Source organism: Peribacillus sp. NPDC097198, from assembly GCF_044762055.1.
GTDB lineage: Bacteria > Bacillota > Bacilli > Bacillales > DSM-1321 > Peribacillus.
This window is the reverse complement of record NZ_JBIWDO010000008.1, coordinates 1-115,343: the sequence shown is the minus strand read 5'-3', so window position 1 is coordinate 115,343 and position 115,343 is coordinate 1. Positions and strand designations below refer to the sequence as shown.

At 42.9% G+C, this 115,343-nt stretch carries 104 protein-coding genes, 1 pseudogene and 3 riboswitches (1 of these 108 running past the window's edge); of the genes and pseudogenes, 73 read left to right on the top strand and 32 right to left on the bottom strand.

Going from position 1 to position 115,343, the window contains the following annotated elements:
• The 3 genes from ACIQXQ_RS15410 to ACIQXQ_RS15400 form a co-directional block, all read right to left on the bottom strand.
• On the bottom strand, positions 1–939 hold the 5' portion of the coding sequence (locus ACIQXQ_RS15410) for an ATP-binding protein (protein ID WP_402958561.1). Its footprint begins 693 nt before the window's first position; the window shows 939 of its 1,632 coding nt (coding positions 1–939); its start codon is at positions 937–939; its stop codon lies off the left edge, out of view.
• Positions 940–1,048: 109 nt separating this feature from the next.
• Positions 1,049–1,708, bottom strand: coding sequence for a TVP38/TMEM64 family protein (locus tag ACIQXQ_RS15405; protein ID WP_402958559.1), 660 nt, complete (start codon positions 1,706–1,708; stop codon positions 1,049–1,051).
• A 104-nt stretch (positions 1,709–1,812) separates the two neighbouring features.
• The gene (locus ACIQXQ_RS15400) at positions 1,813–2,298 is read right to left on the bottom strand and encodes a QueT transporter family protein (RefSeq protein WP_402958556.1); all 486 of its coding nucleotides are present in this window, start codon (positions 2,296–2,298) and stop codon (positions 1,813–1,815) included.
• Between the two features lie 7 nt (positions 2,299–2,305).
• Positions 2,306–2,350, bottom strand: a riboswitch (PreQ1 riboswitch).
• Positions 2,351–2,514: 164 nt separating this feature from the next.
• On the opposite strand from ACIQXQ_RS15400, the gene ACIQXQ_RS15395 reads away from it, so the two are divergent.
• Together ACIQXQ_RS15395 and ACIQXQ_RS15390 are read left to right on the top strand one after the other, a co-directional pair.
• Positions 2,515–3,024, top strand: coding sequence for a YbaK/EbsC family protein (locus ACIQXQ_RS15395; protein ID WP_402958553.1), 510 nt, complete (start codon positions 2,515–2,517; stop codon positions 3,022–3,024).
• Between the two features lie 101 nt (positions 3,025–3,125).
• Positions 3,126–3,941, top strand: a complete 816-nt coding sequence (locus ACIQXQ_RS15390) for a hypothetical protein (protein WP_402872137.1) — start codon at positions 3,126–3,128, stop codon at positions 3,939–3,941.
• 159 nt (positions 3,942–4,100) lie between these two features.
• Here the strand turns inward: ACIQXQ_RS15390 and ACIQXQ_RS15385 are convergent, their stop codons facing one another.
• Positions 4,101–4,397 (bottom strand): DUF3892 domain-containing protein, encoded by a 297-nt coding sequence (locus tag ACIQXQ_RS15385; RefSeq protein WP_402872134.1) that lies wholly within the window; start codon positions 4,395–4,397, stop codon positions 4,101–4,103.
• Between the two features lie 274 nt (positions 4,398–4,671).
• On the opposite strand from ACIQXQ_RS15385, the gene adhP reads away from it, so the two are divergent.
• Positions 4,672–5,685, top strand: coding sequence for an alcohol dehydrogenase AdhP (gene adhP / locus ACIQXQ_RS15380; RefSeq protein WP_402958646.1), 1,014 nt, complete (start codon positions 4,672–4,674; stop codon positions 5,683–5,685).
• A 52-nt stretch (positions 5,686–5,737) separates the two neighbouring features.
• Here adhP and ACIQXQ_RS15375 read toward each other — a convergent pair whose 3' ends face one another.
• The 3 genes from ACIQXQ_RS15375 to ACIQXQ_RS15365 are packed head-to-tail and all read right to left on the bottom strand — an operon-like array spanning position 5,738 to position 9,925.
• Positions 5,738–7,168: a sigma-54-dependent transcriptional regulator gene (locus tag ACIQXQ_RS15375; RefSeq protein ID WP_402958551.1), complete on the bottom strand. Its 1,431-nt coding sequence runs from the start codon at positions 7,166–7,168 to the stop codon at positions 5,738–5,740.
• Position 7,169: 1 nt separating this feature from the next.
• Positions 7,170–8,765 carry a sensor histidine kinase gene (locus tag ACIQXQ_RS15370; RefSeq protein WP_402872128.1) on the bottom strand — a complete coding sequence of 532 codons (1,596 nt, stop codon included), beginning with the start codon at positions 8,763–8,765 and terminating at the stop codon, positions 7,170–7,172.
• Between the two features lie 11 nt (positions 8,766–8,776).
• A complete protein-coding gene (locus ACIQXQ_RS15365) occupies positions 8,777–9,925 on the bottom strand; it encodes an iron-containing alcohol dehydrogenase (protein ID WP_402958549.1) in 1,149 nt (382 codons plus the stop codon).
• A gap of 254 nt (positions 9,926–10,179) precedes the next feature.
• Between ACIQXQ_RS15365 and ACIQXQ_RS15360 the strand changes: the two genes are divergently transcribed.
• The 19 genes from ACIQXQ_RS15360 to ACIQXQ_RS15270 all read left to right on the top strand — a co-directional run bounded on the left by ACIQXQ_RS15360 (position 10,180) and on the right by ACIQXQ_RS15270 (position 28,729).
• On the top strand, positions 10,180–11,586 hold the full coding sequence (locus ACIQXQ_RS15360) for a M28 family peptidase (RefSeq protein WP_402958547.1): 1,407 nt from the start codon (positions 10,180–10,182) through the stop codon (positions 11,584–11,586).
• 366 nt (positions 11,587–11,952) lie between these two features.
• Positions 11,953–12,240 carry a YwqI/YxiC family protein gene (locus tag ACIQXQ_RS15355; protein ID WP_402872120.1) on the top strand — a complete coding sequence of 96 codons (288 nt, stop codon included), beginning with the start codon at positions 11,953–11,955 and terminating at the stop codon, positions 12,238–12,240.
• On the top strand, positions 12,237–12,755 hold the full coding sequence (locus ACIQXQ_RS15350; RefSeq protein ID WP_402958545.1) for a T7SS effector LXG polymorphic toxin: 519 nt from the start codon (positions 12,237–12,239) through the stop codon (positions 12,753–12,755). Before ACIQXQ_RS15355 ends, ACIQXQ_RS15350 begins: the two co-directional genes overlap by 4 nt.
• Positions 12,756–13,613: a hypothetical protein gene (locus ACIQXQ_RS15345; RefSeq protein WP_402958543.1), complete on the top strand. Its 858-nt coding sequence runs from the start codon at positions 12,756–12,758 to the stop codon at positions 13,611–13,613.
• Between the two features lie 158 nt (positions 13,614–13,771).
• A complete protein-coding gene (locus ACIQXQ_RS15340; RefSeq protein WP_402958541.1) occupies positions 13,772–14,146 on the top strand; it encodes an immunity 22 family protein in 375 nt (124 codons plus the stop codon).
• Positions 14,147–14,831: 685 nt separating this feature from the next.
• Positions 14,832–15,506: a response regulator transcription factor gene (locus ACIQXQ_RS15335; protein ID WP_402958539.1), complete on the top strand. Its 675-nt coding sequence runs from the start codon at positions 14,832–14,834 to the stop codon at positions 15,504–15,506.
• A complete protein-coding gene (locus ACIQXQ_RS15330; protein ID WP_402958537.1) occupies positions 15,506–16,885 on the top strand; it encodes a sensor histidine kinase in 1,380 nt (459 codons plus the stop codon). The genes ACIQXQ_RS15335 and ACIQXQ_RS15330 overlap by 1 nt, the downstream gene beginning before the upstream one ends.
• 108 nt (positions 16,886–16,993) lie before the next feature.
• Entirely contained in the window at positions 16,994–18,082 is a 1,089-nt protein-coding gene (locus ACIQXQ_RS15325) for an ABC transporter permease (protein WP_402958535.1), read from the top strand.
• On the top strand, positions 18,079–18,756 hold the full coding sequence (locus tag ACIQXQ_RS15320; protein ID WP_402958533.1) for an ABC transporter ATP-binding protein: 678 nt from the start codon (positions 18,079–18,081) through the stop codon (positions 18,754–18,756). The genes ACIQXQ_RS15325 and ACIQXQ_RS15320 overlap by 4 nt, the downstream gene beginning before the upstream one ends.
• Positions 18,757–18,931: 175 nt before the next feature.
• A complete protein-coding gene (locus ACIQXQ_RS15315) occupies positions 18,932–19,771 on the top strand; it encodes a YitT family protein (protein ID WP_402872314.1) in 840 nt (279 codons plus the stop codon).
• Between the two features lie 197 nt (positions 19,772–19,968).
• Entirely contained in the window at positions 19,969–20,154 is a 186-nt protein-coding gene (locus tag ACIQXQ_RS15310) for a hypothetical protein (protein WP_402958531.1), read from the top strand.
• A gap of 390 nt (positions 20,155–20,544) precedes the next feature.
• Positions 20,545–21,840 carry an ABC transporter substrate-binding protein gene (locus ACIQXQ_RS15305; RefSeq protein ID WP_402872101.1) on the top strand — a complete coding sequence of 432 codons (1,296 nt, stop codon included), beginning with the start codon at positions 20,545–20,547 and terminating at the stop codon, positions 21,838–21,840.
• Between the two features lie 110 nt (positions 21,841–21,950).
• The gene (locus ACIQXQ_RS15300) at positions 21,951–22,811 is read left to right on the top strand and encodes a carbohydrate ABC transporter permease (RefSeq protein WP_402872097.1); all 861 of its coding nucleotides are present in this window, start codon (positions 21,951–21,953) and stop codon (positions 22,809–22,811) included.
• Positions 22,808–23,629, top strand: coding sequence for a carbohydrate ABC transporter permease (locus tag ACIQXQ_RS15295; protein ID WP_402872094.1), 822 nt, complete (start codon positions 22,808–22,810; stop codon positions 23,627–23,629). Before ACIQXQ_RS15300 ends, ACIQXQ_RS15295 begins: the two co-directional genes overlap by 4 nt.
• A 54-nt stretch (positions 23,630–23,683) precedes the next feature.
• Entirely contained in the window at positions 23,684–24,727 is a 1,044-nt protein-coding gene (locus ACIQXQ_RS15290) for a LacI family DNA-binding transcriptional regulator (protein ID WP_402958529.1), read from the top strand.
• Between the two features lie 189 nt (positions 24,728–24,916).
• Positions 24,917–25,639 (top strand): ThuA domain-containing protein, encoded by a 723-nt coding sequence (locus ACIQXQ_RS15285; protein ID WP_402958527.1) that lies wholly within the window; start codon positions 24,917–24,919, stop codon positions 25,637–25,639.
• 18 nt (positions 25,640–25,657) lie between these two features.
• Positions 25,658–26,680: a Gfo/Idh/MocA family protein gene (locus tag ACIQXQ_RS15280; protein ID WP_402872086.1), complete on the top strand. Its 1,023-nt coding sequence runs from the start codon at positions 25,658–25,660 to the stop codon at positions 26,678–26,680.
• 18 nt (positions 26,681–26,698) lie between these two features.
• A complete protein-coding gene (locus ACIQXQ_RS15275; RefSeq protein ID WP_402872084.1) occupies positions 26,699–27,739 on the top strand; it encodes a Gfo/Idh/MocA family protein in 1,041 nt (346 codons plus the stop codon).
• 21 nt (positions 27,740–27,760) lie between these two features.
• Positions 27,761–28,729, top strand: a complete 969-nt coding sequence (locus tag ACIQXQ_RS15270) for a sugar phosphate isomerase/epimerase family protein (RefSeq protein WP_402958525.1) — start codon at positions 27,761–27,763, stop codon at positions 28,727–28,729.
• A 201-nt stretch (positions 28,730–28,930) separates the two neighbouring features.
• Here the strand turns inward: ACIQXQ_RS15270 and rluF are convergent, their stop codons facing one another.
• The 4 genes from rluF to brnQ all read right to left on the bottom strand — a co-directional run bounded on the left by rluF (position 28,931) and on the right by brnQ (position 33,192).
• Positions 28,931–29,638 (bottom strand): 23S rRNA pseudouridine(2604) synthase RluF, encoded by a 708-nt coding sequence (rluF, locus tag ACIQXQ_RS15265; protein WP_402872080.1) that lies wholly within the window; start codon positions 29,636–29,638, stop codon positions 28,931–28,933.
• Between the two features lie 87 nt (positions 29,639–29,725).
• Positions 29,726–30,619, bottom strand: coding sequence for a DMT family transporter (locus ACIQXQ_RS15260; RefSeq protein WP_402958523.1), 894 nt, complete (start codon positions 30,617–30,619; stop codon positions 29,726–29,728).
• Positions 30,620–30,820: 201 nt separating this feature from the next.
• Complete coding sequence (locus ACIQXQ_RS15255; protein WP_402958521.1) at positions 30,821–31,753, bottom strand: aldo/keto reductase; 933 nt, start codon at positions 31,751–31,753, stop codon at positions 30,821–30,823.
• Positions 31,754–31,866: 113 nt separating this feature from the next.
• Positions 31,867–33,192, bottom strand: a complete 1,326-nt coding sequence (gene brnQ / locus ACIQXQ_RS15250; RefSeq protein WP_402872068.1) for a branched-chain amino acid transport system II carrier protein — start codon at positions 33,190–33,192, stop codon at positions 31,867–31,869.
• A 462-nt stretch (positions 33,193–33,654) separates the two neighbouring features.
• Between brnQ and ACIQXQ_RS15245 the strand changes: the two genes are divergently transcribed.
• The 5 genes from ACIQXQ_RS15245 to ACIQXQ_RS15225 all read left to right on the top strand — a co-directional run bounded on the left by ACIQXQ_RS15245 (position 33,655) and on the right by ACIQXQ_RS15225 (position 40,980).
• Positions 33,655–33,828, top strand: a complete 174-nt coding sequence (locus ACIQXQ_RS15245) for a hypothetical protein (RefSeq protein ID WP_402872063.1) — start codon at positions 33,655–33,657, stop codon at positions 33,826–33,828.
• A gap of 400 nt (positions 33,829–34,228) precedes the next feature.
• The gene (locus ACIQXQ_RS15240) at positions 34,229–36,970 is read left to right on the top strand and encodes a GTP-binding protein (protein ID WP_402958519.1); all 2,742 of its coding nucleotides are present in this window, start codon (positions 34,229–34,231) and stop codon (positions 36,968–36,970) included.
• Positions 36,971–37,059: 89 nt separating this feature from the next.
• Positions 37,060–37,166, top strand: a riboswitch (SAM riboswitch).
• A 113-nt stretch (positions 37,167–37,279) separates the two neighbouring features.
• A complete protein-coding gene (locus ACIQXQ_RS15235; RefSeq protein ID WP_402958517.1) occupies positions 37,280–38,395 on the top strand; it encodes a sugar ABC transporter substrate-binding protein in 1,116 nt (371 codons plus the stop codon).
• 67 nt (positions 38,396–38,462) lie between these two features.
• Positions 38,463–39,965 (top strand): sugar ABC transporter ATP-binding protein, encoded by a 1,503-nt coding sequence (locus tag ACIQXQ_RS15230; protein WP_402958515.1) that lies wholly within the window; start codon positions 38,463–38,465, stop codon positions 39,963–39,965.
• A 1-nt stretch (position 39,966) separates the two neighbouring features.
• Complete coding sequence (locus ACIQXQ_RS15225; RefSeq protein ID WP_402872050.1) at positions 39,967–40,980, top strand: ABC transporter permease; 1,014 nt, start codon at positions 39,967–39,969, stop codon at positions 40,978–40,980.
• A 60-nt stretch (positions 40,981–41,040) separates the two neighbouring features.
• Here ACIQXQ_RS15225 and ACIQXQ_RS15220 read toward each other — a convergent pair whose 3' ends face one another.
• Together ACIQXQ_RS15220 and ACIQXQ_RS15215 are read right to left on the bottom strand one after the other, a co-directional pair.
• Complete coding sequence (locus ACIQXQ_RS15220) at positions 41,041–41,421, bottom strand: hypothetical protein (RefSeq protein ID WP_402872047.1); 381 nt, start codon at positions 41,419–41,421, stop codon at positions 41,041–41,043.
• A gap of 66 nt (positions 41,422–41,487) precedes the next feature.
• Positions 41,488–41,844, bottom strand: a complete 357-nt coding sequence (locus ACIQXQ_RS15215) for a hydrolase (protein WP_402872044.1) — start codon at positions 41,842–41,844, stop codon at positions 41,488–41,490.
• A gap of 190 nt (positions 41,845–42,034) precedes the next feature.
• On the opposite strand from ACIQXQ_RS15215, the gene ACIQXQ_RS15210 reads away from it, so the two are divergent.
• From ACIQXQ_RS15210 to qoxD, 7 genes are all read left to right on the top strand, one after another.
• Entirely contained in the window at positions 42,035–42,814 is a 780-nt protein-coding gene (locus ACIQXQ_RS15210) for a COG3014 family protein (RefSeq protein ID WP_402958513.1), read from the top strand.
• A gap of 239 nt (positions 42,815–43,053) precedes the next feature.
• Positions 43,054–44,265, top strand: a complete 1,212-nt coding sequence (locus ACIQXQ_RS15205) for a S1C family serine protease (protein ID WP_402958511.1) — start codon at positions 43,054–43,056, stop codon at positions 44,263–44,265.
• Between the two features lie 219 nt (positions 44,266–44,484).
• Entirely contained in the window at positions 44,485–44,784 is a 300-nt protein-coding gene (locus ACIQXQ_RS15200; RefSeq protein WP_402872035.1) for a hypothetical protein, read from the top strand.
• Positions 44,785–45,381: 597 nt separating this feature from the next.
• Positions 45,382–46,302: a cytochrome aa3 quinol oxidase subunit II gene (gene qoxA / locus ACIQXQ_RS15195; RefSeq protein ID WP_402872032.1), complete on the top strand. Its 921-nt coding sequence runs from the start codon at positions 45,382–45,384 to the stop codon at positions 46,300–46,302.
• Between the two features lie 69 nt (positions 46,303–46,371).
• Positions 46,372–48,318 carry a cytochrome aa3 quinol oxidase subunit I gene (qoxB, locus tag ACIQXQ_RS15190; RefSeq protein WP_402872029.1) on the top strand — a complete coding sequence of 649 codons (1,947 nt, stop codon included), beginning with the start codon at positions 46,372–46,374 and terminating at the stop codon, positions 48,316–48,318.
• Positions 48,318–48,914, top strand: a complete 597-nt coding sequence (qoxC, locus tag ACIQXQ_RS15185; protein WP_402872026.1) for a cytochrome aa3 quinol oxidase subunit III — start codon at positions 48,318–48,320, stop codon at positions 48,912–48,914. Before qoxB ends, qoxC begins: the two co-directional genes overlap by 1 nt.
• Positions 48,914–49,198 carry a cytochrome aa3 quinol oxidase subunit IV gene (qoxD, locus tag ACIQXQ_RS15180; protein ID WP_402872024.1) on the top strand — a complete coding sequence of 95 codons (285 nt, stop codon included), beginning with the start codon at positions 48,914–48,916 and terminating at the stop codon, positions 49,196–49,198. Before qoxC ends, qoxD begins: the two co-directional genes overlap by 1 nt.
• A gap of 163 nt (positions 49,199–49,361) precedes the next feature.
• Here qoxD and ACIQXQ_RS15175 read toward each other — a convergent pair whose 3' ends face one another.
• The gene (locus ACIQXQ_RS15175) at positions 49,362–49,496 is read right to left on the bottom strand and encodes a BA3454 family stress response protein (protein ID WP_402958509.1); all 135 of its coding nucleotides are present in this window, start codon (positions 49,494–49,496) and stop codon (positions 49,362–49,364) included.
• A 278-nt stretch (positions 49,497–49,774) separates the two neighbouring features.
• A complete protein-coding gene (locus tag ACIQXQ_RS15170; RefSeq protein WP_402872020.1) occupies positions 49,775–50,632 on the bottom strand; it encodes an EamA family transporter in 858 nt (285 codons plus the stop codon).
• A 267-nt stretch (positions 50,633–50,899) separates the two neighbouring features.
• Here ACIQXQ_RS15170 and queF point away from each other — a divergent pair, with 267 nt between their 5' ends.
• The 7 genes from queF to ACIQXQ_RS15135 all read left to right on the top strand — a co-directional run bounded on the left by queF (position 50,900) and on the right by ACIQXQ_RS15135 (position 58,386).
• Positions 50,900–51,397, top strand: a complete 498-nt coding sequence (gene queF / locus ACIQXQ_RS15165) for a preQ(1) synthase (RefSeq protein WP_402872017.1) — start codon at positions 50,900–50,902, stop codon at positions 51,395–51,397.
• Positions 51,398–51,641: 244 nt separating this feature from the next.
• The gene (locus ACIQXQ_RS15160) at positions 51,642–52,988 is read left to right on the top strand and encodes an aspartate kinase (RefSeq protein WP_402958507.1); all 1,347 of its coding nucleotides are present in this window, start codon (positions 51,642–51,644) and stop codon (positions 52,986–52,988) included.
• A gap of 123 nt (positions 52,989–53,111) precedes the next feature.
• Positions 53,112–54,299 (top strand): histidine kinase, encoded by a 1,188-nt coding sequence (locus tag ACIQXQ_RS15155; RefSeq protein ID WP_402872011.1) that lies wholly within the window; start codon positions 53,112–53,114, stop codon positions 54,297–54,299.
• Complete coding sequence (locus ACIQXQ_RS15150; protein ID WP_402872008.1) at positions 54,299–54,958, top strand: response regulator; 660 nt, start codon at positions 54,299–54,301, stop codon at positions 54,956–54,958. Before ACIQXQ_RS15155 ends, ACIQXQ_RS15150 begins: the two co-directional genes overlap by 1 nt.
• 141 nt (positions 54,959–55,099) lie before the next feature.
• Entirely contained in the window at positions 55,100–56,035 is a 936-nt protein-coding gene (locus ACIQXQ_RS15145; protein WP_402958505.1) for an ABC transporter ATP-binding protein, read from the top strand.
• A gap of 12 nt (positions 56,036–56,047) precedes the next feature.
• Entirely contained in the window at positions 56,048–57,241 is a 1,194-nt protein-coding gene (locus ACIQXQ_RS15140; protein ID WP_402872003.1) for an ABC transporter permease, read from the top strand.
• Positions 57,238–58,386 carry an ABC transporter permease gene (locus ACIQXQ_RS15135; RefSeq protein ID WP_402958503.1) on the top strand — a complete coding sequence of 383 codons (1,149 nt, stop codon included), beginning with the start codon at positions 57,238–57,240 and terminating at the stop codon, positions 58,384–58,386. The genes ACIQXQ_RS15140 and ACIQXQ_RS15135 overlap by 4 nt, the downstream gene beginning before the upstream one ends.
• 35 nt (positions 58,387–58,421) lie before the next feature.
• Here ACIQXQ_RS15135 and ACIQXQ_RS15130 read toward each other — a convergent pair whose 3' ends face one another.
• Both ACIQXQ_RS15130 and ACIQXQ_RS15125 read right to left on the bottom strand, forming a co-directional pair.
• Positions 58,422–59,588 (bottom strand): ABC transporter permease, encoded by a 1,167-nt coding sequence (locus ACIQXQ_RS15130; RefSeq protein ID WP_402958501.1) that lies wholly within the window; start codon positions 59,586–59,588, stop codon positions 58,422–58,424.
• Entirely contained in the window at positions 59,578–60,330 is a 753-nt protein-coding gene (locus ACIQXQ_RS15125) for an ATP-binding cassette domain-containing protein (protein ID WP_402958498.1), read from the bottom strand. The genes ACIQXQ_RS15130 and ACIQXQ_RS15125 overlap by 11 nt, the downstream gene beginning before the upstream one ends.
• Positions 60,331–60,492: 162 nt before the next feature.
• Between ACIQXQ_RS15125 and ACIQXQ_RS15120 the strand changes: the two genes are divergently transcribed.
• From ACIQXQ_RS15120 to fosB, 3 genes are read left to right on the top strand one after another with little or no spacing between them, the layout of a single operon-like run.
• On the top strand, positions 60,493–61,191 hold the full coding sequence (locus tag ACIQXQ_RS15120) for a LytR/AlgR family response regulator transcription factor (RefSeq protein WP_402871991.1): 699 nt from the start codon (positions 60,493–60,495) through the stop codon (positions 61,189–61,191).
• A 12-nt stretch (positions 61,192–61,203) separates the two neighbouring features.
• Positions 61,204–62,175: a sensor histidine kinase gene (locus tag ACIQXQ_RS15115; RefSeq protein WP_402958496.1), complete on the top strand. Its 972-nt coding sequence runs from the start codon at positions 61,204–61,206 to the stop codon at positions 62,173–62,175.
• Positions 62,176–62,203: 28 nt separating this feature from the next.
• A complete protein-coding gene (gene fosB / locus ACIQXQ_RS15110) occupies positions 62,204–62,632 on the top strand; it encodes a metallothiol transferase FosB (protein ID WP_402958644.1) in 429 nt (142 codons plus the stop codon).
• Positions 62,633–62,780: 148 nt separating this feature from the next.
• Here the strand turns inward: fosB and ACIQXQ_RS15105 are convergent, their stop codons facing one another.
• Positions 62,781–63,341 (bottom strand): nitroreductase family protein, encoded by a 561-nt coding sequence (locus ACIQXQ_RS15105; RefSeq protein ID WP_402958494.1) that lies wholly within the window; start codon positions 63,339–63,341, stop codon positions 62,781–62,783.
• Between the two features lie 456 nt (positions 63,342–63,797).
• Between ACIQXQ_RS15105 and ACIQXQ_RS15100 the strand changes: the two genes are divergently transcribed.
• A complete protein-coding gene (locus ACIQXQ_RS15100; protein WP_402958492.1) occupies positions 63,798–65,546 on the top strand; it encodes an ABC transporter ATP-binding protein in 1,749 nt (582 codons plus the stop codon).
• Positions 65,521–67,302 (top strand): ABC transporter ATP-binding protein, encoded by a 1,782-nt coding sequence (locus tag ACIQXQ_RS15095; RefSeq protein ID WP_402958490.1) that lies wholly within the window; start codon positions 65,521–65,523, stop codon positions 67,300–67,302. Before ACIQXQ_RS15100 ends, ACIQXQ_RS15095 begins: the two co-directional genes overlap by 26 nt.
• A gap of 57 nt (positions 67,303–67,359) precedes the next feature.
• On the opposite strand, the gene ACIQXQ_RS15090 is transcribed toward ACIQXQ_RS15095, so the two are convergent.
• Positions 67,360–68,088: a MerR family transcriptional regulator gene (locus ACIQXQ_RS15090; RefSeq protein ID WP_402958488.1), complete on the bottom strand. Its 729-nt coding sequence runs from the start codon at positions 68,086–68,088 to the stop codon at positions 67,360–67,362.
• A gap of 342 nt (positions 68,089–68,430) precedes the next feature.
• On the opposite strand from ACIQXQ_RS15090, the gene ACIQXQ_RS15085 reads away from it, so the two are divergent.
• From ACIQXQ_RS15085 to ACIQXQ_RS15050, 8 genes are all read left to right on the top strand, one after another.
• The gene (locus tag ACIQXQ_RS15085; protein WP_402871971.1) at positions 68,431–70,479 is read left to right on the top strand and encodes a carbon starvation CstA family protein; all 2,049 of its coding nucleotides are present in this window, start codon (positions 68,431–68,433) and stop codon (positions 70,477–70,479) included.
• A 19-nt stretch (positions 70,480–70,498) separates the two neighbouring features.
• The gene (locus ACIQXQ_RS15080; RefSeq protein WP_402871969.1) at positions 70,499–70,702 is read left to right on the top strand and encodes a YbdD/YjiX family protein; all 204 of its coding nucleotides are present in this window, start codon (positions 70,499–70,501) and stop codon (positions 70,700–70,702) included.
• Between the two features lie 253 nt (positions 70,703–70,955).
• Positions 70,956–72,170, top strand: a complete 1,215-nt coding sequence (locus ACIQXQ_RS15075; protein WP_402871966.1) for an ammonium transporter — start codon at positions 70,956–70,958, stop codon at positions 72,168–72,170.
• A 14-nt stretch (positions 72,171–72,184) separates the two neighbouring features.
• Complete coding sequence (locus ACIQXQ_RS15070; protein WP_402871963.1) at positions 72,185–72,544, top strand: P-II family nitrogen regulator; 360 nt, start codon at positions 72,185–72,187, stop codon at positions 72,542–72,544.
• Positions 72,545–72,568: 24 nt separating this feature from the next.
• The gene (locus ACIQXQ_RS15065; protein ID WP_402871960.1) at positions 72,569–72,745 is read left to right on the top strand and encodes a hypothetical protein; all 177 of its coding nucleotides are present in this window, start codon (positions 72,569–72,571) and stop codon (positions 72,743–72,745) included.
• Between the two features lie 336 nt (positions 72,746–73,081).
• Positions 73,082–73,732, top strand: coding sequence for a LytTR family DNA-binding domain-containing protein (locus ACIQXQ_RS15060; protein WP_402871957.1), 651 nt, complete (start codon positions 73,082–73,084; stop codon positions 73,730–73,732).
• Between the two features lie 130 nt (positions 73,733–73,862).
• The gene (scpC, locus tag ACIQXQ_RS15055) at positions 73,863–75,389 is read left to right on the top strand and encodes a succinyl-CoA:acetate CoA-transferase ScpC (protein ID WP_402871954.1); all 1,527 of its coding nucleotides are present in this window, start codon (positions 73,863–73,865) and stop codon (positions 75,387–75,389) included.
• 361 nt (positions 75,390–75,750) lie between these two features.
• Positions 75,751–76,857, top strand: coding sequence for an AI-2E family transporter (locus ACIQXQ_RS15050; RefSeq protein ID WP_402871952.1), 1,107 nt, complete (start codon positions 75,751–75,753; stop codon positions 76,855–76,857).
• A 56-nt stretch (positions 76,858–76,913) separates the two neighbouring features.
• Here the strand turns inward: ACIQXQ_RS15050 and ACIQXQ_RS15045 are convergent, their stop codons facing one another.
• The 5 genes from ACIQXQ_RS15045 to ACIQXQ_RS15025 all read right to left on the bottom strand — a co-directional run bounded on the left by ACIQXQ_RS15045 (position 76,914) and on the right by ACIQXQ_RS15025 (position 83,162).
• A complete protein-coding gene (locus tag ACIQXQ_RS15045) occupies positions 76,914–78,332 on the bottom strand; it encodes an NAD-dependent succinate-semialdehyde dehydrogenase (protein WP_402871949.1) in 1,419 nt (472 codons plus the stop codon).
• A 283-nt stretch (positions 78,333–78,615) separates the two neighbouring features.
• Positions 78,616–79,884 carry a dicarboxylate/amino acid:cation symporter gene (locus ACIQXQ_RS15040; RefSeq protein ID WP_402958484.1) on the bottom strand — a complete coding sequence of 423 codons (1,269 nt, stop codon included), beginning with the start codon at positions 79,882–79,884 and terminating at the stop codon, positions 78,616–78,618.
• A gap of 186 nt (positions 79,885–80,070) precedes the next feature.
• Entirely contained in the window at positions 80,071–80,982 is a 912-nt protein-coding gene (locus ACIQXQ_RS15035; protein ID WP_402871943.1) for a ketopantoate reductase family protein, read from the bottom strand.
• 137 nt (positions 80,983–81,119) lie between these two features.
• The gene (locus ACIQXQ_RS15030) at positions 81,120–81,671 is read right to left on the bottom strand and encodes a 3D domain-containing protein (protein ID WP_402871940.1); all 552 of its coding nucleotides are present in this window, start codon (positions 81,669–81,671) and stop codon (positions 81,120–81,122) included.
• Between the two features lie 423 nt (positions 81,672–82,094).
• Positions 82,095–83,162 carry a M20 family metallopeptidase gene (locus ACIQXQ_RS15025; protein WP_402958482.1) on the bottom strand — a complete coding sequence of 356 codons (1,068 nt, stop codon included), beginning with the start codon at positions 83,160–83,162 and terminating at the stop codon, positions 82,095–82,097.
• Positions 83,163–83,325: 163 nt separating this feature from the next.
• On the opposite strand from ACIQXQ_RS15025, the gene ACIQXQ_RS15020 reads away from it, so the two are divergent.
• Positions 83,326–83,832: a YflT domain-containing protein gene (locus ACIQXQ_RS15020; protein WP_402871935.1), complete on the top strand. Its 507-nt coding sequence runs from the start codon at positions 83,326–83,328 to the stop codon at positions 83,830–83,832.
• A gap of 52 nt (positions 83,833–83,884) precedes the next feature.
• On the opposite strand, the gene ACIQXQ_RS15015 is transcribed toward ACIQXQ_RS15020, so the two are convergent.
• Positions 83,885–85,876 carry a methyl-accepting chemotaxis protein gene (locus tag ACIQXQ_RS15015; RefSeq protein WP_402958480.1) on the bottom strand — a complete coding sequence of 664 codons (1,992 nt, stop codon included), beginning with the start codon at positions 85,874–85,876 and terminating at the stop codon, positions 83,885–83,887.
• Positions 85,877–86,078: 202 nt separating this feature from the next.
• Between ACIQXQ_RS15015 and ACIQXQ_RS15010 the strand changes: the two genes are divergently transcribed.
• Positions 86,079–86,750: an aspartate/glutamate racemase family protein gene (locus ACIQXQ_RS15010; protein ID WP_402871929.1), complete on the top strand. Its 672-nt coding sequence runs from the start codon at positions 86,079–86,081 to the stop codon at positions 86,748–86,750.
• Between the two features lie 31 nt (positions 86,751–86,781).
• Here the strand turns inward: ACIQXQ_RS15010 and ACIQXQ_RS15005 are convergent, their stop codons facing one another.
• Positions 86,782–88,242: a PH domain-containing protein gene (locus ACIQXQ_RS15005; protein WP_402958478.1), complete on the bottom strand. Its 1,461-nt coding sequence runs from the start codon at positions 88,240–88,242 to the stop codon at positions 86,782–86,784.
• A gap of 1 nt (position 88,243) precedes the next feature.
• Positions 88,244–88,738, bottom strand: coding sequence for a PH domain-containing protein (locus ACIQXQ_RS15000; protein WP_402871923.1), 495 nt, complete (start codon positions 88,736–88,738; stop codon positions 88,244–88,246).
• A 236-nt stretch (positions 88,739–88,974) separates the two neighbouring features.
• Between ACIQXQ_RS15000 and dacB the strand changes: the two genes are divergently transcribed.
• Positions 88,975–90,396 (top strand): D-alanyl-D-alanine carboxypeptidase/D-alanyl-D-alanine endopeptidase, encoded by a 1,422-nt coding sequence (gene dacB, locus ACIQXQ_RS14995; RefSeq protein WP_402958476.1) that lies wholly within the window; start codon positions 88,975–88,977, stop codon positions 90,394–90,396.
• Here dacB and ACIQXQ_RS14990 read toward each other — a convergent pair.
• On the bottom strand, positions 90,379–91,059 hold the full coding sequence (locus ACIQXQ_RS14990; RefSeq protein ID WP_402958474.1) for an HAD-IA family hydrolase: 681 nt from the start codon (positions 91,057–91,059) through the stop codon (positions 90,379–90,381). The genes dacB and ACIQXQ_RS14990 overlap by 18 nt on opposite strands.
• An 88-nt stretch (positions 91,060–91,147) precedes the next feature.
• On the opposite strand from ACIQXQ_RS14990, the gene ACIQXQ_RS14985 reads away from it, so the two are divergent.
• The 4 genes from ACIQXQ_RS14985 to ACIQXQ_RS14970 all read left to right on the top strand — a co-directional run bounded on the left by ACIQXQ_RS14985 (position 91,148) and on the right by ACIQXQ_RS14970 (position 95,794).
• On the top strand, positions 91,148–91,753 hold the full coding sequence (locus ACIQXQ_RS14985) for a uridine kinase family protein (protein ID WP_402871917.1): 606 nt from the start codon (positions 91,148–91,150) through the stop codon (positions 91,751–91,753).
• A 208-nt stretch (positions 91,754–91,961) separates the two neighbouring features.
• Positions 91,962–92,603, top strand: coding sequence for a 5,6-dimethylbenzimidazole synthase (bluB, locus tag ACIQXQ_RS14980; RefSeq protein WP_402871915.1), 642 nt, complete (start codon positions 91,962–91,964; stop codon positions 92,601–92,603).
• A gap of 37 nt (positions 92,604–92,640) precedes the next feature.
• Positions 92,641–94,074, top strand: a complete 1,434-nt coding sequence (locus ACIQXQ_RS14975) for an NAD(P)H-hydrate dehydratase (RefSeq protein ID WP_402958472.1) — start codon at positions 92,641–92,643, stop codon at positions 94,072–94,074.
• 394 nt (positions 94,075–94,468) lie between these two features.
• Positions 94,469–95,794, top strand: coding sequence for an aminotransferase family protein (locus ACIQXQ_RS14970; RefSeq protein ID WP_402958470.1), 1,326 nt, complete (start codon positions 94,469–94,471; stop codon positions 95,792–95,794).
• A 181-nt stretch (positions 95,795–95,975) separates the two neighbouring features.
• On the opposite strand, the gene ACIQXQ_RS14965 is transcribed toward ACIQXQ_RS14970, so the two are convergent.
• On the bottom strand, positions 95,976–98,018 hold the full coding sequence (locus ACIQXQ_RS14965) for a molybdopterin oxidoreductase family protein (protein WP_402958468.1): 2,043 nt from the start codon (positions 98,016–98,018) through the stop codon (positions 95,976–95,978).
• Between the two features lie 175 nt (positions 98,019–98,193).
• On the opposite strand from ACIQXQ_RS14965, the gene putP reads away from it, so the two are divergent.
• From putP to megL, 4 genes are all read left to right on the top strand, one after another.
• Entirely contained in the window at positions 98,194–99,666 is a 1,473-nt protein-coding gene (putP, locus tag ACIQXQ_RS14960; RefSeq protein WP_402958466.1) for a sodium/proline symporter PutP, read from the top strand.
• Between the two features lie 154 nt (positions 99,667–99,820).
• Positions 99,821–101,095 carry an ATP-binding protein gene (locus tag ACIQXQ_RS14955; protein ID WP_402871898.1) on the top strand — a complete coding sequence of 425 codons (1,275 nt, stop codon included), beginning with the start codon at positions 99,821–99,823 and terminating at the stop codon, positions 101,093–101,095.
• A gap of 51 nt (positions 101,096–101,146) precedes the next feature.
• Positions 101,147–102,283: a DEAD/DEAH box helicase gene (locus ACIQXQ_RS14950; protein WP_402871896.1), complete on the top strand. Its 1,137-nt coding sequence runs from the start codon at positions 101,147–101,149 to the stop codon at positions 102,281–102,283.
• Positions 102,284–102,547: 264 nt separating this feature from the next.
• Positions 102,548–103,723 carry a methionine gamma-lyase gene (gene megL / locus ACIQXQ_RS14945; RefSeq protein ID WP_402871894.1) on the top strand — a complete coding sequence of 392 codons (1,176 nt, stop codon included), beginning with the start codon at positions 102,548–102,550 and terminating at the stop codon, positions 103,721–103,723.
• 26 nt (positions 103,724–103,749) lie between these two features.
• Here the strand turns inward: megL and ACIQXQ_RS14940 are convergent, their stop codons facing one another.
• Positions 103,750–104,478, bottom strand: coding sequence for a tryptophan-rich sensory protein (locus ACIQXQ_RS14940; protein WP_402958464.1), 729 nt, complete (start codon positions 104,476–104,478; stop codon positions 103,750–103,752).
• A 224-nt stretch (positions 104,479–104,702) separates the two neighbouring features.
• Positions 104,703–105,293 carry a GNAT family N-acetyltransferase gene (locus ACIQXQ_RS14935; RefSeq protein ID WP_402871885.1) on the bottom strand — a complete coding sequence of 197 codons (591 nt, stop codon included), beginning with the start codon at positions 105,291–105,293 and terminating at the stop codon, positions 104,703–104,705.
• 287 nt (positions 105,294–105,580) lie between these two features.
• Positions 105,581–105,711: riboswitch (FMN riboswitch) on the top strand.
• Positions 105,712–105,859: 148 nt separating this feature from the next.
• Here ACIQXQ_RS14935 and ribE point away from each other — a divergent pair.
• The 3 genes and pseudogenes from ribE (at position 105,860) to ribH (ending at position 107,655) form a co-directional block, all read left to right on the top strand.
• Positions 105,860–106,498 carry a riboflavin synthase gene (ribE, locus tag ACIQXQ_RS14930; protein ID WP_402958462.1) on the top strand — a complete coding sequence of 213 codons (639 nt, stop codon included), beginning with the start codon at positions 105,860–105,862 and terminating at the stop codon, positions 106,496–106,498.
• Positions 106,499–106,516: 18 nt separating this feature from the next.
• Positions 106,517–107,119, top strand: a pseudogene (ribB, locus tag ACIQXQ_RS14925) (3,4-dihydroxy-2-butanone-4-phosphate synthase); the annotation flags it as partial.
• 65 nt (positions 107,120–107,184) lie between these two features.
• Positions 107,185–107,655, top strand: coding sequence for a 6,7-dimethyl-8-ribityllumazine synthase (gene ribH / locus ACIQXQ_RS14920; protein WP_402871881.1), 471 nt, complete (start codon positions 107,185–107,187; stop codon positions 107,653–107,655).
• A gap of 58 nt (positions 107,656–107,713) precedes the next feature.
• Here ribH and ACIQXQ_RS14915 read toward each other — a convergent pair whose 3' ends face one another.
• Positions 107,714–109,219, bottom strand: a complete 1,506-nt coding sequence (locus ACIQXQ_RS14915) for a methyl-accepting chemotaxis protein (RefSeq protein ID WP_402958460.1) — start codon at positions 109,217–109,219, stop codon at positions 107,714–107,716.
• A 224-nt stretch (positions 109,220–109,443) separates the two neighbouring features.
• On the opposite strand from ACIQXQ_RS14915, the gene ACIQXQ_RS14910 reads away from it, so the two are divergent.
• From ACIQXQ_RS14910 to ACIQXQ_RS14890, 5 genes are all read left to right on the top strand, one after another.
• Positions 109,444–110,613, top strand: a complete 1,170-nt coding sequence (locus ACIQXQ_RS14910) for a DHH family phosphoesterase (protein WP_402958458.1) — start codon at positions 109,444–109,446, stop codon at positions 110,611–110,613.
• Between the two features lie 191 nt (positions 110,614–110,804).
• Complete coding sequence (locus ACIQXQ_RS14905) at positions 110,805–111,593, top strand: ABC transporter ATP-binding protein (protein ID WP_402871873.1); 789 nt, start codon at positions 110,805–110,807, stop codon at positions 111,591–111,593.
• Positions 111,594–111,595: 2 nt separating this feature from the next.
• A complete protein-coding gene (locus tag ACIQXQ_RS14900; RefSeq protein WP_402958456.1) occupies positions 111,596–112,528 on the top strand; it encodes an ABC transporter substrate-binding protein in 933 nt (310 codons plus the stop codon).
• Positions 112,529–112,539: 11 nt separating this feature from the next.
• Positions 112,540–113,538 (top strand): FecCD family ABC transporter permease, encoded by a 999-nt coding sequence (locus ACIQXQ_RS14895; RefSeq protein ID WP_402958454.1) that lies wholly within the window; start codon positions 112,540–112,542, stop codon positions 113,536–113,538.
• A 19-nt stretch (positions 113,539–113,557) separates the two neighbouring features.
• A complete protein-coding gene (locus tag ACIQXQ_RS14890; protein WP_402872311.1) occupies positions 113,558–114,532 on the top strand; it encodes a FecCD family ABC transporter permease in 975 nt (324 codons plus the stop codon).
• Positions 114,533–115,343: the final 811 nt, after the last annotated feature.

Genomic DNA, 115,343 nt, shown 5'->3' with positions numbered 1-115,343 from the left:
TGCATAAGTAATGATACCTGCTAATTTGTTCCCTACCAACATTGGTACAAATGTACATGAAAGTAAGATGGAATTCCCGTTTTTGGTAACAAACTCTATATCTTGTCCTTTTTTTATCCCTTTTTGTTTTGCGACTACATATTCACAGGAAGAACGGATAAGCTCTTTAGCTTCGCTGGAAAAATTCATATCGACAAACAGGTCGCCCTGAACCTCTTCATTATGAAACCCGGTTACGGCTTCGAACCTAGGATTGACAGTTGTAATGGTACCCTTCAAATCAAGCATTAGCATGGGGGAAGGATTGTGATCAAACAAAGATTTATAGCGCTGTTCACTAGCAAGCAATTGACTTTCCGCGGCAATTCTTTCTGAAATATCCCTACCTATGACTACTAACCCTTTTCGTGAACCATCTTCATGGAATGATGGGACTTTTATGGTATCGAAGGTCTTAAAATGACCGTTGGGCAGTGGGATATTCTCCTCACAACGCGTAATCTTCTTCATTGCCCATGTTTCTTGATCGGAATCTTCGCAGTATATCAATGAATCTCTGTAGAATTGCGAGTACTCGGCAAGCTCGCTATCTTTTTTCCCTTTATAGTCCACATTCTCCAATTGGAATAACTGAAGGCCAAACGTATTCGATTCTAGCCATCTACCTTCTCCATCCTTAAAATTCACAAAGTCTACCATTGAGTTAATAAGGGTACTTCGAAGTTTCTCTTCTTCTTTTAATTGTTTGAATTCTTCTCTTTTAGATAAGTAGAGAAATAAAATCAAACCGATTAATAGGACAAAGATGAACCCTTCTGCTCGCTGGAGTTGAAGGAACGCCTCTTTATTATTCAAAGAATTAGTTAAATAGTAATTGAAAACAAGTAATGTGGTCATTCCAGAAAGAATGTAGATTACTAATATGATACGTCTCGGCATATGGGGTCTCCCTGAATTTTCCGACATTTACAAAGCTGAAATACATACACATTTTAACAAATTATTGGCTGAAAATGTAGGATTCCACGCAAAAAAACAGGCCACAAGGTCACCTGTTTTTCTTAAAGAGTGATAGGTTCTTTTTTTTCTTGAAGCGCTTGTAGAGAAGGAAAAACGTTAAGAGCAGGAAACCGAGTGCAATCAATGTATATTGATTCATTTCTACGGAAAGAAGTCCATATGGGATTAAAGAGAGAAAGAAAAAGTAGATGAGATTGCCTAATGCTGTTGCCATTAAGAAATCTTTGAAGGTGACGGAACTAACTCCAGCTGCAAGGTTTATTAAACTTGTCGGTATGAAAGGGAAAATCCTACCGGTAAAGACATACATAAACCCATGATCCTTGACGGACTCCTGCCAGTCGGTACCCATCTTTCTTAAAATCAATGACTGGAACCAGTGCCTGGCAGCATAGAAAATGGTTCCTGACGCGACCACGCTTGTTAACCAACTCCATAGATACCCGAATGCAAAGCCAAAGATCGTTACATTAATTGTTAAAAGTAAAATCAGGGGGATGACAGTAAAGGAGTTCTGAATGATCATCAAAACGAACGTCACTACAAAGGTAAGAAGGAGATTTTCTGTCAATATGGTTATCACGGATTCCAAGTCGCTATTCCAAATCATCGTGAATATTTCTGAATTTAGCCCGATGAATGTTACTACAATCAGAAGGACGAGTAACATCAGTATTTTTTTCTGCAAAAAGTCACCACCATTTATCAATTTTTTCGAGAATGGTTGAAAAAAAGAGCCGCTGCATGTAGCAGACAGCTCTTTGGATATAATGTTCTTTATGCACAGTGAGTTCAAAGCAGCTTTCCAAATTGAATTCTTTTATTCATTATATAAATGATGGGTGCACCAATCAGAAGGACGAGGAACTCTGCGGTAGCCGTAGCTGCCCAGCTTAATAAGAATGGCGCTCCTACGACTAAATTCAATTGAATAGCAATTAAGAACATCGTCATTGTGAATATGATAATGGTCACGGCCATTCGACCCTTAATGCCCGTTATGAAACGGGAAGAAAAGATGACAAGCAATAAGGCTATCAGAGATTGCCCGACCCCGAAAATCAAGTCATATGCCCCTAGCTGTGAAAAGAAGAGGTTGGATATGAACACACCGACGACTATGCCGTATATATATTTTTTATTAAAGACAATAAGGTGGTTTAACATTTCGGGTATGCGAAATTGGAACACCCCGGATATAATCGGCTGAAACACGAATGAGACAGCGATATATATGGCAGCCAATAGACCATTTATCGCTAGTGTACGAATATTCATTTTTTCTCTCTCCCTAGTTTTTTATCGTGGGATGGTTACGAACCACGTTTAGGCTTTTGCCCGAAGTTTAATAGTATCGTATATTGGCCTCTTTCGTCAATTTCAAGATTTTATGCGGAATATTGAATATCTAGAATAAAGGAAAGAGATTTTGCTTTACTATAGTGAAGAATGGTACGATTTATAAAAAGAGTTAAAGGGAAGGGATGAAAGTAAATGTCAATCGAGAGTGTTAGGGCCCACTTTAAACAATGGAACAGGGAACATGATGTGATGGAATTCAAAACATCTAGTGCCACAGTAAACCAAGCTGCGGAGACAATCGGGGTTATACCCGCGCGCATTGCCAAAACGTTGTCATTTAGGGGAGAAGGAGACCAAGCAATTTTGGTCGTGGCCGCTGGAGATGCGAAAGTCGATAATAAGAAATTCCGGAAAATGTTTGGGTTCAAGGCAAGGATGTTATCTCCAGAAGAAGTTCTTGAACAGACCGGACATGCAATCGGGGGTGTCTGCCCATTTGGATTGGCAAATGAACTGGATGTTTACTTGGATGTTTCGATGAAACGGTTTGAGACAGTTTTCCCGGCTTGCGGGAGCGCGAACTCAGCCATTGAACTTTCACTCGGGGATTTATTTCAATTCTCAAAAGCAAAGGACTGGGTAGATGTTTGCAAGGACTGGGAACAAGAAGTGAATGAAGATATGCAGAAACATATCATTTGAATGAAGGAATAAAGTCCACTTCATGTGGACTTATTTCTGATAGTGGGGAGTTATTAGGTTCTAATGAATTAGGATAGAATGCCAATGATGGAGGGTCATGGATGTCCAATGTAGAGTACAAAAACAATAATAGTAGTTATCACAGTCTTAAAAATCTATATGAGGAAAATATCACGGTCAGAAGCATAGCCCAAGAGTTTGAGTTTTGTGGAAAAGATGAATCGGCCATTGATATCAAAAATGTAATGGAGGAAAAACACTTTGATACATTGGCCGTGAAAGACCAGGGGGAAATCGTTGGTTATATCGATAGACATGAACTTGGCGAAGGGAACATTTCGGATTATATGAAGCTCTTTTCCCCAAGGGAACTTGTATCGGATTCAACGCCCTTGATCCAATTGTTAGGCATTTTTAAGAAGAAAACGAGGGTATTCGTGTTAGAGAATAATTCAATCAAAAAGTTAATCACGCATGCCGACCTCCAAAAACCACCAATCAGGATGCTGATTTTTGGCTATATCACTTTATTGGAAATGAGACTTAGTGATATTATCATGCATCGATTCGGGGGTGAAAGCTGGTATCCGATGATTAGTGAGGATCGTCTACATAAGGCAAGTGAATTATATGAAAGGAGAATGGAGAAAAATGAGGAGATTAATTTAATTGAATGTCTACAAATTAGCGATAAATTCGACATTATTCATAAAGATAAAGAGTTGAGAACATTTTTTCAAATCCCATCCAAAAGTAAGGGGAAGAAAGATGCCAATGCCATCAGGAAGTTACGGGATAAGATTTCGCATGCTAATGAACTTGGGATGGATATGTCTTGGATTGAAATCATAGAAGTGGTCGAAATCTGTGGCCGCTTGCTGGAAATCTCTGAGTCCTATCATTATGAATGGGGATAAACAGATAGAAGGATTGGAGAAAAAGGGAGAGTGCTGGTTGCTCCATTTTCAATATCCCGGAAAACCTTGAGGAAGTCGTTAGGAGAACCTGTTAGTATGCGGTTCTTTTTTTTGTTGCGGAAAAAAGCTGCCTGAATGGAAGGCAGCTTTTCTCGGTCTTTAAAATTCAGGCAGTTCATCCAGATTATTTTCTTTAATGCCATCAGGCTCACTCCGCAAAATGTCCCGACCATATTTATGAAAGACATCTACGTTTGCGAGTGCACCAGCCTTGGCTTCTGAAAGAGCGGTGGGATAGTCCAGTTCCCTTCCGGTATTTGTCTTGATGGCGATGATATTATCCTCTTCATTCTTCCGTACGGCGACAATTTCTTCTTTGTCGTTCCCACCTTGTTGGTTTGCTTGTGGCGTTCCTTGTTGTTTGTAGGATTCATAGGCTTCTTCAAATGTGTCCATTGTACACCTCCTCTTTATAGGGTGAACCATTTTTCCAGCAATATACGAACTGGTTTTCGTCATCATTGAGCCGGATTTCTGTCATAATGGGCCGAATTTTCGGCTAGGATTTACGTTTGAACCTAACTTGATTGGACTTTTCTGTTTGGCATGGCACTTGCATTATAAATAAGTGGAAGTGAGAAAAACACGGACCTAAGGGAGGAATAGAATCATGAATGTAAATCAGGGGACAAGTACGGTGGAATCGAAAACATTGAAGGATGTTAAAACAATGAAGGCAGCGGTCGTCAATGAATTTAAACAAGAGCTTGAAATAAAGGATGTACCGATTCCGGATTTAGAGTATGGTGAGATTCTAGTTAAAATTAAGGCATGTGGCGTATGTCACACGGATTTACATGCAGCACATGGCGACTGGCCGGTGAAGCCAAAGCTCCCGCTTATTCCTGGACATGAAGGAGTAGGGATTATCGAGAAGGTAGCAGAGGGCGTCACAACATTGAAAGTCGGTGACCGAGTAGGGATTCCATGGCTTTATTCAGCATGTGGCGACTGTGAATACTGTTTAACGGGCCGTGAAACGCTCTGCTTGGATCAACTCAATGCAGGATATTCGGTGGACGGAGGATATGCGGAATATTGTAAGGCACCGGCAAAATATGTTGTCAAGGTTCCGGAAGGGCTAGATTTTGCCGAGGTCTCCCCAATTTTCTGTGCAGGTGTGACGACGTATAAAGCGCTTAAGGTTTCAGAAGCAAAACCAGGGGACTGGGTCGCAATCTATGGTATTGGCGGACTTGGGCATGTTGCGCTTCAATATGCGAAGGCGATGGGATTCAATGTCATTGCCGTCGATATTCAAGATGATAAGCTTGAGCTGGCAAAAGAACTAGGAGCGGATTATACAGTGAATGGGTTGAAGAATGATCCCGTTCAAGCAATTAAGGATAAAGTTGGTGGCGTACAAGCAGCTATTTCTGTTGCCGTAACGAAAAAAGCATTTGAACAGGCTTACAGTTCAGTCAAAAGAGGCGGAACACTCGTCGTGGTCGGATTGCCGAATGATGAACTTCCTATCCCTATTTTTGATACGGTATTAAATGGGGTAACTGTGCGAGGTTCAATCGTTGGTACAAGAAAAGATTTACAAGAATCTCTTCAATTTGCGGCAGATGGAAAAGTACGGACGAATATTGAAACAAGACCGCTTGATGAAATCAATGATGTGTTTAAAATGATGGAAAAGGGTGAAATTAACGGTCGTATCGTTTTAACAATGGAATAGAAAAAAATGAAAGGGTGTCCTATTAATGGGGGCACCCTTGTTCATATAAGAGTCAGGTATGTTTTTTTTCATTTAGTATATAACGTAATTTCCTCATTGAAATCTGTAGGCGCTTGGCGGCTTCATTCCGGTTTCCATACGTTTTTTGAAGGGTTTGCAGGACGAGCTCTTTTTCGATGGTAGATTCGAACTGTTTGATTTCCAAGAGTATGTTTTCAAGCGTCAGCTCATCTTTTTCATTAAAATCGGCTACAAGTTTCTTCCGCCATTCTTCGAGAGGGTTTTCAGGAGAGTGAAGATCCATTGTAGCTTGTTTCTTGGGTGAAATGACCTGATGGGTAGGGAGAACGATATCGTCCGCAGTGATATCCTGTCCATGATCTGCGAGGGTTAAGGTTCTCATCACGGTATTAGATAGCTCACGTATATTTCCGGGCCAGTCGTATAGCTGTAATTTTTCGATAGCCTCTTGTGAAAAGGATACATCTGCCTGACCATTCCTTTCGACCAGATGCTCGACAAGGAGAGGGATATCCTCTTTTCTATGACGTAATGCTGGTATTTCAAGAGTGACAACATTCAGGCGGTAAAATAGATCCTCCCGAAATTTATTGTTTTCTACTGCTTGCTGAAGATTTTCATTAGTGGCAGCTACCAATCGTGCGTTGGTCCGTAATGTCCCACTGCTTCCGACCCGCATAAATTCCCTAGTTTCCAAGACCCGCAGAAGCTTGACTTGGATGGCTGGACTGGCATCAGCAATTTCATCAAGGAAAAGGGTTCCATTTCCGGCTATTTCAAAAAAGCCTTTTCGTTGTTGGGTTGCACCGGTGAATGCGCCTTTTTCATGGCCGAATAATTCACTTTCAAGCAGGGATTCTGAAATGGCTCCACAATTAATCGCGATAAAGGGCTCGTGGTTACGCGGGCTTGCTGAGTGAATGAAGCGGGAGAGCACCTCTTTACCCGTTCCCGTTTCCCCTTCTATTAAGACATTAACCGATTTTTGAGCGACTTTGAACGCCATTTCTGTCAGTTCTTTCATTATGACACTTTCACCGACGATGAGACCGGAGTCCCTGGCCAGTTTCTGAAAGAAATGCTGATTCACATCCGTGTTTTCATTCAGGAGGTTTTCAATCTGCTTTTCTAATATCTCAATATCGGCAAAGGGTTTTTCCATATAATCACTTGCGCCAAGTTTCATTGCGCGGACGGCGGTCTTGACTGTGCTGTAACCAGTCATGATGAGTGCCTTGCAACGAGGTTGTTTTTGTTTGAGGTGTTGTAAAAGGGAAAGGCCGTCACAATCGGGAAGCTTCAAATCAATCATCGCAGCATCATAATGCTCCTGATTAAAATCGATTGCATAAAAGTCCTTTCCACTATGTATGACGTGTACGTTGTATCCTTTCATCGTAAAAAGCCGGGATAAAAAGGTACCCACCTCTTTTTCATCGTCCACTACAAGTAAATGAATCATGTTATTCACTCCTCTCATCTTCTGTCGGTAGGGGGATCTTCAGTGAAAATATACTTCCTTGGCCTGGCGTACTCCATACGTCAATTTTGCCGCCATGATCTTTCGCGATGCCAAGACTAACAGACAACCCCAGTCCAGTCCCCTTGTCGCGGTCTTTTGTCGTATGAAAAGGGTGGAAAATAAGAGGGAGGCGCTCGGCTTCAATTCCTGTCCCATTATCAGCCACCTGGACGATCATATATTCCTCTTCTAAAAAGGTCTGGATGGTGATTGTTTTTGGGGCTGATTCATCAAGATCACTCAAGGCATCCTTGGCATTCAATAACAAGTTGATGATAATCTGTTCAATCTGCTGTTGGCTGCCCTTGATGTACGGCAGGTCTTCCTGTAGGGAAAGGTGAATGAATATTTGTTTCTTCTCGAGTTGGAACTTCAGCAAGTTCAAAACTTGGTGGATGGCTTCGTTCATAGAATAATAGTGGAACTTGTATTCATCCTGCCGTGAAAAGGTAAGCAGACTTTTTACGATTTGCCTGCATCGGTCGCCGCAATTTTGGATATCGGTTAGCAGGTTGTAATCATGGTGTTCCGGAAGTGTGCTTCTCAATAAAAGCTGAGAGTTACCAATGATGGCGGTTAATGGACTATTCAATTCATGGGCTATTCCCGCTGCCATTTCACCGATGGCCCCTAGCTTGTCGGCATGAAGTAATTGAGCTTCCATTTTTCTTCTTTCGGTAACATTTTTATAATAAGCGATAACACCGTATACTTGCTGTTCCTTGTTTTGAATGGGGTAGGCGTGCATTTCCATTATGGCTCCTTGCTGAAGAAGGAGTTCCTGAAAACCTGGCTTATCAAGTGAGAAGGTTTCTTGAATGAGAGCTTGAGAGGCCTTTTTCAAAGGTTCTAATTCAAAAAAATCCTTGGCTGCATCATTGGATTTGTAGACCCCACCCTCCCGGTCAAAGACGACAATCATATCTTCTACCGCCTTAAAGGTATCCTCCCATTCCTGCTTAGAATGAAGTACTTCCATATAGAGCAGAGCATTTTCGAAAGTTAGCGCTAGCTGATTGGATAGTTGCTTTAGAAAATCTAACTCCTCTTTGAGCCATGCTGTGTTATTCTTCCTGCCGAAGGTTAAAATCCCGATTTCTTCATTTTTTCCGTACACAGGAATCAAGAGGAGCGTTTCTATCTGAAGGGACAGAAGTTGTTCTTTTTCTGGAAAAGCAGGGAGGATCTCGACGTTTATCTGGATCGGTTCCTTTATCGAATGTAATTGGTCTTTGGATTCAATGTTAAGCTCGCATGGTCCATTAGGGCATATATGGAGTATAGTCGGATCTTCTTCATATAAAATAATGAAATGACAGTCATCAAATGAGATCAGTCGTTTTAGTTTATCGACTACATTTCGAAGAATAAGATGAATATCCAAGTCTCCGTTCATGTTCTTGGTAATATCATTCATGATTTCAAGTTGTAGATTCTTCTTTTTTAACTCATCGACGGTCTTCTTTAGTTCAGTGTAGTATGTTTTTTTCGAAGACCGTACACCGGTCATTAAATCTATCATTTCATTTTTGTTCATGGTTGCACCTCCTATAGGGCTGTAAGGAGCAATTGTTTAATCTGTTCTATGGACATATCACGAGGATTTGTAATCATGCAGGCATCATCAATAGCGGTCATGCCTATTAGTTCAATCATATCCGTAGTAATGCCGACATCCCCTAAACTTAGAGGCACGCCTATATCTTGGGATAACTCCCGAACGAAGGCAACAGCGGCGGCGCCTGATTGTTGCTCTGTTAAGGTCCGTGTGTCGATTCCCATGATTTCCGCAATATCGCTGAATCGCCTAGGGGAAGCAATTCGGTTGAAATCCATGACATGGGGGAGAAGGATTGCATTGATTTCCCCATGTGGAAGCAGGTACTTTCCGCCGATGGCATGGGAAATCGCATGGGCGGCTCCTAAAATGGCGTTGGAAAAGGCAAGTCCGGCTTGCAGGCTAGCCATGGCCATCGCCTCTTTTGCTTCTTCATTATTTTTAGATTCAACAGAAGGGCGTAGGTAACGGGAGACGATGGAGAGGGCGTTCTGTGCTTGAACATCAGTAAGTGGTGTTGCTGCGATAGAAACATAGGCTTCAATGGCGTGAGTCAAAACGTCCATACCCGTTGCCGCAGTCAAGTCTGGATCCAAAGTTGTCAACGTAGCCGGATCGATGATGGCAATATCGGGTACGAGCGACTTTGAGATGATCGTCATTTTCTTCTCGCGGAACGAATCGACAATCACCGAAAATTGGGAGACTTCCGAGCCGGATCCAGCCGTGGTCATGATCATCACCATGGGTGGAAGAGGCGAATGGACTTTATCGACCCCTTCATAATCACTGGTGACTCCGCCGTTTGATGCCAATAAAGCGACCCCTTTGGCGACATCCAGCGCACTTCCTCCGCCAACCCCTATGATGGCATCACACTCATGATTATGAAACGTCAAACAGCCGGCTTCTATTTCACGGTCTTTAGGATTTGTCGTTGCATCGATAAAGGAAGCGTAGGCAAGTCCTGCATCTTGACAGGATTTTACGACGATATCCAGCCAGCCGGCATTGGCTACACCAGGGTCACTTACAATCAGCACCTTTTTGGCCCCTAAACGTAGGCATGCCTCTCCCGCTTGCTCTATCGAACCTTTTCCAAAAATCACTTCAGGCATCACGAATTTAGTAATGGACATTCTCGCCCCTTCTTCCCTGATTAAAGTCGTATTCTCTTTGTACTACTTTCCAGAAAAAAAGCTAAATTCCTGTACGTTCGAAAGAATTTTTATATAGGATGACAAAAAAATAAATCGTATCCCAGCGTAAACGCTTATAAAAGGTATTATAGACTAGCGGGGAAATGGGATAATTAGGATGAATATACCTATTTTAAATATTCTGAATAATTTACAATGGATTATAAGAATCTATTGAAATTAGGAGGAAATCTATGAAAAAACCATTTCTATCTCTTACATTAGCTACTACGTTAGCGTTGGGAGGCATTAGTAGTACCACTGCATTGGCGGCACCTGCTCATTCATCTCCGAGTGAAAAAGCCCCCTCCACAGATAAGCAAATTGTTAAGAGAATCAATGTCGACAAAATCTACAAGAATATTGAATACCTCTCTCAAACACCTCGCGTGGCTGGGACAGAATCGGAGTATAAAGCGGTCCAGTTCATCAAAAAGCAGTTTAAGTCATATGGCTACAAAGCGGATATTGAAGAGTTTCAATTCTTATCCTACACAGATCCTGACAAGGTGGAACTGGCTTTCGACGGATATGATGGGGAAGTTCAACCAAAACATTTAACCTATTCCGTAAATGGGGACGTTTCAGGTGATGTGGTATACGCTGGATTAGGAACGTTGGAGGAGCTTGAACAAGCCAATGTTGCCGGAAAGATTGCTCTCATACAACGAGGAAGCCTTTCTTTTGCTGAGAAAGTAGTGAATGCAGCTCAAAAAGGGGCTGTGGGAGTCATCATTTACAATAATGCAGAGGGAGATTTAAACGGGACACTCGGAGGAGTCAATGACCAATATGCACCGTCTGTCACAATTACGAAAACGGCAGGTGAAGCAGTCGTAGCAAAATTGGAAAATGGAGAAAAGGTGAAGGCCTCCTTGAAAATCGAGGGTGCTTCTTCGGGAGAAAAAACGTCCTATAATGTAGTGGCAACGAAAAAAGCAACCAAGAATATAAAGGCGAAGAAGAGTGACATCATATATGTAACCGGACATCATGATTCAGTAGCTGGGGCACCAGGTGCAAATGATGATGCATCAGGGACTTCTGTCACGCTTGAGCTTGCCCGTGTTCTGAAGGATCTGCCTACAGACACGGAAATTCGCTTCATCACCTTTGGAGCAGAGGAAAATGGATTGCTAGGTTCGCAGGATTATGTGGACAATCTATCAGAAGATGAAATCAACAGAAGTATTGCAAACTTCAATCTGGATATGGTCGGTAGTAAGGATGCTGGGGACTTGATTCTCTTGACGAACGATGGAGAACCGAATCTAGTAACGGATCTTGCACAGGCTTCTAGCAAGAGACTGAACGGTGTAGCTACCCCTTATGGAGAGGGAGGTCGAAGTGACCATGTATCCTTCTCTGAAGCAGGTATCCCTGCTGCCTTGTTCATACACAATCCATCAGAGCCTTGGTATCATTCCCCAGATGATACGATTGATAAAATCTCAAAAGAAAAGCTTCAAGATGTAGCACGAATTGCGGGGACAGCGGTCTATGACCAAGCAAAAGTGCAAGAGAAAAAACCGAAACCGAAACATAAAAAAGGTAAGAAACAAAGAATGCCTCATTTACACTTCAAACAGGATATTAGATAAACAATGAAAGCCAAGAGGATGCAGATTGCATCCTTTTTTTGATTTATTTTAAAAAAAGGAGGTAAAAAGACTTAATGCTATATCGAGATTGTTGTGAGGAAATTCCTATGAAGCTACTAAAGTAGCGTATTTATCCCTATTTATCTCTCGGACTTTAATCCTTATAATGGAAAATATGTAAAATATGACATTTGTTTATTCGAGGAATTATTTATGAGGTGATTCTTTTGGGATACGTACAAGGACGGAGTGACGCTCACTCTACGTTTTTCTTTAGTGAAATGGATAGTATGAATGGGAGGAATACCCGATTAGAACAGAAGGATACATGTAGAAATATCCGATTTAAAGAAGTTGGTGTTGTAAATGACGACGATTAAACTGAATCATTCCGCCGTGACCAAGCAATTCGGCCAGGTGAAAACGGCCGTGGATGGGACGACAATGGGGGCACTGCCGGCCGATCAGCTCGGCAATAACGATCTGAGCTTCACAACGAAATGGGAGGAACGGGAAACCAATCTGGAAAAGACCTTCAATCAATATCTGACGATCGTCAAAAAGAATCTGGAAGACACCCGGGCCAACGTGGATTTACTGAAAGAGCAGGATGAAGCCATCACCCATATTGCACAGGGGTATCAGCCATTATGACGATATTCGAAGCTAAGCCTTTGAAGTCGGCCGTCAAGTCACGGGCCAAGCAATATGAGGACCTCAAGGGGCAGGTCGAAACGCTTAAAAAGGAACTCCAGGGAATCGTCGACCTTGATGAAGAATTGGCCGGAGCCGGGGCGACGGCCATCAAGAACTTTTACCGGGCACAGGTCACCGTGGCGAATGCCTGGATCGAATTATTCTCCACACAAATCAGTTTCCTAAAAGGCATTCCGGCCATATTGGAAGAAGCGGACCTATCCGGTGAAACCGTGGTCGAGGTCCCCTTTTTAGAGGGGGAAGTGACCCACGGTCTTTCCAATGCCAAATCGATGGTGAACCAGCAGTCCACCGATCTCCAGAAGATTTTTCAAAACATTGATGATATCCTTCCACTTACGGTGTTCAAACAAGAAGATTTCCATGAGAAAATGGAAAAAGCCGAAAAAGAAAAGAATACGACCATCAAGAAAGTGAAGGATGTAGACAGTAAGCTGGTCGATGAATATTAAGTGAGCGAGGGTCAGGAAAAAGTGGCCATTGGACTTGTGCAGGCCCTCATTGAAGCCACCAGTCAGGACGGTACCATATCCCCGATGAACTTCAACCAAAGCGCCTTTCAAGCGAGTGCAGCCTATCAAGTGAAGGGCGAAGTGGCTGCCAACATGAAAGGCTACCGGGAGTTCAAGAAACAAGAGGCCGAAGCGCGGAAGCTCGAGAAGGAAATGGAAGCAATCTATGCAGGGCTGGCCAAACAGAATATTAAAAGCAATCGAAGCGATGATTCAATAATGGATTCAAATACTGGGGACTATGCTTTAACATTTGAAGGGAAAAGGAAGGTACTTGGTGGTAACGGTTCAGGAACTCCGGATGGCCTAGCCCCATATGCCATAGCGGCAACTGATTTCCTTCTAGGCGATATAGCTACTATGATTGGTCCCGGTTCCACTACAAATGAAAGAATAACAGCTGCAGCGTTCACTTTCATTAAACCCATAAAAGTCTTAGATAAGGGTCATGATGTGCTAAAAGGTGTTAAGATTAAGGATGCTGGTAAGGGTATAGATAATGCTAAAGATATAAACAAATTAACTGTTGATGATATACCAACTGCAAAGAGTGGGAATTTTAATAAATTCTTCAATTCCCTTACAAGTAATGAACTAGACGAACTTTGGAAAGATAAAAAGATTAGAAAGAAAATTGAACGTCAGCTTAGAGAACCTGGAGGTTTACATGAATGGCACTTAGTTTCAAGAGCTCCGCAATTTAAGTGTTGGAATATTGGTGCTGAAGAGATTAAAGACTTAAGAACAGCTATATCCGGGTCAAATTTGTCAATCCAAAGGGTGTTCACGGAGGATTAGGCTCAACTAAAGCACATAATGAATTGTTAGCAATAATAGATACTTCTAGCGACTATAATACATTTGTTAGACGGCTTAATAATTGGGCTAATTATAGATTAGAGGGTGGAGTTTCGTCTTTACCACAAGGTCTAAGATTAAAGTAGGAGGGTACTATAATGGAAAAACAAGGATGGGTTTCAATTTGGTTAGGGAATATTAACGATGAGGACCCAATAGGAGAGTATGTTGATTTAACGTATGATGAGGATGGCGAGTCTGTCCCTTCCCAATTCTTTATCGATTTTAATATTGATATGGATGAAACTGATGAGGATACAATAGAAAAAGCAGTCTATAAGAATAGTAGTAGTGATATATCAGCATTATTAGATGGGTGTTCGTATGAAGAAATTGTCATCCCAAAAATCCAGAAAAGTATAAACCTAAAGAAATCATATAATGCAGTAATTTTAATATATAATTTTGAATATAACAATGAAATTAGTTCAACTGGTGCTTTTGATTTTATTGCTACTACTAATTATGAATAAGAGAACTCTTAAAGGTTCTAATTAGTAAGTCTCCAGGCAAAGAGATTGATATACCTGAGATAATGTAATTTATGTGAAACCTTGATTGGCAAAGTGACTTTCAAGGTTTCTTCTTTGAAGAGATACCTAGTGACGAATGAACTATTTATTACTTACAGAATAGAGATAACCCTTGCAATCCCAAATTTGATGTTTTTACAAATTATATAGTACGTACAACACCTTTTAAACGTATGCCCAATTTACTCTTAATTTTGTTAAGTAAATAACCATAATATCATCAGTTATCACCATTTTATTCTCCAAAGCTATACCTAAGGGACAACTGATTTAGAGGATAATTTTCTAACTAAATATGATGAGGGATGTTTGGTTATCCGCAGACTTTTTAGTTTATCTTACTTGTGGACATTGAATAAATACGAAGGTAAGTAAAACATATTTGGAAGGAATAATTTTAATAGGCAAAACATAAAACCTAGACGAATAAGTGGTCTAGGTTTATATGTGTTTAACATACACTTCAAGTTTTTAGCTTCGGAAGGATATATCACTTCTTTATAGGTTTTGATGAAGGGATAAAAACCCTCTACCTGTTTTATTTTAAATAGGCTTGGGTTGTTTTAAGAGCTTGAATATTGCTATTGTAGGGATATTCATATTATGAAGCGGAGATGTGGTTTCTTTGATACATATATTAATTGCAGATGATGATCGGCATATTCGAGAGTTACTGAAATTTCACTTAGAAAAAGAAGGATACATGGTGTTCGAAGCGAAGGATGGGAATGTGGCTTCCTTATTATTAGAGAAAGAACGGATTCATCTGGCTGTTGTGGATATCATGATGCCTTATAAAAACGGACTGGATCTTTGTAAGGAGATACGCGATCAATATGATTTACCGGTTATTTTACTTACGGCTAAGGATCAGCTCATTGATAAAGAAAAGGGATACTATGCCGGGACGGATGATTATCTCGTTAAACCCTTCGAGCCACAAGAGCTTTTATTTAGAATAAAAGCGCTTTTGCGACGGTACCGTATGGTGAATGCTGAGTTAATAACATTAAATCAAACCATCATCGACCGAAGAAGTTATGAAGTCCGAATTCAGGGAAATACATTGCTTCTTCCGCTTAAGGAGTTTGAACTGCTTGCTCAATTAGGGAGTTTTCCCGATCAGGTTTTTACGCGGGAGCAACTTATCGAACTTGTGTGGGGAGCAGATTTTGAAGGGGATGACCGGACGGTGGATGTTCATATCAAACGGTTACGTGAACGATTCACAGGACGTACGGATGATTTTGTCATCACGACTGTCAGGGGATTGGGATACAAGCTGGGGGTCAAAAAATAGTGAAAACACTCTATTTTCGAATCGTTGTCCAAACAATCTTAATCATGGTGCTTGCTAGCGTCATTGCTTTTTTACTTTCTAATGTGTATTACCATCAAGTTCTTAAACCCTACAATGGAGAGAAAATCAGCAAGGTCGCAAGGGAGATCGTTTCTTTGTATGAGGAAAATCCTGATCAGGATATTGATGCTTATTTAAACCATGTATCAGGATTGCATTACCAGCTGTACTTAATCAATGAACAGGGTAAGGCTACTTCTTATGGCAAATCGTTTCATCAAACGGATTTGGATGGGGATACGGTTTCTGATGTCTTGAACGGGAAAGTCTATGAAGGGATTGAAACCTATAATAACGGGCTGTTCATTACCGGTTTTTTTGAAGATGCATTAGAAAATAGTATTGGGGTTCCGCTGAACGTGGATGGCGAAAAATACGCCTTGTTCGTTAGGCCTGATATTGAAAAGCAGTTTGGGGAAATTCGCTTTTTCCTGGCCGTTTTGCTCGTTCTTATGATCTTACTTAGTTTCTTTTTCATTATTTTTAACACACGTTTTCTAGTTAAGCCCATTACCAAATTAACGGAAGCGACAAAAAGGATTGCTGATGGGGATTATAGTGGTGAATTGAACGTTACCCGTGGTGATGAAATTGGGGATTTGGCGAAACATTTTTCGAAAATGACTCAGAGCATCCAACGATTGGAAGACATGAGACAGGAATTCGTTTCCAATGTTTCACATGAAATTCAATCTCCGCTCGCCTCGATCCAGGGCTTCTCCCAAACCCTGCAATCGGAAGAGTTAACGAAGGAAAAACGAAAGGAGTACTTGTCCATTATTGAAAAGGAGAGTCGGCGTATGTCGGCAATGAGTAAGCAGCTTCTGATTCTCGCTTCATTGGATAAAGGAGACGATCCCCTACAGCGTACAAGCTTTGATTTAGCTCAGCAAATAAGGCAAGTGCTGTTCATGCTGGAATGGAGTTGGCGGGAAAAAGACATGGTGATTGAAATGGATCTACCATCCACCATGATTTCTGCAGACGAGAAGCTGTTAATTCAAGTATGGACAAACCTGATAACGAATAGCATTAAGTACTCTGAAAGTGGGGGTTCAATCATGATTCGCATCAAAAAAATTGGCCGGATGGTCGAAGTGATCATTAAAGACACCGGTATGGGGATGGCCGATGAAGAGCTTCCTCATATTTTTGAACGGTTTTATAAAGTTGATAAAATGCGTAATCGCAGTGAGAACGGGAGCGGCATAGGTCTTTCCATTACGAAAAAGACGGTGGAACTTCACGGTGGAACGATTGCGGTTCAGAGTGAACTTGGGGAAGGGTCTACTTTTTATGTTCGTTTGCCGCTTATGTAATCAATTGTTCATCTTCCATTCATAATGATTCATTACAATCGATGTATACCACATGAACATAAGGGATTGGATGTTCAAACGGTAACAAAAGAATTGGGAGATGAAAAAATGTTTTTAGCAATACGTGAGCTGAAACATTCAAAGGTGCGTTACTTACTGATCGGGTTGATCATGGTTTTGGTCGCATGGCTGGTCTTTATCATTTCTGGATTGGCTAATGGACTTTCAGCTGAAAATGCTTCATCGATACAAGGCATGGATGCTGACTATTTCATGATGGAGTCTAACGTGGAGCATAAACTAAACCGATCTACTATTCCGCTGGATACATTAAGTGAGGTTCGTTCTTCAACGGGTGTTGAAGGAGCGGAGGCCCTGGGTCAAATGATGTTGACCTTCAATAAAGAAGGTACATCGAAAAAGACGGATGTCACGATTTTTGCAACGGATGCCAATGGGTTCCTTGCACCCAAAATCGTGGAAGGGAAAAGCTATGATAATAAGAAGAAAGGCGATATAGTAGCCAATGATTCTTTAAAAGAGGACGGCTATAAGGTAGGGGATACGGTAGTAGATGAATTATCCGGTAACAAATTCACTATCGTAGGATTCACCGAAAATCAATCCTACAGCCATACACCTGTTGTATACATGAACGTTAAGGGATGGCAGGGGATTAATCCTCGGTTGAAAAACACGGACGCAATTAGCACAATTGCGGTTCAAATGGATCAAGTAGGTCCGTTGAAGTCTGTGTCTGATGTGGATCTCATTACGAAGGATGAGATGCTTCAAAGTATCCCGGGATTTAAAGAAGAACAAGGTACATTGGCGATGATGATAGCCTTTCTGTTTGTGATTGCTGCATTTGTTCTTGCTGTGTTCTTCTATGTCATCACTTTACAGAAGACGAATCAATTTGGAGTCATGAAAGCACTCGGAGCAAGTACTGGCTACCTTGCAAAAAGTATCGTGGGCCAAGTGTTCATGCTTGCGGTGGTATGTATAGCAAGTAGTGTTGCACTAACATACGGGGTCACTTTCATCATGCCAGAAGGAATGCCTTTTGAATTAAGTACTTCTTTGGTCATTCAATATTCGATTCTTTTATTGATTGTTTCGGTATTGGGTTCCTTGTTATCACTATATCGAGTCTCAAAAATTGATGCCATTGAAGCCATTGGGAGGGTAGCATGATGAATCATAAACTATCATTCGATCACGTCAGCAAAATTTACGGTGAAGGTGAGAATATCGTGAGGGCTCTTGACGATGTTACCTTTCAAGTGAAAGCTGGGGAATTTGTGGCCGTTGTTGGTCCATCAGGTTCGGGGAAAAGTACTTTCCTCTCTATAGCAGGTGCTTTACTTTCCCCAAGTAAAGGTAGTTTGCTTTTAAATAATGAGGATATAACATCATTTTCTCCGAAGAAATTAACACGTGTCCGTCTAGAGAAAATTGGCTTTGTTTTTCAATCATCCAATCTTGTTCCGTATCTTACCGTACGTGACCAGCTTCTGCTTATTTCAGAACTGATTGGGCAACGTGACAAGAAAGCTGTGAAAAAAGCTGATGAATTACTTAGTCATCTCGGGCTTAGTCATCGGTGCAATCATTTGCCAGAAGAGCTTTCAGGCGGTGAGCGTCAACGGGTAGCCATTGCGCGGTCGTTGATGAATAATCCAGACATCATTTTAGCAGATGAACCCACTGCAAGCCTTGATTCAAAGCGGGGGCGAGAGGTAGTGGAAATGCTTGCGACCGAGGTGAAGTTAAGAAACAAGGCAGCCATCATGGTGACGCATGATGAGAGAATGTTAGATTTGTGTGACCGTGTCGTCAACATTACGGATGGCAAGATTCTTCTATAAAAGGTAGTATGCAGGCTACTGTATTCCGGTTTATCGGGAGTACAGTGGCCTTTTACCATTCCTGATTTAAGAGATGAATTATTTTAACAGATTAAGAAAATCAATGAAGGAATCAAGAAATTACGTGTTACTATATAGCAAGGAAATTGTTTATATAAAGGCGGGTAAGTTACATATGAAAAAGACTTCTTTAGATGTTCTCATTATAATAATAGGTGCGTTCATTTTTGCGTTGGCAATCAATCTTTTCGTTATTCCCAATGATCTCGGTGAAGGTGGAGTAACGGGGATTACCATCATTTTATTCTATTTATTCCAGTGGTCACCGGGCCTGGTAAGTTTCATTATGAATGCATTCCTTCTGATTGTCGGATATAAATTTTTATCGAGGATTACAACCATTTATACGATTATTGCCGTCACCTTCCATTCTCTTTTTCTACATTTGACGGAGAATTGGAACGTTTCGTCGGATGAAATCGTAATCAATGCCATATTTGGCGGTGTGTTTGCTGGTGTAGGAATTGGTTTGATCATCCGGGTGGGCGGTACGACGGCAGGTTCTACCATTCTTGCTCGGATCACAAATAAATATTTAGGCTGGAGCATAAGTTATGGGTTATTGTTCTTTGATATAATCGTGGCCGTCTCATCCTATTTCATTATCGGTGCGGAAGGTCTCATGCTAACCATCCTTATGCTATATATTGGAACGAAAGTAATGGAGTTCATCATTGAGGGTGTAAACCCGAAAAAGGCAATCACCATCATCTCGAAAGAAGCAGATCTCATTGCGAAACAAGTTACGGTTAAAATGGATAGAGGGGTCACAGTTTTTGATGGACATGGCTACTATACGAAAGATGCGAAGGAAATTCTATATATTGTCATTAGTAAACAAGAGGTCGTCAAGTTAAAGAGAATTGTTCAGTCTACCGATAGCCAAGCTTTTATCGCGATACATGATGTAAGAGATGTATTTGGTGAGGGGTTCGTGGATATTTCGAAGTCATAAAATCATTTTGGGAGCCGGATTGGGCTCCTTTTTTATATGGAAATAAATGTACTTCATTTCAAGGGGCCTAGCAGGGCTTTTTTTATTTCCCTGAAAATGACAAAAAAATCTGTGAATTTCGAATAAATTGTTATATTATGTAAGTAAGAATCCAACCATCATGAGGAATACAGCCATTATATATGGAGGTGTTTAGCATGATTCTTTTAAAAGTGGATGACAGAAAGTTTGGGAAGTGCAATATTAAGTACAGCGTTGTGGATAAGGAAACGGATGAATTACTTATTAGTGGTGTGTTCGAGGAATTTGGACAAGCAAGTGATAAGTATTACGAATTGAAGGAAGAGTATGGGTCATCCAACGTGAAAATGGTTTTGAAGTGAATGGAAGGGAAGCCTTTTGGTTTCCCATTTCTCTAATGAAATACAGCTTGCATTCTGAATGGTTGAAAAAGATGAAGAAATACCCAGAATGGATATCCGTTCAAATTATATAATCAGGAGAAGGAATAATTCTTGGGTATTCAATCATATAATTTAGAAGAAGAAACGTAATATATTCGTAGACTTATACATTTAATTGTAAGTAATGTCATTAAGTGGTAATATAAAGAAAAAGAAATGTAACCGATTACAATTAGGTTTGTAAGGTGGTGGTTTATCTTTGAATAGAATAGTGAAATGACAGTTTATAAGACATCTACTTTTCATACTTTATGCAAACGTTTTCTTAAAAGGTATAGGAATTTACGGAAAAAGGGAGAGTTGATAGGCATGAAGCGTAAAAAATGGTATGGGGGAATCTTTTCTATTTTATTGATATTTAGTGTGGTCTTAGCAGGTTGCTCTTCTTCTACTGGCGGGGACAGTGATTCCGATAATAAAGATAAAGTGACGCTGGATATTTTCCAATTTAAAGTAGAGTTTAAGCCGCAATTTGAGACTCTGGCCAAGCAGTATGAAAAAGAGAACCCAAATGTGAAAATCAAAGTATCGACAGTTGGCGGCGGGAATGATTATAAATCAGCCATTACCGCAAAATTTGCTTCCGGTGAGGAACCAGCAGTGTTTAACATTGGCGGACCGATCGATGTGGAACAATATAAAGATAGATTATCAGATTTGAAGGATACGAAAGCTGCAGAGGCAGCACTAGATGGGACGTTGGATGGCGTTGAAGAGGACGGGCAGATTCTTGGGCTTCCATTCAATCAGGAAGGGTATGGCCTGATTTATAACAAAAGGGTCTTTAAAGAAGCCGGAATCAAGGCGGAAGAACTTACAAGCTATACAGCTCTAGAGGATGCAGTGAAGAAGCTGGATTCACAGAAAGGCAAATTGAAGCTTGATGCAGTATTCGCGTATCCGGTCAAAGAGAAATGGGTAACGGGAAATCATTTATCCAATGTCTTTTTAGCACCGGAGTTTGATGGAAACGTGTTGACGGCAAGCAAGGCGGAAACCGTCAAGTTCTCGGATGGAGACAAGTTCAAACAACTGGTCGATATTCAAAATAAATATTCTGTTCAGCCAACGGCAAGCCTTGATTACTCCCAACAAGTAGAAGAGTTATTCTCCCTTGAAAAGGTTGCAATCATCCAGCAAGGGAACTGGGTGTATAACACAGTGTATGACATGGATCCCGAATTAGCTGAAAATGGCATAGGCATCATCCCTATTCCGAATGGGGACACGGCAGCCATGCCGGTCGGGGTACCGAACTATTGGGCAGTAAATAAGAAATCGGATGAGAAAGTTCAGGAAGAAGCGAGGAAATTCCTAGACTGGATGTATACATCCGATGCAGGTAAAAAAGCTGTATTAGAAGATTTTAAATTCATTCCAGCCTATGAAGGGTATGACGTTGAAAAAATTGCCGATCCGTTATCAAAAGAAATTTATAAGTATTCACAAGAGGGAAATACCATTGGATGGGTGTTCAATGGATATCCAGTCGGGTGGAACGATGATCTGGGTGCAAGTGTCCAAAAATATGTAACCGGTAAAATGACATGGGATGAACTCGTCAAACAAAACATTGAAAACTGGGAGAAAATCCACAGTAAATAGGCATTCCGTTAAATAGGGAAACAACCAATCGAGCCTAACTTGTGTCGATTGGTTGTTTGTTCTATAAATATATCCGCTACTTACACACTATATTAGGAGGTCGGTTTCAAATGCGAAATCGAGATGCTGCATATTGGCTGTTCTTGACACCTGTTCTAGCCGCGCTCATTTTGGTCGTGATCGTGCCGCTCATTTACGGGTTTTATTATTCATTTACGAATTGGAACGGTTTGGGTACGCCCGATTTCACGGGTCTCAAAAATTATATAAACCTATTCTCGGACAAGGGCTTCCTGGATACATTTTGGTTCACCATCAAATTTTCTGTAACAGCGATTGTGGTCATAAACGTTCTTGGTTTGAGCTTGGCACTTATCGTGACTTCAAAACTGAAATCGAGCAACCTTCTTCGGACCATTTTCTTTATGCCGAACTTAATCGGTGGATTGATTCTTGGTTTCATTTGGCAGTTCATCTTCATCAAAGTCTTTGGTGCCATTGGCGATGTAACCGGCATAGAGGCATTTAATGGTTGGCTTTCCACAACCGAGACTGGATTTTGGGGATTGATCATTTTAACGTCCTGGCAGATGGCGGGATATATCATGATCATTTATATCGCTTATTTACAGGCAGTTCCTGAAGACCTGATTGAAGCGGCTAAAATCGATGGGGCCAATAGCTTCCAACGTTTTCGCCATATAACTTTTCCGCTTGTGGCACCAGCCTTCACGGTTAGTTTGTTCCTGACGCTTTCACACTCTTTCAAAATATATGATCAAAACCTTTCTTTGACGAACGGTGCGCCATACAATTCAACAGAAATGGTCGCAATGAACATTGTTAAATCCGCGTTTACCGAAAATGATATGGCTTATGCACAGGCCAAGGCCGTGATCTTTTTCGTGATTGTGGCAGCCGTTTCCTTGACACAGGTATATATCAATAAGAAAAGGGAGGTTGAGCTATGATGAGAAAGAATTGGAAGCTTTGGCTGGTCGGATTGATCGGGTTTGTATTGGCCTTGTTATGGCTCACCCCTTTTTATTTAATGATCGTAAATGCTTTTAAAATGAAACGCGAGATTTTCTCTGACACATTGGGCTTGCCGGATACCTGGACACTAGAAAATTTCACTCAGGCCTTCGAACAATTGGATTTTCTTCGGACTTTATTCAATTCCATCTTTATATCGGTTGTCAGTGTCGTGATAATTATTATCTTTTCAGCAATGGCCGCATACGCGCTATCACGAAATAAAAGTAAATTTAGTTCTTTGCTGTTCTTCGTGTTTGTGGCAGCCATGCTTATTCCATTCCAATCGGTGATGATCCCGCTTGTAGCCCAATTTGGTCAGATGGGTATGTTGAATCGCACCGGATTGATCATCATGTACTTAGGGTTTGGATGCAGTCTCTCCATATTCCTATATCATGGTACTTTAAAAGGGATCCCCATCACGCTGGATGAAGCGGCTAAAATCGATGGAGCCAACCGTTTTCAAGTATTCTGGTATATCATTTTTCCATTATTGAAACCGATGTCAATCACGGTCGGGATCTTGAATGTCATCTGGATTTGGAATGATTACCTTTTGCCATCGCTTGTTATCGGGGGTGCGGGATCTGAGACCATTCCACTTAAATTATTCTTCTTTTTCGGTCAATATACGAAACAATGGCATCTTGCCTTGGCAGGACTTACCTTGTCAATCATTCCAGTTATCATTGCGTACTTTTTTGCCCAAAGACAAATTATTAAAGGAATTGCTGACGGTGCGGTTAAATAACTATTTAGATATAGGGAATAATAAGCCCTGTGCGATGAACGGGAGTAGATGAAAATGTCTGTAACGATCAAAGACGTTGCCAAGAAAGCGAATGTCGCTCCATCCACGGTATCGCGTGTTATTCATAACAGTCCGACCATTAGTGAAAAGACAAAGCGTAAAGTACGGAAGGTATTGAAGGAAATGGGCTATCATATGAATGAAAATGCCCGGAATTTGGTTACAAAATCCACGAAGACCATTGGAATCGTAATGAAAAATTCGGCTAGGGAATCCCTGTACAATCCATTCTTTCCAGAAGTGATCCGAGGCATTGGCGACTTTTGTAATAAAGAGGGGTATAGCCTTTCGCTAACGACTGGGGAAACCGAGGATGCCATTTTTGAAGACGTCGTTAAAATGGTTCAAGGTAGACGCGTGGATGGCATGATTGTTTTGTATTCGAAGCAGGATGATAAAGTGGTGCCCTATCTAGTGAAACAAAGCTTCCCATTTGTCTTGGTAGGGAAGCCAAGGACGGATATGAGTGGCATCACTTTCATTGATAACGACAATGTTCAAGCGGCTAAGGAATTATCGGAGTTCGTCATCAACCTTGGTCATCGACGAATTGCCTTTTTAGGGGGCAGTCCTGAATTCGAAGTGATCCAGGCGCGTTTAAGCGGATTCCGACAAGCAATGGAACAGGCAAGGTTAAGCGTTCCAAAGGAAAGTATTAAACTGATTCCATTGAATCGCGCCGATGGCATAAAAGCCATCGAGGAACTGCTGAATTTACCTGAATCACCAACGGCATTTATAGTCATGGACCTATTATTGGGTGTGCTGTTATTGGGCGTGTTAGCGGAAAAGAAGTTGAAAGTTCCGGAACAAATAAGTGTCGTCTGCTTTAATCACTCGGAGTTTATCGAATTCTTAAGTACACCACTAACCACGGTCGATATTCATACGTACCAACTGGGCTATGAAGCAGCAAAGTGCGTATTTGATTTAATAGCCGATCCTAAAATGATGGAAAAGAGTATCCGGGTTCCTACCAAAATCGTACAGCGTGAGTCACATTCCGCTATTGAAAAAGAAATTACAGAGAAATTGTAGAATTGTTTTAGCAATTAAAGCTTGATTTTTCCTAACATAAATTTACAATATAGATTACCAATGTATTTAATCTTATTATTCAAAATTATTTTTTTATTGTTTCTAACGCAAACGTTTGCGTAACAAAATAAGAGGTATTAGTTAAACATGCAGGGGAAGTCGCCGAAAAAACATATGGAGGAGATTCTGATGAAGGTTTTGGTATGGAACGAGTATCGCCATGAACAAACGAAGCCAGAGGTAGCAGAGATTTATCCAAATGGGATCCATGGCGCGATTGCCGAGTTCTTACAAGAAGATCAGATTGAGGTTAACACGGCTACGCTTGACGAAAAAGAGCATGGTCTGACGGAAGAGGTACTGAAGGAAACGGATGTACTCCTCTGGTGGGGGCATATTGCACATGATGAAGTGCAGGATGAAATCGTCCAACGTGTTCATAAGCGGGTGCTCGAAGGGATGGGCCTTATCGTCCTCCATTCAGGACACTTTTCGAAAATCTTCAAACAATTAATGGGAACGACCTGCGATCTGAAATGGCGCGTAGCGGATGAAAGGGAACGGCTCTGGGTAGTGGATCCCGCTCACCCCATCGTTGAAGGAATCGGTGAATATATTGAGCTTGAGAAGGAAGAAATGTACGGGGAGCATTTCGATATACCCGCACCAGATCAATTGCTCTTAATGAGCTGGTTTGAAGGCGGCGAAGTTTTCCGAAGCGGATGCACGTACCAACGTGGAAAAGGAAGGATATTCTATTTCCGGCCTGGCCATGAAACGTATCCGACCTACTATAACCCAGAGATACAGCGGGTGATAAAGAATGCGGTCAAGTGGGTCAAGCCACGTTCTCACAACAATGTGGTTTATGGAAAAGCGGTACCATTGGAGAATATCTCATCCAAGAGATGAAGTGAAGGAGAGAGCAGAATGGTCAAAGTACAAGTGGGAGTCATTGGTTGTGGGAGCATTGCGAAAAATAGGCATTTTCCGGAATATGAAGCGCATCAGGAAACCGATATTGTAGCCGTTTGTGATATTGCGCAAGACAGGGCGAATGCAGCGGCACAAAGGTATGACGCAAAAGCATATACTGATTATATAGAACTCTTAAAGAATAAGGATATTGACGTGGTTAGTGTATGTACACCGAATTACCTGCATGCCCCCATCACGATCGCTGCTCTTGAAGCTGGAAAGCATGTTCTTTGTGAAAAGCCCATGGCGACCTCTTTAGAAGATGCGGAAAAAATGAATGAAGCAGCTGTAAAAAGCGGCAAGATATTAATGATTGGTCATAATCAGCGGTTTGTCCCTTCACATCAAAAAGCCAAAAAGCTAATTGAGAGTGGGGAATTAGGAAAGATTTACAGCTTCCGGACAGCTTTTGGACATTCAGGACCTGAAACTTGGAGTGTCGATGGGGAGAACAGCTGGTTTTTTAAAAAAGATCAAGCGGTCATCGGGGCGATGGGGGACTTAGGTGTTCATAAAGCCGATTTACTGCGATATGTGTTAGGCGAGGAATTTGTGGAAGTCGGAGCTTTTGTGGAAACGAGTGCAAAGCAACAGGCGGATGTTGATGATAGCGCTGCCTGCATCCTGCGAACGGGAAGCGGTATTATTGGTACCCTGACGGCAAGCTGGTCGTACGCAAAAGAAGACAACGCAACGGTCATTTATGCGGAAAAAGCCGTATTGCGTCTAGAAGACGACCCTAAATATTCACTGATTATCCATCATAAGAATGGGAAGACCGAAACCTTCGAATTAGGGGGCATCCAGACAAATGACTCTGGCGGACAGCATGATACTGGAGTAATCAGCCACTTTATAAAAAGTGTGGTAAACAATGAAGAGCCTCTTGTCACAGGAATTGAAGGATTACAATCACTAAAAGTCATTCTCGGCGCAATGGAATCAAATGCATCCAGACAAATCGTCCGCTTATAAAGGGGTTTAATAGTCATCATGTACAAATTGAAAATGGGTATTATCGGTGCTGGGGGGATTGCCCAAAAAAGGCATATCCCAGCCTTCCAAACATTACAGGATAAAGTGGTTTTATATGCAATTCAGGATATTGATGAATTGAAGGCGAGAGATGTCGCCAGGCAACATCATATTGAAAAAGTTTTTACCAATTATGAAGATATGTTTGCCGAAGTGGATGCGGTCACGATAGCCACACCGAACAAGTTTCATGCCGAGATTTCCATCGCGGCATTGCAGGCTGGTGTACATGTTTTATGTGAAAAGCCGATGGCCATCACGACTGAGGAATGTAAGGCAATAACCGATGCGGCAAACTTATCTGGAAAAGTGCTCTCCATTGCGTATCATTACAGGTTCATGAAGGAAGCCCAGGCTGCCAAAAAAATGATTCGAGCAGGTGAAATTGGAGAGCCATACGTGGCACGAGTTCAGGCCATTCGACGAAGGAAAGTCCCCGGTTGGGGCGTATTTACGAGCAAGGAATTGCAAGGCGGAGGCAGTGTGATCGATTATGGCTGTCACTTGCTTGACTTGGCTTTATGGCTGATGGATGACCCAGAACCAATCGAAATTGTAGGTTCGACATATAATTATGTCAGTAAGGGTGTCGATCAAGTCAATCTATGGGGCAATTTCGATGCTTCCGTTTTTGAAGTGGATGACCATGCAACGGCTTATATCAAATTTGCAAATGGAGCTTCTTTGTTATTTGAAACGTCGTGGGCCGCGAATATCCGCGAAGAAGCGACAGTCTTGAGTTTATCCGGAACACAGGGTGGTCTAGATGTGTTCCCGCTCATATTGAACCAGGCGAAGCACGGGATGCTTTTGAATAGTGAAGCGGTTTGGATGCCAGGTGAGGACACACCGGATCTTCAACAGGCGGCGAACTTTATCGATAGTTGCCTTGGTTTTGCCGAACCGTTGGTAAAACCAGCGGAAGCCATGAAAGTATCGAAAATCATTGAAGCTATTTACCAAAGTTCCGCAAGCGGAAAAGTCATGAGCATCAATTAATGCAAAGGTGAGGTGAGGCGAGTGAAACTAGGCGTTTTTACAGTACTATTCGGACAAAAAACATTTGAGGAAATGCTTGATTATGTGGCAGCCTCTGGATTGAAAACAGTGGAAATCGGTACAGGCGGGTACCCAGGTAATGCCCATTGTCCACTGGATGAGCTATTGGAGAGTGAAGAAAAGCGGCAGGACTACATGGAAGCCATCCAATCAAGGGGGCTAGCCATCAGTGCGTTCAGCTGTCACGGCAACCCTATTTCCCCAGATGAAAGCTGGGCTAGAGAAAGTGATGAAAATCTAGTAAAGTCCATTAAGTTAGCTGCCTTGATGAATGTACCTGTCGTCAATACCTTTTCCGGTACCGCAGGTGATCACGAAGGTGCCAAATATCCGAATTGGCCGGTTGCTCCATGGCCGAACGAATATGCGGATGTCTTGAAATGGCAATGGGAAGAAAAACTGATTCCCTATTGGAAAAAAATCGCTGCGCTTGCTGATGAACATCATATTAAAATTGGACTCGAACTGCATGGAGGTTTTCTCGTCCACACACCATACACCTTGTTGAAGCTACGGGAAGCCACATCGAACGCAATTGGTGCAAACCTTGATCCAAGCCATCTCTGGTGGCAGGGAATCGAACCTGTCGGCGCCATTAAAATTCTTGGAAAAGCTGGAGCTATTTATCATTTCCATGCTAAAGACACCTATCTGGACCAAGATAATATCAATATGTATGGTCTCACCGACATGCAACCGTACGGCAACATCCAGACACGTGCCTGGAACTTCCGCTCAGTTGGTTGCGGCCATAGCCTTCAAGAATGGTCCGACATGATGAGTGCCCTTCGTACTTATGGCTATGACTACGTCGTCAGCATCGAACACGAAGATCCGCTCATGTCGATCGAAGAAGGTTTCCAACGAGCCGTGACGAACTTGAAAACCGTCCTGATCAACGAAAGTCCAACCAATCTATGGTGGGTATAACCGATAATGAGCAGCCTAATGGTTGCTTTTTATTTTGGAGTCGAATTGGACTTTGACCGAAAAAAAGCTGGATTAGACCGATATATCTTCAACTAGACCGATAAAATGTTGAAATTGACCGATATATTACGCAGTTTGACCGATAAAAGGAATGCAGCTAGCTAAAAAAGATGCTCCCAAATCTGGGGGCATCCTCTTCACTCATCTTTTTCTTGGTGTGTAATTCAATTCTGCAAATAGTTCGTTTAATTCTTCTTTTGTCAGGTCGCGCCATTGACCGAGGGGTAACCTGTCCAAGTGGATGTTCATGATGCGAACGCGCTGCAGTTCACGGACTTCATAACCCAGTGCCGTACACATGCGGCGGATTTGCCGGTTCAACCCTTGCATTAAGGTAATGTTGAATGTATGGCGTGAAAGCGGCTTGACTTCACATGGAAGTGTTTTCGTATCCAAAATTTCTACGCCTGATGACATCTCTTGTAGGAAGGAATCCGTAAGTGGCTTATCAACAGTGACAATATACTCTTTCTCATGCTTGTTCTCTGCCCGGAGGATTTCATTTACGATATCTCCGTCATTTGTAAGCAGAATCAAACCGCTTGAGTCTTTATCAAGACGACCAACATGGAAAATGCGTAGCGGATGATTAACAAAATCAACAATGTTTCCTTTGATATGTTTTTCAGTCGTGCTTGTGATGCCTGTGGGTTTATTCAGTGCAATATATACATACTGCTGCTCTACTTTTATCGGTTTGCCATCGACACAAACATCATCGCCCGGTTCAGCTTGGCTGCCAAGTTCGGCCACAGCTCCGTTTATGGTCACTCGACCTTCAGCAATCCATTTATCGGCGCCTCGTCTCGAAGTAATCCCTGATTCACTAATATATTTATTGATTCTCAACTAAAGCACACCTTTACATTCAGATTTTCTTCTATAAAGATAACGTAAATCATGCTAGATAAACAAGGGGAAAGCTAAAATGTCTACTTAAGCAGAAACCACAGCTTTATTATCCTTCTTCTTTTTAGTGGTTAAGTAGACACCGGAGAAGACAAGAAGGCCGCCAAGAATTTGGACTATTGTGATGTTTTGACCCAACATCAAGCTTAGAATCGCAGTGAAGACGACAATGAGATTAAGGTAAACGCCAGCTTGGCTTGCATCAATATGACGCAGTGAAATGTTCCAGAAAATGAAGGAACCAACGGATGGGAAGATTCCGATATATAAAATGCCTACCATCGCTTGATTACTTAAATCAAGGTTCAGCCCCGAACTAAAGGCGAACGGAGCAGCCACAATCAGTCCAAGTAAAACAGATACGGCGGTTGCTGATATGGCCGGGATATTTTTCAACTTTTTGGCGATAAGCGAATAGAAGGTCCAGACAAGTATCGCCAGAATCATCAACAGATCTCCTTTATTGAAGGTAAGGTGAAAAATGGTCTGGAGATGTCCCTTCGTTAAGACCAATAGTACTCCGAATAAGGATAGAATAAGGCCCATCACATGTAGAAATGAAATGTTCTCTTTTAATAGTAAGACGGAAAAAAGGACGATGACCGCAGGATTGATCGAGTTAACGAGAGCGGCATTCATGGAAGTCGTATAGGTCAAGGCCCAATACAGGAAAAAATTATATCCGATGATGCCGAGCATGCCCATGAGCCATAGTGTTTTCCACGCTTTCCATACACGTTTCCAATCGGGTTTTTCAATCCAATGAGCAAGAGGAAATAATAAGATAACAGCAATTAGCCAGCGTGAAAACGTGAGTTGAATCGGCGAAAGTTCAGCAACGACGTATTTGCCGAAAATATAATTACCGGCCCAGAATAAATTAGCCAAGATAAGAAATAAAAGAATATAAGATTTTTTCATGGGGTAGCCTCTTTCTTTAGTGATTGAATATTCAATAAATATACCAATGTAGAAAAAGGGAAGCAATATAAATAGTGAAGATTACGTTGAGGGATTATTCTTGTCCAGGAAGGGATGCTATTCATTCATTGCGGGAGACCATGAATATGAAATAAAGAAAAAAGCTGTTCAATCGAAATTGAACAGCTTCTCTCTTATCTTTTAAGCGAAAATCGCGCTGATTTCAGCAATATCATCGATGGTTAATTCAACGTCCAATGCTTTTAAATTACGCAAGACTTGCTCAGGCTTTTTGGACCCGGGTATCAAGACATCTATGGAATGACGTGTTAAATACCAGGCAAGGGCGACGTCCGCAACCTCTGCGTTTTTTCGGTTGGCGATTTCACGAAGCTCCTCGACTTTTTGCAAGTTGCTTGCATAGGCTTGTCCTTGGAAAAGGGGATCTTTAGCTCGCAGGTCGTCAAACTTCGATTCTTCATTATATTTGCCACCAAGCAGGCCGGATGCAAGCGGAAAATAAGGGACAAAGGAAATTTGATTTTCAGCTGTATATGGAAGCAAGTCTTGCTCGGCTCCCCGCTTAAACAGGTTATATTCGGATTGTAAGACGTCGACATAGCCGTCTTTATTAGCTTCTTTTAATTGCTCGAACGAAAAATTCGAGACGCCAATCGCCTTGATTTTTCCGGCATCTTTCAATTCTTTTAAAGCCCCGACAGCCTCATCCTTTGGTGTAGCTTCATCAGGGAAATGAATGTAAAATAAATCAATATAATCAGTCTGGAGCCGCTTTAAACTGGATTCTACAGACTCTCTAAGGAAAGCGGGAGAGTTGTCAATGACCATTTTACCATCCACAAATTTATGGGCACCTTTCGTAGCGAGTACCACTTCCTCGCGTTTGCCGGTATCCTTCAGCACTTCGCCAATCAGTTCCTCCGAGCGTCCGGGCCCGTAAATGTAGGCTGTATCCCAAAAGTTGATGCCTTCTTCAAGAGCCGTCCGCAGGACATCTCTTCCGGTATCTTCATTCAGGTTAGGGAATAGGTTATGTCCACCAATTGCATTCGTACCAAGACCAATCTGATTCACATACAAATTCGTTTTACCAATACGTGTTTGCTTTGACATTTATTGATCATCTCCTCTATCCTTATCATAACAAAAATAGGGTGGGAATTTCCAAAAATAAGCAATAGAAGGCGAGAAAAAAGCAGATGAATCAACGGACTCATCTGCTCCACTTATTTGGTTTCCATGTCTTCGGTGGGTGATGCTTTCCTTGCTTGGCTTAGAATAATGCCAATGACCGTGCCAACCAAGGCTGGTAGGACCCATTCCATTCCATGTTCAGAAAACGGAAGGGCTTCGGTGAATGTTTCCACGAGTCCTAATGGTACATCAAAAGCGCTCAGTCCATCGATCAGGGCAAAGATACCGGTGAAAATCATAGCGCTCCGGTATACTTTTTTTGGATTCTTAAAGTGACGGCTGAAGAACGTCAAAGCGACCAGGACAATTGTTAAAGGGTAGGCCATCACTAGGAAAGGTACGGATACTTTTAAGATTTGATTCAATCCTAGATTGGATAGAGTGAACCCGATTAGCGTAATGAGCAGGACGACCGTTTTGTAGCTGGCCTTAGGAATGAGATTGGAAAAATAATGTCCACAGGCTGTTGTTAATCCTACTACGGATGCGATACAGGCCAATAGGAAGATGATCCCCAAAAGGGTTTTCCCGCCTGTCCCAAGTAATAGGGTAGAAGCGGCGGTCAGGATATCGGTTCCATTTTCATAAGAACCGTTCGCAGCCATGCGTGCTCCCATGAAACCTAAGGATGTATACACAAGAGATAGGAAGATTGCTGTGACCATTCCAGCCTTTATGGTGTACTTAGTCAGCTGCTTACGGTCCGATACCCCTCTCTTTTGGATGGAGGTCAGGATGACAATCCCGAAGGCTAGGGCGGCTAAAGCATCCATCGTGTTATAACCTTCAATGAACCCTTTTGAAAAAGCACCTGTTACGTACGCCTCTGTTGGTGCCTGGAAGGGTGCATCCAGTTTTATAAAGCCAACGATACAAAGGATGACAATAGACCCTAATAGAGTGGGCGTGCTCCAACGGCTCATGATGGTCTCCATTTTTTCAGGATTCATCGATATGGCATAAACAATCAAGAAGAATGCAATCGTGAATAGGAATAAAAAGAGCGATTGGCCTATCGTGTCGCCAAGATAGGGTTTGAATCCCATTTCATAGGCGACGTTAGCATTTCTGGGTATGGCAAGGAAAGGTCCGATGCTTAAATAGATGACGATCATGAAAATCTTGCTGAAAGTTGGGTGCACACGCGACCCAATCGTTTCTGCCCCGCCTTTGACGAGGGAAACGGCGACCAGAACTAGAATCGGGAGTCCGACGCCTGTGACGATAAATCCTGCGATGGCCGGCCAGAAGGAAGTCCCTGATGAGGCTCCCAAAAATGGAGGGAAAATCAGGTTGCCCGCCCCGAAGAACATGGAGAAAAGCATAAGCCCGATAAATAATACGTCTGTTTTTTTCATGATGATGTCTCCTTTTTACGTTCTAGTGAAAATCTCGCCGAATGGACTAACGGGATCATGTGAAAGTATTACTAAGAAAATAAAAAAACGCCCCTACTTAGAGGGACGAGTTGTGTGCTCGCTTTACCACCCATATCCGCGCTTTTTTAAAAGCCACGGCAATCAGTCAACGTACGGTCCATACGGAGCCAATATTATTAAGCTTTGCATGTTGGTTTTTTTGATTCCCATCAAAACCTAGGTTTCATCGTAAGGAGCTATTATAATCTAGAGATAATTTAGCAAATTCAGTATACTAAGTCAATAGGATGAAGTCTTCTTTAGGACAGGATATTAGTCCTAGAGAATCTGGTATGGTTTAAAACGGTTTATGATCAATCGAAAGAATCGTAAAAACTCCCTATTATCTTTCTACCTTCATCTATATTATAATAGAAGTAGAACACTAAAGGAGACAATATGATGTCTGAAAATAAAAAGTTGAGCCTGGCGGATGCTGTCAAGCAGAAATTGGCGCAAAAGCAAGCTGAAACAAGTAAAGATAAACTTGAAACCGGTGTTGTGAAAAAAACAAAACCGCTTAAAAGCCAATTAACTAAAAAGCCCAATAATCAACGTAAGCGCACAGGGGTATAATCCCAATTTGTCAAAGGACAATTACTGTTCAATGCTTATCAGAGAGCAGTATCCTTCATGATCAAAGGTGCTGCTTTTTTTATATTATTTTATTTTTACCATTTTAAGGTAGTGTGTAAACGGGGATTCTGGTAATTTAATGGTATAGGAGAAATCCCTCGCATTGCTTCATATCCTGGTGAAATCCATAAAAGCATATTTTAAGGGAGAGAGTCGATTTGTTAAAAACATTACAAGCCCGGCGGTTTCTGTTTTAAACTTGTAAGAGTTATGACATGTTGTTACCATATTGTTTTGTTAAAATAATAATTTGGAGCTTTGACAGATCATTTTCTTATCTAAAGGAACCTATTGATTTGATCCTTTACTTGAAAATATGAAATATATCGGGGGAATTACGATGGAAGAACAGCTGATTGGCAAAAAGTTCTATGAAACGATGATTGATGACATAAATAAGCATCCGATTCAAGCCTTGGGAGAAATGTTTCTCGTGGAACAAAAAAAGGAAAGATCGGATTTAACCACAATCAGGTTTGCCCAGGGGGAAGTGTACTTCCTGCATCATGACTTTGAGGCGGCCATATTTAAATGGGAGAATATAGAGGGCAATCTTGCTGAATGGGCTAAGAAGAATATTGCTGATGCCTACTTTGAGCTAGAGATGTATTCGACGGCAGAAGATATTTATAAAGCCATTAATACGAGCGAACCTGTATTAAAGACGGAAGTCCTTCTGCAACTGTTTTCACTATACATAGTAGAAACAAGAAATGATCTGGCATCCAAAGTGGTGAAGGAAGCAGTCGATTTCCAACCGGATTATCCAAATGTCACGGAAATTGCGCGTTCCTTCTTTGAAGCGCAAAAGGATTGGAATAGCGCGATAGTTTTAGCGGCCAACGAAAGTATCCGTACGGAGTCAATGGCTTGGTTCGATGTTTTGAAAACATACATCCAGCAGGGCGTTGCACAATCGACGGCTCCGGATTATTTCGCGAACGTGCTTAGATCCTTATATAATCTTGACCAAGATCGTTTTGAGAAAATGACGGTAGCCCTTTGGAAGAACTATAAATATACGGATTCTTACTTTGAATGGCTTAAGGTCATCAATAAATTGATCGATGAAATCGAATTGAACAACGGGGATGTTTGGGATGAGCTTTCCGTCTATTATCGCGATGCCTATGCAGGATTACTAGAAGGTACGCATTTAGTCAAAGAGTTAAGTCCTGTCGTACCAAGACTGTTGGAAAATTGGTTAAAAATCGCTGAAGGGGAGATTTCGTTATTTGCAGCGGCATCTGTCCTTTCCTGGAATGAGATTTTCCCAGATACAGTGAGCGCACTTGTTGTTCAAGATGCAGAAAGTCTGTTAGCGAAATCCCCTAGATTGGGAGGCGGTCTCGAAGCAGGCGAAAAACTGATTCACTCCATCATTCAATGGGCAGAGAGCAATGATCTATTAGTCGGCAATAAGCTGAAATGGATGGTTGAGGGAATTAAGGATATGAGCAATTTCAATCTGCTTCTTGTTGGAAGTGCAGGAAATGGCAAGACATCCTTCATTCAATCGATAGCGGGTGAAAGCATTGCAGCGGAAGACCATTCATCTCTTGTGAGCGTTAAAGATGGCGATGACCTGGAAATCTATGAAATTACCGATACAGATCGTAAAATGGTCGAAGAGTTAACGGAGTTGGATGAAACGCGTCGTCAACGCGGAACGATTGTCGATGTGACACTCATCAGTGATTATTTGAGAAATAATCGCCTGCGTCTACTGGATACTCCAGGATTTAATGGAGAGAAAAGCGTAGACCCTGACTTCCAAAATTACTTACTGGAGAGCGATGGAGTGATGTTCGTTCTGGATGCACGGGCACCTTTCACGGGCAGTGAACGTGATTTGCTATTGGAAATGCAACAAATGGCCCCTAAACTTCCTATTCATTTCTTGCTGAATAAAATGGATACCATCTATAGTGATCAAGTGGCAGTCAGGATGGAAGATGAAACATGGGATAAGGTGAATGCTTATTTCCCGAACGCGAAGGTATTTGCTTTCTCCAAGCTTTATGACAGCAAACAGCAACTGCAGGATCTAGCCGTCTTCCTTCACGCAAACTATCAAGATAGCAATTGGAAGGAAATGAGGGCGGAGAAGCTCCTTGCCTTCACGCGTAAAACTTTATCCTATCTATTAGAAAAACGGGCAGCGAATGAACGGAAATGCGAGCATTCGATTTCTTGGAATGAACAGATGGAAGTGAAGTTGAATGGCGCTACGAATCAGTTGACTGATTTGGAAAAAGAAAAAACCGAAAACATTACAAGATCTTATCGCTTATTAAAAGAAGAAGTGAAAAAACAGCTTTCCACACGAATTCCTGAATTACTGCGTGATTGCTCTAAAACATTATCTGAGAATAGTGACTTTAGCCAAGTGCATATACAGTTGAATCAGGAAATGAACGATCGGATCCAGGCATTTATATCCGATAAAATCATGCCGCAGTATTTCCGCTCGCTTCAAGACTGGATTGCTACATCTGAGTTAGAATTCACGCAAAGCCAACAGTTCATGGATGAGATGAGCGCAGGCTTCAATGAGCTATACAAAGAAGAACGTATTGTACTGGCCGGGGACTTCCGGGTCTTGGATGACTGGCGCCGTGATGCGGACCGGATGACAAGCAGCATCCGGATAGAAAATGTAAATATATTACTAAGAAGGACCCCATCTCAGTTGATTCTTAAGGGAGCCGGGAAGCTATTTGGTGCCATTCCGCAAAATAAAGCGAATATGTACAATCGATATAAGAAGTTCTTGGAAAATGAAGACTTCCAGGATGTTGCCGATATGATCAGTGACAGATTCCTTACTCAGTTTGGATTGTTCGAAAAATCCTTGGAACGTGACATATCCCTGTTCTACCGCAGTCCATTTTCCATCCTTGAAAAAAATATCGAACAGACGAAAGCCGAAATCAAAGAACAGCAGGCTACATTGGAACATATGAGACAAAATCCTGAAGTCTACCGTGATCCGATTACCCTGTTCGAAGTGAAACTGCGCCAATTCGAACGCCTTGAAAAAATCGAGAAAAGACGCCTGGCGAAACTGCAAGGAAAATAAAACATTTAAAATATTCTAAAAACTATTGACTTAATGACTATATCCCTATAAAGTGGTACTTACCATAACGAAACGTAACACATTATATTCTCTTATCAAGAGTGGCGGAGGGACTGGCCCTACGATGCCCAGCAACCGTTCCAATTAGGAATTGGTGCTAAATCCTGCAAAACAGAAATGTTTTGACAGATAAGAGAGGGATAAGTCTGCAAACCAGCTGATTAAACCTCTCTATTTTAGAGAGGTTTTTATTTTGTGTTTATGCCGAGCTAACAGATAAGAATAATGTAAAAAATAGGGGGAATTAAAATGGGAAGATCAATTTTAAAAGGAGCTTTCGTTTCAGTCATCGCTTCGGCGTTGCTTTTGACGGGGTGTTCTTCGGGACAAAGTACAGGGGAAGCGAAAAAAGAGGAAAAGGTATCTTTTGAAAATGTTCCAGAGCGATTTGCGAAAGGCGAGGGAGCTAAAATTAAAGTCATTCGTAAAATTGGCGGCGATGATCACACTGCCCAATACTTAGCAGGGGCGCAAGAAGAAGGAGAAGCACTTGGCTTCCAAGTAGATACTTTTACGGCCAATGGCGATACGGCTAAATTCCATGACGCCATCGCTCAGGCTCTGGAGGAAGACTATGATGGCTATATCATTTCCCATGGTGATGATGCAGCGACAGTGAATGACGTACAAAAGTTGGTTGATGCAGGGAAAAGCGTAGTCACATTCGATTCCATCGGCGATTTAACGAAAATTGATGGGGTAACAGTAACCTCACAAGATGACGAAGCATTGGCAACTCTTGCTTTTGACAAATTGATTGAAGAGCAAAAAGGCGAAGCGAACATTGCATACCTTTGGGTAGATGGTTTCCCTCCTATGGTGAGAAGAAATGCCGTGTATCAAGAAAAGCTGAAAGAAAATCCTGGCATTCATGAAATTGAAAGATTCGGAGTGGCATCTTCAGATACTTCGGTCCAGACGCAAAATGCCGTCTCGGCGATGTTGAACAAGTATCCAAAAGGTAAAATAGACGCAATTTTCGCAACCTGGGATGCATTCGCTATCGGAGCAGCTCGTGCGATAAAAGAAGCGGGGCGCGATGAAGTGAAAATCTATGGTATTGACGTGTCCAATGCTGACCTTCAGGAGATTCAAACAAAAGGAAGCTCATGGTCGTATACCGCAGCGGTTGATCCGAAGTTGATTGGTGCAGTGAATATGAGACTGCTAGCGAAAAAACTAGCGGGGGAAGAAACGCCGCAAACCTATGATTTAGAAGCATCATTGATATCTCAAAAACAGCTTCAATCATCGAAGGACGCTGTCAACATGACCAATCTATCCGGCATTGTTCAAGGCTGGGGAGTATCAACGGAATTTGAAGAAGACTGGATGAAAGTATTGAAAGAACATTATAAGAAGTAACGATCAGAATCAGTAGACACTCTCTTTCAAGTTGAAGAGAGTGTCTGTTTAATGGGAGGGATTGGACATGGGCATTCAACTAGAAATGAAACAAATATCGATTGAGTTTCCAGGTGTAAAAGCGCTTAGTGAAGTTGATTTTTCAGTACAGTCGGGAACAGCACATGCATTGGTCGGCGCAAATGGAGCAGGGAAATCGACGCTAATGAAAGTCTTATCAGGAGCTCATGTCCATTATACCGGCGACATTTTTCTAAATGGCCAGGTACAGGATATCCGTTCGCCAAAGTCGGCACAGGAAGCTGGCATTCAAATTGTGTATCAGGAAGTGGATACGGCCCTCATTCCTTATTTAACGGTTGCGGAGAACGTGATGCTGAATGAATCCGTACAGAACATGGGGAGAAAACAAATCATCAAGTGGAAGGAATTACATAGAAAAGCGACGGAAATCTTGGAAGAAATGAACATCCATGTGTCTTCGAAAAAACTGGTAAGGGACCTTACGTTGGCCGAAAAGCAGATGGTCTTGATAGCTAGGGCCGTTTCAACCGCATGTAAATTCTTGATTCTTGATGAGCCGACTGCTCCGTTAAGCCATACGGAAACAACGGAACTATTCCGGATTGTGAATGAGCTGAAGCAACGTGGTGTAGGCATTATTTTCATTTCTCATCGTCTACCCGAGATATTTGAAGTGTGTGAGGACATTACAATCATGAGAAATGGGAAGAGTGTGAGGCGCAGTAGAATCAGTGATATCACACAAAACGAAGTGATTGAGCAGATGCTTGGAAAGTCAATGGAAGAACAGTTTCCCGTCGTGAATGCCGAGATAGGTGCGGTGATGTTTGAAGTGAACCGACTGTCGGATGCCGATAAAGTCAAAGATGTCAGTCTTCATGTGAGGGCCGGTGAGATAGTCGGTTTAGCGGGCCTTGTCGGGGCAGGGAAAACGGAGCTTTGTAAAACGCTTTTCGGTCATACGGCCATTATAACGGGGGAAGTTGTATTGAATGGAAGGAAGCTTATTCTGAAAACGCCCCATCATGCTGTGAAGAGCGGCTTGGCACTAGTCCCCGAAGAACGGAGGAAAGAAGGCGTTCTCGTACAGGAGTCTGTTACTACGAACCTGACTGCTGCAAGTGTCGGGAAATTCAGTAAGGCATTCAGCTTCGTCGATCGCCAGGCAGAAAAGATAAAGGCGAAAGACCTGATAGCCACTCTTGGGATCAAAACGCCTTCAGAGGAAGCGAAGGTCGAAAACCTATCAGGGGGCAATCAGCAAAAGATCGCCATCGGAAAGTGGTTATTGGCTGATGCGGATGTATACATATTCGATGAGCCGACAAAAGGCGTCGACGTCGGGGCCAAGAAGGATATTTTTGAACTGATCGCAAAGTTAGCCCAAAAGGGGAAAGCGATTATTTATGCATCATCCGAATTGGCCGAAATCATAGGAATCACAAACAGGACCTATGTTTTATATGACGGAAGGATGGTCAAGGAGCTAGAGACAAGCAAGACAAATGAAGAAGAACTACTATTCTACTCAACAGGGGGCAAATAGGATGAGTACACCAATTCCGGTTCTTACAGAGAAACCAACAACGCCAGCCAGGAAAAAAGTTGATCTGTTCGAATTCTTTTATAAATATGGAACGATTCTGACGATCATCATCTTGATTGCGGTTTTTGCTATTGCGAATCCATCGTTCATTCAAACGAATAATCTTATTAACATTTTACGTTCCATCTCCATCGTGACAATCATCGCCATCGGGATCACGATTTCCTTGACGGTTGACGGCTTCGATTTGTCAGTTGGCTCCGTTGCCTCATTAGCCAATGCCATCGTCATCTCGATGTTTGTCTGGTTTTCCCAGGATACGTTGATTGCGATAATAGCGGCCATTGGTGCTTCGCTTGTGGTGGGCGCATTGAATTCATTCATGATTGTAAAGTTAAGGATCCCGGACATGCTGATGACATTGGCGACCATGTTCATCATTCAAGGGCTTGCCCTTACTTATACAAAAGGGGCCACGGTTTCACAAAACATGGTGATGCCTGATGGAACATTCGCTACAGGTTTAATCAGCCCATTTTTCGCCAAAATCGGACAAGTGCCTTGGATTATCCTGATCATGGGCGTCATTGTCGTTGCGACTCATATCTTTTTGACCTACACGAAGCATGGCCGTTATATGTACATCATTGGCGGAAATAAGGAGGCGGCTAGACTTTCGGGAATCTCGGTCAATAAATATAAAGTAGTGGCCTATCTTCTGTCGGCGCTGTTCGCTGCTATCGGCGGGATCGTCCTTGCTTCCCGTGTCATGACATCGGAAATCAATTCAGGTTCTCCCTATTTAATGGATGCGGTGGCGGCGGCCTTCATTGGTTCTTCTGTTCTAGGAGCAGGTAAACCGAATGCTTTCGGAACGTTCATCGGGGCCGTTTTGATTGGAATTCTGCAAAATGGGCTAATCATGATGTCGGTCCCATATTATGCAATGGACATCGTGAAAGGCGCAGTTCTCGCCCTTGCCTTGGCTGTGACCTATTATAAACAAAAACACTGAAACATTAAGGACCAGCAGTCGCCATGATTGCTGGTCTTTTGTTTCAGTGTGGCGAATTTTTCATTTGGGCTTGGATAACTTCATTTCATACTGCATATAAATCGTACCGGCCTGTTCTTGTGTAATCTCGAATTTGTTACTCGCCTTTTCCGTGATGGCGTCTTGGGTATTCTGTCCTCCAGTGTTGTATAGTGACTTCATGTAAAGATAAATTTCTTTTTCTTTATCTGAACCGATTGCATCGTTTTCCCCGGGTGCCTGTGAATATCCTTCCGCCACTTGGCTGACCCCTTGCTCGAGGCCGCTTTTTTCAGAGGACTCTTCCGTTGTTGGGCTTGCTTCACTTTCCTCCACGGTTTTTTTACTGGATGGATTTTGCATGCAGCCATACAGTAGACAAAGAGAGCAAGCCAATAGGACAAACTTCATCGCTCTTATCATCCCTACCTCCTTATATGAAAAAAGAAACAGAATCTTCATATATAAGATCCTGTTCTAATGGGGTGCTTATTTAAACTTCTGGATTTCACTGTCTCCCTCGAATTTGTTATCCTCCAATATGCCAATCTCCTCAATGTGATTCCGGGCGGCCTCGTCACCTAACCTGTATATGATCCGGTATAGTTTTTTCATGGCCGCATCATATTTATCATTGGCCCGGTCATGATGGTAGAGAAGATAAGGTACGTGAGAACGGGCAAAAGCTTCAAGATCATCTTTCAGATGATCGTCCAAACATTGCTTTAACTCGGCTAATTCGTCATCATTCGCTTGTATGGTGAAGCTTGGGTTTTCATCTAGTTTCTGTGCCAGAATATCTCCACTCACTAAATCCACATGATACGTCTGCTTTTCTTGACTCATTTATACCACCCCTTCAAGTGTTTAATTATGATGTACCACTATTTGTAAAAAAGTAACCCTAAAAATGAATATCCCATAAAAAAGTCGCTTTCATACATAGATGTCAGATATTTCTTATGAAATAGGGTAAGATAGATTTAGAGATTGATAGGACAACTTAGGACATTGAACAAGGATGGGGAGTGCTACTATGAAGAAATTATCCGTATGTATTTTATTGATGGTATTTATCGTTTCAGGTTGTGCAACGAGGATGTATGACTCAAACATGGAATTGGGGAAAAGCCAACTAAAGGAAGAGAATTATTTAGAAGCACATGAAGCATTTGAGTTGGCTTATGAAGATGATCCCACTGCGGAAGCGAAAGAGCTGATGGAGCTATCAGGCCTACTTTACGATGGAATGAAAAAATATGAAGAACAGGATGTAGAAGGAGCACAGGTCTTTTTCGAAGAGGCAGCCGCATATAAGGCAAAGTTTGAAGAAGGCAAGTTGATGGTTCAAAAGGCTACGGGAATGTTGGTGAAAACGGAAGAAGCCGACGTAGAACCAGTTGAAGAGGAGACGGATTTAGAGGAAACGACGGATGACCAAACGGGGGAGGAATCAGAAGCTATCCCCGAGTCGGAAGTTGAAGATAAACCGGCAGTAGAAACAGAAACGCCGAAGGAAGCACAAGAAGAGGAAAAAGCCGCTAAGGAAGAACCAGCCGAAGAAGGACCGGTTGAAGAGGAGAAGGACCCGGACCAAGGCTTTACAAAAGCGAAAGCGGAGCAGCTGGTGAAGGATTATGTGGATGCCGAAAATAATCCGCATCTACAAATCCAATATGATCACGATGATGAAAAGGGAGACTATATTTTTCAAGTCTTTGAAGTCGTCAATGATAGTAACGAAGGTGGACATACTGCCACGTATGGCTGGTATGGCGTGAATAAGCAGAAAAAAGAAGTGTATGAAGTGATGTAAGGAGGGGCGCCTTTAATAGAGGCGTCTTTTTTTGTTTGTAAGCAGTTTATCGGTCAAAACCGTATTTATATCGGTCAATTTAGATGTTTTATCGGTCAAAACCAGACCTTTATCGGTCCAAGCCGCAAATATATCGGTCCATCTAAGAAATTTATATTTTTTCAAGGTTTCTTAAGAATTTTTTAATAATTCCTGTTTATGATGGAGGCAGGTGAAAGTCATAAATAGGAGGGAAGAAGATGGAGAACTATAATGGTGAAGGACAAGTCAGGGTGAAAGATAAACCGAAAAAAGTAAAGTCACATGTGTTTACTGGCCTTGTTTCAGGAGTGGTCGCTTCTTTAGTAACCTCTTCTGTATTTGTATTCGGGGGTGAGTTTGGGGATACCGAGAAAGAAGCCGTGAATGAAACCTCTCAAACCGCAGCCGTAGAGCAAACAGTCACTCCACAAAAGTTGTCGATGAGTACAGATTCCAATCAGAGGGCTGATATGGTTGAAACAGCTTCAAAATCGATTGTAGGTGTCGTCAACTTTCAAGAAACACAAAGTCGGTATCCCCTCCAGCAGCAAAGTACGGAAAATGAAACGGTGGAAAGTGGCACGGGATCAGGGGTCATTTATAAAAAAGACAATGGCAAAGCCTATATCATCACGAATAACCATGTAATCGAAGGAGCTAAGGAAGTGGAAATATCGTTATATGATGGGAAAAAGGCAACAGCAGAGGTGGTCGGTGCTGATGCCTTAACGGACTTAGCGGTGTTGACGATTGATGATTCAATTGCTCCGGCAGCCGTCAGTATTGGTGATTCTGATAGCATTCGACCAGGTGAGGAGGTATTGGCCATCGGGAATCCGCTCGGACTTGATTTTTCGCGCTCAGTAACACAAGGAATCATTAGTGCAACGGGAAGGGCGATTTCGGTTGATACTTCGGACGGCGAATGGGAGCTGGATGTGTTACAAACGGATGCGGCCATCAACCCTGGAAATAGCGGGGGTGCCTTAATCAATACGGCTGGTGAAGTGATTGGCATCAATAGCTTGAAAATATCGGAAAGTGGAGTGGAGGGCTTAGGCTTTGCGATTCCAAGTAACGAGGTCATCCCGATAGTAAAAGAGCTAATCGAAAAGGGAAAAATTACGCGACCCTATTTAGGTGTCAGTCTTACCAATACAGAGGAACTCCCACAATATTATCTACAGAAAATGCCTGAGCCTGCAAAAACCGGGGTAATGGTCAATAGTGTAGAACCAGGTTCGGCGGCTGCGGATGCAGGTCTCCAGCAACAGGATGTCATCGTGGCGATTGAGGGCGCCAAGATTGGCACGGCTGCTGAATTGAGAAAACAACTGTACAAAGATAAGAAAATAGGTGACAAGGTAACATTCAAGATCTATCGAGGGGCAAAAGAAAAGACGTTGACGATAACCTTGAAAGGTTCTTAATAGGAAAAGACTTCGGATTGAAAACTGTCCGAAGTCTTTTCTTTTAGAGTAGAATTTTTAGTATAGCTAATAATATAACCATGAGGGAACATATCTATATTCCCTTCCAATAAAGAGAAATGATTTGTCAAGGAAAACAACGTGTTTATAATGTAAAATAGTAGAAATATTGACAAAAATGTGAAAATTGTTAAAATAGAAAGAAAAGGAGCTGACAGGATGGAAGCTAATCAGAAGATCATGGATGCATTGAAATGGGTATCAGGCACAGGATGTACAATCGGAATTATATTGTTTTTAATCAGTTTTTCTGTAAGCGGTTACAACGGAGGGTATGTGCTATCAACAATAGGGATAACCATAGCGTTAAGTGCAGCGAGTATTTTCTTGGTTGGTATATTATTTGTCTTGGCAGAAGAAATGACGGCGAACACCAAAAAAGGGGAAAGAATTATACCGGAAACAACGAAGCTTATAAAATTCAAGTCCAAAACAAAAAGAAGAAAGGTGTCAATTTGACACCTTTCTTCTTTTTTATTAGGAGAGTAGAGCGTTTCTTCAATAGAAGAAACGCTTATTTACTTTAAAAAAACCGTATGCAGGTAATGATAAAAAAGTATGATTTTTTAGTTTCCACAATGGCTAAGGGAAAAACACTTACAATAATTTATATCAGTATAAAATAAGTAAGTGAAGAAAAAGGATGTTTATACCAGATTAGACATATTATCCTACTCATATTGTGAAATATTTAACATTAGAGGTGATTTTGAGGCATATTTCCCCATGATGTATAATGTTACAATTGTTTATTTCACTATATTAATATAAAATAAAATAGACATAGGTAGGGACAATCCTGTACTTTGGGAAGCTGTCTCGTTTTTCATTATAAGGATTTATTATAGGGCATAAGAAAAAAATAATACAATATAACTGCTCATTTACCACATATTTACGGTTTTTAAATGAACTTTTTATGACATTCTTCATTTCATATTGTCTTTTTTTCCACTTGGAACTAAGATATGAGAATAAGAGGTTTAAAGATTGGTAAATGTTTTCTCCGAATAATTACCAATGTCAAATATATTATACTAAGAGAGGGGTAGCACGATGAAAATAAAGTGGGCTTTTTTAACCATCCTTTTTACTGTTGCCACAGTGTTAACAGGCTGCGAACCATTAATGGTCTTAGATCCAAAAGGGCCTCAAGCTGAAACGCAAGCTAAGGACATAATGTTATCTATTGGATTAATGTCGATTATCGTTCTAGTCGTTTTTGGAATTTTAATCTATATGTTAGTCAAGTACAGAGCTTCTAAACAAAGTAAGGATTACGAACCGCCTCATATTGAAGGAAGTAAACTTGTAGAGACAATTTGTGTTGGTGTTCCAATTTTAATTGTAGGTTTCCTTTCTATTGTTTCTACTCAAAGTAACTATAAAGTAGAGGCAACACCTGAAGGATATGAAGATAAAGAGCCTTTGGTTGTTTACGCTTCAACATCTAACTGGAAATGGCATTTTAGTTATCCAGAAGAAAATATTGAAACGGTTAACTATTTATACATTCCAACAGACCGTCCGCTTGAATTCAAACTTTACTCTTATGGACCAATCACAAGTTTCTGGATTCCACAACTTGGTGGTCAAAAATACGCAATGAGCGACATGGTTAACACTCTGCACCTAGCAGCTGACGAACCAGGTGAATACATGGGTAGAAACGCAAACTTTAGTGGTAAAGGATTCGCTGAGAACACGTTCAACGTTACAGCAATGCCTGAAGCCGAGTTTGATGAATGGGTAGATGAAGTGCATCAAACTGCTAAACCTCTTACAGAAGATAAATTCGATGAGTTATTAGAACCAGGTCATCTTGGTACATCCACTTACACTGGAACTCATCTAGAATTCAGTCCTGCTCCTGAGGGTGAAAATGGTGGACATGATCATGGATCAGACGAAGGTTCACACGAAGGACATGATTCACACGAAGAGCACGAAGAACACGAAGAACATAGCAATCATTAAGATGTGGGGTTAGTTATACAACTAACCTTACAGGGTAAACAATAAATTTCCAAAAGGAGTCACGATAGTATGGAATTCTTTGATCGATTTGCCGTACCTCATCCAAGTCTTGCGATTTACGCATCGATGGTTGCCATTGGTCTTACTACTCTTGCCATAATTGCTGGTTTGACCTATTTCAAAAAATGGGGTTATCTTTGGCGTGAATGGTTAACAACGGTTGACCATAAACGTATCGGTATCATGTATATAATTGCTGCTTTAGCCATGCTTTTCCGCGGTGGCGCAGATGCTATCATGATGCGTGCACAACTTGCCGTACCAGATAACACTCTTTTAGATGCACAGCATTATAATGAAATTTTCACGACACATGGTGTCGTAATGATCATATTCATGGCCATGCCATTTATCATGGCGTTCATGAACATCGTTGTTCCGCTTCAAATCGGTGCACGTGACGTAGCATTCCCACGTCTAAATGCATTAAGTTTCTGGTTATTCTTTATGGGTGCGATGTTAATAAACATCTCATTCGTAGTCGGTGGTTCTCCTGATGCAGGTTGGACTTCTTATTTCCCACTGGCAGGTAATGACTTCAGTGAGTCGGTAGGCTCGAATTATTACATGTTCGCTCTTCAGATTTCAGGTCTTGGTACATTGATGACAGGTATTAACTTCATCACTACAATCCTGAAAATGAGAGCACCTGGTATTACATTGATGAAAATGCCAATGTTTACTTGGTCAGCTTTAATCACTAACTTAATCATTGTTTTCGCTTTCCCTGTATTAACAGTGTTGCTTATCATGGGAACAATGGATAGATTATTCGGAACCCACTTCTTTACAACAACTGGTGGCGGTATGGATATGCTTTGGGCCAACTTCTTCTGGGTTTGGGGACATCCTGAGGTTTATATCTTAATCTTGCCGGCATTCGGTATTTATAGTGAGGTTATCTCAACCTTTGCCAAACGTAACCTATATGGTTATAAATCAATGGTAGCTTCAATGGTTCTTATCTCGCTTCTTTCATTCTTAGTATGGGTGCATCACTTCTTTACTATGGGTCAAGGAGCACTTACAAACAGTATCTTCTCTATCACAACGATGGCGATTGCTGTTCCAACCGGAGTTAAGATATTCAACTGGTTGTTCACGCTTTGGAAAGGTAAGATTACATTTACCACTCCAATGATTTATTCAGTACTATTCTTACCGATCTTTACTATCGGTGGTGTTACTGGGGTAATGCTTGGTATGTCAGCAGCCGATTACCAGTACCATAATACAATGTTCTTGGTAGCCCATTTCCATATGGTTATTATTCCTGGTGTTGTATTCGCGATGCTAGCTGGTCTGCATTTCTACTGGCCAAAAATGTTCGGTTTCATGTTAAATGAAAAGCTTGGTAAGATCTCAGCTTGGATCATTACAATGAGTACATTAGTTGCCTTTATGCCAATGTTCTTCAGTGGATTAGATGGTCAAGCACGTCGTATGTACACATATTCCGAATCAACTGGATTCGGGTTGATGAATATGATTTCCTTCATTGGAGCAGCTGGACTTGCTGTAGGTTTTGTAGTAATCGTCTATAACGTGTACTACAGTGTACGTTACTCTCCAAGAAACATCGGTTCAGATCCATGGGATGCTCGTTCTCTTGAATGGTCTACTCATAACCCTGCACCGGAATATAACTTTGCCGTATTACCACAGGTTAATTCAATTGAACCTGTTTGGGATGCTAAGAAAAAGGGACATGACTTATTCCCAGGCAAGTACGAAAAAATTCATATGCCTAATAATAGCGGAATGCCGATCATCATGAGTGCGATTTTCTTTGTTTGGGGCTTCTCATTCATATTTGCACTTTGGATTCCTGCTATCGTTGCAACAATCGCGATCTTTGTTTGTATGGCGCTTCGGTCATTCGAGGAAGATCATGGTCACTACATTTCAGTTGAAGAAATTGAAGAGACAGAATCAAAATTGCGAGGTGCTAAATAATGAAAATTGATAACTCGCTGCCACTTGAATATAGTACTGAAGAGAATAGTCTGAAGATATTTGGTTTCTGGATTTTCCTTGGTGCTGAAATTATGCTTTTCGCTACACTATTTGCTGGATATTTCGTATTACAGGATCGTACTGCTGGAGGACCTGGAGTGGAGATTTTTGAAATCACTCCAGTTCTAGCTGAAACAATCTTACTTTTAACAAGTAGTTTTGTTATCGGTCTTGGTATCCACGCCATGCGTCTTGGCAGACAGAAAGCGATGATGACATTCTTTGCTATCACGCTTTTGCTAGGCCTAGGATTCTTATGCGTTGAAATTTACGAGTTTATGCACTATGTTCATATTGGGGCAGGATTACAAACTAGTGCTTTCACAGCTATGCTGATGACAACACTAGGTACACATGGAGCTCACGTAACTGCTGGTTTATTCTGGGGAACGTTCATTATCCTTCAGGTTAAAAAGCGCGGATTGACTCCGGCAACAGCTAATAAATCGTTTATCTTCTCTCTATACTGGCATTTCCTAGATGTAGTTTGGATCTTTATCTTTAGCTTCATCTATCTGAAAGGAATGATCTCATAATGTCTGAATTGTTCCCACGAAAACAAGTAATGGGTTTTGTATTCTCAATGATTCTTACTGCAGTGGCTATTGCGGTTTACTTCTTTGATATGTCATTCCCAGTTGGTATGACGGTACTTCTTGTTACTGCATTTATACAAGCAGGTCTTCAGCTTGTTGTATTCATGCATGCTGGTGAAACGAAAGATGGAAAAGCAATTTACGTAAACGTTTATTACGGTATGTTCATTGCATTATTCACGGTCTTTGGTACTTTACTAGCTATGACTTGGGGTTACTTGTAAGAGAATCTAATCAAAAGAGGGCGTCCTTCAAAAGGCGCTCTTTTTTTGTTTGTTCGGGGTAATTTCATATAGTAGGGTAAGGGGATACATTCGATAGGATTCTTTGAAGTTTCATAAAAAAAGGCAATAAAAAAAGCAGGTATCTAAGGCGATGCCTGCTTTTTTATTCCTTCCACTGTTTCTCGACTTGATGAAGCGCCGTTTGAAAAATTTCTTGCTCATTGGCACCTGGTTTTGCAAGAACATTCGTTTGATAGGACTTTCCATTGTAATCCACTTTCACAGTAACTTTGACCATTTTCCATCTTCCTTTCTTTATCATGGTACCTTCGAAGTACACACTTACTATATACCCATTCTTACCGGGCAATCAAACATTTAGCCTATGCTGCTCTCTAAAATATTTAATATTCATAATTATCTGATAAATCAAACGAGATGTCAACACTTTTTGGGGTCAGACCCTATTTCCCAGAATTCATTCAAGTGAAATAAGCTTAGTACGACAGGGGTCATGGCTGTTGGTTAAGGGGTCAGACCCCATTTCCCAAGGCAGTTCGGGAATGGGGTTTGATTTTAGATTTTGGTTAGGATGATTCCAATCAGGGCTGCGAAGACGCCGGCGATTTGGTAGGTTTTTAGTTTTTCTTTGAATAGGTAGCAACCAGCGAATACGACGATCAGGCAGTTGAGGCTGACGACTGGAAAGATGATGCTTGCTATGCCGGTATTCAGGGCGAAGAAATAGCAGCCGTATCCGATCACGCTCAAGAGGCCTACACAGGAACCAATCTTGATTTCTTTAGATTTAATTTTCTCATGTTTAATGCCCATCGCGACCATGAGGTAAACCGTTCCTCCTCCGTACATGGATACCAGAATATCAAGGGAGCTCAGGTGAAGGCGTGTCGTTGTCGTCATCAGGATGCCGAGTACGCCAAAGGAGAAGATGGCAAATAAGGTATGCATCATCCAAGGGACATACTGGTGATTCCCTTTGGCATTTGGCGTGTACTGGATGATCAAGGTGGCGAGCAACATACAGATGACGCCGCTCCATTGCAACTGAGAAATGTGCTCATGAAAAATGAGCGCTGCACAGAGAATCGGGAAAATGGTATTCGCCGCGATTAAAGGGGAAGTCAGGCTTGCCGGGCCTTTTTCAAAGGCACTTGCCATTTGGATATTCCCATTAGCATTGAGGACCCCTATTGCCGCACCTAGCAGGATGGAGACCCAATTCAGGTTCAGTCCATCGACGAGCACACCATACATAATGGATAGAATGAAAGCAACAAAATAAAAGAAGAACTGGATATGTATTTTGGAATGGCCTTTTGTTCCACTCCATTTGAAAATGCTGTTATTGATGCCGAAACAAAAACTGGTGATGAGGGCTGCAAAAATCCACATGGCTGTAATCTCTTCCTTCATTTAGGATAAACTCTTTATATATTCTAGCTTAAGATAAGAAAGTTTCAAAGTTTGATATTGACAGAATTGAGTTTATCTACTATATTTACACATGATAAAATCAAATGAATTCCCGATAAACGGGAGAGGTTCATAGCATCACCCTCTTAAAAAAACTATGGCTTGATATTTTGCGAATCAACCATATCTTTAAGGAGATATGGTTTTTATTTGTGTAGAGGCCCCATTATGAACCTCCCTGGATACGTGGAAGAGGAGGACGTTTATATGTCTGGAAGAAAAGAAGAAGAATTAAAGGATATCACCCTACTAGGAAACCAGGGTACACAATATTCCTTTGATTATGCACCGGAGATTTTGGAGTCCTTTGATAATAAGCATCCGAACAGGGATTACTTCGTCAAGTTCAATTGCCCGGAGTTTACGAGTTTATGTCCGATTACGGGGCAGCCTGATTTTGCGACCATCTATATCAGCTACATTCCGAGTGTGAAAATGGTCGAAAGCAAGTCGTTGAAATTGTATTTGTTCTCTTTCCGCAATCATGGAGATTTTCACGAAGACTGCATGAATATCATCATGAATGATTTAATCGAATTGATGGATCCGAAGTATATTGAGGTCTGGGGCAAGTTCACTCCACGGGGTGGCATTTCCATTGATCCTTATACGAACTATGGAAAACCAGGGACGAAGTTTGAAGAAATGGCGAGTTACCGGTTGATGAACCATGACTTGTATCCAGAAACTGTGGATAATCGGTAAGTGAAATGTGGGCTTTAATGATTTAGCTTCTCGATTTTTCGGGAAGCTTTTTTATGTGTAGAACTTAAATTGGGCGGATAGGATAAGGCAATTTAACCATCATGAAAATTTCATTCGAATTGTCTTTATCAAAAATACATATGTCCTCATATAATGGAATTAATCCTTGATTGTTTCGTAAAAAAGCGTAATAATAGGGAGAGTTGATTTTGACAGAATATTTCTAAAAATAGGGGTTGTCGGGATGAAAGTAGCAAAGTTTGGCGGGAGCTCACTCGCGTCGGGAGAACAATTGAAGAAGGTATTCGAAATTGTGGTTTCAGATCCAGAGAGGAAAGTCATCGTTGTTTCAGCACCAGGGAAACGCAATTCTGATGATATAAAGGTGACGGATTTACTGATTGCCGCTGCGGAACGCCAGTTGCATGGGGATGATGGTGGGCTTTTAATAGAAGATGTCGTTTCTCGATATGCGAGTATTGCTGAGGAGTTAGACATTTCAGGAGAGGTCATTGCGGAGATACGTGACAATTTATATAGCCTGCTGCATGCAGACCAGAGTAAACCGAAGCGTTATTTGGATGCCTTGAAGGCGAGCGGAGAAGATAATAATGCGAAGCTGGTTTCAGCCTATTTTCGGAGTCGTGGGGTAGAGGCTCAGTATATGGACCCGATGAAAGCCGGCTTGATTGTGACGGATGAGGGCGGATATACACAGGTGCTTCCTGAATCATATGAGCGTTTATACGCACTTCGTGAGGAGCCGGGTATCGTGGTATTCCCCGGATTCTTCGGATATACAATGGATGGGGATGTTTTAACTTTTTCAAGGAGCGGATCGGATATTACGGGTTCGATTCTTGCAAATGGCGTCAAGGCAGACTTATATGAGAACTTTACGGACGTGGATGCCGTGTACGCAGTGAATCCACATGTGGTGTCCAATCCGAAGGGAATACGTGAATTGACGTATCGGGAAATGCGAGAACTGTCTTATGCCGGTTTTTCGGTCTTTCACGATGAAGCGTTAATCCCTGCATTCCGTGCTGGTATTCCAGTACATATACAGAACACGAACAATCCGAGTGCACAGGGGACAAGGATTGTGAGTACCCGTGATAATATGAATGGGCCCGTCATAGGGATTGCGAGTGACAAAGGGTTTTGCAGTATTTACATTAATAAATACTTGATGAACCGTGAAGTTGGATTCGGTCGTAAATTGCTTCATATTCTTGAAGATTACGGTGTATCTTATGAACATGCCCCATCTGGCATTGATGATGTCACGATCATCCTCCGTCAAGATCAAATGAGTGAAGAGGCCGAGGCGAAAATTGTTTCGCGCATTAAGCAGGAGCTTCATGCCGATCAAGTCATTGTTGAACATAATCTGGCCTTGATCATGGTCGTCGGTGAAGGCATGCGTCATAATGTGGGAACAACGGCAAGGGCATCGAAAGCGTTGGCCGATGCTAAGGTCAACATTGAAATGATTAACCAAGGTTCTTCCGAAGTGAGCATGATGTTCGGTGTGAAGGGTCATAGCGAAGAGACGGCCATCCAGGCGCTATATCATGAGTTTTTTTAAGAATAAGAGAATATGAGACCCTCCAAAACAGGGGGGTTTTTCGTTTGCGGAAAAATAAGCTCTTTATTTTCTACCATAATTTAGGCATGATGGTAGAAGAGAGAAGGAAAGAGGGCGGACGGTATGGGGTGGTTAGTCAATCTACGGATTGTCATGTTCTTGATGATCAGTTTTATGTATTACTGGAGGATTCCGGATTCCAATCCATATGTAAAAGGCCTGCTCATCTTGATCGCTATTGGTTTTATCCTGAATCATTATTTGCTTTTTTATAAGGATTCAATTCAACATGATCTCCGAATCGTCTATTTCGATGGCATCCTCAGTTTTGTATATGGATTTTTGTTCCCCCAGACTACCCTTTATATGATTCTAGTCGGTGTCGTTGCGATTACTGTGTTTATCCTCGTCTCGGAGTCTAAGAAACATAGAATATTTGGCTTGTTTTTTGTATTCCTATGGGGGTTGGTTATGGTTTCGGCCTATTTACAAACAGGTACGCTGGATATCATGGATAACCTCATGAGTTTCTCATTTGTCGCCTTTACGTCTGTAGTCGGCAATTTGATCCGGAAACTCACTGAGGCCAGTGATGTGGTGAATGAGCAATACTTACAATTGAATGAGGCGCATGAAGAGCTGTCTGTGGCCCATAAACGGTTGCAGGAATATTCCCTTCAGGCAGAGGAAACGGCAAAAATCAGAGAGAGAAACCGGATTGCAAGGGAGATACATGATACGGTGGGACATAAGATGACGGCCTTATTCGTGCAGATGGAGCTAGCTTATGAACTGATCGACCATGACTTGGAAAAGGCGAAGGGTACAATGAATATTTGCAAGGATTTGGCCCAGGGTGCCTTGGAGGAGGTTCGCTATTCCGTTCAGGCATTGAATGAAGACGAGACGGCTTTCCTGACAAGTGTGAATAGGTTGCTGAATGAATTTCACCAATCGACAGGCCTGAAATCGACTGTAGAACTTTCGGGGGATTCCAGCCATATTCCCCATACCCTTCAGCCAACACTCATCCGTGTGATTCAGGAGAGTCTAACCAATGCAAAACGTCATGGAAATGCAACGGTTAGTTCAATCAGGCTGGTCTGCATTCCGGAAATGGTGAGGGTTGAGATCCAGGATAACGGCAAGGGTGCAAGCCTTATCATTCCAGGGTTCGGGTTGAAGACGATGCAAGACCGGATTAATGAAATGGGTGGGGTGTTGTCATATGGAAGCAAGGAAGCCCAAGGGTTCCATATGACCGCAGAGTTCCCGTTAAACGAGAAAAAATGGGCGATAGGAGGAACGTGATGATAAGGGTAATGGTGGTTGATGATCAGCCGCTCATCCGTGACGGTTTGGCGGCTTTGTTGAATTTGCGTCCAGAACTGGAAGTGGTTGGCGTGGCAAGTAACGGCATGGAGGCTTATGAACGGTCAGTGGAAATGAAACCGGATATTGTGTTGATGGATATCCGGATGCCACAGACGAATGGTGTGGCAGGGACAAAGTTGATTACATCAAAACTTCCCCATACAAAGGTGCTGATGCTTACAACGTTTCAAGATAGTGCCCTCATTTTCTCAGCATTGGAGGAAGGGGCGAGCGGGTATTTGCTGAAGGACATGTCAGCGGACATGATTGCAAATGCCATCAGGACCGTTCAATCAGGTGGGGTGGTGCTGCCCCCGGAAATCACCATACACATGCTTCGAGAGTTAAGGAGCGAAAAAGAAAGGAAAGCGAGTGAATCGCCTGCTGTCCTTGGTGATTTAACAAACAGGGAATATGATGTCCTTCGGGATCTTGGCCATGGAAAAAGTAACAAGGAAATCGCAGCCACTTTGTGCATCACGGAGGGCACCGTGAAAAACCATGTTTCCAATATCATTTCCAAACTTGAATTACGTGACCGCACCCAGGCTGCCGTTTTTGCCGTACGATATGGGGTCACTACGTTTACAGAGTGAAACTTCCATATCATCCAAGATAGATGACTTTCGGCATAGACGAAGGTCATTTTTTTTGTGGAATTCTTCCTTGAGGCAGATGGTTTTTTTTTACTTTGGTCATAGAATTAGGGGGAAGCGTCATACGAGGGGGAATGTATCGTGTTAAAGGTGAAAGAGGTCAGGAAATCATACGGGAAGCATGTGGCCGTACAGGATGTTTCCTTTTCGGTGGATAAAGGGGAATCCTTCGGTTTGTTGGGACCAAATGGAGCAGGTAAGTCAACGACGATTGCCATGATTTGCGGGTTGTTGCCTTATGACTCGGGAGACATCCTTATCGATGGTCTTTCGGTGAAAAAACAGCCAAGGGACGTTAAAAAGAAAATTGGAATCGTTCCACAGGAAATTGCCCTGTACCCGACGATGAGCGCACAGGATAATTTACTGTTCTGGGGAAGGATGCAGGGACTGACGAGGGCACAAGGGAAACAAAGGGCAGGGGTTGTGCTTGAAATCATCGGGTTGTTGGATAGGGCCAAAGATAAAGTCGAAACCTTCTCGGGCGGGATGAAAAGGAGGCTGAATATCGGAGCCGCTTTAATGCATGAGCCTGAGCTACTGATCATGGATGAGCCAACGGTCGGAATCGATCCGCAATCGCGCAACCATATTCTAGAAACGGTGAAGCGGTTGAATAGGGAAGGGATGACGGTGATTTATACCAGTCACTATATGGAGGAAGTCGAGCACCTTTGCGACCGGATCGCCATCGTCGATGAAGGGAAAATCATTGCGCTCGGCAAGAAAGAAGCCTTATGTGACACGTTGGCGGAGGGAATATTCATCAAACTACAGGTCGATTCCCTCAATGGTATGTGGCTTAAGGAATTGGAAGGGTTGGAGAATGTGGATAGAGTCGTGATTAATGAAGAAACACACACACTAGAAGTCATGGTGACCAATCACCCGAATATCGTCTCTGATATTATAGCTTCTGCTGTGAAGTCCACTGTTAAAGTGCTGTCCTTTGAAAGGAAGGAACCGAATTTAGAGAGTCTTTTCCTACAATTGACGGGGAAATCGCTACGGGATTAGGAGGGGTGGAGAATGAAGAGCTTTCTGATTGCATGGAAGGATTTTAAGATACGGGCCATGGACAGGCGAGGTTTCATGACCATGCTGATTATGCCCTTAATCTTGACGTTGATTTTAGGAATGGCTTTGAAGGATATCTTTGGTGGAGATGAAGGGTTTCAGGAAACATCGGTCGGGCTGTACGTGGATAAAAAAGATCCGATGGCCGATGCATTGAAGCAAGATGTCTTAGAAAAGACGGAGTTCCTTACACTTAAAACGGTAGACAGTGAAGAGAAGCTTAAAGAAATGGTGAAAAAGGAGGAAGTTGAAGTTGGAATCCTTATCCCGGCTGAATGGGGTGCAAACCTTGATGAGGCCGTTCTTTACTCGAATCAAGATACTCAACTAAAAGCGACGGTCGTCGAGTCGATCATCTCTTCTTTTACCGAGCGGGTACAGACGATTTCAAAGACATCTGAGGCTGTCATGAAAAATGCGACGCAGACACAAGCAGTCGCTACGGGCGAAGGCGCTGGCAAGGAAACTGCAGAGCGAGTATCCATGGAGTTGACGGAAAGTGGAAAGGTGGACATGGAAGTCGGGAATCAATCGGTCGGCGAAACATCCATTTCGTCGATGCAGTATTATGCGGCCGCGATGCTGGTCATGTTTTTGCTTTTTAATGTGACTCTGGGAGCCAAATCCATGATCCAGGAACGTCATACAGACACGCTGGCAAGATTGAACAGTGCCCCGATGAATCAATATTCAATCCTTATCGGGAAGTTCTTGGGCACCCTCTATTTCGCATTCATTCAATTATTGCTCTTTTACGTAGCCACTTCTCTCTTCTTCAATGTCAATTGGGGAGAAAGTCGAGGGCAGGTGGTGGCGTTCGGTTTCATGTATTCCGTCGCCGTCGCGGGTCTGTCCATGTTGTTGGCCGCCTTCATCAGGAAAGAGAAGACAGCCGACTTGATCAGCGGGATCGGCATCCAACTGTTTGCAATCGTCGGGGGTTCGATGCTGCCAATCTATGCGTTTCCTGAGCGGCTTAAAACAATTGCAGCACTAACGCCGAATAATTGGGCACTGACCGGTTTCTTGGACATCATGTCCGGCGTGGGCTGGAGTGGACTGTTGTTGCCGTTTTCGGTTTTGGGGCTAATAGGGCTTGTATCCATGCTGATTGGTGCTTGGCGCTTAAGGGGGAGATATGCTTGAGAAGAATCTGGAACATCTGCCGCTTTGAAATCCAGCGGGTCTTTAAGGAACGGCAGAGCTATCTTATCATGTTTGCTATGCCTCTTATTTTTACACTTTTATTCGGTACCTTAATGGGATCGGATGATCGAGATCCGCTAGCGGTTACATTCGTGGATGAAGATAAGTCCTTGTTATCGAAATCGCTATTTGAAGAATTGCATGAGAAGAATGCCCTGTTCACCTTGGAAAAGGGTTCTAACCAGGATGCGCTCACGGATCTTGATAATAAAAAGATTGTCGGAGTCATTCATGTCGGTAAGGGATTCGAAGCCAAAATGTTGGAGGAGGACCTTCCCAATGTCCGGTTTGAACATATTCCCGAGTTCACCACGCCCCAAACGATCACCGGGTATCTTTCAAATAAGCTTTCGAAACTGAATATCGAAATGGCCGGTTCCCTCGTTTGGAGTGAACAGAGCGGCGAAGACTGGAAAAAGCTATATGGAAAGCTGAGAAAGGAATCGGCTACGGAAGAATCAGGTCTGAAACAGGTTACCCTCGGTGGAGGCCAGGTTAATGAGCAGGGAGGTTTTTCGAGCAGCGCTTCCGGGTTTTCCATCATGTTTTTGATGATTACGATGATGAGTGTCACGGGTACGATTTTAGAGGCGAGAAGTAACGGCGTATGGTACCGTTTACTGTCCACCCCGGCATCACGTTTTGAAATAGCTTTCGGTTACCTACTTTCCTTCTTCATGATTGGCTGGATTCAATTTGGAATCTTGATGCTGGCGACTTCTATCTTTTTTGATGTTAGCTGGGGAAATCCCATCTATTTGGTGCTTCTCGTTTCTGCCATGTTGTTCGCGATTGTAGGCCTGGGCCTGATGATTTCGGGCTTTGTAAAAACGGTCGAGCAACAGTCTGCAATCGGAAACCTCGTCGTCATTTCCACCTGCATGATTGCCGGTGTGTATTGGCCACTGGAAATCGAGCCTGCCTTTATGCAGAAGATGGCGGAGTTCCTGCCTCAGAGGTGGGCCATGAAGGGGCTGACGGATATTGCGGGAAATGGGTCCTTCCCTATTGAATCAATCGCTATCTTACTGTTATTCGGACTCGTGTTTTTATTACTGGGCATAAGGAGGATCCGATTTGAATAAGAAAGACGCGCTGGTGAGTTCAGCGCGTCTTTTGCTTAATTCAATACCCATTTATCTTTCAAGAATAATAGTCTTGATACAGTGAAAAAGATGGCGATGGAGACGATAAGGCTACCTGCTGTCAGTACGATATTCTGGTAGTCGATAACGCCGTAAAGCAGTTCCTTAAAAAGGGCGAATATATTGAAGAATGGAATCAAGAAATGCTTGGTCGTCAATTCGTGCAGGCCAGTGCCTCCTAGGAATAGGACAGGCAGGACACCGAGCATCGTAATCGGCGATAGGTAGTTCTGCGACTCTTTCACGGTTTTGGATATGATGCTGGCTGACATTTGCAGGGCGCCAATGAATAGAGAAAATAAAATGGTGATCAATAGGGCGGTCGGAAGAATCAACCATAGGTCACTACCGAAATGAAAGCCCTTTTTCAATTCTTCCGTTAAAAACATGAGTTCCAAGGTGACGACAAGGATCGAGACGATTCCCGCCAGGGCCCCGATGGAGGAAATCGTCAGCCATTTGGCTAGCAGAATCTTTCCACGGCTAACTGGTGTCATAAGTAAAGCTTCCATCGTTTTCCGGTCTTTTTCCCCGGCAAATAAGTCAGAGGCAAGCGGATAGGCGCCTGTACTGATCGCCATCGTGATGATCATGGGCAGAAAGAGTGAAAGTATGCTCAAGGAGGCACCATTATCGCTATCTATCCCGGCCTCTTTGAAGTCGACCTTTAGCGGGCTGATCATGTTAGTATCCACATTGATCGATTGCAAGCGCTCCTGGATGATTTGTTTTTCAAAGAGAGTTAAGGCTGACTCGACCTGGGAAAGGACGAAGGAGCTATCTTGGCTATAGGAGTCACCTGAAAGGCTGAATGTGACTTGTTCCCCCTGTTTGATTTGCTCCATGAACTTGTCACTAACTTGTAGGGCGGCAGCGGCTTTTCCGTCTTGTACAGCATCTGTCGGGTTCTGAAACGATTGGACATCAATTTGGGGGAAGTCCTTCAAAAGTGATTTGGCGTCCGTCGTGAATGATGGATCTACAGCAAGGGTATGGGTCTCCTCCTCATCCGTTGCCATCATACTCTCATAAAATAACGTCAGTCCCGTCAACAAAAGGATGGGAAGAAATACACTTAATAATAGCGTCCGGCGGTCCCGTAAAGCTTCCTTCAATTCTTTTATATACATATTAAGAAACATGAGACTGATTCCCCCTTACAAGTTTGGACATGAATATATAATTCAAATCACGACTGTTCTCTTCTTTATATAGAGATTCCAACTGGCCTTTATACACCATTTCCCCTTTGTGCATCATGGCCACAGAGTCGCATAGCAGGGTGACTTCCTCCATGATATGGCTTGAGAATATGATGGTTTTGCCTTGATTCTTTAGCTGAAGAACAAGCTGGCGGAATACATTCGATGAAGTGATATCGAGTCCTGTCGTCGGCTCGTCAAACAGGATGATTTCTGGGTCATGGATGAGCGTCCGCGATATGGCCACTTTTTGGCGCATGCCTTTCGAGAATCCGCCGACTTTACGATCGAGATAATCCTTCATCCCGAACATGACGGCCAGTTCTTCTATCCTCACCTTAGTTTCGTGCTTGCTCAAACCGTACAGAGTGGCGAAATAGGCGAGATTTTCACGTGTGGTTAAGCGGTCGTACAGGCCGGTTTCCCCTCCGAACAGGACACCAATCTTTTTCTTGATCTCGTTAGGATGATCCAATGTATCGAATCCGGCCACTTTGATAGACCCTTCTGTCGGTGTCAGGAGTGTGGCAATCGAACGTAACAGCGTGGTCTTTCCGGCACCATTTTCCCCTAGTAATCCGACAATCTGGCCTTTTCCGATGGTAAGGGAAACGTGTTTAAGGGCGGTGATGAATGTTTTTTTATCTTGGAATGTTTTTGTGACTTCATGTATTTCAATCATTTTTCTAACCTCCTACATCTCTTTTGGTTAACTCAATCATACAAATAAAGGAGAGGGGAATCTGTAGTTATGTCGCGAAAGTGCCGTTTTATGTCGCGAAAGTATCGATTTTCCATATTTTGATGGTAAAATAAAGGTAATTTCAGAGAAGGAGAGTTGTAGATGAAGGTAGGCCTTGTGGATGACCGGAAGATTGATTTGGATAAGTTGAATGGGATCGTGGCCCAAATGCCTGGCATCGAATTGGTTTTTTCTACGGATTCCGCTGAATATGCGTATGAGCAGATCAAACAGGAAACGATAGATTTGCTGATTGCGGATATCGAAATGCCTAACTTGTCCGGATATGAAATGGCCGACATCATCCATTCCCATGCATTGAACATAGCGGTCATTTTCGTGACAGGTACGAGCGGGTACGCCGTCCATGCCTTTGAGCTCAATGTGCATGACTATATTATGAAGCCCTATTCGAGAGACAGGCTCATCAAATCAATCGAACGGTTCCGGGAAAAGTCAAGAACAGCTGAAGTGGCGGGAAGGCTGTTTATAAAACAGAAAAATGATATTCATATTTTGCAGAAGAAGGACATTATTTTCATTGAACGTTCAGGGCGTTCAACGACCATACATACTAAAAACGGTCCTATCAAAACCTATCAAACATTGAATGAATTGGAGGGAGAACTGCGGGAAAGGGACTTTATCCGTTCACACCGTTCTTTCATCATTAATATTCATTTTGTGAAGAACTTTTCACTGTACGCCAAAAACTCGTATGTCGTCAGCTTTGACGGGATCCAGGAACAGGCGATGATCACGAAGGAAAGGGTGGACTTCCTGCAAGTCCAATACTTTTAAGGTGTGAAAACTATGTATGCATTCATTATAGCCATATTGGGGGTATGGCATCTCTACGAAATAATTAGACTATCACCTTGGCAGATCTCTCCTTCGCTAGTCATCCTTCTGATTTGTCTGATTGGCATGGGACTTTACCTCAAGTTCCGCCCCTTATATAAAAAAGCTTCCCTAGGAATCTATATGGAAGGAACTCTATGGGGCATGCAGCTTATCGTCATTCTTCTCTATTTTTCCATGCCACCCTCCCTTTCGTACTTAGGATTAGCTGCGACTTTTATAGGAATCGAAACGGTCCGCCTCCATATGTCTGGAATGGGGGATCGTCTAGAAAGAGAGCAAAAAGGAATGGAAAAGGAGCGACTGCAGGTCAATGAAACGTTCCGGGTGGTCCGCAGTCAGCGCCATGATTTCCTGAAACATGTATCAGCGTTGCAGTTTATGATGGAGCAGGACGAGATGGCTGCCGCGAAAGAATATATGAATGAGTTGGTGGATGGCTTTGAAGAAACGAATCTTTCCATTAAAGGAGAAAAGGGGGTCGTCGCCGGGATCCTGCATCAAATGTTCCGCAAGGCCAAGGAAGAACGGATCCAGATGACCTATCACTTCGATGTGCCGCTCTCGTCCCTCCCTTTTTATGATCAGGACCTTGTCGCCCTGATTGGGAACGTGCTTGCCAATGCGGTGGAAGCGGCAAAAGGATGGCAGGAAGAAAAAGGGGGCAGTGCTCAAGTCACGCTTCAGTTTTACAAACGGAGTGGGGTCTATATTCTGACTTGCACCAATCATTGCCTGGCGATTCCTCCCTCCATCTTGGATACGATGTTTGAGAAATACGGACAAACGACGAAGGATGGTGAACACGAAGGAATGGGAACGAAAATCATCTCCGATATCGTAAGGAAACATCAAGGCCATTTGGACTTTACGTATAAGAACGAGGAATTCATATTGAAAATCAAGGTCCCGGCCATCGTGTAAGAGGTTATTTGTGCGAAAAGGGAGGAGGATGGTCATCCATATTCAAGGATTGAATCACTTATTATTTTCCGTTTCGGATTTAGAGAAGTCCATTGAATTCTATCAGGCCGTTTTTGGGGCGAAATTGTTAGTGAGAGGGAACCAAACGGCATACTTCGACCTGAATGGGATATGGCTGGCTCTCAATCTGGAAAAGGATATTCCGAGAAATGAAATAAAAGAATCGTATACGCATGTCGCATTTTCCATTACCGAAAAGGATTTTGATGGCATCCAGGACCGGCTTGAGCGTTTACAGGTGAATATTCTTAACGGCAGAAAGAGAAATAAGCGTGATAATAAATCCATCTATTTTACTGACTTGGATGGCCATAAGTTCGAATTCCATACGGGAACGCTAGAGGAAAGACTAGATTATTATAAACAGGAAAAGCCGCATATGAGGTTTTTCCAATAGATTGATATAATGCAGGGATTGACCGATAAATGGGACGACTTGACTGATAAAAAGTCCAGTTTGACCGATAAAGGACTTAATTTGACCGATAAAAGACAAAAACGGGTTGAAAAAGGAGCCTCCAATAAGCTTGGAGGCTCCTCCCGATTCAATCCATTATGGTGAGCAGTTCATCTATTGGTGTACGCGGACGGGGCGTAGGAATCATGTCCGGGTATCCGACGTGCAGGCTTCCGACGATCTTCTCCCCGGGTTTTACGCCTAAAGCTTCGCGGAATTCTTGGCTGTGAATCATGCCGTACGTTTCCCAAATCATGCCGATTCCTTGTTCCCAGGCAAGTAAACTGAAATTCTGGATCAAGGCGCTCGTGGCTGCATAATCCTCTTCGCGGGTCATGAGATTCGGATTTTCCTCCATGATGACCGCAACGAACATCGGAACGCCGTTCAGTTTATTGTACCCACGCTGACCGGCTTCTTTCTTCTTTGACGGATCCTTTTCTTTACCTGCCATAAAGGCCCGTGTCGCTTCTGCTAGCTTCACGCGGCTGTCGCCGTGAACAACGACGAATCGCCACGGTTGGGTCATTTTATGATTGGGTGCCCACGTGGAAGTTTCCAAAAGTGATTGAATGGTTTCGAGGGGAACGGGTTGGTCCTTGAATCGTTTGATGCTCCGCCGTTCTTTTATGATTTGTTCTAGTTTCATATTTGTATTTCTCCTTATTCTTAATGATCTATGTATAGGAATTGTTTTTTTGAAAAAAAAAGGACCCCGGATGCCTAATATGCTTTAAATTGAATAAACTGACTTGAATAAAGAGGGGGCAATATTCTAGTGACTTGCATTCGCAACTAAGCATATAATTTTTACTAGGCACAGAGAGACCGGGGCGACATTGTATCTATGTACAATATCAAATGGGTACGATAAGAAATTATCGTAGTACTTAACAAATTTCAGAGATCGATAATGAAATTGAAAATCATTATCAATTAGAATTTTCTCTTATTTCCTGTTTTTTGTCAAGAGGATCTCGGAAAAAATTAAAAAACTTTTTCCAATGCTAACCAAGCTTGCTAATTCTTTTATTAAATCTGTATAAAAATGTATAATGAAAAGATAAAAATGTTACCTACATATGAAGATTGAAGGGTGTCGTAGATGAAAAAACTGTTTTCGTTCCTTAAACCATATCGTCTCTTCATCGCTCTTGCTTTATTTTTAATGTTAGTCGAGCTCGGTGTTGAACTTTTACAGCCACTCTTCATTGCAAAGATCATTGATGATGGCATTTTACAAAAAGACCTTTCCGTCGTGATAAAGTGGGGAGCGATCATGGTCGGCCTATCGATATTTTCGTTCCTTGGCGGAATCGTCAATTCCTTTACAGCTTCTCATGTGAGCCAAAGTTTTGGACATGAAGTAAGGAAAAATCTCTTCGGCAAAATCCAGGCCTTTTCTTTTGCCAATTTAAACAACATCCCGACCTCTTCCTTGATCACCCGGATGACGAATGATGTGACGCAGCTTCAGAATACGGTATTTATGGGATTGCGTATCATGGCAAGGGCACCGCTGATTGTCCTTGGGGGCACAATCATGGCGATAACGGTCAATCTGAAGTTATCCCTTGTATTGATCATTTCGATTCCCGTTCTCGTGCTGTTCCTGGGATGGGTCATGAAACGTGCGGCAAAGCTGTTTCGACTTGTCCAAAAAAGGCTGGATAACGTCAATAGTGTCATGCGGGAAAATTTGATTGGGATGAGGTTGATCAAAGCATTTCTTCGTAAGGATCATGAAATCGGCCGTTTTGACGGGGCAAACGATGAATTGAAAATGAAGACCGTCCAATCGCTTCGCTTGATTGAAACGACGATGCCCGTGCTGATGCTAGTCATGAACGTGGCAATCCTTGTAGTCCTATGGTTCGGTAGCGGCTTTATCTCGACGGGAGATATCCAGGTCGGGGAAGTCGTGGCGATTGTCAATTATGCCACAAGAATCGCAGGCTCCTTATCGGTCTTTTCTTGGTTGATCATGGTCTTGTCCCGAGCAAAAGCGTCAGCTGACCGCGTGACCGAAATTTTCGAGACGCCCATTGATCTCGATGAAGGTAGGGTGGAAAGCAGGGGGGACCTTATCAAAGAGGGGCATATCGAGTTCGAGGATGTGTCATTCCGCTATCCTGGCGGCGATGAACAGGTATTGAAACACTTGGATTTCACCGTCGAAGCGGGACAAACTCTCGCGATTATCGGTGCGACTGGGTCGGGGAAAACCTCCCTATTTCAGCTCATTCCACGTTTATTCGAAGCGGAGAGTGGAACGATCACGATAGATGGGCAGGATGTGAGGGACATTCCTCTGGACTCACTCCGAAAAAGGATTGGCTACGTGCCGCAGGAAGCGATGCTATTTTCCGGGTCCATCCAGACCAATATCGCCTGGGGGAAAGAAGACGCGTCACTGGAGGAAATCATGATAGCTGCCCAACATGCCCAAATCCATGAAACGGTAATGAGACTGCCAAAGCAATATGAAACGCGGTTAGGACAAAAAGGAGTGAATCTCTCAGGCGGGCAAAAGCAACGGCTATCGGTTGCGAGGGCATTGGTCCGCAGGCCGAAGATCCTCCTTTTGGATGACAGCACAAGCGCCTTGGATCTAAATACGGAAAGTAGGCTGCTTACGGCATTGGAATCCTATACGTGCACGACGCTCATCATTACGCAAAAAATAAGTACAGCGATGAAAGCCGATAAAATCTTATTGCTTGAAGATGGCGAGGTACTCGCGGAAGGCAAGCATGATGAGTTGAGTAAAACGAATGCCCTTTATCGGAAAATCGTTGCATCACAATATGGGGAGGAGGAGATTTCCTATGAAACGAAAAACGTCTCCCGCTAAAAAGCCGTCCAATTCTGCAGGCACGGTCAAACGGATCCTCCCTTATTTAACGACGAATAGAAGTATGCTCGTCATGGTCCTGTTCATGGTCCTGGTCAGTTCAGTGTTAGGACTGCTTGGTCCATTTCTTGTCGGAATGGCCATCGACGATTATATCGTCACGAAGGACAGCGATGGTTTGATCAATCTGCTGTTTGGGCTCTTTGCGGTTTATGTGTTTTATTCACTGTCCATGTGGCTACAAAACTATTGGATGATCGGGATTGCCCAGGATACGGTTTATCTGATGCGCAACCAGCTGTTCAAGAAGCTCCAGCAGCTGCCGATTCCCTTTTTTGACCGTCGCCAGCATGGGGAACTGATGAGCCGGGTCACGAATGATATTGAAAATGTCAGCTCTACATTGAACAGTTCGGTCATTCAAATCTTTTCAAGCGTCCTGACTCTTGTCGGGACACTGGCTGTCATGCTGTATTTGAGTCCATTACTGACGATTCTAACCCTTTTCATTGTCCCGCTTATGTTCTTTGGGTTGAAATGGATTACGAACCGGACAGGCAGGCTTTTCAAGGAACAGCAGAAAAACCTGGGTGAATTGAATGGATTCATTGAAGAAACAATTTCCGGACAGCGCATCGTGAAGGCCTTTTCACAGGAAGAAAAAGTGATTCGTGATTTTATCACTCGCAGTGAGAACTTGAAAAAAGCCGGTTATTGGTCTCAATCCTATTCGGGATTGATACCGAAGCTGATGAATTTATTGAATAACTTAAGCTTCATCGTGATTGCTGCCGTCGGTGGCTATTTGGCCTTGGAAGGAATGGGTGGGGTCACCATTGGCGTGATTGTCATCTTCACCGAGTATTCCAGGCAATTCACGCGTCCGCTCAATGACTTGGCTAACCAGTTCAATACCCTGCTTTCGGCTGTCGCTGGTGCTGAGCGGGTATTCTCGATCCTGGATGAAGAGGAAGAGGGCATGGATGAGAAAGATGCGGGTGAACTACGGGACATCCGTGGAGAAGTTGATTTCGAAGGGGTGTCCTTTTCCTATGATGATGACGATCAAACAATCACCGATATTAGTTTCCATGCTGAAAAAGGAGAGACCATTGCATTAGTCGGTCCGACCGGTGCGGGTAAAACGACGATTATTAATCTGCTCGCCCGGTTTTATGAACCGAACAGTGGCAGGATCCTGGTCGATGGACAAGATATCCAACAGGTAACGAGGGCGAGCCTCCGTAAACATATGGGATTCGTTTTACAGGATTCCTTTCTATTTCAAGGAACAATTCGTGAAAATATCCGTTATGGCCGTTTGGAAGCCATGGATATGGAGGTAGTGGAAGCGGCCAAACTTGCCAATGCACATACCTTTATCATGAAACTGCCCAATCAATATGATACGGTTTTGACCCAAGATGGCAGTGGAATCAGCCAGGGGCAACGACAGCTCCTTTCAATTGCGAGGGCGATTTTAGCCGATCCGATTCTTTTGATTTTGGATGAGGCGACAAGCAGTATTGATACGATCACCGAAATCAAAATACAGGAGGCGTTACATCGATTGATGAAGGGGCGAACAAGTTTCGTCATTGCGCATCGACTGAATACGATTCAGCAAAGCGATCAAATACTGGTATTGGATGAGGGGAGAATCATCGAAAAAGGGTCCCATTCGGAGTTATTGAAGCAAAAAGGTTTCTATGCTGAACTTCATCGCGGTTCCTTAAATGGAAATCATACGGGATGAAAAAAAATGTGTGCCTCTTGGCGCACATTTTTTTTAGTTGGTCCAAAAAACTGGAACCTATCGGGTACATTCCGTTACCGAGGCAATTGCCTCATCCAAGAAGGTCAGCACATCTTCGTTTATCGGATACAAACCTGCGGAAGCGGATCCTTCCTTGGACTTTCGAATTTCCCAGAATTTCTCCTCAAGCTCTTTGTTTCCCTGAAATACCAACTCGGACAGCAGGAGGGAATCTTCGGCAATGAGCCGTCCTTCTTCCGATAAGGGGGAAACGCCTTTTTCAAGGGACCATTCGATTCTCTTCATGAGATTGATCCATTGCCTCGTGCTGATATCATTTTGTTCCATTTTGGGTAGTTTATTGATGGTTTTCTGTTCTTCCTCGTTGAAGTGTGACCCTCGATTATGCTCTTTTCTTTTGAATAATGGAAGCAGTAACTCCCAATTGAATTCCCCTTCGATTTCGATACTGTTTAATAAAGTCTGGATGTTCTTTAATGTATTTTCCTCTTCTTTTATATCGGCTTGTATTTGTTGTTGGTGCTGGAGAAGTAATTCTTTGAAGGATTCTTTATTCAATACGGTTTTGATATCGTCCAATGAAAAAGAAAGGGCTTTAAGCAGGCAGATTTTCTCAAGTCGCTTCAGGTCATTGGCCGAGTAATATCTGCGGCCATTGGCGTGCCTGTATTCAGGCGTTAATAATTGAATCTGGTCATAGTAACGGATGGTTCTTATCGTCACATTCGCTCGCTTAGACAATTGTCCAACGGTCAAAAATTCCATTGTCATACCTCCCATTCGTTCATCTAGCTCAGGTGATGGCTAAACTTTCCTTTTTATTATAGCGGAATAGGCGATAGGAATTAAATAGGTAGTATGGAAATAAACGTTAAAAACGGAGTCTGGACGTAGGGGGAGGAAGTCTGGGTAGTCTGAAAAAATCGTAACGGTACATGCCGTGCTATTAATTTCGGCTAGTGAAGAAAACCTATTGCTTATTAACCATAAAATGACATATAATTCAGAATATATACAAAATTAACGTTGTTTAGTCGTTTTAAGGAGGCTGTGGAAAACGTTCAGGCACAATGAATTGGTAAATACAATGGGGTAGGAGATGAAAAAATGAAAGCGCTTAAATCAGTTGTTCTTTGGGGAATCATCTCTGCGTTGGGAGCTGTGAGCTTCGGTGTTGTCGCCTTAAATCGCGGGGAAAGCATTAATGCTATGTGGATTGTTACGGCTGCTCTCTGTGTCTATTCGATTGCTTATCGCTTTTATAGTAAATTTATCGCACAGAAAGTATTCGAGCTTGATGATAAACGTAAGACTCCAGCTGAATTGAATAATGATGGTAAAGACTATGTACCGACGAATAAATGGGTACTGTTTGGTCATCATTTTGCCGCGATTGCTGGGGCAGGGCCACTTGTAGGGCCTATCTTAGCGGCACAGATGGGGTATCTGCCGGGTACACTATGGCTCGTGGTGGGTGTCGTTTTGGCCGGTGCGGTACAGGATTTCGTCATTCTCTTCGGATCGATGCGCCGAAATGGTAAATCGCTTGGTGAAATGATAAAAGAAGAAATCGGTCCCGTCACAGGTTTCATTGCCATGCTAGGGATTTTTGGCATCATGGTCATTTTATTGGCCGTGCTTGCGCTAGTAGTCGTGAAGGCCTTGGTAGGAAGCCCTTGGGGGATGTTCACGATTGCTTCGACCATACCTATTGCGGTCCTTATGGGTGTTTACATGCGGTATATCAGGCCTGGACGAGTCGGGGAAGGATCCATCATCGGGATTATCCTGTTGATGCTTGCTTTGTACTTCGGACGTTTTGTAGCGGAAAGTGCAACATTGGCTCCCATGTTTACATACTCAGGTGAAACGATTGCCATCCTCTTGATTGTGTATGGTTTTGTTGCTTCTGTGCTACCGGTTTGGATGCTTTTGGCTCCGCGGGATTATCTAAGTACCTTCTTGAAAATCGGTACGATCATCGCTCTTGCACTAGGCATCTTCATCGTCATGCCTAATCTTGAAATGCCTGCGGTCACGCAGTTCATTGATGGAACGGGGCCGGTTTTCTCGGGTAACCTATTCCCATTTTTATTCATCACGATTGCATGTGGGGCGGTGTCTGGATTCCATGCGCTCGTTTCATCGGGTACGACGCCTAAGATGATCGAACGTGAATCCCATGCACGCCCAATCGGATATGGAGCCATGCTGACTGAGTCATTCGTGGCCATCATGGCGATGGTAGCGGCCTGCGTATTAACACCGGGTATTTACTTTGCCATTAATAGTCCGGGTGCTGTCATTGGGACGGAGCCGGCTCAGGTTGCGACGACGATATCTGATTGGGGATTTGTCTTGACGCCTGATATGATTACGGACCTTGCCGATGATGTCGGGGAGGAAACGATATTATCCCGTACTGGAGGAGCTCCCACGTTTGCGATTGGGATGGCGCATATTTTCTCACAAGTAGTCGGGGGTGCTTCCTTGATGGCGTTTTGGTATCATTTCGCGATACTATTCGAGGCATTGTTCATCTTGACGACGATTGATGCCGGTACCCGGGTGGGCCGTTTCATGATTCAAGATATTATCGGTACTTTTTATAAACCATTTGCGCAAACGAATAAATGGGTGCCGAACATCATCGCGACAGCCATTTGTGTTCTAGGGTGGGGATACTTCCTGTACCAGGGGGTCATTGATCCGCTTGGAGGAATCAATACACTATGGCCATTGTTCGGGATTGCGAATCAAATGCTATCCGCGATTGCGTTACTGCTTGGTACGACCGTCTTGTTCAAGATGGGCAAGAAAGCGTACACATGGGTCACACTTTTACCGACGACCTTTATATTAATTGCGACGATGACAGCGGGTTGGCAAAAGCTATTCCACGAAAACCCTGCAATTGGCTTTTTGGCGCATAAGGACAAATTCAAGGCTGCCTATGATGCAGGAGAGGTCCTTGCTCCGGCGGCGAATTTAGCGGAAATGAAACGAGTCATCTTCAATGATTATTTAGATGCAGCCCTTTGTGCCTTCTTTATGATCGTGGTCATCACTGTCTTGATTTCCGCGGTACGATTATGGATCAAAATCATCAAAAATGAAAAAATTGACATGCATGAATCTCCTTATATATCAAGGTGATAATGGAGGGAAGGAAACCATGTTAAAAAAAATTACCCGGATTCTTAGCTACCGAAAGCAATTCATTAGTCTACTTGTCGGAGTTCCTAGTTATGAAACGTATGTAGCCCATATGAAGCTGGAACATCCTGATAAAACGATTAAGACAAGGAAAGAGTTCTTCTGCGAAGCGCAGGACGAAAGGTATAACGCTAAGGATGGGAAGGTATCACGCTGTTGCTAGTCATATAGTTAGGAGGGGCCCTTATTATTAGGGCCCTTTTTTGCGCGGATTTTTATAAGAAGAGTATGAAACCATGTGAGGAAAGGACTAAGAATCTATTTCGTACCGTTCGTTTTCCGGTGCTTATTACATAGAATTTTCAAAAAAAGTAAATAAAATGGTTGAATTTTTTGAAAATTAAGTATATGATAAATTACATCACATAACAATGTTATATAACATAACATATTAAAAATTTAAGGGGGAAAAACAAATGCAGATGGCAGATTCGGTATTCATGTTTTTAGCGACAATGATGGTTTGGCTTATGACTCCAGGAATTGCCCTATTTTATGGAGGGATGGTAAAAAGCAAGAATGTCCTCAATACGGCAATGCATAGTTATATGCCACTCGCTGTCATTTCTATTCTTTGGGTGCTAGTTGGGTATTCATTATCCTTCTCACCAGGAAATACTCTCCTAGGCGGTCTGGATTGGGTAGGTTTAAAGGATGTCGGTTTCGCTCCTGGCCCATACAGCGACACAATTCCTCATAGTTTATTCATGCTATTCCAAATGACATTCGCAGTATTGACCGTTTCCATTATCGCAGGCGGGATCGCTGAACGAATGAAATTTTCCGCTTTCTTAATTTTCACCATTCTTTGGTCTTTATTCGTATACGCACCCGTTGCTCACTGGGTATGGGGAGGCGGCTGGTTAGCTGAACTTGGTACGCTTGATTTCGCCGGCGGTAACGTCGTTCATATCTCTTCAGGTGTTGCTGGTTTAGTGTTGGCTATCATGTTGGGGAAAAGGAAGGAATCAGGAAACAGTGCCCCGCATAATCTACCTTTAACATTCCTTGGTGGATCGTTGATATGGTTTGGCTGGTACGGTTTTAATGTCGGCAGTGCCTTGACGATCGATGCAGTGGCGATGAATGTTTTCGTGAATACGGCTGTTGCAGCTGCGGCTGGTATCATTGGCTGGTTAATCGTTGAGTACATGACAAATAAGAAGGCAACCTTGCTTGGTGCAGTATCGGGTGCCATTTCTGGATTGGTGGCCATTACACCAGCCTGTGGGTTCGTGACGACAGCATCTTCCATCCTGATTGGGGTCATTGGCGGAGCGGTTTGTTACTGGGGTGTATTCTTCCTTAAAAACAAATTGGGCTATGATGATGCACTTGATGCTTTCGGCTTACATGGCATTGGAGGCACTTGGGGTGGAATCGCGACGGGATTATTCGCGACTACTTCGGTGAATGAAGGGGGAGCCAACGGTTTGTTCTACGGAGACTTCAACCTACTTTGGAAACAAGTTGTAGCGATTATCGCCACATATATCTTCGTGGCTGTAGTCACGTATATCATCGCAAAAGTCATTAGCTTGTTCGTTCCATTACGTGTCAGCGAAGAAGATGAAACAACGGGGCTCGATCTTACACTCCACGGTGAAAAGGCCTATCACGAATCAATTTAAAGGAGGGAATTCATATGTCTCAGGTATTGACGAAAATCGAAATCATTACGCGGCCAATCAAGTTTGAACAGTTCAAAGAGGAGTTGGCGAAGATTGGTGTCAGTGGTATCACGGTGTCAGATGCGAAAGGTACTGGGCTACAGAAGAGTTATGTCGAAACATATCGAGGCAGAAATCGGGAAATATCCTTACATGACCGAATGAAAATAGAGATTGTAGTATGTGAAGTCCCCGTTCAAGATGTAGTGGATGTTGCCAGGAAATTCTTAAGCACTGGAAAACCTGGAGACGGAAAGATCTTCATCTATGAATTAGCCAATGTGGTGAATATCCGGACAGGAAAAGAAGGGCACGATGCATTAAAGAACGACTGAGGAAAACATTAAAGGAGGGGACAGATGGGCAAGTTGATTGAGATTGTTTCCAGGAAAAAGCAAAAGATTGTGACTGAACTGATATCCGAAAACATTTACCAACCTACCGACAGGTCTTATTTATTAGAATTACCATTGAAGAATTTAGAATCAATCTTACTTCTCCGAACCAATTCCCCGTCTAAAAAAGCAGATGTCTAAGTTAGGAAGCCGTTTCTTCTATAAAAAGAGGAACGGTTTTTCCTGTGTTTTAGAGATAGTGGCAAACCTTTTCGGCAGCGTATTTGAATAGTTTATATCCTGGAAGTGAATTTTATAATAGAAGGACGGATTTTTTATTGGTTCCACCATAGAAATTGGTGGGAGTACCCACTATAATGAAATGGGACAGGTAATTTAAATCCTGTTTTCTGGCTTTTTTCGACGATTTTCGCTTATTTACTTCCATTTTTCATTAATATGGGAAAAATCAGAAGAAAGTCTTTTTCTTTAGAGTGAAAATAATCAATCAATATGTTCTTTATGGGGTGGGGAAAAATGGATCAATTTACGGTTAAATCCGTTTTAAATATCATTAGTGAGTTTGTTCCAAAAAACGCTTCGATTGCAGTGGCTGATTCTGAGCAGTTTATCTATTATCAACCAAGCAAACAAATCGATGTCGGGATTAAACCTGGAGATTTAATAAGTGAAGGGACGGCCGCTTTCAAGGCATTGCAGAGCCGGAAGAAAATTGCCGTTCAAGTTGAAAGTGATGTATTTGGCGTCCCGTATTATGGTTTGAGCGTTCCCATCCTGGAAGGTGAAAATCCAATGGGCGCCGTGACAGCCATCCTTCCCTCCAAGCCGTTCGTGTTGCCGACTTCCTTTTTAACCGTCAAGACGGAAGACAGATGGATTCCGCTTCCTTATGAGGAAATCATGTTTTTAGAAGCGCAAAATAGGAAGACAAGGATCCAGTCTGAACGCGTGAGTGGTTTCCATAAATTGAATTTAAGTGAATTGGAGTTCGTTTTACCAAGTGAAATGTTTATTCGGGTGCACCGTTCCTATATTGTCAACATTCATTTCATTGAGGAAATCTTGCCTGACTTTCACTCTACATTCTTGCTTGTGATGAAGGATCATTCGAAAATTCAAGTTAGCCAAACGTACGCAAGCCAGTTCCGAAGAGCACTTGGTTTTTAGAGTTTCTGTTTCGTGTAATAAAAATGCTGTTTTATGCTCCTTTTAAGGCTTTTCATTCATAAAAGAATGTGACAATTACACGTACTTGATAAAATTAGGTGTAAGAAAAGCGAAAATGGGGGTCTTTTGTATGAACGAAAGCGTTTTCAAAAAAATCCGCAATGAGCAACTTAAGGGGAAAGTTGTCACTGCAGAAGAAGCTGCTTCATGGATTAAAGATGGTATGAAACTAGGTATGAGTGGATTTACTCGTGCTGGTGATGCGAAAGTTATTCCAATGGCTCTAGTTGAAAGAGCGAAAACTGAAAAATTCAAAGTTGACGTATATACAGGTGCATCATTAGGACCTGAAGTCGACCAACATATGGCGGAAGCCGGACTCATAAATAAACGTTTACCATTCCAAGCGGATAAAGGTATTCGTAATAAAATCAATGCTGATGAAATCACTTATGTCGACCAACATCTATCTCATACGGCTGAATTAGTTCGTCAAGGGATTGTTGGACCAATCGACTTTGCTATCATCGAAGCAGTGGCTATCACAGAAGACGGATTAATCATTCCGACAACTTCTGTAGGTAACTCAGCTATCTTCGTACAAGAAGCGAAGAATGTCATCATCGAATTAAACGTGTCTCATCCAGAAGGATTAGAAGGCATGCATGATATATATTTACCAGCTCAACAAGGTGAGCGCCAACCGATTCCATTGACGAGTGCAAGTGATCGTATTGGTTCGATCGGTATTCCTGTTGATCCTGAAAAAGTGAAAGGGATTGTTGTGGCAACAGTTACGGATGCACCTTCTACAATCGTGCCTCCTGATGAAGAGACTGCTGTCATGGCCAATCACCTTACTAACTTCCTTCGCGAAGAAATCAAGGCTGGTCGTTTAACTGAATCGCTTGCACCACTTCAATCAGGTGTAGGTTCCGTTGCAAACGCCGTGTTGAATGGTTTAATTGATTCTGAATTCAAAGATTTAGAAGTATACTCTGAAGTGTTACAAGATGCAGTATTCGATCTTATCGATGCTGGAAAAGTTAAATTCGCTTCAGGTTGCTCCATTACTTTGGCTGAAGAAAAAGGTAAGCAAGTATATGGCGAACTTGATAAATATCGTGATAAACTCGTTCTTCGTCCACAAGAAATTTCTAACCACCCGGAAGTCATCCGTCGTCTTGGATTGATTTCTATCAACACTGCGTTAGAATGCGACATTTACGGAAACGTAAATTCAACACATGTTTCTGGTACAAGAATGATGAATGGTATCGGTGGTTCTGGAGACTATGCTCGTAATGCACGCTTGGGTATCTTCGTAACGAAGTCCTATGCAAAAGGCGGCAAAATCTCAAGTATCGTTCCTTTCGTATCTCACGTTGACCACACTGAGCATGATGTGGATGTTATCGTTACAGAACAAGGTTACGCTGATTTACGCGGTCTAGCACCAAAAGAACGTGTACATGCAATCATTGAAAACTGTGCACATCCGGATTACCGTCAACAACTTCGTGATTATTTCAACGAAGCTGTCGCTCTAACTGGTGGACACCAAACACCGCATGTTCTTGAAAAAGCATTCTCTTGGTATACAAACCTTGCCAAGAACGGTACAATGCTTGAAGCTACTCTTCAAGATCAAAAATAAGATGATGGACCCCGCTCATTGCAGCGGGGTTTTTTTGTGTGCTGAGATGGGGTTTGACCGATAAAGTGCTGGATTTGACCGATAAATAGGATGAATAGACCGATAAAAGGCAAGTTTGACCGATATATTGATCGTTTTGACCGATAAAAGGGTTTCCCGCTCTAAAAGACTGCCTTGAGAAGGATGATTTTTTTCCAATGTAAATCCTGGGAATCATTGAAATAAATTTTATACAGAATTTTACGTTGTGGTAATGGAAGTATGGTAAACTTCTATCAATGATAGGTAGCATTATAAAATTTTACATACATAATGGATCATCTTTCTTTAGAAAAAGAAGAGTTATATAGGAGGAGATAACTTGTTCAAGGCTAAACTGCATTTTTGGACATTAGAGCTATTGCTATTGTCCGTGTTATTTTATGTGGGGACGAAGATTTCGTTTCTTTTTGAACCAATCGTAATTTTCACTTCAACTTTGTTCTTTCCAATACTCATTTCCGGTTTTCTTTATTTCTTGTTCAATCCGACGGTCGATTTGCTCGTGAAAAGGAGAGTGCCGAGGGGATTGGCGATTTTATTGCTGTATGTGATATTCCTTGGTCTAGTAAGTTTATTGGTCGGTCTTGTCGGCCCGTCCCTTTCACGTCAGGTCACGGATTTGATTAATAACCTTCCTGATTATTTTAATCAATCCAGAACGTTCATCGAAGATTTATCCAAATCAAGATGGTTCATGTGGACGATGGAACAGGATTATGTGTCTTTGAAAGAAGTGGGAGATTCCCTTCAAAGATACTTGACGGACCTACCGGGCAATATTACTAAAAGTCTGTCTTCTGTATTCAGCGTTGTCACGAATATAACCTTGGTAGTCGTAACGGTTCCATTCATCCTGTTTTATATGTTGAAGGATGGCGATAAGCTACCAAGCTCCATCATGAAATTTGTACCGGTCCGTTATCACAAACCGGCATTATCCGTTCTTAAGGAAACGGGAGAGACCCTTACGACATACATACAGGGGCAAATGCTAGTCTGCTTGTTTGTTGGAATTGGGACGTTCGTGGGGTATTTAATCATTGATTTGCCTTATGCCTTCCTGTTTGCATTGATAGGTGCCGTTACCAATATCATTCCCTATGTCGGCCCATTTATTGGAGCCGCTCCTGCAGTGATCGTGGCCTTGATTCATTCGCCGACACAGGCGCTTTTGGTCATAGTGGTCATCACGATTGTTCAGCAGTTGGACGGTAATGTCATTTCACCGCTGGTCATCGGGAAAAAGCTAAATACGCATCCGTTAACCATCATCATCCTTTTATTGGTTGCGGGAAACATCGCAGGCATCATTGGGATGATCCTGGCTGTACCGACTTATTCCGTCATTAAAACGATTGTATTGAATATCGTTAAGTTCATCAGGATCAGGAAAGAGGAAAAACTCGGGGAAGATTTAATTGAATGAAAAAACGGGATCGACTCTTTGAGAGTTGGTCCCGTTTTTTTTGTACCAATATTTGATTATAGGCCTAGTGATATATATTTGACCTCTAAAAACTCTTCAATCCCATGATGTCCGCCTTCGCGGCCAAGCCCACTTTGCTTGAATCCGCCGAATGGTGCCTGTGGAACGGAAGGGAGGCCATCGTTCAAGCCGACGATCCCGAATTCCAGGGCTTCGGTGACTTTAATGCCCCTTGAGATGTTCTCGGTGAAGACGTATGCTGCCAGCCCGAAAATCGAGTCGTTTGCACGTTGTACCGCTTCTTCATCTGTCTTGAAGGAAGCAATCGGTGCAAGTGGTCCGAATGTTTCTTCATTCATGCAAAGCATGCTATCGCTGACGTTGGAAAGGATGGTCGGTTCAAGGAAGAGTCCGCCAATCGATTTCCCACCAGCTTCGAGTTTGGCTCCGCTATTGATGGCTTCGTCAATTTGCTTTTGTACCTTTTCGACTGCACTTTGGTCAATAAGAGGTCCGATGTCGACGCCTTCTTCCAAACCGTTGCCCACTTTCAGTTCGTTCACTTTGGCAACAAGCTTCTCGATGAAGACGTCCTGGATGGATTCATGAACATAAATGCGGTTTGAACACACGCATGTTTGTCCGGCGTTCCGGAATTTCGAACTAATGATGCCCTCAACGGCTTTATCGAGGTCGGCATCTTCCAGAACGATGGCGGGAGCGTGGCCACCCAGCTCAAGCGATATCTTCTTCACGGTTTCGGCAGAGCCCTTCATTAAAGTTTTCCCGACTTCCGTTGAACCGGTGAAGGTCAATTTGCGAATCCGGGTATCTTGAAGCCAAGTTTCGCCGATTTCCGATGATTTACCTGTCACTACATTGATGACACCTTTTGGAATGCCTGCTTCTTCAGCCAATTCGGCCATTTTCAAAGCTGTAATCGGCGTCAGATTCGCGGGTTTAATGACAACTGTACAGCCGACGGCAAGTGCGGGTGCCACTTTTCGCGTAATCATCGCCGCCGGGAAATTCCATGGGGTAATGACGGCTACGACACCGACTGGTTGTTTGGTTACAAAAAGTCGCTTATTCGTAGTGGAGGCAGGAATCGTTTCCCCATACACCCGTTTTCCTTCTTCGGCAAACCAGGATAAAAATCCATTCGCATAGTTCATTTCCCCAAGGGCTTCTTTCAATGGTTTACCTTGTTCCTCTGTCATGATTCTAGCTAGTTCTTCTTTATTGTCGTCGATCAATTTATGCCATTTCCAGATCAAATCCGCACGTTCATAAACCGAGAGGGCAGCCCAATCAGTAAAGGCCGCATAAGCTGCATCGGCAGCTTTGGCTGCTTCCGTGGCTCCCCCTTTTGGGACAGTGGCGACAATTTCATCGGTTGCCGGGTTTTTCACTTCGATTTTTTCAAGTCCGTGATCGGACCATTCCCCATTAATGTATAATCCGTAATCTTTCATGATAAAACCTCCCGTTTCGTATTATTTTGTTCTTTATTTAGAGTGAATGTCTATAAGCTAATACCATCTGCTATATAAAAGTATAAACACTTTTCGGGAAATCTTAAATGAATATGATTGATAAGTTTTAAGAAATGGTGGTGGGTTCAGTCAATAGGGACAATAAAACGGAGTGATGAAGTGTTTCAAGGGAGAGTAAGGAAGTAAGAATGCATATGGAAAAGAGGATAGATGCGGGCAGAGAGTTCTGCTTGCATCTATCCTCTTTCTTAATGTCCGTCCTTCATCGATCTGTGGAGGCGGCTACTTCATTCAAATTGTTGTAGTTTGAATGATTTGGATCAAATTCGCCTTCTGTTTTAGAAATGACAACTGTAGCAACACTGTTTCCGATCAGGTTCGTGATGGCACGAGCTTCCGACATGAAACGGTCGACCCCTAAAAGAAGTGCCATGCCTTCAACAGGAATCATCGGGAAAGCAGCCAATGTTGCCGCAAGGGTGATGAAACCGGATCCTGTTACACCTGCAGCCCCTTTAGATGTTAGCATCAGGATTCCAAGAAGGGTTATTTCCTGCCAGATGCTTAAATCCACGCCATAAGCTTGGGCGATGAAAATGGCCGCCATCGACAGGTAAATCGATGTGCCATCAAGGTTAAAGGAATAACCGGTCGGTACGACCAGCCCGACCACGGATTTTGAACATCCGTAATTCTCAAGCTTCTTCATCACACTTGGCAATGCGGATTCCGAAGAAGAAGTTCCCAATACCAATAGAAGTTCCTCTTTTAAATAAGCGATGAATTTGAATATGTTGAAGCCATAGAATTTTGCGATGCCCCCAAGGACGATGATGATGAATAACGCCATGGTAATATATACGCTAGCCATTAATTGTCCTAAAGAACTTAGAGAACCAAGCCCGAACTTACCGATGGTATAGGCCATGGCCCCAAATGCCGCCAGCGGTGAAAACTTCATGATGATCCCAACGATGCCGAAGAAAATATCCGCTATATGTTGTAAGAAGGAGACGACAGGTTGTACTTTTGGTCCGATCATTGCCATGGAGATACCGAACAAGACGGCAAAGAACAGAATAGGAAGCAAGTCGCCACCGGCCATTGCAGCGACAGCATTGTCCGGGATGATATTGGAGATAAAGGCTATGGCACCGTGTTCTGTTTCCTCAGCAGCGGTTGTATATTGCGATACATCTCCGCCTTCCACTGAATCGATGTTAAATCCTTTACCCGGTCCTAACAGGTTGACCACGATAAGACCAATCGCAAGGGCAACGGTGGAAACGATTTCGAAGTAAAGGAGGGCTTTCCCACCGATACGACCCACTTTCTTCATGTCACCCATGCCGCCAATGCCGATAACGACGGTTAAGAATATGATGGGTGCGATGACCATTTTTATCATTTTAATAAACAAATCAGCTAAGATTTTCAGCTGTTCACCGAAAGCAGGGAATAAGAAACCGACTGTAATACCGAGAATGATACCTATGATGACTTGGACAGTTAGATTTTTTAATAGTTTCATACTGTATTCTCCTTTGTTATATGATAGCGCTTTCTTTAATTAACTATAGTGTAACAGAAGGAAGAGTCAGAATATTCTTTTGGTGATATTGTTCTTTTTGGTCTTTTTGGTCTTGGAAAGTGAGAGAGAGGGAGAAGAGAGGAGGAACAAGAAAGCACCAGTTTTAAAACTGGTGCCTAAGAAAAATCATTGTTCAAAAGGCTTGATGAGTGCGTAGAGGGTTTCAATCACAGGAAGTTGGATATGGGCATTTTTGGCGAGCCTTAGGGCACCCCCTTGTAAATGCTCGACTTCAAGGGATTGATTTTTCCGACGGTCCTGATGCATGGAGGAGGTAGCTTCGTCGGGTAAAGCCGCTATGTCCTCCAGTGCCTGAGCGACATTCCTTTCCGTCAATCCAATGCCATGAGCGTTAGCGAGCATCTGCATTTCCACAAGCGCCTTTTCCAGTACCCGGTTCGTTTCTGGATAGTTGCGTATGGTCCCTATGGGAAGATTGGATGCTGTTGTCACGCCGGAGAAAGCAGTAATGAACATATATTTAATCCATAGACGAATTAAGATGTTTTCTGTCCTGCTTGCTCCCATGATGGCTGAACTAACTGCTTGTTCAAACTCATCGCAGATCTCTTGTTGAGAGGGATGAAGCGGGCCATAAATTAAGTCATGGTTCCGGTTAGAGTGTACGACATGGCCTTTTTCGTTTAAAGTAGCGATAATGAAGGCACTTCCCCCTATGACGTTCGCTTCGCCCAGTTCATCCTGAAGTATGGAGATATGCTCGAGTCCATTTAAAAGGGGAAGAACCTTTGCCCCTTTATCGACCAGGACCTTCAAGTCAGGCAGCGCCCCTCTCAGGTGGAACCCTTTTACCGTTAGGAGGACCAAGTCAACTTGTTGTATGTCATGTACGTCCTCTGTGAATTGAAGTTCGTTAAACTCATAGTTTCCATGAGGGCTTGTTATGTTCAACCCTTGCTCTCTCAATTGTTGGGCTCGGTTTTTACGGACGACGAATTGAACCTGTTGTCCTGCTTGCTGTAGTCTACCTCCATAATAGGAACCAAGTGCACCGGCTCCGATAACGACTATCTTCAATATGTACACCTCGCTTCTGATTGATGGACCAATCATACCATTAGCTGAATTTTCAGTAAATATGAATGGTGAAATAATGACTATAAAAGAAAAAAGGCAAAAAAAAACAGCCTGAATTGTTACAAGCTGATTACTTTTTATTGATAGACTTTCACTTTTACTGTTTTTCTGCCCCAGTTAAGAGCTTTTGTTTTAGAAGAATAGAAGACGTCGATTTTTTTTCCTTTAATCGCACTGCCTTTATCTGCTGCTACGGCATCTCCGTAACCTTCTACATGAACTTTTGTTCCTAGTGGAATGACTTTAGGATCGACAGAAATAGCTTTGACTTTAGGGTTTTTCTTCAGGTTAAGGCCAGTTGCCGTAATCCCGCTGCACCCTTTGCAGTTCGCTGTATAGGCTGTAGCATTAACTGTGATAGTTTTATATTTCTTTGATGCTTTTTTTGCTTTGGGTTTTGCCTTCGTTGCAGTTTTCTTAACTTTTAAAACTTGTTTTGGTTTAATATGATCTTTTTTAAGGTTGTTCCAACTCTTTAGTTGATTGACCGTTATGTTATGTTTACTCGCGATGCCCCATAGTGTGTCACCACTTTTAACTTTATATGTAGTAGTAGCAGCTGATGAAACTCCGGAAAAACTAAATACCAGGAAGAAAGCAGTGATAATAGGAAGTAGTATTTTTTTCAATTAATATTCTCCTTTGTTTTAAAGCGTAGACTTAGAATAACAGGTCTATATGACAATAATGTTTCGGTGGCATAGTAATTGTGTTACAAAAACATTTCATTGAAAAATAAACTAGGTAAAAGGAATGATATTAATTTGAACTTTTATCACGAAATACTTCACGATTTTCTATAAAATTTGGAAGATTACTTGATTTCATAATGTATTTTGTATGAATATGGAAAAATAAGTGGAAAAAGTATGGGCTTAAAAGCCTATTTTATGGTTTTGTCATTTTAAGAGGATATGACGAGTCATTTTTGAAAGAAAAGGCTGTCAATTATATGGGAAGAAGAGAATTTTCCGTTTTAAGAGGTTAGAAGTGACGTTCACGATGGATTCTTCTATAAAAAAGAAGCCGAACATATCGGCTTCTTTCTATACTTATTTTTGTAAAATGAATTCAGAGGCAAAATCAACGAGCATTTTTTGATAGACTACGACGGATTCGAGATTGACGCATTCCCGGTCACCATGCCAATTCTCTCCTTTTGGACCGAATTCGATGGCTGGGATGCCGTACGCTGCAAAGAAGATGGTGTCAGCGGAGCCATGTTGACCGAAGACGACCGCTTCCTGTTTCGTGTTCTTTTCGATAATCGGACGGAGTAGGGTGATGTAAGGATCGTTTTCTTCCGTATTAACGGGTTTACTATACATGTTAATATGGACGTTCTTGCCTACCACGGTTTCGATTTGCTCGACGATTTCCTCCATTGTCTGGGTCGGAAGATAACGAATATCGAGACTGAGTAAACAAGCATCCGGTACTTTATTGTACACATCTCCGCCCTTTATTTTTGCGAGATTGAGAGAGGGGGAAGCGTAAAGGGGGGTATGTTCCCGTGTGAAAGGAAGGGCCTTGATTTTCGTATAGATATCATAGGCCTTTTCGATGGCATTGACACCTTCCCATGGACGGCTTCCATGTGCGGATTTACCGGAAACTTCGATATCGAGGCGAAGGGAGCCCTTAGCCTGTAGGCCGATGCCTAACTGCGTGGGTTCTGCACAAATGACGAAATCGCCTCGATATCCATGCTTCGCTAGGTAGCCAGAGCAGTTCAAGCCCCCGATTTCCTCATCGGAAACGATTTGTAGCTGGATTTTCAACCCTAAGTCCCTATCTTTCAATTCGGCGAAGGCGCACATCATGCCTGCAACCCCCGCTTTCATATCGGCCGTTCCACGGCCATATAAGTTTCCTTCATGCACCTCGGGGAAGAATTGATTAGGCGTCCCGCTCACTACATCGACATGGCCATTCCATATCAATGTTTTTTCTCCACTCCCGATTTCGCTAACGAGCATTTTGTACCCGTTATTTTCAATCACATCCACAGTCAATCCCTGGCCCTTAAGCCAACCGGCACAGAAATCCACTGCTTCATTGGCCCCTTCTTTAGAGGAACTGTCAATGGAGACTAAATCTTTCAGTAAATCGATAAGCATTAAAAAAAAACCTCCTATAAGTATGCAAACTATAATTTTATATACCCTTATAAATGGGCTTGAACCATAAATCTTTTCCGGTGGAAATGCGTTTAGTGCTTTGGATTCCGGGGGTATGTAAAGAGGGAGCGACAAACAACATTCTTTAAGGAGGATGATAGATATGGATAAACGTATAATTGGAGTTTATGATACTGGATCAGAGGCCATTCAGGCAGTTGAGGCATTACAGGCTCAAGGATATACTCAAGATGATATTTCGGTGGTTGCTAAAGATAAAGAAGAACTTAGAACGGTGAAAAAAGAAACAGGAACGAAAGTAGAGGAAGGGCTTGCTACTGGAGCTGCCACTGGTGGAGTTCTAGGCGGAACAGCTGGATTCTTAGCGGGAATCGGTGCTTTGGCCATTCCAGGAATCGGACCGGTACTTGCGGCTGGACCGATTGCAGCTACATTAGCTGGTGCGGCAGTAGGAGCTGGTACAGGTGGTTTGGCCGGTACATTGATTGGCCTCGGTATCCCTGAACGTGAAGCCACTCAATATGAATCGGATGTTAAGAATGGGAAACTGCTTGTATTGGTGGATGCCGATGCGAAAAGGGGTAACTCTTCATACACAGGTATTACTGAAACGGATGAAACGCTTACGAATAGAAGAAGACCACTTTAATTTAGAGCGTGTAAAAAGAGCAGGGCCTTTTGGCTTCTGCTCTTTCTTTTGTTTAGTAGCTGAATTTCTGGATCTCCTTATGCATTTCCTGCGATAGGCTGTCCAATTCCCCAGCCAGGGCATTTAATTGTTCCATGGAGGCATTCGTCTCTTCAATTGAAGCGGACACTTCTTCTGTGCCGGCAGCTGCCTCCTGACTAACGGAGTTTAATTGTTTCGCGTTGCCTGACATCACGGCAATCTGGGCAATCATTTCGTGCATGGTACTTGTTATTTCATCAAAGTTACTGAATGTGGTAGAGATGATTGATGCAATATCGCCAAAGGCCACTTCGGTGTTAGTGACGGATGTACTCTGATGATCGATTTTCTGGTTGACCTGATCAATCAAGCTAACCGTATTTGCGGTATCAGTTTGCATGGCAAAAATGATTTCTGCTATTTCCTTTAAGGAGTGTTCCGTTTGTTCGGCCAATTTTTTCACTTCATCGGCAACGACGGCGAAACCTTTTCCATGCTCGCCTGCCCTGGCTGCCTCGATGGCTGCATTCAAGGCGAGTAAATTGGTTTGCCCGGCAATCCCTGTTATGGTTTTGACGATATCGCTAATCGTATGGGATCGAACATCCAGTGATTTTACGGCTGTACTCATCTGATTGGAGATCTGGGCTGTAACATCGAATTCTTGTTTTAGGCCCTGAACGGTGATCATTCCATTTTCCGATGCCTTGAACATGTCATCGGAGGCAAGCGACATTTTTTCTGCCTGATTTTCCAGGTTGTTGATTTTGTCGGCCATGAGCTCTATGGCCGTTTCGTTATCTTGGCCGACTTCGATCTGATCAATGGCACCTGAAGCGATTTGTTCCATCGTCATGGCGACCTCGTTTGCGGCAGCCGAATTCTCTTCGGCACTGGCAACGAGCAACATGGAGGAATCGGCAACCTTATTGGAAAGGGCATGGACATTTTTAAGCATGGCACTCATATTCTCTGCTAAGGTGTTGGTGTCTTCTGCAAGCTTGCCGAGTTCGTCCCCACTGGAAATGGAAATCGTGGAGGCGAAGTCACCGCCAGCCATTTTCTTGATGGATTCTTGAAGGCGTTTAATGGGCTTTGTCAAAGAACGTGTGATGAAGATGGAAAAAATGGTAGCCAAAGTAAAAGTGACGATCATGGCCAGGATATTGTGCATGACCATAGAGCTTGCACGGTCCACCACTTCATCTCTATCCACGACTCCAGCTATTTTCCAACCAGTAGTAGGACTGGTTGAGTATCCGATGATTTGCCTTTTACCCTCAAAATCCAGGATCATAGATCCTGATTCACCTTTCATTTGCTGAAAAATGGGTTGAGCCGAAAGATCCTTCATGATTTTCGATTGATCAGGGTGGGCAAGGATAGACCCTTTCTCATTCAGTAGAATGGCATATCCCGTTTTCCCGAATTTCGTCTGATTGATCGTATTCAGTAACGTTTCCATCGCGATGTCGACACCAAGAACGCCGACCAATTTATCGCCATCATAGATTGCTTTTGCTGCCGTGATGATAAGGGAATTGGTCGCAGTATCCGTATAAGGCTCGGTCCATATGACTTCATTCTTTCCTTTCAAAGCGGCTTGATACCAATCTTGTTGCCTTGGGTCAAAGTCACCAGGTAAATAGGCTTTAGGGAAGATGATCGTCTGTCCTTCCTTCTCCGTCCCCATGTACAAGCTGATGATCTCTTCATTGGTCGTTTGGGTATTGGTAAACTCGGTAAGTATGGAATCAGCGTCTGAATGGGGTGTGGTCATGGCCATATCTTTGCTTATCCTGTCTAAATTCTTTTCCTTTTCTTGGAAGAAGCGATCAGATACTTCATTCATTGATTTTACTTGACCTTCTGTCGTATTTTTCAGTTCATCTGTCGTTAGTTCAATGCTTTGATCATAGGCTACGTAGGATATGAGAAATCCGCTAATAATAATTAAAGCTAAAAAGGGTATCAGTATTTGTTTTTTAAGAGAATTGAAGTACCAGTTTTTCAGACGTTTCATAGGTTTGCTCCTTTATATCTACTTCTTATGAGTTCTCTAGATATTTCGGCTTAGCTTCCCTATCTTTTAGTTTTTTTAGAAAATTCATAAGAATGACTTATATTAGGAGGTAAAGTGATTGAAACAGGAAAGAAAATATTATCCAAGAAAGGAATTTTACTGGTAGAATAATCAGAAAGCATAATGAAGGGGGAATGGTGAGTTGAAAAAAAGATTAGGATGCCTTCATGCCCATTATTCAAATATAGAATATATTGAAAGAGCTCTTTCAATCTATGACATCGATCTCATGCATTTTGTGGACTCTTCCATAATGTATCGAATGACTTCTGTTGGGAATTACGATAAAACAGAAGCAAAGAAAAAAGTAAAAGAGCAACTGGATTGGATCGCTCAATGTGAAGTGGATGCTATCCTAATTACTTGCACGAACTATATCGCCCTTTTACAAGACCAACGTATGGTAGCATCCGTGCCCATCATTAAAATTGATGAACCTTACTTCGAATACATCTGTACGCTATCTCAACCTCAGATTCTCCTTTTTACGAACCCAGCAACAGTTAACGGTACCGTGGGGCGTCTTGAAAAGTATGCGGAAATCCATCAAAAATCCTTGGATTTGGAGATTATGATCATGGAAAATACTTTCGAATTAATCATGAAAGGATTGAAAGAAGAGTACAATGCTGAAATCATCAAGGTCTTACATCAACTCGTTCAAGATGATCAAAAGGCAATTTCTGTTGCTCAATTATCAATGGTGGATGCAGCCAAGCGATTCGAACAGCAGACATCTCATGGAATGATGAATCCATTAAAAACAGTAGTGACCTCCATTGTCAGCCAATTAGACTTACAAAAAAAGAGCTGACTGGATGCAGTCAACTCTTTCTTCTGGTTGGTTATTCGACTTGAATGTTTTTCGTGCGATCAATATACCATGTGTAAAACTCGTCGGCATATTCAAGGGAAACATCTTGTAGCTTGGTATGATGTACCGGCTTGGAACGGTTAATGGTTTCGATCGATGCGAGCCCAAAGCGTTTTTGCAGTCTTGAGCGTTCGACTTTAATCTGAATGACCTTGCTTCTTTTCGTGATGAACAGGGACGTTTCCAAACTTCCTGATTTAAATTGAATGAATTCGTCATGTAATAAATAGCGGCCATTTTTGTAATCTATGATTCTCGATGTATAAATGAGTACGAAAAGAATCAAGGAAATATACCATATCGCTGGCTTGAAAATAAAAATGGCAACCGTCACAACTATCCAGATATAGCTTGGCCTTAGCATTCGCACGATGAAAGCTTGTTTCGATAAGGGGTGCATGGAGCGTTCCACCTTGTAAGAAGGCAAAATCTCTTCGATTATGGCATGGGCACGGTCAACCGATAAAAATGGATAGAGCGTATTCGTTTCCAGTTTTTCATCTCCTGTACTTCCCGCGCTTATCAGTTTCACCTCCGCTAATCCAAGCATTCTTTTGATGAGGGATTGGGTGATTTCCACCGCCTGCACTTTTTCTTTCTGAATTGAAAAGGCAGATTCATCGAGCACCCCTTTTTTTATATACACACGTTTGGCATCCGATGAAATTTCATACTTCCCATACTTCACGAACGTCGATATAATTCCAAAACCAACGGCTAATATTACTAAAATGATGGAGGAGATGGTTATGGTTATCCATGAATTCAAAAACGATGCCACAGCCCCTTCGGCATTTTCCAGATTGAAAAAGTCATCAAGTGTTTTATAAATCGTAGCGACAATCGGAATGATGGCCAGGAAGCTTAGTGACGTGAAGGAAGCTTTTAACACATCCCGTTTAGTCGGTGTGAAATGTATGGTTTGTTCAGCACCCGTTTCTTTCAAGCTGTCCTCTTCCAGATGATCTTCTTCTACAGCCGGGATTTCTTGTGAGGAAAATTCCGTTTCAAGTCGTTGGGCTTCTTTTAAAGAAATCGCCTCAAACAAGACAGAACCTTGGTCACCAGTCATTCCCGTTTCGAACGTTAAAGAAGTTAAGTGGAAAAACTTATGAAGGACGGTTGTCCGTCGTTGGACGTTTTGTACTTTGTGAAGCGGAACTGTCCGATAGGACTTGGAAATAAGCCCGGACTTGATCTGAATGTTTCCTTCTTTTATATGATATGTATAGGTGAACCAGTTCAAAGTCAATGAAATGACCTTCCATACGAAGTAAAAGAGATAGATGAGTTGCAGCACGATCATATAAACCTTTTCCGTACCAAAATTCAATACATAAAGGAGGATAATTAAAAAGAATTCCTTCTTCAGCACATTCCACATTTCAAATGGGATTTTGAGCGGGTGTAACCGTTTGGATTGTTCCGCCATGTCATTCCACTTCCTTTATCTTGGCGTAGTGCGCAATTTTATCTCGAAGTTCATACGCCTCTTTCTCCGGAATGGCGGGTATGGTATGTGAGTCGCCCATGGTTCCGATACTAATCGTATAAAGGCCATACTTCCGTAGAAACGGCCCCTGGTTCAGCTCGACCGATTGAACTTTCGTCATCGGGATGAGTTCATGGGATTCGTACCACGCCCCATGTTTCGTTTGGATGAATTCTTCGCTTACGTCATATCGCCAATATTTTTGCAATAAAATGGGGGCGATGATGATGGACCAAATGGCGGAAAAGCATTCGATGATGGTCAGTCCGATTAAAACCCATCCAATCCACTCTTTCCAGGAAAAATAAGTATCAACGAATAATAAGATGCCGAGTATGACGAGAATAATGAGGTTGGTGATGGTTTCCGTCATCCGCCAAACCTTGATGGATTCTTTCGAAATTTTCTTTGTTGGCGCTTGAATCTTTGAATACATATGTTCACTCCTTACTGTGTCATTACTTTTATACGGATGATTCTTAGTAAAAGTTCCCTTTAGGGCTAAAAAAGTCCCTGAGGTGAGGCTTTCCTGGAATACGGAATACTGTGTATGCCTGATATGAAGGGACATGTGAATGAAATTTAAAAGTGGGTGAAATGGATTTGACCTTTATAAGGAAAGTATACATTATTTTCTTTCTGTTTTTGATGTGCTTTTTTAATGGGGAAACGATGCAGGCTGCTTATGAAGAGGAATCGATGGCTGGTGAAATCAAGCGTATCGTACATGAGTCGCCTGCTTTAACCGGGGCCTTAGCCGGAATTTCAATCCGTTCGGCAGATACAGGGGAATTGGTGTATGAGCATGATGCGGATATAAGGATGAGACCGGCATCGAACATGAAACTTCTGACAGCGGCAGCGGCACTTGAAACGTTAGGGGAGGAACATGTCTTCCAAACGGAACTATACATAAAAGGCATTCAGGTCGCGAACGTCCTTCAGGGGGATGTCTATTTGAAGGGAAAAGGAGACCCAACCCTTCTTGAAAAGGACTTTGATGGTTTGGCGAAGGTGTTGAAGCAACATCGAATCCACTATGTTCATGGAGATCTTATCGGCGATGATACATGGTATGACGATGAAGGCCATTCGCCTGATTTAATACGAAGTGATGAGCAAGAGTACTACGGGGCGGCCGTTTCAGCCTTAACCGCCGCACCCGATGAGGAGTATGATACCGGGACTGTCCTTCTGGAGATATCACCAGGGAAAAGGGCTGGAAAAAAAGCAACCGTGACGATGCAGCCGGAAACGGACTATGTAACAGTCGTTAATGAAGCGATAACCGTAGTAGCGGACGGAAAGCAGAAAATAAAGGTCGAACGCGATCATGAGCGAAATGTCTTGACGGTAACGGGGACAATGCCGGAACATGGCTTGCCGACAAAAGAATATATGGCGGTGATTGATCCTACCAAATATGCCCTAAGATTATTTGAACAATCGATGGAACGGCAAGGCATCAAGGTGTTAGGTACGACCAAACAAGGAAAAACACCCGCACAGGCTAGGAAAATTGCCAGCCATGATTCGATGACCCTTTCACAATTGCTGGTTCCTTTCATGAAACTGAGCAATAACACACACGCTGAAGTTTTGGTGAAGGAAATGGGAAAGGCAGCGAAGGGAGAAGGCAGTTGGGAGGATGGATTGAAGGTAGCAGAAAGTAAGCTCGAGCTGATGGGGATGGACACGCAATCGACCATGATGCGGGATGGTTCAGGGATTAGCCAGGTCAATCTGATCTCAGCGAACGAATTGACCAAACTCCTTTATTCCGTTCGGGAAAAAACATGGTTTCCTTCCTATCTCAATGCACTGCCGGTTGCTGGGGTTAAAGAAAAGATGATAGGCGGTACATTAAGGAATAGGATGGAAAAGACGGCGGCCGTGGGAAATGTCCGCGCTAAAACGGGGACGATTTCCGCTACGAGCACTTTGTCTGGATATGTGACCACCAAAAGTGGGGAAGGCATCATCTTTTCAATTCTTTTGAACAACTTCGTGGAGGAAAAGGGAATCAGGGACATCCAAGATAAAATAGTGGTATGGCTAGCGGAACAGGAAGATCTGTTAGAAAGAGAGCGTTGATATTCGTTTAAAAACATATGCTTGTAATTCAAAAAAATCCGCGATGAGAAGATCTGCTTCCACCAATTCATTGACAGTCGCAAAACCAAATGGACAGCTGACGGCCACTAATCCATTTTCCTTTGCAGCTTCGATATCGGACTTTCGGTCGCCAACCAGGATGGCTTCTTCAATGTTATAGTTTCTCAACAACATGTGAACTAAATCCGTTTTCGAGCCTTTCAATGACCTTTCGATACTGTAAATGTCCGTAAGGTATTCATGCAGATGAAAATATGTACAGATTTCTTCCAAATACTTTTCAAGTCCGTTGCTGGCTATGAATATTGGAATACCTTGTTGTTTAAAGACTGACAAGGTCTCGATGACGTTTGGGTAAAGCTGACCTTTTCCTTCTTTGATCTCTTGATTCAAACATTCAAGAAAGAGTCGGTCGGCTTGATTCCGAATAGACTCGGCGTGATTTGGCAATAAGGTTTCCCATACGACCTTTAGTGGAACCCCCATGATTTTTTGGTATGTGGCAAGAGGGGCTTCTCCCTGCCAATTTCCTTCTGACCGAAGGACTTTGAACGTTCTTTCAAGTGATGAACCTAAAATCCTATTGGTTTGAAACAGGGTGCCGTCCATGTCGAAGATGACGGCAAAGGGAATGGAATTCATATTTTGTACCTTCTTTCAATTTTTTTGCGCGCCCAAGGAGGGTTTCTTGGGAGGGTGTAGAGAAATATATAGGAAGAGGAGGGGTTTGATGAATTTCCCAACAATTCGTGGCCAGCACACGATTTCCCAACTTATTGCTGAAATCCAGAATTCCCCTGGAAACCGAAGGCCATATTTAGTTGCCATAGATGGTCGCGGTGGTTCGGGGAAAAGTACCCTTGCTGCCTATATAAAAGCTCATTGTCAGGATGTCACAATTGTTCATATGGATGATTTCTATTTTCCTTCTTCTCAAAGGGCCCAGTTGCCTCCAGTCGGGAATTTGATTGGTGTGAACTACGATTGGTCCCGTGTCTTCAGTCAAGTTTTGGAACCGCTTACCTCAGGGAAAGAAGCGGTCTACCAACGTTATGATTGGGAATCGGATGCAATGGCTGAGTGGCATACCATCCCAGTGGGTGGGACTGTCATCATTGAAGGCACATACTCTACTCGCTATGAATTGGCTGCCTTCTATAATTTTACCATTTGGGTGGAGTGCCCCCGGGAGAAACGATTAGACCGTGGAATTGAGCGTGATGGGGAAGAGATGCGTTCCATGTGGGAAGATAACTGGATGGTCTATGAAGATCTCTATGTCGATGCACATCTTCCACGAGATAGGGTCAACCTGATTGTGGATGGAACGAGATGAATAGAGTCTCGTTCCTTTCCTTTCTCGCGGATGAAGGTCTTGTACCCCGCGTCCATTTCCCCTAGCTATCCTTCATCGATTCCGGTTTTTGTCATAGAATAGGAAGGATGAGGCTGCTTTTCATTGTAAGGGTTTACCTGTAAAATTCATATTGAATATTAATATTTAGATAAATTTCTCTAAGAGACAGAGATAATGGAGGAGAAGTATGTTTACTAATGATGAACAAGCTGGTGTATATAAAGCGATTTATAGCCGGAGGGATATCCGGAGTTTTTTACCCGATCCCATCTCAAAGGATACCTTGCATAAGATTTTGGAGGCGGGACATCATGCACCGTCTGTTGGGTTCATGCAACCATGGAGTTTCATTGTCGTTTCGGACCAGGAGATTAAAGAGCGGTTGGCCTGGGCCGCGGATAAGGAAAGAAGGGCGCTTGCGGTTCATTATGAAGGGGAAAAAGAAAACAAGTTTCTTAGTTTGAAAGTAGAAGGCTTGAAGGAAGCCCCCTATACGATTTGTGTGACCTGTGATCCGACGCGGGGTGGATCTCATGTGCTTGGACGCAACTCCATTCCTGAAACGGATATTTTATCGACGGCCTGTGCCATTCAGAATATGTGGTTAGCCGCCTGTGCGGAAGGGTTGGCGATGGGCTGGGTCAGTTTTTACAAGAAGAATGATATCCGGGACATTTTGGATATCCCTCCACACGTGGAGCCTGTCGCGCTCATGTCTGTTGGCTATACCGATCAATATCCCGATAAACCGATTCTTGAAACGGCCAATTGGGAAAAGAGACGGTCGATGGATGATTTGATTTTTAAAGATAAGTGGGGCCAAAACTAGACCTTGTAAGGATCTTGTAGAAAGCTGGTGTTTCGTTTTGTATATCTATCGAGGCGAGGAAATAAAAAGAATCGATCGAACTGCAGCGGATCATGGACTTGAAACGTTTACGCTGATGGAAAATGCGGGACGGGCTTTATTTGAAGCCATTGTCAAAAATGTGAGCAAATCGCAGCGAATCTTGATTCTTGCGGGAAAAGGGAACAATGGCGGAGATGGAGTGGTTCTCGCCCGTTATTTAAAGCAACATGGTTTCATATGTGAGCTCGCTATCCCACTAGGGGAACCTGTTTCTGAGACTGCAGAGCGCCACTACCGCTATTATCTCCACTGCGGATTTGAGGTATCGGAAATCAGTGAGGATTATGATGTGTTGATAGATGCGCTGCTTGGGGTCGGAGCGAGGTTGCCACTCCGTAATGATATCGAACAGCTGATTGATTGGATGAATGAGCAAGAGGCCGTTCGGATGGCAATCGATATTCCGACAGGCGTTTTGGCGGATACCGGTGAAGTGGAAAAGGCTATAAAGGCTGACCGAACATTCACGCTCCACGGGTACAAACCATCGGCGTTTCTCGAAGGAAGTGTCGAGTATTATGGTCAGACCGAAGTGCTCGATATTGGCTTGCCACAGACATCCAATTGGCAAGTATGGACCAAAGGGGATATTGCCGCAAGCTTCCCGAAGCGAAATAGTGCCTCGCATAAGGGGACATTCGGGACGGGACTGTTGATAGCGGGTACGGATGAAATGCCGGGAAGTGCCATGCTGGCGAGCCTTGCCGCGATGCGGAGTGGAATCGGGAAACTGACTGTGGCGACAACAAGGTTCGCTTCAGCAATTATCGCGAGCCGGGTGCCGGAATGTACATTTTTACATGATGGACTGGAAAAGGTAGCGGCTGGAGCGATGCCTAAAGGGATAAGGGGAGTGGCAATCGGCCCAGGATTGGATAATGAGGAAAAAATCGAACGGGCGTTACATGAAGTAATGAAAAGGGACCTGCCGATCATTATCGATGCAGGAGCCCTTAAGAAACGCGACTATCCCATGCGTGAAGCGATGACGATCGTCACGCCCCATCCTGGTGAGTTCAGTAAAATGACGGGTCTTCCGACGAAGGAAATCCAGAAAGACCGCCTGCGCCTCGCATCTGAATATGCGATCTCGAATAAGGTGACCGTTGTACTCAAAGGAAGAAATACGGTGATGGCGTTTCCCGATGGCGATGTATGGGTGAATTCGACCGGCAATGATGGACTTGCCAAAGGCGGGACAGGTGATACCTTGACTGGGATGATCCTTGCATTTATCTCATTCTATGAAGATAAGAAAGCGGCCGTGGCCAATGCTGTATACTGTCACGGGGTAAGCGCGGAGCAATGGAGTGAAACGAGGGCGAAGAGCAGTCTGCTCGCAAGTGATGTGAGTGAAAACTTGGCCTATGTGTTGAAGGAATTCGAATAGGCACTCGCTGATGGACGACATGAAGTGAGTGCTCGATAACAATAAAATAAAAAGAAAGTACCATGAAAAGGTAGGGAATCAAAAACTAGCTGTCATCTTAGCAGCTAGTTTTTTTTGCTCGTATCCCCGCCTTTTAGTGGGTCCCGGTATGCAGGTCTTCATGGCATGTAGCGATATCCTGGCTAAAGATTTTCGAAGTTTATGGGATAAAAAAAATACAAGAATAATACAATGTTAAATGAAATATTTCAGAAAATTAACTAGATAGAGAGGTTGACTTATCTCCTGATTATTTCCTGAATGGTTATGTTAGAACACAGTACCTCGGCATGCATCTTGTTAGCAGAATACATATCTCTGTATTAAAAATATCAGTAGAGAAGGGTGTTTCTACATGGTGAAAGAAAAGACGGATATTCAGCAATTGATTGATTGGGATAAAAAGCATTTTATCCATCCGACAACAGCGATCGAACAACAGCAGCAAGATGGACCGAGTTTCATTTTTACCGAGGGTAAGGGGATTTACCTAACGGACATCATGGGCAGGACGGTTATCGATGGGATGTCTTCCCTTTGGAATGTGAATATCGGGCATGGGCAGGACGAAATTGCCAAAGTGGCGAAGGAACAGATGGAGAAATTGGCGTTCACCTCTAATTTTGCCACCTTCAGTAATGAACCAGCCATTCGGTTGGCTGCCAAAATCGCTTCCATCGCACCCGGAAATTTGAATGCCGTGTTCTTTACGTCCGGAGGGTCGGAATCGAGTGATACGGCGATCAAGCTTGCGCGTCACTATTGGATCTTAAAAGGCCAGCCTAACCGGCAAAAAATCATTTCCCGTTCGAAGTCCTATCACGGGGTGGCGATGGGAGCGACTAGTGCCACGGGATTGAAGCCTTTCCGCGACTTCACGAATTCCCTTGCGCCGGATTTCTATTATGTGGATGGTTCCTCCATTGAGGAATTGCGCAAGACCATTGTACAGGAAGGACCGGAAACTATCGCTGCTTTCATAACGGAACCGATACAAGGGGCTGGTGGCGTGAATATGCCTCCTGAAGGCTACTTCAAGGAAGTCAGGGAGATTTGTGATGAGTACGGCATTTTGTTGGTGACGGACGAAGTCATTACCGGTTTTGGCAGAACGGGTGCGTATTTCGGAATCGAGCACTTCGGGGTCATACCAGACATGATGTGCTTTGCCAAAGGCGTGACTAGTGGATATGCCCAATTGGGCGGTGTTGTCCTGAATGATAGGATGTATCAGGATTTCATAGCCCTTTCTAAAGGGACGCTTTTACATGGCTACACGTACAGTGGCCACCCGATGGCTTGTGCCGTTGCGTTGAAAAATATCGAAATCATTGAACGGGAAAACTTAATTGAAAACTCGAAACAACGTGGAGTGGAATTGCTTGCAGGCTTTAAAATGCTTCAAGCTAAACACCCCATAATCGGGGATGTAAGGGCACTTGGACTTATTGGTGGCATATCGATCGTCAAAGACAAACAAACGGGGGAAAAATTCGAAACCCCTTTGGCTCCACGGATCGTTTCGGAGGCCGCTAAAAATGGTTTAATCTGCCGATCTGTTACATTCGATCAAGATACGCTCGTGTTTGCACCACCTTTGATCATCACTAAAGCAGAGGTAGGGAAGTTGATCGAAATCTTGGACGATACATTTGCGGCTATCGAAAAAGAAGTTGTATAAGACGTGAAGAGGATGGCATTCGAATCAACCAGGGTGGTTCGGATGCCACGAAAAAGGCTGCTTCCCCAGAGGGAACAGCCTTTTTTTGTGGAGCGAATGAATCCAGAATTTGAGTCAATATATTACAAGAATCGAGGATATTTCCCGGGAAACGAGTGAATGCGAGAAATAAAATCATCATTTACACTGCTTTTTCCACATCAACACGGCCGGAAAAGAAGACGGCACCATTTCCCATATCGGAGAGCCGGTCTGGCGTGAGGGCATTGATATGCTGATTTCTGCCAGGTGTATTTGGCCATATGCCTTGGCTGACTAGGACACCGGCCAGGACATTTTCTCCTATGACGGCTTTTAATACACATTCGCCTCGTGCATTCCAGATACGGACCATATCGCCGTCTGTTATCCCTCGTTTTACTGCGTCTTCCGTATTCATATGCAGTTTTGGTTCTTTTTCCATCGATATATGTTTCTCATTATTGGAAAAAGTCGAATTCAGGAAATTATGGTTCGGCGCCGGTATGAATAAGAACGGCAGATCGCTGTCTTTCGCGATGGGTGTATAGGTAGGCAATGGTTCGTACCCATGCTGTTTCATCCGTTCGGAATAGAGTTCGATTTTGCCGCTCGGTGTCGGCAGTTTCCCTGGGAAGAGTGGTCGCATCTCGGCTTTTACAAACTGATGTTCAGAAAGAGCTTCATAGTTGATGTTTCCTAAATAAGGATTCTCGGGGAAGTCGAGTGCTTGACGGATCATGTCTTCCTCAGAGTCTTGAAAAGCTTGGTCCTCGAATCCCATGTTAGCAGCCAACAGCTTGAACAATTCCACATTTGATTTGGACTCTCCATATTTCTCCATGACTGGCTTTTGAATTTGTATGTAATTATGCCAGTAGGAAGTATAAAAATCCTCCGTTTCATAGGATGAAGAGGCGGGAAGGACCAGGTCGGCATACTGCGCCGTTTCAGTTAAGAATAAATCATGGACGACCGTGAATAGGTCTTCTTGCATAAGTCCTTCCTTAACCTTGTTTGCATTGGGAGCGACAAGGGCAGGATTGGAGCTGTATACAAATAAGGAACGAATCGGGTTCTCCTTATCTAAAAGGGCTTCTCCGATTTGATTCATGTTGACGATGCGAGTAGTCTTGTTTCGCAAAAGCTCAGGGCGTTGTAAGGCATCTTTGTTAAATGCCAAATAACCGGAGTTCCCTTTCATCGCCCCACCGCCTTTAACACCCCACTGTCCGGTAAGGGCGGGAAGGCAGGCGATGGTCCTTACAGCCATTCCGCCGTTATCGTGATGCTGCAGGCCATTACCGATTCGAACGAATGATGGTTTGGTCTGTCCATACATCCGGGCTAATGTATAAAGGTCTTCGATTGGAACGCCCGTGATCGTGGAGACGGTCGCCGGGTCATATTGGCGGACATGCTCACGCAATTCGTCAGAACCGACCGTATAGGCGTCTAGGAAAGGCTGATCGACCATATTTTCGGCATATAAAATATGCATGATGCCAAGGGCAAGTGCACTATCCGTACCAGGCAGGATGGGGATGAACCAATCAGCCCACTTCCCGGTCTGGTTTTTATGGACGTCGATCACCACAACCTTGGCGCCATTTTTCCGGGCCTGCTGGGCAATTGTCACTTGGTGCATATTGGTACTCACGGCATTAATCCCCCACATGATGAAAAGCTTTGTGTCGATCGTTTCCTCCGGATCGATTCCGAACGAACCGCCCATGGTATAACTGTAGCCGACCGAACCGGCAGAGTTACAAATGGAACGCTCCAGCCTACTTGCCCCAAGTTTGTGGAAGAAGCGACGATCCATGCCTTCAGCACTGAGGTTTCCCATGTTTCCATAAAAACTGTAGGGGAGGATGCATTCCGGTCCATGCTGGTCTATCAAGGCCTTCCATTTTGACGTGATCATCCCGATCGCTTCGTCCCAACTAATGGGGGCGAATTGCCCTTTTCCTTTTGGACCGATTCGCATAAGCGGTTGCGAAAGACGATGCGGATCATATAGACGGGCTGTCATATTCCGGACCTTGTTGCAGATATTTCCTTTTGTGACCGGGTGTTTGGGATCCCCCTGGACTTTCACGATTTTTCCGTCTTTTTTGTGAAGGAGTAAACCGCATTGATCGGGGCAATCAAGTGAGCAAACCGATGGGAAGATTCCATCCTGTTGTTTGAAATAGGGTTGCATGACTTTGTCCTCCTTGTTTTTTGGAACGCTTTTTTGAATAGTCTATTAATTGTATATTTTAATATATTGGGTATTAGAAAGAACTACTTAACTTATGTTTTTTTTTCTGATAAGCTTATTTTAATAAAATGAGCCTTCTCTATCGAAAGGTTCGTAAGTAATGGAGGAAGAATTTTTGGAATATGGAGCAATCGTTTCAATTGTCATATACATGGCAGGTATGCTGTTAATCGGGTACCTTGCTTATCGAAGGACCGCTAACCTGACGGATTACATGCTCGGAGGAAGAAACTTGGGTCCGGCTGTAACCGCTTTAAGTGCCGGTGCTTCCGACATGAGCGGATGGTTGCTGATGGGCCTTCCTGGAGCCATGTACTTGAATGGCTTAAGTGCCGGGTGGATCGTCATCGGTCTGTCAGTAGGCGCTTATCTAAACTGGTTATTCGTGGCGCCAAGGCTTCGTACATATACGGAGATCGCGAATAATTCTATTACTATACCAGACTATTTGGGGAATCGGTTTAAAGATAGCTCCCGAATTTTAAAAGTGGTATCGGCTTTAGTCATTTTAATCTTTTTTACTTTCTACACCTCTTCCGGTATGGTAGCAGGCGGGGAGCTTTTCCGGACGGCCTTTAACCTGGATTACCGATATGGAATCTGGCTGACGGCAAGTGTCGTCATTCTTTACACGTTATTCGGTGGCTTCCTTGCCGTGAGTTGGACGGATTTTGTTCAAGGAACCATCATGTTCATTGCCTTAATTCTAGTACCTGTCGTCACCATTGTAAATATAGGAGGCTGGACTCCAACATTTACGGAAATAAAATCAATTGATCCGACCCTTTTGCATGCGTTTGAAGGAATGTCGACGATTGGGATCATTTCGTTGCTGGCATGGGGACTTGGTTATTTTGGCCAACCGCATATCATCGTCCGATTCATGGCGATATCTTCCGTGAAAGAATTGAAAAGTGCCCGTCGCATCGGTATGGGCTGGATGGTGTTCGCCATTGTAGGTGCCATGTTCACAGGATTGGTCGGGATTTCTTACTTTAGCAAGGCGAATGCGCCTTTGGGGGAAGCGAATGCAGAATCAGTATTCATCCTCCTTTCTAAAGAGTTGTTCCCGTCTCTAATTACGGGATTCTTGCTGGCGGCGATTCTATCCGCAGTCATGAGCACGATCGCTTCTCAATTATTGGTGTCGGCAAGTGCGTTGACGGATGACTTCTATAAACAGTTCGTTCGTCCAAATGCTTCAGATAAGGAATTAGTGCTGGTTGGACGGTTGGGCGTATTGGCGATATCCGTGATTGCCCTTGTTTTGGCGTTCAACCCGAGCGGGACCATTTTAAAATTGGTCGGGTATGCTTGGGCAGGTTTCGGCTCGGCATTCGGACCGGTCATTTTACTGAGCCTATTCTGGAGAAGAATGACAAAATGGGGAGCACTGGCTGGAATGGTCATCGGTACGGTAACCGTGATCGTATGGGAATCCATCGACAAGTTCGCGGAAGTCTACGAAATCATACCTGGCTTTATCGCAGGTACGCTTGCCGTCGTGATTTTCAGTCTGTTATCGGCGAAACCTTCTAAAGAAATAGACGAAGATTTTGATCAGGCTGTTAAAAACCTGACTAAATAGAATGCGCTGTTCAATTGAATGGATGGCACTCTCTTTTCAATCATTAGCAAAAACATGGTACAATAGCTGTAAAGTCCTTATGTGTAGTGCATGAGGACTTTTTTTTGAGTGAGTTGGGAATAATAAGCCAAAAAATAAATATAAAGGATACGCGATGAACCATTCACATAAAATTGCAGGTAAAGTAGCTATTATATATATGATCATTGGGGCCTTATGGATTTTTGTTACCGATTACATCTCGATGTCCCGCGCAAAAGAGAATGTTCACACCTATGCGATGTTCCAGCATTCGAAGGGGTGGATCTATATATTCATAACCGGGATCATTCTCTATGTCATCATCCGGTATTGGACAGGGAAAATGTTGCGGTCCCAACAGGAATTCAACTTGAAGGATGAGCAGTATCAATCCTTGTTTAAGCACAATCCAGATAGTGTTCTACAATTGGATCTTGAAGGCAGGATCATGTCGGTTAATCCAAAAGCCGAAAAGTTCCTCGGGGTCCGAGGTGAGGCATTAAAAGCAAAACAAGCGGGATACTTCATCGATTTGATCGAAAATGAAAAAGCATCTGATTATTTTATCAAGTCTTTGGAGGGAGAAGCTGTACACTTCGAAACGAATATCCAGAGGATGGATGACGAAAAGCGAATCATGCGTGTCACCTTTTTGCCCATCATTGTCCACAAGGAGTTACTTGGAATCTATGCCATCGTCCGGGACATTACCAAGGTCCGGCGTGAAGAGGAATTGATGGTCATGTCTGAAAAGCTCTCCGTCATCGGGCATCTCTCGGCAGCCGTGGCACATGAAATAAGAAATCCGTTGACATCATTAAAAGGGTTCGTGCAATTAATGGATATGACCAAGGAAGTCGACCCGTTGCATACTGACATCATGTTAAAGGAAATTGAACGCATCAATATCATTTCGAGCGAGTTGCTCGTCCTTGGCAAGAAACAGGATGTCACCTTCCGTAAGCTGGACCTTGGGGATTGCCTGCATCAAGTGTATACACTCATGAAAGCTGAATCGAACCTGAACAATATTGAGATGGCCATTGAAGTGAAAGGGGCAGACCCCGTTTTAGTCATGGCCGATTCGATCGAGCTTAAACAGCTATTCATCAATCTCATCAAGAATGGCATCGAGGCTGTTGGTGAGAATGGAAAAATTGACATATCCCTGCAAATCATCGATGATCATGCTATAGTCATGGTCAGTGATAATGGGATCGGGATGGAGCCGGAGCGGTTGGAGCGAATTGGTGAACCGTTTTATTCGATAAAAGAAAAGGGAACGGGAATCGGGCTTACCATCTGTCAGAAAATTGTCCATCGATTGAATGGTGAGATGCGATTTGAAAGTGAGAAACATAAAGGGACGACGGTGACAATTCGGATTCCGTTGGCTACTACCCTATAACAAATGGTACTATAAAGGATATGAAAAGTTTTTTTATTAAAGGAGAACGATATGAGCGAATTACCTGTATTACTGAATGATAGAAAGCCATTTATCCAGGAAGTCTGGAAAAAGTCAGGCTTTGCACAACTTACGCCGGTACAAACGAAAACGATTCCTGTCATTGCACAAGGAAAAGACGTCATGGCCGAATCTCCAACGGGGACGGGAAAGACACTTGCTTATTTACTGCCATTGCTTGAAAAAATAGATCCTGAAAAAAAATCCCCCCAAGCTTTAATCTTGGCTTCATCACGGGAATTGGTGATGCAGATCAATGAAGAGATTCGGATTTGGTCGGAAGGTAGCGGTATTTCTGGAGCAGCCTTCATTGGTGGTGCCAATGTGAAGCGTCAGTTGGACAAACTGAAGAAGCATCCACAAGTGATTGCGGGAACACCAGGCCGTGTCTATGAATTGATTGCCCAAAAGAAGTTGAAGATGCATGAAGTGAAAACGATCGTACTCGATGAAGGAGATCAATTGATCATTCCCGAGCATATGCAAACAATCAACAATATTATCAAAACGACGCTTAAGGACCGCCAAATCATGGTGTTCTCGGCGACCCTTCCCGAAGAAACGGAAAAAGTGGCCCGAGGATTCATGAATGAACCAGAATTGATCAAGGTTGATAAAAGTGAAAAAATGGATTCGAAGGTCGATCATCTTTATTTTGTAGTCGAAAGACGCGAAAAGTCCAAAATCTTGGAGAAAATCACAAGATTGAAAGATGTGAAGGCATTGGCCTTTTTGAACGATATTGCCGAGCTTAGCGTGTTACATGAGAAGCTTAAGTTTAAAGGCATCGAAATGGGCGTACTTCACGGGGAGTCGAATAAAGTCGATCGTGAAAAAGCGTTGCGTAAGCTTCGTTCTGGAAAGTCACCGATGTTGATTGCAACCGATGTGGCGGCCCGTGGACTTGATATTAAAGGACTGACAGCCGTCGTTCATATTGATATGGCTGAAAACATTGACCAATATATTCATCGGTCTGGTAGAACGGGACGTGCCGGAGCGGATGGCACGGTCATCTCGATCGTGACGGAAAGAGAAGAGCGTGAGTTGAAGAAAATGGCTCGCGAACTTGAAATCCCCTTAACGAAAGTCACTTTCTATGGTGGGAATATCGTAGAAGAAGAATAGGCATGAAGAATGGAGATGGCCATGAAGGCTGTCTCTTTTTTTATGTTCTGTAGCGTAATCCGGCTATCCTCATTTGACGTTCCTATTTGATAGATTGCAAGCTTTTTAAAGGAAAACTGGCCGCTTCACAAGCTTTGTGGATGATTAACAAGGGCAACAGGACTGATCCTGTACGAATGCCCAGGCGACTTACATTGAAAACGCTTCCAAAATATGTTTTTTTAACATATGATAGATATAGCTATTTGGATAGGGGGAGTTAGAATGGGAGAGAAATATAAGCATATTGAAACAGCTGTGATTCATGAAGGATATGATTCGAAGGAGCATTTAGGAAGCTTGACCACACCTTTGTTTCAAACCTCGACATTTACGTTCGATACGGCCGAACAAGGGGAAAACCGGTTTGCTGGTTTAGAAGATGGATATATTTACTCGAGGCTGGGAAATCCGACGGTTCGGGTGCTGGAAGAGAAGATTGCGGCCTTGGAAGGCGGGGAAGCGGGACTTGCGTTCAGTTCAGGGATGGCTGCCGTGTCTGCGGTCCTTTTTGCTTTGACCAAAGCCGATGACCATATCGTTTGTTCAAAAGGGTTGTATGGATGTACTTTCGGCCTTCTTCAACTGATGGAGGAAAAATACCGGATCACCCACGATTTTTGCGATATGGAAACGGAGGACCAGCTAAGGAGCATGATCCGTCCGAATACGACCTGCATCTATGTTGAGACGCCGATTAATCCGACGATGAAAATGATCGATTTAGCATTGGTCATGAAAGTCGCCAAGGAGAATAATGTGCCTGTTGTGGTCGATAATACGTTTTCCACTCCATATTTACAGAAGCCACTGGAATTTGGATGTGATGTCGTCCTTCATAGTGCTACGAAGTATCTTTGTGGACATGGGGACGTTGTGGCGGGTCTGATTGTCGGAAAGAAGGAGTTTATCAATCAGGTGGCCATGACAACACAGAAGGATATCGGAGGGATTATTTCGCCATTTGATGCATGGTTGCTGTTGCGGGGATTGAAGACGTTGCCAGTCAGGATGGATCGTCACGCTTCTAATGCAACGGAGATCTTTCGCATGCTGAAACAGCATCAACGGGTTAAGGCCGTCTATTATCCAGGCGACGCAGAATCAGGGGATTATCGGATCATGGAAAAACAGATGAAATCCGGTGGAGGCATGATTTCCTTTGAACTGGAGGGGACAAAACAGGATGCCCAACGATTCCTCAATAACTTGAAGCTTATAAAAATCGCGGTCAGCCTAGGAGACGCTGAATCCTTGATCCAGCATCCCGCTACGATGACACACTCGTCCATCCCAAAAGAATCAAGAACGCAGATGGGCATCACCGACCAACTCATACGGCTCTCCGTCGGCCTAGAATCCTGGCATGACATCTGGTCTGACCTTGAACAGGCGTTTTAGGGGTCTGACCCCTTTTATTTCCTGAATTATTTCCTGAGGTTCCTGATCAGGACGGTTATGGATAGGATGAGGATGAGGGCGGCCAGGATATAGGATGTGGTGGTGATTGTCGGATGGGGCGTGCTGTTCCTTACGCCGATTCCGATGATGGCCCAGACGAAGACGAGTGGGTAGCACCAGTCCTTGTTTTTAATGGCAAAGATGAATGCCAGAGCCGTGGCTACGAGTAAGAGGGCGATCGTCCATGCTACATCGGAAAACCCGAAACCATTCCAGCCGATATAGGTCAGATAGTAGGAAATGTTAGCAATGGTCGCGACGCTCACCCATCCTAGATAGACGGAAAAGGGCATCAAGTCGAGAAAGGCATGCCTCACTTTTATAATGTTTGTGTAAATGACAATCAAGGTCAATAAAAGTGTAATGATGATGATGACGGATAACAGGAAGTATTCGTAATGCCAAGCTAATAGCCAGGCTCCGTTAAATACACAGCTTAAGGCGAACCATGGGAAAGAGACCATATATGCGGGACTTGTTTTGTGTTTCCCCATAAACTGTCTGGCTACCCAGATGGCAAGAAGAAAATAAATCAATCCCCATATCGAGAATACATAGCCGGCTGGGGTAAAAAGAACGTCCAGTTTCCCGGAAACTTCCCCTGAGGTTTGGCCGTTGAAGGGAAGGTAATTAGCCAGGAAATTCATCGTGATGACGAATAGATAGGCAACAAGGTTGATAAGAACAATTAGCATGTGTCTTCCTCCTTTGAATGAAATTGGGACATATTATCTTATTCCTTTTAAATTGGAGAGATAACCTTTTTTAGCACATCGGAAGGAAGGATTCTTACTTGGTGGATAAAAGATGGTATTCAATTGTCTGTAAAGGGATAAAGGTACAACACGTCTAAAAAATAAGGACCTTGCTACTTTTATTGCAGCAAGGTCCTTTAAAGGTGTTTAATTAATTAGTGAAATTAGGATTTAGCGTTAACAACCGTTTCATCCTTTTTTTCGGGGGTTACATATTCTTCTTTTAATATGGAATAATAGGCGCTGTCTAATAATGTACCCTTCGTCATGTGGCTTTTACGGTGAATCCCTTCACACTTCATGCCTAAGCGATCCAATACTTTCCCGGATGCGGCATTTATCACATCACATTCAGCAAATACTCGCTCCAAATCCAAAACATTGAAGGCTAATTCCAGTATTGATTTTCCCGCTTCGGTCATATAGCCTTTACCCCAGAAATTCCGGTTTAAAGTATAACCCAGTTCTCCACATTTGTTCGATTCATGCACTCTGAATTCGATAGCCCCAATCATTTTGTTGTCTTCCTTTAACACGAGTGCATATTTGCCGATAGGCTCTTCCAAGAAATAGTTCGCTATGAAGTTCTTAGTCTGGTCCAAATCTTTATGTTTGTCGTAAAGGTAACGTGTCGTTTCTTCATCAGATGTATATTCATACATATCTTCAGCATCATCAAGCGAAACCGGACGTAAGATGATACGCTCACTTTCGATATGATTGTGCTGAACCATTAAAAGGTTTGTCTTTCCCATTTGAATTCCCCATTTATTCTTGATTTTCCAATTATTATAGCATAATTCAGTACGTTTAATAAGAAAATAATGGAATAAAATTCTAGCATCTCTCTTGGATCGTGTATACGAGATTCGTATGATGGCAGGGATCTATTGATATGTAAGCACCACGGCTATAGTCGCTTACATAGGATGGATTCCTCCCTTTTCTTATAGGATTTGCTTGCAACTATCGATTCATTTTAGGATAGATGTTTTACATCCGTACTTTAGAGTGTTAAAATAATAGAAGATTCAAAAAATAGTTAGTCCTTCGGGGTCGGGTGAAAATCCCAACCGGCGGTGATGAAGCAATTCTAAGCCCGCGAGCCTGATAAAGGCAGGATTTGGTGAGAATCCAAAGCCGACAGTACAGTCTGGATGGGAGAAGGACGTGTGAAATCCAAGTGTATACGTACGCCTATTTTTTCAGAATATGAAATGATGGGTTTATTAGGTATACCATTTTTTTCACTCATTTCTCCTGCTAACTCCTTAGGCCATCCTAAGGGGTTTTTTATATGTGTATAAAAGGGGGAGAAACTATGTTTACCGGAATCATTGAGGAGATCGGCACGGTTCATTCCATGAAAAAGGGAAGAAGCAGCATGGAACTGGCCATTTCCTCTAAGAAAGTACTGGAAGATGTCCATCTTGGAGACAGCATTTCCGTTAACGGGGTCTGTTTGACGGTGACTTCCTTCACACAGACTTTATTTACGGTCGATGTGATGCCTGAAACGGTGAAAGCTTCATCGATCCGGATATTGAAACCAGGTTCAGAAGTGAATCTTGAACGTGCGATGAGTGCTAATGGACGTTTCGGCGGCCATTTCGTTTCAGGTCATATTGATGGAACGGGCACCATCATGAAAAAAGAACGAAAAGAAAATGCCGTCTATTATGTGATCCAACTGGAAGAAGGGCTCAGTACATACTGTATGCCAAAAGGATCTGTTGCCATCGATGGGACAAGCTTGACGATATTCGGCATCGAGGGAAATTTGCTGACTGTATCACTCATTCCCTTGACCCATCAGGATACCATTTTGGGCAGGAAGGCGGCAGGCCATATCGTAAACATTGAAAACGACATGTTAGGGAAATATATCATACATCAAATGAAAAACAGCGAATCAAAACCAGGACTGGATTTAGCATTCTTGTCTAAGCATGGATTCTAATAAATGGAGGTGTACAGGATGTTCCATACCATTGAAGAAGCGATTGAAGATTTGAAAGCTGGGAAAGTAATCATCATTTCCGATGATGAAGACCGCGAAAATGAAGGGGATTTCGTGGTGCTTGCAGAAAAGGCGACACCCGAAGCCATTAACTTTATGGCGACGCATGGCCGTGGGTTGATTTGTACGACGATTACCCAACAGTTGGCGAAAAAGCTGAACTTGCATCCGATGGTCAATGATAACACCGATCATCATGGGACGGCCTTCACCGTAAGTATCGATCATAAAAGCACGTCTACCGGAATCAGTGCGTTCGAGCGGTCCATTACCATCCTTGAGCTTTTGAAGGAAGATTCGGTTGCCGAGGACTTTCAACGCCCGGGGCACACTTTTCCGTTGATAGCCAAGGCAGGGGGCGTGTTAAGCCGCACGGGACATACGGAAGCCTCCGTCGACTTGGCCAAGTTATGTGGGGCTGCTCCAGCAGGTGTCATTTGTGAAATCATGAATGAAGATGGAAGCATGGCACGTGTATCCGACTTGGAACTAATTGCGGATAAATTCAACCTGAAATTCATTACGATTGCGGACTTGGTACAATACCGTAAGCAAAAGGAATCATCGCAAGAACAGGTATACATTCAAAATGCATGATGTTTTTAAAAAATGAGGAGGAAATAGACATGGGGAAAATTATCGAAGCACAATTAATCGGATCGGGACTGAAAGTGGGAATCGTGGTTGGAAGGTTCAATGAGTTCATTACAAGCAAGCTATTGGGCGGAGCATTGGATGGTCTGAAACGCCACGGTGTTGACGAGGATGACGTGGACATCGCTTGGGTGCCAGGAGCATTTGAATTGCCGCTCATTGCCAAGAAACTTGTGAACACGGGGAAATACGACGCAGTGATTGGATTAGGGACGGTCATCAGAGGTTCTACTTCGCATTATGATTATGTCTGCAATGAAGCAGCGAAAGGAATGGCCTCCGTTGCTTTGGATACCGGCGTTCCAGTCATCTTCGGATTATTGACGACGGAAAATATCGAGCAGGCCATCGAACGGGCCGGCACGAAATCGGGAAATAAAGGATATGAAGCAGCGGTCAGTGCCATAGAAATGGCGAACCTTGGAAAACTGATTGAACAATAAATTAGATAGAAAGCCGCGGAAGGGCAACCATCCGCGGCTTTCTTCTTGAACAAACAAATTACTTCTCGCTGACTGTCAGCTTTTCCAGCCTTCTTAAAAGGTCTTCAAAACTGGAGAAGTTACTTTCCATTTGGGTAATGAGGGTATTCTGATCCACCACGCTCGCGGCGACTTCCTCCAGGGAAGCGGCATTTTCCTGTACGATGCTGGCAATATTGGTCACTTCATTCGTTGCCGTACTCGAGTTTTGCGTCAAAGCTTGAAGCATGGTTTGAAGTTTGATCGATTGTTCCATGACTTGGAGCGTGTTTCCTTCCATCTCTTTGAAAACGTGTTCGACATCTTCGGAGTTTTTCTTTATCATGCCTGCAACATCCAAGCTCTGATTCACGCCATCTGTCACCTCATTAGACTTGATGGAGATATGATGTAAGATTTGCTGGATTTGATTGGTCGCCTGTCGGCTGTTTACAGCAAGCTTCCTGATCTCATCCGCAACCACGGCAAAGCTCTTCCCATGTTCCCCCGCTCGTGCCGCCTCGATGGAGGCATTCAAGGAAATTAAGTTCGTTTGGTCCGAGATGTCTTCGATTGTTGCCAGAATCGTTTGGATCTGCTTATTTTGTTGATTCAATTCTTCCATTAAGAAGGCGGTCTGTTTAGCCTTTTCCCCCACGGATATAATATCTTGGGCAAGGATGATCATCGCCTGACGTCCATCTTTGGTGCTTGATTCATTTTCTACCGTATGGACTTTCATTTTATCGGATGCAAGGGTGGCCTGTTGAACCTCTCCATCGAATGAATCGATGGAATCTTTCACCTCATTGGCGCTTAATGCCTGGGATTCAATATTACTTGTGACTTCTATAAAGGCATTCGTGATTTCCTTGGAGATATTTCCAGTGACTTGGACATTGGCTTGCAGCTCATTGTAAAAGTCGGTCAATCCATGAACGGATTTGGTGATTTCGTCAAGCATGTCCTTGGTCTTGATTTCCGTTTGTCGGCTCTTAGCAAGCTCGACCAAAGCGACATTAATCGAAGCACTACCGATTAAACTGAAAAAGACGGATAAAATGGCAGTTAAAATAAATAAAAGAATGATACCAAGTACAGTGACGCCCTTTTCAGATAAAACCATGGAAAAAGGTTCTGACCATAAAATCAGGTAAATCAGGAACCCTGAATATAGGACGATCGACAAGATGACATGATAATAATCGTAATAAATGGACGCAAAAAGAAGCCCTAGATATAACAGGACCAATGACAAAGGGCTACTGGACTGGATGATGATCGAAGCGAATAAAAGGTTGATCGTGATGCCGATAAGATAGGGCACCCCGAGTGTCCATTTTTTTTGCTTGATCAAAATGGAGGCCACAACGGCGGGGATGATGCTAAAAAGGGCAATGATTCCAATGTTTAGAGTCGGTATGCCGACTGTGAATGAAAATAGGAGGCCGGCAGCAATCGTGAATAGTGTATAGATGATGATGGCCGAGTGTCTTGAGTTATTTATTATTTCTCTTGATGCACGATCTGATCTGAACTGATACATTGTCATACCTCGATTTCTATTTAGTAACTCATCTATATTACGATGTAAATATTACAAAATAAAGAAAAAAATTGAAGGTGTCCGATTTTTTTTTACGTTCAAAGCGGTTTTGGGTGGAACCGTGTTAAAATAGTCGGATGTGATTATGCTACAATTGTAAAGATTGCAATTGAAAATCATTTCTTAGGGAAAAGTAAATATATCAGTTTTTAGGAGGGGTTTATGTGTACTATCTTTTTACACATAATGATTTAGACGGGGTCGGCTGCGGAATCGTCGCGAAGCTTGCATTCGGGGAAGACGTGGTAGTTAGCTATAATTCAATCGGCCGCCTTAATCAGAATGTCGAAGCATTTCTTGAGCAGGCGAATATCGAGGATACATTGATTGTTACCGATCTTTCGGTAAATGAAGATAATGAAAAAATGATTACGCAATTCGTTGAGGATGGAGGACATGCACTTTTAATCGACCATCATAAGTCGGCACTGCATTTGAATGAACATGACTGGGCATCTGTTACGGTTGAACAGGAAGACGGCAAACAAACGGCAGCCACTTCTTTATTCTATCAATATGCGGTGGATCAAAAGTGGCTGGAGCCTTCCCGGATTTTCTCTGAATTCGTTGAATTGGTTCGACAATATGATACATGGGAATGGCAGGCCAATAATAATGTAACGGCCAAACGGTTGAATGACTTATTCTTCATGATTCCGATTGAAGAATTCGAAACGAAGATTGCACATAAGCTCTCATCAGCTGAAAACTTCGCGTTTGATGAAGTGGAACAGACTCTTTTGGGAGTGGAAGAGAGTCGTGTGGATCGGTACATAAATAGGAAAAAAAGAGAAGTGTATCAGGCTACGGTCGGTCCTCATACAGTTGGGGTGGTCCATGCCGAGTCTTACCATTCGGAATTGGGTAATGAGCTATCAAAAGAATTTTCCCATCTGGATTATATTGCGATCCTTATGGTCGGAAGCAAAAGAATCAGTTTCCGCACCATCCATGATGAGATAGATGTAGCTGAGGTTGCAGGGAAATATGATGGGGGCGGCCATCAAAAAGCCGCAGGTTGTACGATGTCGGAAAAAGCATACAGCCAATTCGTTGAGAAGACATTCTTCTCTGAACCGATTAAGCGCGACGCTCATAAGAACCAATTGAATGTGAAGAATTCACCAGAAGGTTGCCTATATTCAACGAGAGATAAACAGGATATCTTCATTTATGAAAATGATGAAGAAGAAGAGTGGATCATTGAAGTGAATGGAAAACTGATAAAGAAATCGTTTGATACGTTCGAGGAAGCGGAAAAATACACGAAACGTAAATATGTAGCCTGGCTTGCGAACGATGAAAGATACGAAGAGTTTGTGAATAGAGGGTAAGGCAATGCAGCTGTCCAAATTTGGGCGGCTGTTATTTGCAGTTGTTATATGGAGGGAAAAAAACGAGGGTAGTACCTTAGTTCTTTTCTCCTAAAAACGCTTGACAAAGATTCGATTATACTGAATAATCTTATTGTTAAGTAGTTGATAACGATTATCAATTTCAGCGTGAAAGGGGAGGTAATGATTACATGCGAATGAACGTTAGTAACGTTGAAGTTGGATACGACAAAAAAGTGATCGTTAACGGCTTGACGATTGAAATTCCCGATGGCCAAATTACTACAATCATAGGATCTAATGGGTGTGGAAAATCAACGTTATTAAAAGCTTTAACAAGAATCATTCCCTATCAAAATGGACAGGTCTTTCTTGATGGAGCAGAAATACAAAAAAAGAATACGAAAGAATTGGCGAGGGAACTGTCGATCTTGCCACAAACACAGGATAGTGCAGTAGGACTTTTAGTCGAGGAACTGGTTTCATATGGTCGTTTTCCATATCAATCAGGGTTCGGTGGCCTAAAAAAAGAAGACAAAGAAATCATTGATTGGGCCATGAAGTCTACTAATACATATGAATTTAGACACAACTCTGTAGATGAACTTTCCGGAGGTCAAAAACAGCGGGTGTGGATTGCCTTGGCACTTGCGCAAAACACGGACATCATTTTTTTGGATGAGCCTACAACCTATCTGGACATGGCCCATCAACTTGAAGTATTGGAACTTTTGCAGAACTTGAATGAAAAGGAAAATCGGACCATTGTGATGGTTCTACATGATTTGAATCATGCAGCCCGGTTTTCACATTTCATGATCGCTCTTGAGAGTGGGAATTTAATAAAAGCGGGCACACCAGAAGAAGTGATGAGTCCAGATGTACTGAAGAAAGTGTTTAAAATTGACGCGGAAATCAGTAAAGACCCCCGTACAGGTAAACCAGTTTGCATCACATACGATCTAATAAAAGGAGAATGAACATGAAAAAATGGCTTTTATTCTTAGTTGCAGCATTAATGGTTATTTTAACGGCTTGTGGAAATGATGAATCATCGACTAAAGAAACAACGCAAGGCAAGGATGATGCAAAAAAATCGGGTACGATCAGCTATAAATCGGAAAATGGTACGGTTAAAGTTCCCGCCGATCCAAAACGCGTAGTCGTTTTATCGTTATTCGTGGGAGATTTAATGGAAATGGGTATCAACGTAGTAGGTATGGATTCATGGTCAAAAGATAACCCGGATTTCGCTAAAAAATATCCGGATGCTGAAGTGGTAGCGAGCACGGATTATGAGAAAATCATTGAACTTGATCCAGATTTGATCATCGGTTCTAATGATGTGGAAGACGTTAAAAAATTACAAGAAATTGCACCAACCGTAATCTTCACATACGGTGCTTTGAATTACATCGACCAACGTATCGAAGTGGGTAAAGTAGTCAATAAAGAAGAGGAAATGACTAAGTGGGTTAAAGATTTCCAAGCACGTTCGAAAGTAGTAGGAGACAAAATCAAAGATAAAATCGGAGAAGATGCTACTATAACGGTTGCTGGTAACTCTGATAAGCAAATCTATTTATTTGGCGATAGCTGGGGACGTGGAACGGAAATCCTGTATCAAGAAATGGGATTGAACATGCCGAAGGCTGTTAAAGATGTTGCCCTTGAGCCTGGATTTTTTGGAATTTCCGAAGAAGTATTAGGTGACTATGTTGGGGATTATTTAGTTCTTAATTTAGTGAAAGAAGGACAAGATACTTCATTCATGGACTCTACTTGGTACAACAAAATACCGGCGGTTAAAGATAAAAAGGTATTTTATGCGGAAGGTTCTGCATTCTATTTCGCCGATGCCCATTCTTTCGATAAACAACTAGACTTCTTCGAAGAATCTTTTCTAGGTAAATAAGGGGAGATTCGATGAAAGTCTCCTATTCTATTATAAGCAAAATGGTTTTATCGTTCGTTGTTTTGATGGTGGTCGTGGTCTTGGCGTTAGGGTATGGTGCAGCAAATACGAGTTTTCAAGATTTATATGAAGCTGTTATCGGAAGAAGCGGTGGACCCTATTATGATGTGCTAAGAGAAATTCGTCTTCCTCGTGTCATCGCGGCATTCTTCGTGGGAGCCGCGTTGGCAGTTGCCGGGGCCATCATGCAAGGGATGACAAGGAATCCTCTTGCCGATCCGGGTCTACTCGGTCTGACTTCAGGTGCTACTTTAGCTCTTACCCTGGTATTGGCCTTCATTCCCGGAATCACCTTCTTAATGCTTATGTTCAGTTCTTTTATAGGTGCAATGATTGGTATGCTACTTGTATTTGGAATAGGTATCACGTCTAGAAACGGTTTATCTCCGCTAAAGCTCGTTTTAGCGGGAGCGGCCGTTTCTCTCTTTTTACAGGCCATTTCAAGTGGTATAGCCATTCTTTTCAATGTATCGAAAAATGTCAGTACATGGACGGCTGGAGGGTTGATCAGCACAACATGGGATGCTTTGATCATTGTCCCCTTCATCATCTTTGGTTTAGTGTTGGCGACTGTCTATAGCAAACCATTGACCGTCCTTAGCTTAAATGAAGAAGTGGCGAAAGGGCTTGGACAGAAGACGAAGAAGATCAAAGTGATTTTGATGTTCATGGTCATCGTTTTAGCAGGAACGGCAGTAGCCCTGATAGGGAATTTGTCGTTCGTGGGCTTATTCATTCCACATATCGTCCGGAAGATCGTGGGGGCGGATTACCGTTTGATTATCCCGATGTCGATTATAATCGGCGGGGCCTTCATGGTTCTAACGGATTTCATTAGTAGAATCGTAATTGCTCCATTGGAAATCCCCATTGTTGCATTGGTCTCATTAATCGGGTTCCTATTCTTCCTGGTCTTGGTAAAGAAAGGAGGTCGAACTTTCTTTGCGTAAAAAAAGTAATGTACGATGGATGTATAGCTTAACGACCCTTTTACTGATCATAAGTATCCTTGCCGGCATCAGCTTAGGACCTTCCTCAGTCGGTATCTCTCAAATCATTCCGACGATATTGGGGGATGGGACATTCAAAGAGGAATTCATTCTCTTTTCCGTTCGGTTTCCTCGCGTCCTGGTCCTAACTTTAGCAGGGATGTCGCTGGCATTATCCGGTGCCATTTTACAGACATTGACCAAAAATGATCTGGCTGATCCAGGTATTATCGGTATCAATGCTGGAGCAGGGGTTGCAATTACCTTATTTTACTTGTTCGTTGATGCCAATTTAGACTCCTATACCTATCAGTTACCGGCAGTAGGTTTCTTAGGTGGGATCATTACAGCCGGGCTGATCGTCCTCTTCACGTTGGACAGGAAAAACGGTATCCAGCCGATCAAGCTCGTGCTGATGGGGGTCGGGTTTGCCTCAGCATTATCGGGATTAATGATCATCCTGGTTTCAAGCGCTAAACAGGAGGATGTCCAATTCATCTCCAAATGGCTTGCAGGGAATATATGGGGAGCCGATTGGCCCTTTATTCTAGCGCTTCTTCCCTGGCTACTGGTGGCGATACCGTTTTTACTTTGGAAGCAAAAGGCAATGAATCTCCTCGCTCTTAATGAAACGGTGGCGAAAGGGTTGGGCGTTTCCCTGAACCGGGATCGGGCCCTTTTGCTGATCATTGCGGTAGCATTGGCGGCTTCAGCGGTTTCGGTCGTTGGGAGTATTAGTTTCATTGGATTGATTGCTCCACATATCGCCAAACAGTTGGTCGGTTCCAAGCATCAGAGCTTTTTATTCTTATCTCCCATAATTGGTGCAGCCATCTTAGTTTTCGCTGATACAATAGGCCGCATCATTTATAGTGAACAAACCATTCCAGCTGGAATCATCGTCGCTATTATCGGAGCTCCTTACTTCCTATATTTATTAAGGAAGACAGCTTGATCGGATGAAAAAACCAGGTTTCCATGAACTGTGCCCCATAAAATGGACAGTCTAAAAAAATACCTATAGTTTAAACAGCTAAACGATGACTCCTGTATTGTGCAGGAGTCATTCTAAATTTAGCTCCATTGGTACGATTTGTATTGAAATTCCTCTAAGCATAACTCCTCAATTTGAACAACTATAAGTGCTAACTGTGATCTAGAATGAAGGAATTATCGACTAAAGGGAAGTTTACTGGCATGGATCTCGACTCTTTTATTGTTCAACAGTTAGATATGGAGGATGAAGATATTGGGCCCGTTCATGATCCAGATATTGTGTATCTAAAAAGATAACGGCTTTTTTGATTTTTCAAAAGTAATCTCTCCAATGGATACCTTGAAGAAAAACTGAAGAAAAACTGAAGAAAAACTGAAGAAAAACTGAAGAGCATAAGGGATTTTTGCTATCACCGAGGGTGCTAGGTTAGGCAAAGCCTAACAAAAACGTGATAGCACGAAAATCGCATGTGCAATACGTTTGCAATACACAAGCAATACATTTGTAATACACTTTTCCCTTATGTGCAATACATTTGCAAGCATGCTTGCAAATGTATTGCAGCGATATAAATGACCTTAAAATTCAAGAATACATAAACCGATAAGTTGAATTATGTTAACTGGATCTATTTTGCCCTTTATTGAGGGAGGTTAGTTGAACAAGGATTTTTCATTATAAATACCGAATAAGAAAAGTATAGATATAGATTTAAACAATTTAAGAAGGTGTAATATGGAAAGACCTTTAGGAATATCTTTTATTAGTT

Bases quoted from the DNA above. Each gene is read 5' to 3' on its own strand.
- ACIQXQ_RS15170 (WP_402872020.1), bottom strand. From the start codon at position 50,632: ATGAAGGAAGAGATTACAGCCATGTGGATTTTTGCAGCCCTCATCACC.
- ACIQXQ_RS15065 (WP_402871960.1), top strand. From the start codon at position 72,569: ATGGGCAAGTTGATTGAGATTGTTTCCAGGAAAAAGCAAAAGATTGTG.
- ACIQXQ_RS15155 (WP_402872011.1), top strand. From the start codon at position 53,112: ATGGGGTGGTTAGTCAATCTACGGATTGTCATGTTCTTGATGATCAGT.
- ACIQXQ_RS15370 (WP_402872128.1), bottom strand. From the start codon at position 8,765: ATGAACAAAAATGAAATGATAGATTTAATGACCGGTGTACGGTCTTCG.
- ACIQXQ_RS15220 (WP_402872047.1), bottom strand. From the start codon at position 41,421: ATGATAAGAGCGATGAAGTTTGTCCTATTGGCTTGCTCTCTTTGTCTA.
- ACIQXQ_RS15210 (WP_402958513.1), top strand. From the start codon at position 42,035: ATGAAGAAATTATCCGTATGTATTTTATTGATGGTATTTATCGTTTCA.
- ACIQXQ_RS15385 (WP_402872134.1), bottom strand. From the start codon at position 4,397: ATGGACACATTTGAAGAAGCCTATGAATCCTACAAACAACAAGGAACG.
- ACIQXQ_RS15125 (WP_402958498.1), bottom strand. From the start codon at position 60,330: ATGATTGAAATACATGAAGTCACAAAAACATTCCAAGATAAAAAAACA.
- ACIQXQ_RS15325 (WP_402958535.1), top strand. From the start codon at position 16,994: ATGTTTTTAGCAATACGTGAGCTGAAACATTCAAAGGTGCGTTACTTA.
- ACIQXQ_RS15005 (WP_402958478.1), bottom strand. From the start codon at position 88,242: ATGGCGGAACAATCCAAACGGTTACACCCGCTCAAAATCCCATTTGAA.
- ACIQXQ_RS14895 (WP_402958454.1), top strand. From the start codon at position 112,540: ATGAAAGTCTCCTATTCTATTATAAGCAAAATGGTTTTATCGTTCGTT.
- ACIQXQ_RS15290 (WP_402958529.1), top strand. From the start codon at position 23,684: ATGTCTGTAACGATCAAAGACGTTGCCAAGAAAGCGAATGTCGCTCCA.
- ACIQXQ_RS15235 (WP_402958517.1), top strand. From the start codon at position 37,280: ATGGGAAGATCAATTTTAAAAGGAGCTTTCGTTTCAGTCATCGCTTCG.
- ACIQXQ_RS15280 (WP_402872086.1), top strand. From the start codon at position 25,658: ATGGTCAAAGTACAAGTGGGAGTCATTGGTTGTGGGAGCATTGCGAAA.
- ACIQXQ_RS15020 (WP_402871935.1), top strand. From the start codon at position 83,326: ATGGATAAACGTATAATTGGAGTTTATGATACTGGATCAGAGGCCATT.
- ACIQXQ_RS14905 (WP_402871873.1), top strand. From the start codon at position 110,805: ATGCGAATGAACGTTAGTAACGTTGAAGTTGGATACGACAAAAAAGTG.
- adhP (WP_402958646.1), top strand. From the start codon at position 4,672: ATGAAGGCAGCGGTCGTCAATGAATTTAAACAAGAGCTTGAAATAAAG.
- ACIQXQ_RS15130 (WP_402958501.1), bottom strand. From the start codon at position 59,588: ATGTTTCTTAATATGTATATAAAAGAATTGAAGGAAGCTTTACGGGAC.
- ACIQXQ_RS15115 (WP_402958496.1), top strand. From the start codon at position 61,204: ATGTATGCATTCATTATAGCCATATTGGGGGTATGGCATCTCTACGAA.
- ACIQXQ_RS15075 (WP_402871966.1), top strand. From the start codon at position 70,956: ATGCAGATGGCAGATTCGGTATTCATGTTTTTAGCGACAATGATGGTT.
- ACIQXQ_RS15305 (WP_402872101.1), top strand. From the start codon at position 20,545: ATGAAGCGTAAAAAATGGTATGGGGGAATCTTTTCTATTTTATTGATA.
- ACIQXQ_RS15160 (WP_402958507.1), top strand. From the start codon at position 51,642: ATGAAAGTAGCAAAGTTTGGCGGGAGCTCACTCGCGTCGGGAGAACAA.
- qoxC (WP_402872026.1), top strand. From the start codon at position 48,318: ATGAAAATTGATAACTCGCTGCCACTTGAATATAGTACTGAAGAGAAT.
- ACIQXQ_RS15390 (WP_402872137.1), top strand. From the start codon at position 3,126: ATGTCCAATGTAGAGTACAAAAACAATAATAGTAGTTATCACAGTCTT.
- ACIQXQ_RS15100 (WP_402958492.1), top strand. From the start codon at position 63,798: ATGAAAAAACTGTTTTCGTTCCTTAAACCATATCGTCTCTTCATCGCT.
- ACIQXQ_RS15230 (WP_402958515.1), top strand. From the start codon at position 38,463: ATGGGCATTCAACTAGAAATGAAACAAATATCGATTGAGTTTCCAGGT.
- ACIQXQ_RS15080 (WP_402871969.1), top strand. From the start codon at position 70,499: ATGTTAAAAAAAATTACCCGGATTCTTAGCTACCGAAAGCAATTCATT.
- ACIQXQ_RS15025 (WP_402958482.1), bottom strand. From the start codon at position 83,162: ATGCTTATCGATTTACTGAAAGATTTAGTCTCCATTGACAGTTCCTCT.
- ribE (WP_402958462.1), top strand. From the start codon at position 105,860: ATGTTTACCGGAATCATTGAGGAGATCGGCACGGTTCATTCCATGAAA.
- ACIQXQ_RS15200 (WP_402872035.1), top strand. From the start codon at position 44,485: ATGGAAGCTAATCAGAAGATCATGGATGCATTGAAATGGGTATCAGGC.
- brnQ (WP_402872068.1), bottom strand. From the start codon at position 33,192: ATGAAAAAAACAGACGTATTATTTATCGGGCTTATGCTTTTCTCCATG.
- ACIQXQ_RS15245 (WP_402872063.1), top strand. From the start codon at position 33,655: ATGTCTGAAAATAAAAAGTTGAGCCTGGCGGATGCTGTCAAGCAGAAA.
- qoxB (WP_402872029.1), top strand. From the start codon at position 46,372: ATGGAATTCTTTGATCGATTTGCCGTACCTCATCCAAGTCTTGCGATT.
- ACIQXQ_RS15320 (WP_402958533.1), top strand. From the start codon at position 18,079: ATGATGAATCATAAACTATCATTCGATCACGTCAGCAAAATTTACGGT.
- ACIQXQ_RS15260 (WP_402958523.1), bottom strand. From the start codon at position 30,619: ATGAAAAAATCTTATATTCTTTTATTTCTTATCTTGGCTAATTTATTC.
- ACIQXQ_RS15085 (WP_402871971.1), top strand. From the start codon at position 68,431: ATGAAAGCGCTTAAATCAGTTGTTCTTTGGGGAATCATCTCTGCGTTG.
- ACIQXQ_RS15395 (WP_402958553.1), top strand. From the start codon at position 2,515: ATGTCAATCGAGAGTGTTAGGGCCCACTTTAAACAATGGAACAGGGAA.
- qoxD (WP_402872024.1), top strand. From the start codon at position 48,914: ATGTCTGAATTGTTCCCACGAAAACAAGTAATGGGTTTTGTATTCTCA.
- ACIQXQ_RS15150 (WP_402872008.1), top strand. From the start codon at position 54,299: ATGATAAGGGTAATGGTGGTTGATGATCAGCCGCTCATCCGTGACGGT.
- ACIQXQ_RS15000 (WP_402871923.1), bottom strand. From the start codon at position 88,738: ATGTATTCAAAGATTCAAGCGCCAACAAAGAAAATTTCGAAAGAATCC.
- ACIQXQ_RS15355 (WP_402872120.1), top strand. From the start codon at position 11,953: ATGACGACGATTAAACTGAATCATTCCGCCGTGACCAAGCAATTCGGC.
- ACIQXQ_RS15315 (WP_402872314.1), top strand. From the start codon at position 18,932: ATGAAAAAGACTTCTTTAGATGTTCTCATTATAATAATAGGTGCGTTC.
- ACIQXQ_RS14990 (WP_402958474.1), bottom strand. From the start codon at position 91,059: ATGAATTCCATTCCCTTTGCCGTCATCTTCGACATGGACGGCACCCTG.
- ACIQXQ_RS15255 (WP_402958521.1), bottom strand. From the start codon at position 31,753: ATGTCAAAGCAAACACGTATTGGTAAAACGAATTTGTATGTGAATCAG.
- ACIQXQ_RS15070 (WP_402871963.1), top strand. From the start codon at position 72,185: ATGTCTCAGGTATTGACGAAAATCGAAATCATTACGCGGCCAATCAAG.
- ACIQXQ_RS15175 (WP_402958509.1), bottom strand. From the start codon at position 49,496: ATGGTCAAAGTTACTGTGAAAGTGGATTACAATGGAAAGTCCTATCAA.
- ACIQXQ_RS14915 (WP_402958460.1), bottom strand. From the start codon at position 109,219: ATGTATCAGTTCAGATCAGATCGTGCATCAAGAGAAATAATAAATAAC.
- ACIQXQ_RS14970 (WP_402958470.1), top strand. From the start codon at position 94,469: ATGGTGAAAGAAAAGACGGATATTCAGCAATTGATTGATTGGGATAAA.
- bluB (WP_402871915.1), top strand. From the start codon at position 91,962: ATGTTTACTAATGATGAACAAGCTGGTGTATATAAAGCGATTTATAGC.
- ACIQXQ_RS15090 (WP_402958488.1), bottom strand. From the start codon at position 68,088: ATGGAATTTTTGACCGTTGGACAATTGTCTAAGCGAGCGAATGTGACG.
- ACIQXQ_RS15400 (WP_402958556.1), bottom strand. From the start codon at position 2,298: ATGAATATTCGTACACTAGCGATAAATGGTCTATTGGCTGCCATATAT.
- ACIQXQ_RS15285 (WP_402958527.1), top strand. From the start codon at position 24,917: ATGAAGGTTTTGGTATGGAACGAGTATCGCCATGAACAAACGAAGCCA.
- ACIQXQ_RS15375 (WP_402958551.1), bottom strand. From the start codon at position 7,168: ATGATTCATTTACTTGTAGTGGACGATGAAAAAGAGGTGGGTACCTTT.
- ACIQXQ_RS14900 (WP_402958456.1), top strand. From the start codon at position 111,596: ATGAAAAAATGGCTTTTATTCTTAGTTGCAGCATTAATGGTTATTTTA.
- ACIQXQ_RS15310 (WP_402958531.1), top strand. From the start codon at position 19,969: ATGATTCTTTTAAAAGTGGATGACAGAAAGTTTGGGAAGTGCAATATT.
- ACIQXQ_RS15015 (WP_402958480.1), bottom strand. From the start codon at position 85,876: ATGAAACGTCTGAAAAACTGGTACTTCAATTCTCTTAAAAAACAAATA.
- qoxA (WP_402872032.1), top strand. From the start codon at position 45,382: ATGAAAATAAAGTGGGCTTTTTTAACCATCCTTTTTACTGTTGCCACA.
- megL (WP_402871894.1), top strand. From the start codon at position 102,548: ATGGGAGAGAAATATAAGCATATTGAAACAGCTGTGATTCATGAAGGA.
- ACIQXQ_RS15350 (WP_402958545.1), top strand. From the start codon at position 12,237: ATGACGATATTCGAAGCTAAGCCTTTGAAGTCGGCCGTCAAGTCACGG.
- ACIQXQ_RS15105 (WP_402958494.1), bottom strand. From the start codon at position 63,341: ATGAAACTAGAACAAATCATAAAAGAACGGCGGAGCATCAAACGATTC.
- ACIQXQ_RS14940 (WP_402958464.1), bottom strand. From the start codon at position 104,478: ATGCTAATTGTTCTTATCAACCTTGTTGCCTATCTATTCGTCATCACG.
- ACIQXQ_RS15095 (WP_402958490.1), top strand. From the start codon at position 65,521: ATGAAACGAAAAACGTCTCCCGCTAAAAAGCCGTCCAATTCTGCAGGC.
- ACIQXQ_RS14985 (WP_402871917.1), top strand. From the start codon at position 91,148: ATGAATTTCCCAACAATTCGTGGCCAGCACACGATTTCCCAACTTATT.
- ACIQXQ_RS15120 (WP_402871991.1), top strand. From the start codon at position 60,493: ATGAAGGTAGGCCTTGTGGATGACCGGAAGATTGATTTGGATAAGTTG.
- ACIQXQ_RS15225 (WP_402872050.1), top strand. From the start codon at position 39,967: ATGAGTACACCAATTCCGGTTCTTACAGAGAAACCAACAACGCCAGCC.
- queF (WP_402872017.1), top strand. From the start codon at position 50,900: ATGTCTGGAAGAAAAGAAGAAGAATTAAAGGATATCACCCTACTAGGA.
- ACIQXQ_RS14950 (WP_402871896.1), top strand. From the start codon at position 101,147: ATGAGCGAATTACCTGTATTACTGAATGATAGAAAGCCATTTATCCAG.
- scpC (WP_402871954.1), top strand. From the start codon at position 73,863: ATGAACGAAAGCGTTTTCAAAAAAATCCGCAATGAGCAACTTAAGGGG.
- ribH (WP_402871881.1), top strand. From the start codon at position 107,185: ATGGGGAAAATTATCGAAGCACAATTAATCGGATCGGGACTGAAAGTG.
- ACIQXQ_RS14890 (WP_402872311.1), top strand. From the start codon at position 113,558: ATGTATAGCTTAACGACCCTTTTACTGATCATAAGTATCCTTGCCGGC.
- ACIQXQ_RS15045 (WP_402871949.1), bottom strand. From the start codon at position 78,332: ATGAAAGATTACGGATTATACATTAATGGGGAATGGTCCGATCACGGA.
- ACIQXQ_RS14965 (WP_402958468.1), bottom strand. From the start codon at position 98,018: ATGCAACCCTATTTCAAACAACAGGATGGAATCTTCCCATCGGTTTGC.
- ACIQXQ_RS15205 (WP_402958511.1), top strand. From the start codon at position 43,054: ATGGAGAACTATAATGGTGAAGGACAAGTCAGGGTGAAAGATAAACCG.
- ACIQXQ_RS15060 (WP_402871957.1), top strand. From the start codon at position 73,082: ATGGATCAATTTACGGTTAAATCCGTTTTAAATATCATTAGTGAGTTT.
- ACIQXQ_RS15300 (WP_402872097.1), top strand. From the start codon at position 21,951: ATGCGAAATCGAGATGCTGCATATTGGCTGTTCTTGACACCTGTTCTA.
- ACIQXQ_RS15295 (WP_402872094.1), top strand. From the start codon at position 22,808: ATGATGAGAAAGAATTGGAAGCTTTGGCTGGTCGGATTGATCGGGTTT.
- ACIQXQ_RS14935 (WP_402871885.1), bottom strand. From the start codon at position 105,293: ATGGGAAAGACAAACCTTTTAATGGTTCAGCACAATCATATCGAAAGT.
- ACIQXQ_RS15215 (WP_402872044.1), bottom strand. From the start codon at position 41,844: ATGAGTCAAGAAAAGCAGACGTATCATGTGGATTTAGTGAGTGGAGAT.
- ACIQXQ_RS15040 (WP_402958484.1), bottom strand. From the start codon at position 79,884: ATGAAACTATTAAAAAATCTAACTGTCCAAGTCATCATAGGTATCATT.
- ACIQXQ_RS15365 (WP_402958549.1), bottom strand. From the start codon at position 9,925: ATGTCCATTACTAAATTCGTGATGCCTGAAGTGATTTTTGGAAAAGGT.
- ACIQXQ_RS15275 (WP_402872084.1), top strand. From the start codon at position 26,699: ATGTACAAATTGAAAATGGGTATTATCGGTGCTGGGGGGATTGCCCAA.
- ACIQXQ_RS15360 (WP_402958547.1), top strand. From the start codon at position 10,180: ATGAAAAAACCATTTCTATCTCTTACATTAGCTACTACGTTAGCGTTG.
- ACIQXQ_RS15340 (WP_402958541.1), top strand. From the start codon at position 13,772: ATGGAAAAACAAGGATGGGTTTCAATTTGGTTAGGGAATATTAACGAT.
- ACIQXQ_RS15140 (WP_402872003.1), top strand. From the start codon at position 56,048: ATGAAGAGCTTTCTGATTGCATGGAAGGATTTTAAGATACGGGCCATG.
- ACIQXQ_RS14955 (WP_402871898.1), top strand. From the start codon at position 99,821: ATGAACCATTCACATAAAATTGCAGGTAAAGTAGCTATTATATATATG.
- fosB (WP_402958644.1), top strand. From the start codon at position 62,204: ATGGTCATCCATATTCAAGGATTGAATCACTTATTATTTTCCGTTTCG.
- dacB (WP_402958476.1), top strand. From the start codon at position 88,975: ATGCAGGCTGCTTATGAAGAGGAATCGATGGCTGGTGAAATCAAGCGT.
- ACIQXQ_RS15240 (WP_402958519.1), top strand. From the start codon at position 34,229: ATGGAAGAACAGCTGATTGGCAAAAAGTTCTATGAAACGATGATTGAT.